The following is an 84,715-nucleotide window of genomic DNA, read 5'->3' on the forward strand; positions in this document are numbered from 1 at the left end:
CACCGTCTCACTGAGAGAACGTGATCACCCGGCGCCCGGCGATCCGGCGGCGGCGCATCGCGTCGTAGCCGTCGTTGATCTCCTCGAGCGCGATGCGCCGATCGATGAACCTCCGCAGGTCGAGCCGCCCGGCCAGGTCGAGTTCCACGATGCGCGGCAGGTCGGTGCGGGGCCGGCAGGAACCCATCAGGCTTCCCTGCAGACGCCGCTCGTGGACGAACAGGCCGCCGTCCAGCTCGATGCGCTGCCCGACGGCGATGCCGAGGACGGTCGCGATCCCCGCTCGGCGCAGCATGCGCACCGACTGTTCGACCGTGGTCCTCAGCCCGATCGCCTCGAACGAGTAGTCCACCCCGCCGCCGGACAGCTCCAGCACCTCGCCCACCGGATCGGCCGATGACGCATCGACGCGATGCGAAGCACCGAGCTCGAGCGCCAGGTCGAGCTTCGCCGGTTCGGTGTCGACGGCGATGATCTGTCCGGCACCCACGAGCGACGCGGTCTGCACGGCCGCGAGCCCGACCCCTCCCAGGCCGATGACCGCGACCGCCGAGCCGGCCCGCACCGCGGCCGTGTTGACGACGCCGCCGAATCCGGTCGCCACACCGCAGCCGATGATCGCCGCGCGATCCATCGGGTACTCGGGGTCGATCTTCACCAGCGCGTGCTCGTGCACCAGCATCTGCTCCGCGAAGCCGCCGAGGTTGTTGAACTGGAAGACGGGCCGCCCCTGCCGGGTCAACCGCGGCGGGGCCGACGCGGAGCGGGCGCCCGGCGAGTCCGTGCACAGAGTGGGCCTGCCGCGCAGGCAGTACTCGCAGTGCCCGCAGTATTGGAGCGGGAAGGTCACGACGTGATCGCCCGGCCGCACGTATGTGACGTCCTCGCCGACCGCTTCCACCAGCCCTGAGGCTTCATGGCCGAAGAGCATGCCGCCGGGCGCGTCCAGCCCGGCCGCGCCGTAGTCGCCATCGATCACGTGCAGATCGCTGTGGCAGAGACCCGAGCCGAGGGTACGGACCAGCACCTCGTCGCGCAGCGGCTTGTCGACTGCGACGTCGGTGATGTCCAGCGACCCCGGCTTCAACATGAGTGCAGCCTTCATCCCGACCTCTCACGGTGACGGACCGCCGGCGCGGTGGTCGCCGCCGACGGGGCGCAGCGCACGGTGGTGGCCGTAACGTAGGACGCATCACTTGTAGTGTCAAGAGGGTCCAACTTATGCCTACAAGCAGACCTGGACCGATCCCGCGCACAAAAACGAACACCGCTAGCTTATCGGGTTATGATCGGCGCATGCGCGCTGTCGTCTGTCGTGAACTGGGGCCCGTGGCGAACCTCGCCGTCGAAGATCGGCCGGTACCGGATCCCGGTGCGCGGCAAGTCCGGATCGCGGTGCGGTCGGCCGGCGCCGGCTTCGTGGACGCGCTCCTCGTCTCGGGCGGGTACCAGGTCCCGCGGACTCCCCCGTTCGTACCGGGAGGCGAGGTCGCCGGCGTCGTCGACGCGGTCGGCGCGGACGTCACCGGATGGCGACCGGGCGACCGGGTCTTCGCCGCCGCCCACGGCGGATTCGCCGAGTTCGCCCTGGCCGACGACACCAAGCTGGTGCGGCTGCCCCGGGAACTGGACTTCGCCCGCGGCGCGTCGTTCCTCCAGGCCTACGGAACAGCGTGGTTCGCCTTCACTCGAAGCACCGTGGTGCGACCGGACGAGGTCGTGCTCGTGACCGGCGCCGGCGGCGGCGTGGGACTGGCGGCGGTCGACGTGGCCCGATCGCTCGGAGCCCGGGTCATCGCCGTCGCGTCATCGGCGGAGAAGCGCGACCTCGCCCTCTCGATGGGCGCCGAGGCCGCGTTGGACCCGCTGACCGAGGACGTCAAGGCGGCCGCCCGCGAACTCACCGGCGGCAACGGCGTCGACGTCGTGTACGACGTCGTGGGCGGAGAGCTGTCCGAGGCGGCACTGCGCGCGCTCAACTTCCACGGGCGTTTCCTGGTGGTGGGATTCCCGGCCGGTATCGCCCGGATTCCACTGAATCTCGTGCTGCTGCGGAACCGCAGCGTCATCGGTGTCGAGCGCGGCAGCTGGGTGACCCGGCACCCGCAGGCCAACCGGTCGCTGGTGGAGGAGATGGTGAACGCCGTCGTTCAGGGCGCCCTGCACCCGGTCGCGCCGTTCGAGCGGCCGCTCGAGGACGCCGGAATCGTCCTCGCCGATCTGCTGGACCGCCGCGCCGTCGGGAAGACCGTGCTCGTCCCGTAGCGGGCCGGGCCGTCCGGCCTCAGACCCGACGGGCCTGAGGCCGGACCGGACCTCAGGCCCGTCGGGCCGGACGCGCGCGCAGCGCCGCCTTCTGGATCCGGTTGCTGGCCTGCGTACGCGGCAGGGCGTCGATGAACTCGAGGTGTTCCGGCACCAGCTCGCCCGGCATGCTCGATGCCGCGAACGCCCGCAGGTCCTCGATCGAGATCTTCGCGTCCGGTGTCCGCACCACGAACACGCGGATGTCCTCACCGGAAGGCCCGGTGTCATCGGACACCGCGGCGCACTCGGACACCTCCGGGTGCGCGTTGAGATAGCGCTCGATCTCGTAGGAGGCGATGGGCGCGCCGCCACGGTGCAGCAGGTCGGAGAACCGGTCGACCCAGTGGATGGCGCCGTCCGGCTCCTCGCGCACCGCGTCGCCGGTGTGGAACCAGCCGTTGCGCCACGCGGCGGCGGTCTTCTCGGGCATGTTGTAGTAGCCCAGGCTCACCGACCAGGGTTCGTCCGCGCGCACGACCAGTTCACCGACCTCGCCGGGCGCGACCTCGTAGTCGAACGCGTCGACGACGCGATACCGCCAGCCGGGCGCGCCCGCCGTCACCTTGCCGACGCTGGCCCAGTTGTCGGTGTTCCAGCCGGACGACGTCGTGATGTTCCCGACCTCGGACAGGCCGTAGCCGGTGCAGACGCGGACGCCGAACCGATCCCGGAACTCCCGGTGCAGCGGCGAGACCGGGATCATCATGACGTTGCGCAGTGAGGTCCGCCCGTCCTGCGGCGTCTCCGGCTGCCTGAGCAGGAATTCCGCCTGCTCCCGATAGACGATCGAGGTCGTGATGCCGTACTTCCGCACATCGTTCCAGAACGTCTCGACCCGCAGCCGGGGCTGCAGCACACAGCGGGCGCCGAGCATCGCCATCATCTCGGGGAAGCATTTCGACGCCGTGTAGTACGTCGGCGCGTAGGTGTAGAAGACGTCGTCCTCAGTGAGGTCCTCCATCGGCCACATGCGCACGGCCTGGACACTGAACGACCCCCACGGCACGATGATCGCCTTCGCCGGGCCCGTCGTGCCGGAGCTGTGCACGACGGTCGCCACGTCCCACGGCTTCGGCGGATCGGCGGCCTCCAGCGGCTTCGCGCCGGCCAGCTCGGACTGTCGAACGACCTCGAACGGCAGGTCGGGAATCGGTCCGTCGTCGGTGACCAGCACCAGACGCAGCTGCGGGAGCTCATGCGCGATCTCGGCGAGCTTCGGGAGGAAGACGCTGTCGGCGACGACGGTCTCGGCTTCCACGTTGCGGATCGCATAGCCGAGGGCGTCGCCGCTCGCACCGGTGTGCACGGGCACGTCCCACGCGCGCAGGTGGGCGATGCCGAGCCAGTTGGCGAACGCGACCGGATGCAGGTCCTGCAGGGACACGACCCGGTCGGCGGCCTTGATGCCCGCCTCCCGCAACGCGCCGGCGACGGCCAAGGCGGCCTCGTGCTGTTCGCGATAGGTGACGGTCGCTCCGTCGGTCGTCTGCAGGAACACCCGATCCGGAGTCTCCACCGCGCGCCACGCCAACGTCTCAGGCAGTGTCCGGAGCCTTTCAGCCATCCTTCGGTCTCCCTTCAGGGGCGGCACACAGAGCCGGTGCTCGGCGGCCACGTCGGCATATCCCCTCGTCAGGACGGGGGGACCGGCGATATACTATCAGCGTTCGTATAATTGGGGCAGGACGGCGTCCCGCACCTGGCGTGACACGACCGGGCCGACTGAGGGGAGACCCGGGCATGACCACCGACCCCGACATCGACATCGTCGAAGGCCATCTGATGATCCATTCGCTGACCTTCGGCGACGTCCTCCGGCAGAATCGGCGAAGCCACCCACGACAGACCGCGGTCGTCAGCGACACCGGCGAGCGGCTGACCTACCCGGAGCTGGACGACCGCGTCAACCGGCTGGCCGACGTCTTCCGCGCGTCCGGCGTGTCCGGCGGCGACCGTGTCGTCTGGCTCGGCCAGAACTCGCACCGCCTGCTCGAGTGCGTCCTGGCGGCGGCGAAGTGCGGTGCGGTCGTGTGCCCGGTGAACTGGCAGACCGAAGCGGACGAGTTGGCGTTCGTCATCGACGACGCCGAACCGGGCATCGTCTTCTGGCAGTCCTCCGAGCTTGAGCGGAAGGTCGCCGCCGTTCGGGAACGCCGCGACGGCGGAGCCAGGTGGATCCAGCACGACGGCGCCGGCGCGGACTCCTACGAAGGGCTGCTGGCCGGCGCCTCGGCCCATGACCCGGAAGGCTACGTAGACCCGAACGAACCACTCCTGCTGATGTACACGGGCGCGTTCGACGGCCGGCCCAACGGAGCGCTGCTCAGCCAGACCGGCATCATGCTGCACGGGCTCGTGGTCGCGAACCAGACCGGCATCAACGAGGAGTACGTCTACCTCAACTGCGGCCCGATGTACCGCATGGGCGTGCTGTGGAACACCCTCGCCACGCTGCACCTGGGCGGGACCAACGTGTTCGTCCCGCGCGCCGATCCCGAGCTGATCTGCGCGGCGGTGGAGCGGTACCGGTGCATGGGCGCCCTCATCATGGAACCGACGCTCAGCGCGGTGATCGCGTTCAACGAGCACGCGGCCTACGACCTCTCGTCCCTCCGCTCCCGCCCGGGCAACGCCGGCTGGAGCGCGATGACCACGCCCGACCCGCACCACCGTCCGAACAGCAGTTCGCAGTACGGGCAGACCGAGGTCACGGGTCTCATCACGACGGCGGCGGCCGGTGTCGCCGGGCTGCACGGCCGGCCGAGCCCGGTCGCCCAGCTGCGACTCTTCGGCGAGGACGGGCGCGAGGTCGCGCCCGGCGAGATCGGCGAGATCGCGGTCCGCGGTCCGCAGATCATGACCGGGTATCACCGGCGCCCCGAGCTCAACGGCCGCCGCCAGCACGACGGATGGCACTGGACGAACGACCTCGGCCGCAGGGAGGCCGACGGCTCGATCACCTTCCTCGGCCCCCGGGGCCGGCTGATCAAGTCGGGTATCGAGAACATCTACCCCGCCGAGGTCGAGGCGTGCCTGCGCCGCCACCCGGCCGTCGCGGACGCCGGTGTGATCGGCGTTCCGGCCGCCGACGCCGGCGGGCAGACGCTGAAGGCGATCGTCGTCGTGAAGCCGGGCATGACGACGACCCCTGACGAGCTCGTGCGGCACGGGCTGGAGCACCTTGCCGGGTACAAGGTCCCGCGCGAAGTCCGGTTCGCTCCGGCGCTGCCGATGAAGAACGCCGGAATCGACTACGAGGCACTCGATCGCGAGCACGGGGGCGGCGGCTACCCCGGATCGCGGCTCTTCACCACGATGACCGGTATCTGAGCGGCGCCGCCGGCGCAGCCCCTTGACCATTCCCACCCCATATGCCAACTTGTCATGACAAGTTGGCCGAGCCTGGAGGAAGCAATGGCGTACGTGACCTACGAGAAGGAAGGCCGAATCGCCGTCATCACGCTCCGGCGTCCGGACCGGCGCAACGCACTCGGTCGCGATCTCTGCAGGGATCTCCGCGCCGCGTACGAGGCCTTCGAGAACGACACCGACGTCGCGGTCGGCATCCTGACGGGCGAGGGCAACTTCTGCGCCGGCCGGGACATCAAGGAGACCCGGTGGGACGACCCCGAGGGGCCGCACGACGCGGGCTTCCCCTCGCCCGACCTGTTCTACTACAGCCGGCTCACGAAGCCGCTGATCAGCGCGGTGAACAGCTACGCGTTCGGCGGGGGCATGCTGCTCGCGCTCGCGTTCCCCGATCTGGTGATCTGCGCCGAGTCCGCCGTCTTCGAGCTCTCGGAGGTTCAGCGCAGCCTCCTGGGCGCGTGGGAGCTGGGGTGGAACCTGGGTCTGCCGCGGGCGGTCGCGATGGAGGTCGCGCTGGGCTACCGGATGAGCGGCCGGCGAGCGCACGAGCTGGGACTCGCGAACGCCGTCGTCCCGGACGACCAGCTCATGGACACGGCCAGGGAGTGGGCCCAGAAGCTCCTCGTCCTCCCGCCCGCGATCATTCGGCGGCATCGCGAGCTGCTGCGCAAGCATGCCGACCGTCCCATGTCGACCGAGGTCAAGGAACTCTGGGAGCGCTACTGGGACGAGCACATGCACTCGGTCGACTTCGACGAGGGAGACCGCGCGTTCCTGGAGAAGCGTGAGGCGAAGTACCGGACCAACGCCTACGCCCCGGACTTCGAGGAGCAGAGCGCGAAGAACCACACGGGCACGGCGCAGCGCGCGGTCTATGGCGCTGATCAGCACTGACCTTCCCGATCCTGTCTGAACCGCCCGGTGCTCCCGCGCGGGGATCGATGTCGATCCCCGCGCGGGAGCGGTTTCGGCACCCGGCCACGTCATCGCTGATCAGCGCTCTGCGCGCGCGGGACGCGACATCCGGCTCCGGGGCGGCGGCGGGGTCACTCGGCGAGTACGCGGCGTAGCCAGTTGAGCCTGGCCGCGCGGGCCTCGCGCGACATCGGGGCCTCGGGGATGATGTTGTCGAAGCCGTGGCAGCCGCCGGGCCAGATGTGCAACTCGGCCTGACCGCCCGCCTGCCAGAGGCGCGAGGCGTAGTCGACGGACTCGTCGCGGAAGGTCTCGACCGATCCGGCCTCGATGAAGGCCGTCGGCAGTCCGGACAGATCGGTGGCGCGGGCAGGCGCCGCGTAGGGGGAGACGCCGGGCCCTGCGACGGCGGGACCGAGCAGGGCGGACCAGCCGGTGGAGTTGGAGACGCTGTCCCAGACGCCTTCACCGACGAGTTCGGTGCTCGACGGGGTGATGGCGCGGTCGTCGATCATCGGGCAGATCAGCATCTGCGCGCTCAGGCGAGGGCCTCCCCGGTCTCGGGCGATCAAGGCCGTGGCGGCGGCGAGGCCGCCTCCGGCGCTGCCCCCGGCGACCAGCAGCCGGTCCCGGTCGATCCCGAGTTCGCCGAGGTGCTCGCCGACCCATCGGAGCCCGGCGTAGCAGTCCTCGACGGCCGCGGGGTAGGGATGTTCCGGGGCGAGCCGGTAGTCGACGCTGACCACCACCATCGGGACCGCCTCCATCCACTCCAGCGGCCAGTCGATACCGGCGCGGTTACCGCCGGCGATCATCCCGCCGCCGTGGATGAAGTACATGCCCGGCAGCGGGATCTCGGGGTCGGTGCCCTTGGGACGCATGACGAGCAGTGCCACGTCCGGGTCGCCCGCCCGTCCGGGCACCAGATGCTCCTCGGCGTCCACCTGCTCCCGGATCTTCTCCAGGCTCATCGTGTGGCCCGCCTCGGTCATCTCGCGCAGTCGTCCGATCAGGACCGGAGTCACGGACGACGGCAGGATCTCGTTGACCGCCACCAGGGCCGCGGCTACTTCGGGATCGAACGGGGGGTGGGTCCTCGTCATGGCAACTCCTCGTCGGGGTTGTGGCTGACGCTAAGGCTCCCGGTGGGTGAGCCGTAGCCGTCGCCCGGCGGTTGTTCTCCGCCAAACGGCGGGTCGACGGCGGGGCGGCGCCAGAGCCGGTGACGACCGGTTTCGACCGCGCTCGCGCGGTCTGACCTGGAATTATAGGCAGCGCCTGGCCCTGCGGGCGGATGGCGGCACGATCGAGCCATCGCCGCCCCGGCGCCAGAAGGCGCACCACACGGCGTTCGAGGACTACCAGCGGTTGCGGCGCAGTCGCCGCAGGGCCAGGGCGATGGTCAGCCGCGTCCGTCCGTGGGGGGTGACGACCGAGTAGCCCAGCGCCTGATCGAGTAGCTCCACCCGGCTCTGAAGCGTGGAGTGGTGCACGTGGAGCGCGACCGCCGCGCCCCGAAGACTGGATTCGGTCGTCACGGCGGTGAGGGTCGCGAGCGCCCACCCGTGCGCTGACAGGACACGGTCGAGAAGGGTCACTTCGGCGATCGCGGCCGGTGAGTCGCAACCGTCCGCGAGCGCCAGCATCCCGCCCAATACGGACGCCTCGACGTGCGACGGCCCGGGTTCGTCCGCGTCGGCGCCGGCGAACCGGAGAGCCAGCCGTGCCTGGCGGTAGGAGAAGGGAAGATCCCGCAGCTCGACGGACGGACCTGTCGCGGAGCGACGCGCGAGCGGTTCGCCGCTCCGCCCGGCCGGCTCGATCGTGACGTCGAGATCACCGAGCCGTGCCGTGAGGGCCTGTTCCCGCCCGCACGGGCCGCCGACGCCGACCCTCACGGCGAACGACCCGTCCAGCGGCAGTCCGAGGCGGCGGGCCGCGGTGAGGCGGGTGCTCTCGTCGACGGCCGCGTCCACCACGAGCTCGACCGAGGCGGGGTCGAACGCCGGTGCGCCCGACCGGGTGCGGTCCAGGACGATCCGGACCGTGGCGGCAAGACGATCGATGAGGATCGTGTCGAACTCCCTCCGTTCCCTGGCCACGGAGTCATCGCCCGGCCGCTCCAGCCACACGACGGCATCGTCCTGGTGGGCTGACAGCGGTCTCATGATGCCTGTGGGCTCGCCGTCAGCCCGCCGTCCGTCCGGAAGTACCCGTACCCGGAGGCGGTACCCGGGGTGGACCATGCCGGTAGGGCAGCCCGCGAGCACCGCGGCGGCACGGATCGTCGCCTCCAGGCCGGCGCGCGCCTCGACGAGCGCGTCGAAGTGAGCGATCACCTGCAGCGCGGCACCGGCACCTGGATCCACCGAACGCAGTCGTCCGGCCAGTTCGCGCACTCGGGACCCCCTCCCGTCACATCCACCTCACGACCGGGCGTCCAGCCGGTGAAGGTGCGCCGATGGTACACATCGGCCACACGCGATGAGAAGAAGCGGCGGACGGTCCGCAGCGGGGCCGCCATCCGCGATGACCGGTACAGTCGCCACGACGATGTCGAGTTTCGAGACGGAAGCAGGACGGCATGCCCGCGGGACGGCAAGGCGCGAGCGACCGCGCCTACGACTACGTCAAGACCCGGGTCATGACGGGCGCGTTCCCGGGGGGCGAGCTCATCAGCGAGGGTGAGGTCGCCACCGCGCTGGGCATGTCCCGCACACCGGTGCGGGAGAGCTTCATCCGGCTGGAGGCCGAAGGCTTCCTGCGGCTCTACCCGCAGCGCGGGGCGCTGGTCGTTCCCGTGTCGCCGGCCGAGATGCGCTCGGTGATGGAGGCGCGCCTGGTCTGTGAGCGGTTCGCCGTCGAGAAGGTGATCCGGCTCGGTGGGGCGGCCCGCGCCGGGGTGGCGGACAAGCTCGGGGACCACCTCGACCAGCAGCGGGCCATGAGCGATGCCGGCCGGATGGAGGAGTTCTTCCAGTCGGATCGGATCTTCCACACGGAACTGCTCGAGGCCGCCGACAACACCTTCCTCGGCGGGCTCTACGCCTCGCTGCGCGACCGGCAGGTCCGCATGGTCCACGAGTCGGCCGCGCGCGACCCGCGACGGGTCGCCACCATCCTCATCGAACACGCGCGGATCGCCGACGCGGTGCGCGACGGCGACACGGCCGCCGCCCTCGAGGCCGTGCGCGTCCATCTCATGGGCACCGTGTCGGCGCTGGGCATGGGCATGGAGCCCGCCTCGGCCCTGGCCATCGACCCGGCCACCTGACCCGAATCCTCTCCGCACCCGTCTTGCCGAAGTGGTGCGGGTGGGGCTATCGTCCGCACACAACTTGTATCTCAGTCGCATGCAAATCATGTCTGAGCAGCTTCCCGAGGTGGAGGTGGATGCCGTGCCCCTGGCGTTGGCCGAGTTCCGCGAGGCGATCGGCGCCGACGCGGTCCTCGACGACCCGCTCGCGCTGCGGTCCTATGAATGCGACGGCCTGACCGGGTACCGGGTCGTGCCGTCACTGGTGCTGCTGCCGCGCACGACGCGGGAGGTGGCCGCCGCCGTGCGGATCTGCGCCCGCCACCGCATCCCGTTCGTCGCCCGGGGCGCCGGCACCGGGTTGTCCGGCGGGGCCCTGCCGACGGAGGACGGGGTGGTGATCTCGTTGCAGCGGCTGCGCGCGGTGCGCGAGGTCGACCCGGTGAACCGGCGCGCCGTGGTCGAGCCGGGTGTCACCAACCTCGACATCACACGTGCCGCCGCGCCGCACGGGCTCTACTTCGCGCCCGACCCGTCGAGCCAGCAGGTGTGCACGATCGGTGGCAACGTCGCGGAGAACTCCGGCGGCGCCCACTGCCTGAAGTACGGCTTCACCGTGCATCACGTGCAGGCGATCGAGGTCGTCCTGCCCGACGGCGCGATCACCACGCTCGGCGGCGACTCCGCCGACCAGCCCGGTTATGACCTGCTGGGCGCGTTCATCGGATCGGAGGGCACGCTCGGAATCGCCACGGCGATCACCGTGCGGCTGCTGGCCCGTCCGGCGGCGGTACGGACCGTCGTGGCCGACTTCCCGACCACCGGGCAGGCGGGGGACACGGTCACGGCGATCATCGCCGCCGGGATCGTCCCGGCGGCGGTGGAGATGATGGACACGCTCGCGATCGAGGCGGTGGAGATCGCCGTCGCGGCCGGCTACACCCGGGGGGTCGCGGCCGCGCTGATCGTCGAGCTGGACGGCCCCGCCGACGACGTCGACGCGCAGTTCACCCGGGTGCGGGAGCTGTGCCGCGCGCACGGCGCCGCGAAGCTGCGCGTCGCGGAGTCTCCGGAAGAGCGCGCGGCGATCTGGAAGGGCCGCAAGGCGGCCTTCGCCGCTGTCGGCCGGATCAGTTCCGACTACTTCGTGCAGGACGGTGTCGTGCCGCGCACCCGGATCACCGAGGCCCTGACCCGGATCGGGGAGCTCGCCGACGAGGCCGGGCTGCGGGTGGCCAATGTCTTCCACGCCGGCGACGGGAACCTGCACCCGCTCGTCCTCTACAGCGAGGCCGCCGGCGAGCACGACCGAGCCGAACACCTCGCGTCCTCGATCGCGGAGCTGTGCGTCGACCTGGGCGGATCCTTGTCGGGCGAGCACGGGATCGGCGCCGACAAGGTTTGCTCGATGCCCCGGCAGTTCACCGCCGACGACCTGGCGGCCATGTCCGCCCTGCGGTCGGCGTTCGATCCGGAGGGGATCTGCAACCCCGGCAAGCTGCTGCCGACGCCGCGGCTCTGCGGGGAGAAGCCCGGCGTGTACAAGCCGCACCCGCTTGAGGCGGCCGGCCTGCTGGAGCGGCTGTGAGCGCCGCCTTCGCGACCCCGGCCACGACGCTGCGCCCCACGAGCCTGCGAGAGCTGCGCGACGCCGTCGCCGACAGCGCCGGCTCCCACCCCCGGCTGCTCGTCGCGGGCACCGGGTCGGCGGCCGACTGGGGCGGTGTGCCGGAGCCCGCCGACGCCCTGCTCGACATGACCGCGATGACGGGGGTGCTCGCGCACAACCCGGCCGACATGACCATGGCCCTCCGGGCCGGTACGCCGCTGAGCGACCTGCGGGCGCGGCTCGCCCCGCACGGCCAGCGGGTCGCGTTCGATCCGGCCCGCGACGGCGCCACGGTGGGCGGCCTGCTCGCCACCGGCGACGGCGGGCCCGCCCGGCAGACGTACGGGATCCTGCGCGACCTCGTCATCGGGATCACGGTCGTGCTCGCCGACGGCACCGTGGCGAGTTCCGGCGGCCATGTGATCAAGAACGTCGCGGGCTACGACATGGCCAAACTGTTCCACGGCTCGCTCGGCACGCTCGGCGTGGTCGCCGAGGTGGTGGTGAGGCTGCACCCGGTGCCGGAGTCCGACGTGACCGTCGCGGTGCCGGTCGACCTGGCCGAAGCGGCCGTGACGGCGTCACGGATCGTCGCCGGCGGGGTGGAGCCCGCAGCGCTCGAATGGTGTCAGGGCCGTCTCCTGGTGCGGCTGGAGGGCGCGGCCGGGGGTCCCCGCGAACGCGCCGCCGCCGTCCGCGCTCTGGCGGGTGCCGGCGAGGTCGTCGATGACGACGCGTGGCGGGAGGTCGCGCGCATAGCACTGGGCGACCCCGGCGACACCGTGCTCCGGTTCGGAGCCCTTCCCACGGTCGCGGTGGAGCTGGCCGGGGAGGCGAAGCGGATCGGGGTCGCCCACGGCGTCGACGTCGCGGTGGCGGGGTCGGTGGGCGTCGGGGTTCACACGGTCCGGCTGCGGGGCGGGGAGGCGGGCGCACACGCCGCCGTGCTCGATGCGATCCGTACCGCTGTGCATTCCCGCGACGGCGCCGCATCGGTGCGACGCCGCGACGGGCTGACCGCCGACGTGCCCGCCTGGGGTCCGCCGCCTCCAGCGGTCGGGGTCATGCGCGCGGTCAAGCAGCGGTTCGACCCGGACGGGCGGTTCGGTGCGGGTCGCTTCGCCCCCTGGTTCCCCGCCCTGGAAGGAGCATCGCCATGACAGCGGAGAGCACCACCGGAGGGGCGGCGGGCGGCGATGACGCGCCGGGCTCGTTCGACCTGCGGCACCCGCCACGGCGTGACCTGCTCGACGACTGCGTCCATTGCGGGTTCTGCCTGCCCACCTGCCCGACCTACCAGGTCACGGGCGAGGAGATGGAGTCCCCGCGGGGACGGATTCACCTGATGGATCTCGCCGCGCGCGGCGAGATCGGCCTCGACGAGGCGTTCGGCGCCCATATCGACTCCTGCCTGGGCTGCCTGGCCTGCGTCACCGCGTGCCCGTCCGGCGTCCGGTACGACAAGCTCATCGAATCGGTGCGCCCGCAAGTGGAGCGGAATGTTCCGCGACCCCGGCTCGACCGGCTCTTCCGTGCGCTGATCTTCGCGGTCATGCCCTACCCGCGGCGCCTGCGGCTGGCCGCCCTCGGCGGGCTCCTCTACCGGAGGCTCGGCCTGCGGGCGCTGGCGCACCGATCCGGGATCATCAGGGTGCTGCCGCCGCGCCTGCGGGCGGCCGAGGCGCTGCTCCCACCGGTCACCGTACGCGGGCTGTTCGCCCGTACCGCCGCGTTCACGCCGGCCGTCGGCGCGTGCCGGATGCGTGTCGGCCTGCTCGCCGGATGCGCACAGCGCGTCTTCTTCGGTGACGTCAACGCGGCCACCGTACGTGTGCTGGCCGCCGAGGGATGCGACGTGACCGTGCCGCCCGGCGCTCAGTGCTGCGGGGCGCTGTCGGTGCACGCCGGTCACGAGGACGACGGGCTCGCCCGCGCCCGCGCCACGATCGCCCTCTTCGAGCGGTACGAGCTCGACGCCGTCGTCGCGAACGTGGCCGGCTGCGGCTCCACGCTGAAGGAGTACGGCGATCTGCTGCGCGACGACCCGGAATGGGCGGGGCGAGCCGCCGCGTTCTCCGCGCGGGTCCGTGACGTCAGCGAGGTGCTCGCCGAGCTTCCGCCACGGGCGCCACGGCATCCGGTCCGCGCACGCGTCGCCTACCACGACGCCTGTCACCTGGCCAACGCCCAGGGCATCCGCCGCCAGCCCCGTGAAGTGCTCGCGACCGTCCCCGGCCTGGAGGTGCACGACATCGCCGAGGCGGAGCTGTGCTGCGGTTCGGCGGGCATCTACAACCTCGTTCAGCCCGAGACCGCCGAGGATCTCGGCCGCCGGAAGGCGGCGAACCTGGAGGCCGTGAAGCCGGATGTCGTCGCCACCTCCAACGCGGGCTGCCTGTTGCAGATCCGCCGCCACCTCGACGCCGGCGTGCCCGTCGTCCACCCGGTTCAACTGCTCGACGCCTCGATCCGTGGCGTGGAGCCCGTTTCGAAGGGAGAGCTCGCATGAGACCCCGCTACACCGTCAACTGCTCGCTGCTGTTCACCGACCTCCCGCTGCTGGAGCGGCTGGCCGCCGCCGGGTCGGCCGGCTTCGACGCCGTCGAGTTCTGGTGGCCGTTCGCCGAGGCCGTGCCGGGCGACCGGGAGGTGGACGCCTTCGCGGCGGCGGTCATCGACGCGGGCGTGACCCTGACCGGGCTGAACTTCTTCGCCGGGGACATGCCCGGCGGTGACCGGGGCGTGGTGTCCTGGCCCGGACGCGCCGTCGAGTTCCGCGACAACATCGACGTCGCCGTGGGGCTGGGGGGACGCCTGGGCACCACCGGCTTCAACGCGCTCTACGGCAACCGCATCGACGGCGCCGATCCCCGCGAGCAGGATGAACTGGCCGTCGAGAACCTCGCGCTCGCCTCCGCCGCCGCGGCGCGGACAGGCGCGCGGGTGCTTCTCGAGCCGATCAGCGGGGCCGAACGCTACCCACTGCGCACACTCGGCGACGCCCACGACGTGCTCCTGCGCACCGACGCGGCCGGCGCCGCGCACGTCGCGCTGCTGGCCGACCTCTACCACCTGTCGGTCAACGGCGACGACGTGGACAAGGCGATCACCAGGCACCTCGACCGCATCGGCCACGTCCAGATCGCCGATGCCCCCGGCCGCGGCGAACCCGGCACCGGTGAGCTGCCGCTCATCACGTGGATCGCCGACCTGAACCGGCTGGGCTTCACCGGTCACATCGGCCTGGAGTACAAACCCGCCACCGCCGACCCGTTCGGCTGGCTACCCCCGTCAGAGCGGAGCAGCGCATGACCACCGTCGGATTCATCGGACTCGGGATCATGGGCGGCCCGATGGCCGCCAACCTCGTCGACGCCGGATTCGACGTCGTCGGCCACAACCGCGGCCGCGCCGCCGTCGACGCCCTGGTCGCCAGGGGCGGGCGCGCCGCCGGCACCGTGGCGGGCGCCGTCCGCGACGCCGACATCCTGATCACCATGCTGCCCGACTCGCCCGATGTCGAGGCGGTCGTCCTCGGGAACGACGGGGTGCTGGAGCACGCGAGGCCCGGCCTGCTGCTCATCGACATGAGCACCATCCGTCCCGACGTCGCCCGCGCGCTGTCCGCCGCGGGCGCGGACGCGGGCGTCCGGGTGCTCGACGCACCCGTGAGCGGCGGCGAACCGGCCGCTGTCGAGGGCAGCCTGTCGATCATGGTCGGCGGGGACACGGCCGACGTCGAGGCCGCCCGGCCGGTGCTCGAGACCCTCGGGCAGACGATCGTGCACGTCGGTCCGGCCGGGGCCGGGCAGACCGTCAAGGCCGCCAACCAGCTCATGGTCGCGGGCAACATCCAGCTGCTCGCCGAGGCGATCGTCTTCCTCGACGCGCACGGCGTCGACGCCGAGGCCGCCATCAAGGTCCTGGGCGGCGGCCTGGCGGGCAGCACCGTACTGAACCGGAAGGCCGCCGGGATGCTGCGCCGTGAGTACACCCCGGGCTTCCGGCTCGCCCTGCACCACAAAGACCTCGGGATCGTCTCGGCCGCCGCACGCGAAGCAGGGGTCGTCACGCCGCTCGGCGCCGTCGTCGCCCAGCTGGTGGCCGCGATGGTGGCGCGCGGTGACGGCGGTCTCGACCACTCCGGCCTGCTCAAGCTGACCGAAGAACTCGCCGGGCGCCCCGGCACCCCCCGAACCTGAACCACTCCGAGGAGAGACCGATGGCTCGCATGACCGCCGTCGACGCCGCCGTCGCCATACTCCGGCGTGAGGGCATCACCCACCTGTTCGGCCTGCCCGGCGCCGCGATCAACCCTTTCTACGCCGCCGTGCGCCGCGACGGCGAGCTCACCCACATCCTCGCCCGTCACGTCGAGGGGGCCTCGCACATGGCCGAGGGCTACACGCGAACGGCGCCGGGCAACATCGGTGTCTGCGTCGGCACCTCCGGGCCCGCCGGCACCGACATGATCACCGGCCTCTACTCGGCCGGCGCCGACTCCGTCCCGATCCTGGCGATCACCGGCCAGGCGCCGGTGGCGAAGCTGCGGAAGGAGGACTTCCAGGCCGTCGACATCGCGTCGATCGCCGCGCCCGTGACCAAGTGGGCGGTGACGGTCATGGAGGCGGCGCAGGTGCCGGGTACGCTGCAGAAGGCGTTCCAGATCATGCGATCGGGCCGGCCGGGCCCGGTGCTGGTCGACCTGCCCCTCGACGTCCAGCTCACCGAGATCGAGTTCGATCCCGACACCTACGAACCGCTGCCGATCGCCCGGCCGAAGGCCACCCGCGCCCAGGCCGAGAAGGCACTGGACCTGCTGGAGCGGGCCGAGCGGCCGATCCTGGTGGCCGGCGGCGGCATCGTCAACGCCGACGCCGCCGATCTACTCGTCGAGTTCGCCGAGCTCACCGGCATCCCCGTCGTTCCCACGCTGATGGGCTGGGGCGCCATCCCCGACGACCACCGCCTCATGGCCGGCATGGCGGGCCTGCAGACCTCCCATCGCAGCGGCAACGCCACCGTCCTCGCGAGCGACTGCGTGTTCGGCATCGGCAACCGCTGGGCCAATCGGCACACCGGCGACCTCGACGTCTATCGCGAGGGGCGCACCTTCGTGCACATCGACATCGAGCCGACGCAGATCGGCCGCGTGTTCGCACCGGACTACGGCATCGTCTCCGACGCCGGAGCCGCGCTCGAGCAGCTCGTGGCCCGGGCCAGGGACCGGGCGCTGCCCGACCGTACCGCGTGGGCCGCCGAGTGTGCCGAACGCCGGGCGACGATGGAGCGGCGCACGCACTTCGACGACGTGCCGATCAAACCGCAGCGCGTCTATGAGGAGATGAACCGCGCGTTCGGGCGCGACACCCGATACGTCAGCGCGATCGGCCTCTCCCAGATCGCGGCGGCCCAGTTCCTGCACGTCTACCGGCCACGGCACTGGATCAACTGCGGCCAGGCCGGTCCCCTGGGCTGGACGGTCCCCGCGGCGCTCGGCGTCCGCGTCGCCGACCCGGACGCGCCGGTCGTCGCGATCTCCGGCGACTACGACTTCCAGTTCCTCGTCGAGGAACTCGCCGTCGGGGCGCAGTTCAACCTGCCCTACGTGCACGTCCTGGTCAACAACTCCTACCTCGGCCTGATCCGGCAGGCCCAGCGGAACTTCGACATGGACTACTGCGTCCAGCTCGGCTTCGACAACGTCAACTCACCCGAGATGGGCGGGTACGGCGTCGACCACAAGAAGGTGGTCGAGGGCCTGGGCTGCAAGGCGATCCGCGTGCACACGCCCGACGAGCTGCTTCCCGCTCTGAAGGAGGCCGAGAAGCTGATGGCGGAGTACCGGGTGCCGGTGGTGGTCGAGGTGATCCTCGAGCGGATCACCAACATCGCGATGGGCGGACAGGACATCGCGAGCGTCGTCGAGTTCGAGGAGCTCGCCACCGCGCCCGAGCACGCGCCGACCTCGCTCGCCTCCCTCGTGGATTAGCGGAGGCAACGATGCGCGTCCTCGTCGCTCCGGACGCGGCCCGGTCCGCGGCCGCCGGGCCGCTGCCCGATCGCCGACGGAGAGGAGGGCACCCTCGACACGGCCTTCGCGGCGGGTTCACGGCCGACCGCCGAGCGGAACGGCACCGCGGTCATCGAGCTCGCCGCCGCGGCGGGTCTGTCACCGCTGCCCGGCGGACGGCCGGCGGCCCTGGACGCCGGCGCCCGATCGGTCACGCCGACCAGATGATGGGAGCAGCCCCGGTGGCCACATGAGGAGCAGCCGACCGCTGGTATCGTGGCCGGCGATCTCGGGAACAAGGGAGAGCGGGACATGGCAGGTGACGACGACATCTCCGGGTGATACCGGGAAGTGATCGGCCGCCGGCAGGCGAGAGGCCGCCGTGGTCGTTGTGTCGTCGTCCCTTGAACCCCCGCTGGGCGTCCTGGGCACGCCCGCGTCATCCCCGAGGACCACCTCATGTCCGATGCGTTCATCGTCCGCTCGAACCTGTCCTTCTCCTGGCCGTTCACGGTCGGCGTAGTGCTCGGCAACGTCACCCTCCCCAGGCCCTCGACTCCGGCGGCGGTGCCGCATGCCTGAACCAGCGCTACTCGCCCACGATCTGATCCGCACGCTCGGTACGCGACGGGTACTCGACGGCGTCTCCCTCACCGCCGCCCCCGGGCAGCGGATCGGGCTGATCGGAGAGAACGGTGCCGGGAAGTCGACTCTGCTGCGGCTGCTCGCCGGGACCGACGAGCCCGATGCCGGCACCGTCGTACGGCCTCCAGACCTCGGTTTCCTGCGCCAGGAGATGCCGTTCGACGGCGCGTCGACGATCGACGACGTGATCGACGACGCCCTGCGCGGAGCCCGCGAGGACCTCGCCGCCCTGGACAGGCTCACCCGGGCGCTCACCGAGACCCCGCAGGACTCCCCCGGCTACGTCGGCCTTCTCGGCGAGTACGGCGAGCGACTCGACCACGCACAAGCACATGAGGCCTGGGACACCGACCGGCGCGCCGAGATCGTTCTCACCGCGCTCGGTCTGGGCCGGCTGAGCCACGACCGCGCACTCGGGTCCCTGTCCGGCGGGCAGCGCGGCCGGCTCGCCCTGGCCGCGCTCCTGGTACGACGGCCCGCGGCGCTGCTGCTCGACGAACCGACCAACCATCTCGATGACGCCGCCGCGGCCTTCCTGGAGGAGCACCTGCGCGGGCTGCCCGGCGTCGTCGTGGTGGCGAGCCACGACCGGGCGTTCCTCGACGCCGTCTGCACGGACCTGATCGACCTCGATCCCGCGGTGTCCGGCCCGATCCGCTACGGCGGCAACTACACCGACTACCAGGCGGTCAAGCGTGCCGAGCGGGAGCGCTGGCGGAGACGTTTCGCCGAAGAACAGGAGGAACTCGCCGACCTGCGCCGTTCGGTCGCCGTGACCGCGCACCAGGTCGCGCCGGACCGGGAGAAGCGCGACAACGAGAAGATGGGATACGGGCACGCCGGCGGCCGGGTGCAGAAGCAGATCTCGCGGCGGGTACGCAACGCCCACCACCGGCTGGAGCAACTGGAGCGCGACCAGGTCCACGAGCCGCCGGAGCCACTGCGGTTCCGTGCCGCCACGCTCGCCTCCGATTCCCCCGACGGAACCCTCCTGTCGCTGCGCGGTGTCCGGGTACCCGGGCGGCTGACCCTCGACCACCTCGACATCGCGGCCGACGAGCGGCTCCTGATCACCGGAACGAACGGGGCAGGGAAATCGACACTGCTCTCGCTGCTGGCCGGTCGGCTGGAGGCCCGCGGCGAGGTACGGCGGCACCGTGATCTGAGAGTCGGCCTGCTGACCCAGGAAACCGTGTTCGATCGGCCGGCCCGTACCGTACGGGAGACCTACGAACTGGCCCTCGGCACCGAACGCGCCGAGTCCGTGCCGCTGCGGTCCCTCGGCCTCATCGACGTCCGCGATCTCGACAGCCGTGTGCGGGACCTGTCCGTCGGCCAGCGTCGCCGGCTCGCCCTGGCGTTGCTCGTGGCGAACCCGCCGGAGTTGCTGCTGCTCGACGAGCCCACCAACCACCTGTCCCCCCGGCTGTCCGACGAGTTGGAAGAGGCCCTGGGCACGACCTCCGGCGCCGTCGTGGTCGCCAGCCACGACCGGTGGCTGCGCTCCCGCTGGAAAGGCCGCGAGGTGCGCCTGTGAACCGCCGCCGTACACGGCCGGATCCTTTGACACCGTCCGGTCTGTGACCGCCCCAAGGCCCTTAAGTCACGGACTCGTTCCGGACGTGACAGCGCGGTACGACGGTGATCGCGATGACGACGACCGTCGACGATCTGCGTACGAGCATCGGAGCCTCTTCTCGGTGGCCGTTTCGAGGCCGCGGCGGCCGACGGTTCACCCGAGCCTGCGGCGCCGTGGTCGGCTGGGACTGGAGAGCGGGGCGGAGGGTCGCCCCCGTCGCTCGGGCTGGTAAGTTGATCTTGCCCCCCATGTTGTGATCATGGAGGGGTGCATGAGGGAGGACAGGCTCGCCGCCGAGTACGTCGCGGTGGTCGACGACGTTCGCAAAGTGGCTCAGGCGCTCGCTGAGGGCCGGTGGCGCGACGGCGTCAGGGCCGCGCTCGACTTGGCCGCCTCGGCCGAATACCTGGCCGAAGCGGCGTCTGCGGCCGGGGGAGCCGGCGCCTCGCCCACGATGTTGCGCGGTCACGTCATCCAGCAGGTGAACGTGGGCGGCGGCGATCGCGGCGTGCTCGAGGCCCTGGACCCTGGTCTGGCAGGGGTCGACCCAGGCCGAGGTTACGAAGGGCTCGGTCTACCCCCGCAGGTCGTCGCGGGGCTGCCGCCTATGCCCTGAAACCGGTCACTCATCGGTCGCCGAGGAAGACCGACGCGTTCGGAAGGAAAGCATCACGGAATCTCCTCATCGATCTGCGCGGCGGCGCATCGGCAGGGTTCAGGTGGGGCCATGATGCGGACGGGTGGGCGCGGTCTTCTTGGCCGACTGCACCTTTCTCCCAGGTGGTGGTGACGCCCCGGTCGTGGGAGGGCACCTCGATCTCATCACGTGTATGCCCCGCCCCCGATCTCGGCCGGCAACAACGGCCCCGCGCTCGCGGAGACTCACCTTTATACGGCCCTTGGGACAGGGAAAGCCATCGCCATCGATGGCAGCCGAGTCCCCGCCCGTCGACCCGGATCCGGCCGGACGAACATGCAGGAGGCGGGACATTATCGGTTGCACTCCTCAGCCGTTCGAGCGGACGACATCGTATTCGTCGCGTGAATCGACCAGGGCAAGCGCTCCGACAAGCCAGGAGAGCGTTTCGTGGCCTCCGCCGCGAGCCACGTCGGCCAGCAGTTCTTCGGCGTCGGACGGCATGCCGAGCCGTTGCGCCGCCCTCGCCGCCCGATCGTCGACATAGGGTCCGGCCTCGGGCCAGGACATCTGCGCCTCCCGGAGGAAGACCGTGCAACCGGCCTTGTCCATGCCCGGTATCTCCCTCAGCAGACTGCGCAGCCGCTCGGCAGGCCATCTCCGGCGCGCTGTCCCAGCGCCGGGACAGCAGGGCCCGCGTCGCCTCGACGGCGGATTCCGACGGGGCGCCGTCCTCGGCCAGGATCGAGAGCACCAGCAGCCGGAACAGCCCTGCCGCGGTCGCGGTCACCGTGAACCCGGTGACCTCCTGGACGTAACCGCTCGGGTACCGGTCCAGGAGAGTTCGCACCGTCGCCTTGGTCCGCTCATCCATTCGCATAATCACCCCCAGGGGCGCCCGCCCGTACCGTCCCCTCCGCACTCACGCCTGAGTTCACCTGCCGGCCGGGGTTCAGCCAATGGTCGAGCAGCTGTGAGTCCAATTCGGACCGCCCGCCGGGGTGTCCCACGGCCTTGGCGGCGCCGATGGTGTCGATCAGTCGTCGACCCGCCCGGCATCGGCGACTCCACTCGCTGATCATGATTGGGCTCGCGATCAGGGCGGTCGCCGCGTTCTCCTTCGATTCGGTCACGCCTCGCCTGGCGGGAACCACCCCACGAGCAGCACCAGATCACGCGCGCGACCTCGGGGGCGGAAGTCGTCGCGCCCCTGCGTGCCGCGACAGAGCGGGGAAGAGGTTCTCCTCCTCATCGCGCACGTGCAGCCTGACCTCGGTCATCAGCTTGGCCAGCAGGGTGGAGAACTCCCTGCCGTCCGCGTCGGCCTTCTCCAGGTCCTTCATGATCTTCTCGACCCGGGCGTGGTCGGCGAGCTCCTTGTCGGCGATCTGGTCCCCATCGGGCACGAACCGCCGGGTGGCCGGGTAGAGGTACATCTCGATGGTCATGGGTGAGAATGCTGACGACGTCCGCCGCCTTCGTAGTCATGATCGTCCCCCTCAGCCCAACGAAATCGGACTCAAGAGGCCCCTACCCGCGCGCCAAGCAGCAAACGAGAACAAATCCCATGACGCCCTTCGTGCCGGCGGCGTCTCCTTACCTCGTTCTCCCGTGTACGGCCCCTTGCCCGAGGCCGCTGAGCCTTCCCAAGAATGAAACGACAGGGGTGCCCGGTGGCCGTGTCCGGGACCGGCGACGGACTGTCGTCGACATGATCGCACCCTCGGCGTTCTCGCCGCTCCCCCGCCGTCGGCGTCCCGCTCAGACGCGACCCGAGCAGGTGGTCGGGCTTGTAAGGCCGCCCCGGGATCGGCTGTGCGGGGGCGGGCGCGCAATAATCTTGTGAGTGCCGCGCACCTACGAATTCCTGGACCATCCCGGCCCCATCCCGTTCGCTCACCGCGGCGGCGCCGGGGGACATCCCGAGAACTCCATGGCAGCCTTCCAGCGCGCCGTCGACCTGGGCTACCGCTACCTGGAGACCGACGCGCACGCCACGGCCGACGGCGTCGTGGTGGCCTTCCACGACCGCACCCTCGACCGCGTCACCGACCGGAAGGGCACCATCGCGCGCCTGCCCTACAGCGAGGTCGCCAGGGCGCGGATCGCCGGGACCGAGCCGATCCCCCTCCTGGAGGACGTCCTGGGCTCCTGGCCGGAGGCACGGGTCAACATCGACCTCAAGGACGCGCCGGTGATCGGGCCGCTGGCCGAGGCGCTGCAGCGGACGCGGGCGTGGAACCGGGTCTGCATCACCTCGTTCTCGACGCGGCGGCTCGCCCAGATGCGCGCCCGGCTGCCGATGTTCACCGACCAGGGCGTGTGCATGGCGCTGGGGCCGCGCGGGGTGATGGCCTTGCGCGCCAAGTCGTACGGGGGGCCCACCGCCAAGCTGGTGCGGCTGGCCTCCACGGGCGTGGCGTGCGCGCAGGTGCCCTACGGGCTGGGCCGGCTGCCGTTCGTCACCGAGGCGTTCATCGAGCAGGCCCATGAGCTGGGCCTGCAGGTGCACGCGTGGACCGTCAACGACCCCGCGGAGATGAAGCGCCTGCTCGATCTGGGGATCGACGGCATCATGACCGACGAGCTGCTGACCCTGCGCCGCATCATGACCGCCCGCGGCCTCTGGGTGGGCCGCGCCTGAGGCGGCCCGTCCCGCGGGTCAGCGTCCGAAACCGGGGCGGCCGGGCGGGGGGCCGCCGGGGCGGTACTCGGCCGCGATCCGCAGCGGCGCGTGCTGCGGCTGTGCGGGGGGCTGGGGCACCGGGCGCTGCTCCTCGGCCGGGACGTGGCGTCCCGCCTGGGTGAGGTGGTCGAGGCGCTCCTCGCGCAGGCTCTCCAGCAGCTCCAGGTCCTCCGCCGAGACCAGTGCCGCCATGACCTTGCCGCGCCGGGTGAGCGCGATGCGCTCGCCCGTGTAGGCGACCCTGTTCACCAGATCGGCGAACTCCTTGCGCGCCTCCGTCACCGGTTTCTCCACGCTGTTCATCTTACGGCGAACTCCCTGGCACTCCCCCACCGTGAAATGTACGCTCCGTACATGTACAGAGTGTACGCAACGTACATTTCAGATCGGGAGGCCCTCATGAACGGAAACCCGGGAGCCCGCTTCTTCCACCGGGAGCGGCCCGACGACCCCGGGCAGGAGCCGCCCCGGCCGGAGACCTACATAGGGCGCACGCACGCGTCGGTGGCCGCACCCGAGCACCTGGTGAACGAGGCGCTCTCCCAGCGCCTGCTCGGGCAGCGGATCATCTTCCTGGGGCAGGAGATCGACGACCACCTGGCCAACCGGGTCTGCGCCGAGCTGCTGCTCCTGGCCGCGCAGGACGGGCGGCGCGACATCACGATCTACATCAACTCCCCCGGCGGCGTGGTCGACGCCGGGATGGCGATCTACGACATGATGCAGTTCGTCCCCAACGACATCTCCACCGTCGCGATGGGCATGGCCGCCTCCATGGGCCAGACGCTGCTGTGCGCGGGCACGTCCGGCAAGCGGTACGCGCTGCGGCACGCCCGGGTCATGATGCACCAGCCGCACGGCGGCATCGGCGGCACCGCCTCCGACATCAAGATCCAGGCCGAGCAGTCGCTCTACCTCAAGACGATCCTGGCCGAGCTGCACGCCCGCCACACCGGCCGCCCGCTGGCCGAGATCCAGGCCGACTCCGACCGGGACCGCTGGTTCACCGCCGAGGAGGCCAGGGACTACGGCTTCGTCGACCAGGTCATCGACACCACCGACCGGGTGGGCTCGTGATGGCCGGGCACGCGCCGTACGGCGACCACCGGCCCCGGAGCCGTTACGTGATGCCCTCGTTCGTCGAGCGCACCACCTGGGGCACCAAGGAGATGACGCCGTACAACAAGCTCTTCGAGGACCGCATCGTCTTCCTCGGGACGCCCGTGGACGACACCTCGGCCAACGACGTCACCGCCCAGCTGCTGGCGCTGGAGGGGATGGACCCCGACCGGCCCATCAGCATCTACATCAACTCGCCGGGCGGGTCGCTGACGTCGATGCTGGCGATCCACGACACCATGCAGTACATCCGGCCCGAGATCGAGACGACCTGCGTGGGGCAGGCGGCCTCGGCCGCGGCGATCCTGCTGGCCGCCGGCACCAAGGGGCGGCGGTCCGCGCTGGCGCGGTCCCGGATCCTGCTGCACGAGCCCAGCGTGGACGGGGCGATCCGGGGCCAGTCCAGCGACATGGAGATCCAGGCCCGGGAGATCCTGCGGCTGCGCGAGCAGATGGAGCTCATCGTGGCCGAGGCGACCGGCCGGGACCCCGAGGTGGTCCGCCGGGACCTGGACCGGGAACGGTACTTCACCGCCGAGGAGGCCAAGGAGTACGGCCTGATCGACGAGGTCCTCACCACGCGGGGCTGATCGCGGCGGCCTGCCCGCCGCGCGCGGGGGTCCGCGCGGGGCGCCGGCCGCCGCGGCTCGCGGCCGGCGCCCGTCCGTCCTGGCACACGAGCGGGCACCGAAACCGGGACCGCCGCCCGAACCTTTCCCCCACGGCGTGCAACGGAGCGGAAAGAGCAGGGTTGGACAGCCCCGAGGGCGGGAATCTTGTGACGAGATCCAGCGTTGGTCAGGACGAGAACGCAAGCCGTCTGGGAGGCACGTGACGATGGCCGAGCGCGCACTTCGCGGCACCCGACTCGGAGCGACGAGCTACGAGAACGATCGCAACACCGATCTGGCCCCTCGCCAAGAAGTGGACTACACCTGCACGAAGGGCCACCGGTTCACCGTGACGCTCGCAGCCGAGGCCGAGGTGCCGATGACCTGGGAATGCCGCAGCTGCGGGGCGACCGCACTGCGGGTCGACGGCGAACTGCCGCAGACGAAGAAGGGCAAACCGCCGCGCACCCACTGGGACATGCTCATGGAACGCCGCACGCTCGAGGACCTCGAGGAGGTGCTGGCCGAGCGTCTGGAGATTCTGCGAGCGGGACGGCGGAGGACCGCCTGACCACTGGATCGACGCGACGACTCCGACCTCCGTATCGACCCTGATGCGGAACAGGGCCCGCGCCGCCGCACCCGCGGCGGGGCGGGCCCGGTCATGTCCGGCGAAGGCGTCATCGGCGGTGCCCGCTCCCGGTCGGCTCCGATTCATGCTCTGGCGGCTCTGGTCGCGTCCCGGCGGGTCACTTTCCGGTGGGGCGGTCGTCGTCCTCGTGGACGACCTCGCCCTGCACCACGCGCCCCGTGGGCTCCTCCTGCGCCGCGCCGCCGCGGGCCGCGCCGTACGGGGAGAACCCGCCCTGCGCCCCGCCCGCCCCGGGCGGGAACAGCGAGCCCCGGGCCTCGGCCTGGCGCAGCCGCCGCGCCCCGTAGGCGGTGAGCAGCCGCCGCACCAGCGGCCGGGTGAACGGCAGCACGAACAGCAGCCCGATCACGTCGGAGACGAACCCGGGCGCCACCAGCAGCATCCCGCCGGCCAGCACCATCGCCGTGCCCGACAGCTCCTTCTCGGGCGGCGTGCCGCGCTGCACGGCCTCCTGCAGCACGCCCCAGGCCCGCAGGCCCTCGCGCCGCACGATCCAGCCGCCCAGCGCGGTGGTGGCCAGCAGCGCCGCCAGCGTCCACCACCCGCCGATCACCCCCACCAACTGGACGATCACGAAGATCTCCAGGACGGGCATCAGCAGGATCGCCAGGAGGGTCAGGAGTGCCGGCATGGCTCCAACTCGGGTCTCGTCGACGGCGGGGCCTTCGCTGTGGTCAACGCCGGGGACGGCGCAGCCGTTCCACCCGGTCGGTCAAACCCCAGCGGGTCACCCGCCAGGCCGCCTCGGCGAACACGTCCTGGCTCATCTTGCTGGTGCCGTGCACCCGGTCGACGAACGTGATCGGCACCTCGACCACCCGCAGCCCTTCGCGCAGCGCCCGCAGCGCCAGGTCGATCTGGAAGCAGTAGCCGCGCGAGTCGACCTCCTCCAGCCCGATCTTGGCCAGGGTGGCCGCCCGGAACGCGCGGAACCCGCCGGTGGCGTCGTGCAGCGGCATGCCCAGCATCAGCCGGGCGTAGGTGTTGGCGCCGCGCGAGAGCGCCTCGCGCCGCACGGGCCAGTTGCGGACCCTGCCGCCGGGGATCCAGCGGGCGCCGATCACCAGGTCGGCGCCCTCCAGCGCGGCCAGCAGCCGCGGCAGCTCCTCGGGCTGGTGCGACCCGTCGGCGTCCATCTCGACCATGACGTCGTAGCCGTGGTCGGCGGCCCAGCGGAACCCGGCGATGTAGGCGGGGCCCAGGCCCTCCTTGCCGGCGCGGTGCAGCACCCTGACGTGCTCGTCGACCTTGGCCAGCGCGTCGGCCAGCTCCCCCGTGCCGTCCGGGCTGGCGTCGTCGACGATCAGGACGTCCGCCGGTGGCACGGCCTCGCGCACCCGGCCGACGATGCTCTCGATGTTGTCCCGCTCGTTGTACGTCGGGATGATCACGAGCACCCGGCCGAGGTCGGCTGGGATCTCCATCGGCGTCAATTCCCCTCGTTCTTCCTGCGGGTGAACCAGGCGGCCCAGCCGGCCGCCCCCGCGGCCAGCGCGGCCAGCGCCCATTCGGGTGCGGCGCCGGCCCGGTCGGCGGGCGTCACCGCGGAGCGCGCCGGAACGGAGGCCACCTGGATGTCGGGCACGAACTCCCGCGACCGGTCGATCATCCGGCCGTCCGGGGCCACGATCGCGCTGATGCCGCTGGTCGCCGCCACCAAGATCGTACGGCCATGCTCCACGGCGCGCAGCCGGGACATCGCGATCTGCTGCGGCGGCAGGCTGGTCTTGCCGTAGGTGGCGTTGTTGGTCTGCACGACCACCAGGTCGGCCGCCGCGGCGTCCCGCACCTCGCCGTCGTAGGCGACCTCGAAGCAGATCACGTCGCCGACGGTGGCGGGGCCGAGCCGCATCACCGGGTCGCGGGTGCCGTGGGCGAAGTCGCGGGGGATCCGCTCGAACCGGGTGATCAGCCGGGTGAGGATGTCGCGGAACGGCAGGTACTCCCCGAAGGGCACCGGATGCCGTTTGACGTAGTAGTCGCCGGGGCCCTTGGCCGGGTCCCAGACGATCCCCCGGTTCTCCACCTTCTCCCCGTCGGGGGTGTCGGTGAGCGCGCCGACCAGGACGGGGACGCCGATGTCCTTCACCGCGGCGTCGATCGCCTGGTAGGCGTCGGGTTCGGCGTAGGGGTCGAGGTCGCTGGCGTTCTCGGGCCACACCACCAGCTCCGGCCTGGCGACCTTCCCGGCCCTGACCTGGGCGGCCAGCTCGCGGGTGACCCGGACGTGGTTGTCGAGCACGGCTTTGCGCTGCTCGTTGAAGTCCATGCCCAGCCGCGGGACGTTGCCCTGGACGACGGCGACGGTGACGGGCCGTCCGGCCGTGGGGGTGGGGATCAGCAGCCCGCCGCCGATCACCGCGGTCACGGCGGCGACGGCGATCGCGAGGGGGCGGGCGGAGGCGCGCAGGATCGGCGGCGCCCCGGTCTCCTCCCGGGCGCGGGCGCGGGCCCGCAGGACGGCGATGACCCCGTACGCCAGGAGGGCGCCGATCAGCGCGGTGAGGAAGCTGACCAGCGGCGCCCCGCCGAAGGAGGCGTAGGGGGTGAGGGGCGTGGCCGTCTGGCTGAAGGCCAGCCGGGCCCAGGGGAATCCGCCGAACGGCACGCGGCCGCGGACCAGTTCCTCGGCCACCCACATCGCGGCCACCCACACCGGCCAGCCGGGCAGCCGGGTGACCAGGGCGACGCCCGCGCCCATCGGGATGAAGTAGAGCGCCTGGACGACCGCCAGCAGGATCCACGCGTCCGGGCCGATCTTGACCAGGCCCTGCAGCACCGGGATGAAGAACACCACGCCGGACACGAATCCCAGCCAGGCCCCGGTGCGGGCGGGCAGGCCGTGCAGCGCGAGCGTCAGCAGCGCCACGCCGGGGAAGACCAGCGGGGTCAGGTCGGCGGGCGGGAAGGCCAGCCAGAGGGCCAGCCCGGCGGCCACGGCCAGCAGGGTGCGGGGCCAGCCGGCCCGGCCGCCGCGGTACAGGGGACGGTGAGGAGGCTTCCGCGCGGCGGGCGCGGAGGCAGCGGGCCCGGAGGCGGCGCGGTCTTCGGCGGAGGGTGCGCCGCCGGCGGGACCGCCGGCTGGTCCGCCGTCCCCCTCGGTGGCCCGTTCGGGCAGGATCTCCTGCGCCACATCCGCTCCTTGCTCCGCCGTCGGAGGCTTCGACACCTCCGTTTCTTCCTACCCCGCGGCGATCGGGTCGCGTCCCGTCGAACCGCTTGCCGGAACGCTACCGGGCCGGGCACACCCACGGCGACCCGCGACGCTGCGGGTCGCCGCCGAGGCCGCACGGCCGGCCTGCGCCGCGGCCCGCGTCCCCTGAACGGGAGGCGCCGGCCGAGCACGTCGCCGACGCCCGGACCGCGCTCCGACGATGCCGATCGACATGCCGGCCCGGCGTGCAGCGGGCCGGGCGGATCCGGGTCCTGCCGTCGTGCCCGGAGGGCGCGGTGGACGCGTTCGGCGACACCGGCCGGCTGGTGGACATCGCCGCGGCCGTGGTGCCGGCGGAACGGTCGGGGACGTGCACGGGCGCCCGGTCGCGCCCGACCCCCGAACTCAGGCGCCGGTGGAGCGCGGTCGCGGGGGCGACGCCGGAGCCGGATGAGACGGTGCGCGCAGCCGCGACGGGGGCGGGCTCGGACGACCGAGACCGGAAACGAGGGCGCGTGCGAGGGGCACGGAAGAGGGCCCGTGACATCCCTCGGGCCGAAGTCGTCCCACAGGCGGTGAGAACGAAGCTCCGTTTTCTACTGGATGTCCGGGCCCTTTCCGGGTCCAAGCCCCCGCCCGATCGGGCGGCTCCGCTCCGACGCGGCCACCGGTCACCACCCCTGGCTCGGACGGTCTCCGGCGGGTGCCGCACCGGCCTGGACGGCCGCCGAGCACTCCGCCGCCGATCCCGTCATGGCGCGGTACGGTGGCGCCGTGAGCGGCCGATCGGTGAGTCCTGTGCTGGACTGCAGCAAAACTACCGAAGTCCCCGGCCTTGTCAACCGCCGCATGTTCTGGGGCGACTCCACGTTCGGCCAGCTCAACCCCATGATCGGCGCATCGGTGGGAAATCCCGCCGGTCACAGGGGTCCCGTGCGTCCCGAGAAGGCCTTTCACAACGACTCTGTCACGAAGCGCCCGGCACCCGGCCGGGACGGTCAGGACGGCGGCCCGGGCCGGTCGGCGGACGGGCCGGGGACCACGACGGTGCCGGTCGCGGTGGCGGCCACGATCGGCTCGGCGAGCACCTCGGCCGCCGACTCCCCCTTGTCGGGACGGCCGCGGCACACCACCCGCGCCTCGAACCGCATCTCGCGGCTGCGGCGGCCCGCGCGGACGAGGGTGGCGCTGGTCTCCACCACGTCCCCGGCGCGGACGGGCGCCCGGAACTGCACGTCGGAGTAGGAGGCGAACAGGCCCTCGTCGCCGTCGGAGCGGATGCTGACCTCGGTGGCCACGTCGCCGAACAGCGCCAGCAGGTACGCCCCGTCCACGAGGTCGCCCGCGTAGTGCGCGTGCGAGTAGGGGATGTAGCGGCGGTGCGTGACGGTGAGGCCTTCGCGCGGATCGCTCACGTGTCCTCCTCGGTGGACGGTTCGCCGGGCGGGTCGGCGGGCAGCAGCGCGTGGACGATGTAGCCGGCGACCTCCGCCGGGGTGGTGCCCTTGCCGAAGACGCGGTCCACGCCCAGGTCCTCGGCCGAGACGGTGTCGAAGCGGGGGCCGCCCACCACCAGCAGGGGGCGTCCCATGCCGGCGGCGACCGCGGTCGGGTACTCGGCGTGGAAGGCGGCGGCCATCTGCTTGGTGTTGTGCACGTGGGCGTTCCGCTGCGTCACGACCTGGGACACGAGCACGGCGTCGGCGTTGTCGGCCTTGGCCCGTGCGACGAGTTCCTCCACGGTGACCTGGGCCCCCATGTTCACCACCTGGATCTCCCGGTAGTACTCCAGGCCCTTCTCTCCCGCGAAGCCCTTCACGTTGAGGATGGCGTCGATGCCCACGGTGTGGGCGTCGGTCCCGATGCACGCGCCCACGACGACCAGCCGCCGGTTGAGGGCGCGGCGGATCGCCAGGTTGACCTCCTTGGACGACAGCAGCGGGTACTCCCGCTCGGGCGGGGCGGGGATGCCCGCGTAGTCGATGAGGTGGTTGACCCGCCCGTACACGATGAAGAACGTGTAGTCGGGGCCCATGGCCTTGGAGTGGACGACGCTGGCGGGCTCCAGGCCCATCTTCCCGGCGAGCTGAAGCGCGGCGGCGTCGGCGCGCTTGCCCGCGGGGACGGGCAGGGTGAACGACATCTGGACCATGCCGTCGCCCGTGGTGTCGCCGTAGGGCCGGATGACCTGCCGGGTGTCGGCGGGCTCGGCCGGGGGCCGTGCGGCGGTGTCGTGGGCCTCGCCTGTGCGGGCCGCGCCGGGGCCGGTCATGCGGGCACCTCCTCCTCGGTGTGCACGGCGTGCGGGTCCTCCTCGTCCAGGATCTCGATGGCGGGGTTGAAGTACCCCTCGGCGCGGGGCACCACGCCTTCCAGGCCCTTGCCCGCGTCGGGCGGGCGGCGGGTGACGCCGAAGGTGCCCTCGGCGATCGCGGTGAGCAGCCCGTCGCGCTCGACGCGCTCCAGCAGCTCGACCGACTCGCCGAGCACCCCCCGGGCGCGTTCGGCGACCAGGCCGCCGGGGCGGGGCTCGAAGTCCTCGGCGAGGCCGCCGCAGGCGTCGCGGACGTAGCGGACGTTCTCCAGGGCCAGGTCGCGGTCCGACAGCCAGGGGGTGTGGATGCCCTCGGTCATCATCCCGATCAGGATGATGGACTGCCCGGTCATCACCCCGGCCAGGTTGAAGAAGGCGTCCAGCAGGTAGCCGGCGAAGATGTTGCCGGTCATGTGCTTGGTCGGGGGCATGTACTTCAGCGGCGCGTCGGGGAACAGCTCGCGCACCAGCTGGGCGTGGGCCAGCTCGAGCCGGAAGGACTCGGGCACGGCGGGGTCGATCTCGAACGCGTGGCCCAGGCCGAGCTGCGCGTCGGCCAGCCCGGCCTCGTGCCCGAACCGCTCGTTGAGCAGCTGGCTGACGACGACGGTGTGCGCGGCCTCCACCGCGTCGGCGGTGGTGAGGTAGTTGTCCTCGCCGGTGTTGATCATGATCCCGGCGCGGGCGTGCACCTGGCGGGAGAAGCGCTGGTCGATGAAGGTGCGGCGGGGGTTGATGTCGCGGAAGATGATCCCGTACATGCAGTCGTTGAGCATCATGTCCAGGCGCTCCAGCCCGGCCAGCGCCGCGATCTCGGGCATGCACAGCCCGGAGGCGTAGTTGGTCAGCCGCACGTAGCGGCCCAGCTCGCGCGAGACGTCGTCGAGCGCGGCGCGCATCAGCCGGAAGTTCTCCTGGGTGGCGTAGGTGCCGGCGTAGCCCTCCCGGGTGGCGCCCTCGGGGACGAAGTCCAGCAGCGACTGCCCGGTCGAGCGGATCACCGCGACCACGTCGGCGCCCTCCCGGGCGGCGGCCTGGGCCTGCGGGATGTCCTCGTAGATGTCGCCGGTGGCCACGATCAGGTAGATCCAGGGACGGGGCGGGTCGCCGACCTCCGCCAGCATCCGGTCGCGCTCGGCGCGGCGCCGGTCGATCCGGGCGATGCCCGAGCGCGCGGCGCGGCGGGCCGCGTCCCGGGCCCTCCCGGCGTCGGCGCCCCCGGGCAGCCGGAACCGCGCCTCGCCGCGCGCGGCCGCCCCGGCGAGGTCCGCGGCGGACCGGTACGGGCCGCGCAGCATGGCGTCCCAGACCGGCAGCGCCACGCCGTGCTCCAGGCCGACCTGGTCGCGCACGGCGTCGGCGAGGTGGTTGGCCCACGGCCGGCCGCCGGCGTCGGCCCCGGCCAGCCCGGCGATCCTCAGCAGCGCGCGCTCCACCGACACCGTGGTGTGGGTGCGCGCCATCTCGATGACCGGTTCGGCGGCCCGGGCCGCCAGGACCCGGGCCCGGCGCACGAGATCCGGATCCAGATCGAGTTTCCCCTGCGGCGCCATTGCCGCCTCCCCTCACGCCCGCCCGTGCCCCGCTCCGCGCGGCACGATCAGGCCATCGGCCCGTACACGAATATCTGCTTTCTCTTATGCCCTCTTATCGAGATCTTCCTGCTTTGACCTCCATATTCGCAAGACCCTTCACGGCACCCCTCGTAGGCAACACCTCTCTCACCGGCCAAGCACTCCCCAATGACCTTGCGCACGCGTAAAGTCACCCTGCGTCACAGGTCATGTCCTGGTGTCCGCTACGGCGATGTGAGAGGAGCACGGTGGTCTACCTGCTAGCGGCGGTCTGTGCGGTGGGCGTGGTGCTGATCGCGGGCCGGCTGGTCCGGCGCGGACGCGACGACCGCGCTCCCGACGGCCCGACCTCCGGCCACGCCGGGTCGATGATCTCGGCGCTGTTCCTGCTGGCGTTCGCGGTCGCGATCGTCGTGCCGTGGGCGGCGACCGACTCGGCCCGGCTCAACACCTACAGCGAGGCCCAGGCCGTCACCGAGGCGTACTGGTCGGCCGAGCGGCTGCCCGCCGGCCCCCGCGACAGCGCCCGCGCGGGGCTGCGCGACTACGTGCGGTTCGTCCGCGACGAGGAGTGGCGGCAGATGGCCGAGGGGCGCCTCAGCCCCGGCGGCTGGACCCGTCTGGACGCCGTCCGGCGCCAGATCATCACCCTCAGGGCGCCCGACGACGACGAGTACAAGGACGCCCGCAACGCCTTCCTCGAACAGGTCACCGCGATCTCCGCCGCCCGCCACCAGCGCGCGATGGACGCCCGCACCACGCCCCCGCCCGGCCTCCTGGTCATCACCGCCCTCACCGGCCTGCTGGTGGTCGCCTTCCCCTTCCTGGCCGGGGCCAGGCCGCGCGGCATGACCATCGTCCCGCTGGCGCTGATGGCCGGGCTGCTGGCCATCGGGATCTACCTGGCGATCGACATCTCCCACGCCTTCACCGGTGCCCTGGCCGTGCGGCCCGACGCGTTCACCGGCGCGCTCGCCGAGATCGACCGAATCTCGGGAGGCTGACCATGCCCCCGACGGAACCCCCGTTCCACCCCCGCCCAGCGCCCGGACCGGCTTCCCGCTCCACGTCGGCCACAGCACCCCGAACCGCCTCCGTTCCCCGCTCAGAGACCGGCTCGACCTCGCCCTCGCAACTCGAATCCGCCCCCGTCCCGACACCCCGATCCGAGCCATGCCCGGAAACCCACCCGGCGCCCGACCCCGCCTATGCCTCGGCGTCCGGGTCCGCGTCGATGTCACGGACGTCTCGGGTCGCGTCCCCGAGGGCTTTGCGGTCGGCATTGGGTGCCGTGTCCCTCCCCAGATCGTGGTCGGCCGTCTGGCCGGGCGGGGCCGTACCGGTGGCGCTGGCGGTCGGGCTGTCGCCGCTGTGCGCGCCGACGGCGGCCGCGGCCTCCCCACGCCCCGATCCGGCATCCGCAGCCTCCCCCCGGTCCGGCCCAGCGTCCGCAACCTCCCCACGGACCGGCCCGGCGGCGGCATCCCCACGAACCAATCCGGCACCCGCAGCCTCCCCACGGACCGATCCGGTGGCCGCAGCATCCCCCCGATCCGGCCCAGCGGCCGCAACCTCCCCGCGCACCGGCCCGGCGGCCCCGGCCTCCCCACGATCCGGCCCGGCGGCCCCGGCCTCCCCACGGACCGGCCCGGCGGCTGCGGCCTCCCCGCGGTCTGGCCCGGTGGCGGCCTCGCCACGGACCGGCCCGGTGGCCGCGGCCTCGCCACGATCCGGTCCCGGGACGGCGGTCTCGCCTTCTCGTAGGTCTGACGCGTCGCGGCCGCAGATTCCGTCCCCGCGCCCCTCGCGTTCGAGCGCCGAGGCGACCTCATCGGTTCGTGTGCCGCCCTCACGGCGTCCCTCGCCGGATGCGCGTCCCGACCCCGACGGCTCCCCCTCGAAGGCCGAGAAAGGGCCCAAGCCGTCTTCTCAGGGCACTGCGGACAAGGGCCCGTCCGGTGGCGTGGGCCCGCCGCTGGTGTCGGTGTGCCTGAAGATCTCGGTGGACGTGGTGGTCAGCGTGCACGTGGTCGTCGCCATTCCCGCTTGGGCCTGCCCCGGGCATCCACCGCCTCCGCCTGCGCCTCCGCCCTCTCCCCCGCCCCCGCCCGAGCCGCCCGAGCCGCCCGAGCCGCCCGAGCCGCCCGAGCCGCCCGAGCCGCCCGCACCACCCCCGGCTCCGGCTCCCACCCCCACACCGTCGCCGGCTCCGCCGAGGCCGGCGCCTCCGTCGTCGCAGCCGATCGCCGTGCCGCGCCCGCCCGCCCCGGCTCCGGAGCGCGCCGAGCCCGAGCCGGCCCCCTCGCCCAGCGCCAAGGCCGAGCCCCGCGACCGGCCGCGGATGGCCAAGGCTCCGCCCCGGCGCCCCCATCCGCTGTCCAATCCGATCATCCTGGTGGTCCTGGCAATGGTGATCAGCTCGGTGGCGGCGGTGGCGTTCGCCCGCTGAGATCGTTTTTGCCCCAGGATGGGGCCATGGCGGAGTGGCGGCTCAGCGAGACCGAACAGCGGGTGTGGTCGGCGTTCACCGGCGGGGAGTGGGTCGATCTGCGCACGGGCGGTCCGGGCGAGGACGATCCCTCCCGCGCCGCCGACTGGGACGAGGGCCGTGTCGTGCGCGGTGAGGTGATCGCCGCGCTGCTGCTGGGCGCCGTCCCGCCCGATCCCGGACGGCGCCCGGCGATCCGGCTGCGCGGCGCCCGGATCGAGGGCCGCCTCGACCTGATGGGCGCCGAGATCCCCTACACCGTGGTCTGCGAGCACTGCCACTTCGACGGCCCGATCCGCCTGGTCGAGGCGACGGCCCGCACCATCAGGCTCACGGGTTCCGACATCCACTCCATCAACGCGCCCCGGCTCGTCATGGACGGCCTGCTGAACCTGTACCGCAGCACCGTCCGCCACGGACTCAGGCTCGAACGCGCCCGGGTGAACGGCGAGATCACGCTGCGCGACGCGCGGATCGGGCCCGACGCCGAGGGGATCGCGGTCGCCGCCGACGGCCTGGTGGTGGACGGTGAGATGGAGGCCAACGACGGCTTCCGCGCCACCGGCGTCTTCCGGCTGCGCAACGCCCGGATCGAAGGACGGCTCGGGTTGGAGAACGCGGTCGTCGAGGCGCCCGGACGGAGGGCGCTGGCCCTCAACCGCGCCACGGTCAAGGGCGGGCTCCTCGCGACCGGGATCACCGTCGAGGGCGAGACGGCGATGCGCGGCACGCGGATCGAGGGCGAGGTCCGGTTCGACGGGGCCCGGCTCCGCGCGCCGGGCGGGATCGCCCTGGCCGCGGGCGGCATGGTGGTCGAGGGGCCGTTCCTGGCCCAGGACGGATTCACCGCCGAAGGCCAGATGCGCATGCCCGGCGCCCAGATCCGCACGTTCCTCACGATGCCCGGGGCGTCGGTCTCGGCGCCGGGCGGCACCGCGCTGTGGCTCGACCAGCTCTCGGTCAACGACGTGGACGCCGCGGACCTGACCGTGACCGGCGGAACGGTGCGGCTGGCGGGCGCGCAGGTGGGAAACGACCTGACGCTCGCCGGGGCGCGGCTGGACGGCGGCGCGGAGGAGGTCGCGCTGGCCGCCGACAACATCACCGTCGGCGCCACCTTCGACTGCCGCGGGCTGCGCGCCCGGGGCGAGGTGCACGCGGTCGTGGCCAGGATCGGGGGGCGTCTCCTGCTGACCGGCGCCCGCCTGGAGCATCCCACCGGCACCTGCCTGCGGCTGTCGCGTGCCGATATCGGCGCCGACCTGTTCGGCCGCGAGCTGACGGCGGTGGGGCGGGTCAAGCTGGAGGGGGCCAGGGTGGGCGGCCGCGTCGACCTGGAGGGCGCGCGCCTGGACGATCCACGCGGGACGGCCCTCGACGCCCGGTCGCTGCAGGCGGGCGAACTGCTGCTGCGCCCCGCCGCGCCCATCGGCGGGACGGTCACCCTGGAGCACGCCCGGATCGGCCTGCTGCGCGACGATCCGGACCGGTGGCCCGAGGCGCTGTCCCTCAACGGGCTGACCTACGAGAGCCTCGAGCCGCGCCTGCCCGCGCAGCAGCGGCTCCGCTGGCTCGCCCTCGACCCGGACGGCTACCAGCCGCAGCCGTACGAGCATCTGGCCGCCTTCTACGCCGCCTTGGGACAGGTCGCCGAGGCACGGCGCGTGCTGCTGGCCAAGGAGCGGGCGCACCGTCGCGGGAGTACGCCAATGGGCAGGGTCTGGGCACTCGTCCAGGACGCCACGGTCGCCTACGGGTATCAGCCGTGGCGGGCGTTGCTGTGGCTGGCGCTGCTGGTGACGGCGGGCGCCGTGGTGTACGGGGCGGAGCCTCCCAAGCCGCTCAAGCCCGGTGAGGCCCCGCATTTCAACCCCGTCGTCTACACCCTGGACCTGCTGATCCCGCTGGTCGACCTGGGGCAGGAGCGGGCGTTCAATCCGGCCGGCGGCTACCAGTGGCTGTCGTACGCGCTGGTCGCCGCCGGCTGGATCCTGGTCACGGTGATCGCGGCGGCCGTGGCGCGCGTCCTGTCGCGCCGCTGACCCGGGGCCGGCGCCACGCCCGGGAGGCGGCGGCGCGCGGTCACGGACCAGCTGATCTGGCCGTTACCGAGAACGCGTCGGCCTGCGTCTCCCGAGCGGGCGATTGCGAGCGAGCGGCGGGCCGCCGGTTCGGCGACGGCGAACAGGCTATTCCCCTTGCTGCCGTTCCGCCTTCAACCGTTCGATGGCCTGGCTGGCCTTCTCGAATGCGATCTCGATGTCGTCGTGTTCGTCGGCGAATTGCTGGACGTACTGGTTCTTCGGCTGCTCGATCTCCTGGAATGCCTGCCGGAGCAGGGTGGCGCGCTCGTTCTCGCCGACCTTGGTTCTGCAGACAGGGCACGACGTGACGAAGTTGACCTGCCCTTCGAGCATCTTCGTGTTGATGCCCTGGGTCCACCACTTCCACAGGCATGCCAGGTGGAACGGATCTTTATTGACCGCCCCGCCGTGCCCGCATTGCAGGCCCGCGAAAATACCCTGATCCTCGGCGAAGCACAGGACGCACTTCCATGGAGCATCTGGAACGACAATCATCGAGCCCCCTCCGAATTGACTTTCGCTCCTTCCGTTGTACGGGAGGCGAAATATCACCTCAAGACGGGCCGGTGATTCAGCGTGTCCGCTTTGGGACATGCCGTAGTCGCACCGACGCGGGAGCGCCTGCGGTGACAGGCGCTCCCGGTTTCACTCGCCGGGGGCCGAGCGGACGTTCCGGTCCGGGGTCACAGGCCGGGGATCTGGCCGTTCCTGAAGGCGTCGACGAAGAGCCGGTGGTCGTCGCGGACGATGGCGGCGTACTCGTTGGCGAAGGCGACCATGGCCTCGACGAAGTCGTGCTCGTCGGGCCCGATGGCCGAGGCGATGGCGTCCTCGACCTGGAAGCCCACCAGGGTGTGGTCGGAGTCGGTGTCCGACACGCAGTGGATCTTGGCGGTGGCGCGGCCGAGGTCGTCCAGGACCGAGAGCATCTCCTCCGGCTCGGTCAGGCCCGACCAGTCCAGGTCGGCCTCGTAGGGGGACAGCTCCTGGACGACGTAGCCCACCCCGTCGATCTCGGTGTAGCCGAGCCAGGGGTCGGTGTTGGCCTGCAGGGCGCGGCGGGACACGGCGGTGCGGTGGCCGTGGTGCTTGAAGTACTCGCGGATGCGCGGGTCGTCGACGACGCGGCTGGGCGCGGCGACGTTGCCCTGCTTCATCGACAGGATGACGTCGTTCTCCAGGGCCTGGCTGTGCCCCTCCACCAGGATGTTGTACGCCGACAGGCCGGCCGAGCCGATGCCGAATCCGGAGGCGCCGACGATGTCCTTGACCTCGTAGGTGAGGCTGCCGAAGCGCTTCTCCTTCGGGATGGTCTGCAGGTACTCCTGGTAGGCGCGCTCCACCTTGGCGCGTTCGGCGTCGTCGAGGCGGCGGACGCCGGCGCGGTTGCGGAAGCTGCGCTCGTGCTGGTCGACCAGCGTCTTGCTGTCCAGCAGCCCGATGCGGGTGGAGGACAGGGCGGAGATCAGGACGTCGCGGACGTAGCCGTCGGCGGTGTCGAGGGTGAGGGCGAACTCGTGGCCGCCGGCGCGGTCGGCGAAGCGGCGCACCTGGTCGACGTAGGCGCGGGTGTAGGTCTCGATCAGGCGGCGGATGTCGGCGTCGGAGATCGCCTTGCTCCAGGCGAGCAGGGCCAGGCTGGCCACCAGCCGCTTGACGTCCCAGGTGAAGTGGCCGACGTAGGCCTCGTCGAAGTCGTTGACGTCGAAGACGAACACGCCGTCGTCGTTCATGTAGGTGCCGAAGTTCTGGGCGTGCAGGTCGCCCTGGATCCAGACCCGGCCGGTGCGCTCGTCGGCCCAGGGGTCCTCGTCGTCGATGACGTCGGCGTAGAACAGGCAGGCGCTGCCCCGGTAGAAGGCGAACGGGTCGGAGGCCATCTTGCGGAACCGCCTGCGGAACTCGGCGGGGCTGCGTTCCATCAGGTGCGAGAAGGTCTCCACCAGCACGTCCACGATCTGGGCCTGCCGCTCCTTGGGGTCCTTCTCGCGCAGGGCCACGGTGATGCCGGCCATGACAGGTTCCTCCTCGATGCTCGGGTGCGCTCCCCCGCTCCCCGTCCCCCGGGGGGTGTGGGGGAGGTTCGTCCCTCCACGGCGGACGCGGGGCATACCCGCGTCATTCTGCCGAATGGCCGCCCGCCCGCGCGGTGAACAGGGAGCGAACCCCGGGCTCGGCGCGGAGAAGGTCCAGTGCCAGTTCGGCGTGTCCGGGGACGTACCCGTTGCCGACCAGCATGGTGACGTCGGCGGCCAGCCCCTCGGCGCCCAGCGCGGCGGCGGGGAAGGAGGTGGCCATCGAGAAGAACACCACGGTCCCGCCGGGCGCGGTGCCGAGGATGGCGCCGTGCTCGCAGCCGGGCACGTCCACGCAGACGACGGTGACGTCGGCGGGGTCGCCGAGCGCGGCGGCGACGGCGACCGGGTCGCGGGCGTCGGCGCGCACCACCCGGTCGGCCAGGCCGGTGGCGGTCAGGCGGCGCTCCTCATCCTCGGTGGGGACGAGCCCGACCGTGCGGGCGGCGCCGGCGGCGCGGGCGGCGGCCAGCGCCAGCGACGCGCTCTTGCCGGCGGCGCCGAGCACGGCGACCACCGGGGCGACGGTGTCCGCGGCGCGGGCGGCGACGGCGCGGTGGGTGAGGGCGGGGGCGCCGCACACGTCCATGACGGCCAGGGCCAGCGGGACCGGCAGGTCGGCGGGCAGGACGGCGGCGATGGAGCGGGCGAACAGGATGGCGTGGCCGGAGGCGGGGATCTGCTCGGAGCGGCCGTCCCAGCGGGCCAGGCCGTCGTCGACGGCCAGCGGGGTGAGGGTGAGGGAGACCAGGGTGGCGACGCGGTCGCCGGGCTTGAGGCCGAGGGGCGAGTCGGGGCCTGCCTCGTCGACGGTGCCGACGAGCATCCCGCCCGAGCCGGTGACGGGGTTGTGCATCTTGCCGCGCTCGCCGATGATCCGCAGGACCTCGCGGCGGACGGCCTCGGGGTCGCCGTCGTGGGCGGTGCGGAGCTGGCGGTGGGAGGCGGCGTCCAGGTTGAGCCGTTCGACGGCGATCCGGACCTCGTCGGGGCGGATCCGCGGGTCGGGGTCCAGCCGCCAGGCCGCCTGGGGCAGCACGCCCCGGGGTTCCAGCACGCGGTGCAGCCCCACCTCGGTCCCGATCATGTGACCCCTCCTCGCGCCTCGCCGCCGGCCGTCCGCGCATCAGACGCGATCACCGCACAGGTTACGGAAGATGTACTTAGTATCACTGGTTCCATCGAAATTCTTCCCGTAACGTCTGCCCTATACAAGACTTTTATGCGACGTATCCGCTGACATCCGCGTAGCGCGAGGAGGGGTCGACGATGACCACCGCCCTGCGTCCCGAGCCGGACGCCACCCGACAGCCCTACGTCTACCGGCGCCGGCCGCTGGAGGAGCCCGACTGGCGGCGGCTGCCGGGCTGGAGGGACGTCACGACACCGGAATGGGAGTCGGCCCAGTGGCAGCGCGCGCACTGCGTCAAGAACATCCGGCAGCTGCGCCGGGTGATGGGCGACCTGCTCGGGGAGTCGTTCTACGCGGACCTGGAACGTGACCAGGCGGCGCGCGCCACGATGTCGATGCTGGTCACGCCGCAGATGCTCAACACCATGGACGTCTCCTCCACCGAGGCGTTCCACGCCGACCCGGTGCGCCGCTACATGATCCCGGTGCTCAGCGACCGCCGCACCGACTGGCCCTCCCACCCCTACGCCACGCGCGACTCGCTGCACGAGGCCGAGATGTGGGCCGTGGAGGGCCTCACCCACCGCTACCCGACCAAGGTCCTGGCCGAGCTGCTGCCGACCTGCCCGCAGTACTGCGGGCACTGCACCCGCATGGACCTGGTGGGCAACTCCACGCCCGCGGTCGACAAGCACAAGTTCACCGTCAAGGCGCCCGACCGGCACGAGGCGATGCTGGACTACCTGCGGCGCACGCCCGGCGTCCGGGACGTGGTCGTCTCCGGCGGGGACGTGGCCAACCTGCCCTGGCCGCGGCTGGAGAGCTTCGTCGACGCCCTGCTGGACATCGACAACATCCGCGACATCCGGCTGGCCACCAAGGCGCTGATGGGGCTGCCGCAGCACTGGCTGCAGGACGAGGTCCGCGCCGGCATGGAGCGGCTGGCGGCCAAGGCGCACGAGCGCGGCGCGCAGATCGCCGTCCACACCCACGTCAACGCGGCCGCCTCGCTCACCCCGCTGGTGGCCAGGGCGGCGCGGGCGATGCTCGACACCGGGATCCGGGACGTGCGCAACCAGGGCGTGCTGCTGCGCGGCGTCAACGCCACCCCGGACGCGCTGCTGGACCTGTCGTTCGCCCTGCTCGACGAGGCCGGGATCCTGCCGTACTACCTGTACATGTGCGATATGATCCCGCACAGCGAGCACTGGCGGGTGGCGGTGTGGGAGGCGCAGGAGCTGCAGCACGCGATCATGGGTTACCTGCCCGGGTTCGCCACCCCGCGGATCGTGTGCGACGTGCCCTATGTCGGCAAGCGCTGGGTGCACCAGCTCGCCGACTACGACCGCGAGCGCGGCATCTCGTACTGGACCAAGAACTACCGCACCGGGCTGGAGGCCGCCGATCCCGACGCGCTCACCCGCCGGTACGAGTACTACGACCCGATCCACACGCTGCCCGAGGCCGGCCGGACCTGGTGGAGGACCTCGTCCACCGCGGCCTGACCGGCGGTCGCGGGCCGCCGCGGGACGGCCGGGCGGGCCCGGTGCCTTTACGTTGTAGATCACACCTGGGGAGGACGTACCCTTGCGGCGTGATGTCCGACCCCGAGAGCCCGCCCGCCGACCGCTTCCCCGTCGGCGCGGCCTCGACCGTGGCCGAGCTGGAGCACGACCCGCACCCGCTGCTGGCCCGGCTGCGCGCGCACGAGCCCGTGTCCTGGCTGCCCGCGCTCGGCGGCTGGCTGGTGACCTCGCGCGACCTGGCGCTGCGGGTGATGCGGGACGCCGCCGCGTTCACGGTGGACGACCCCCGCTTCTCCACCGCGCGGCTGCTGGGGCCGAGCATGCTGTCGCTGGACGGCCGGGCGCACGCCCGCCACCGCGAGCCGTTCGCCCGCCCGTTCCGGCCCGCGCAGACCCGCGAGCGCTTCACCGCGTTCGTGGAGGCGGAGGTGGACCGCCTGGTCACCGCGCTGGTCCCGGCGGGCCGCGCCGAGCTGCGCGGCGAGCTCGCCGGGCCGCTGGCCGTCGCGGTGGTGGCCGAGGCACTGGGCCTGGAGGGCGTGGACGCCGCCACGATCCGGTCCTGGTACGGGGAGTTCGTCGACGCCGTCTCCGACATCACCGCGGGCCGCGCCCCGTCCGGGGGCGCCGACGAGGCGTACGCGCGGCTGCGGGCCTCGGTCGAGGAGGCGGTCGCGGCGCCCGGCTCGGCGCCGCTGCTCACCGAGGCCGCCCGCCAGGAGGAGGGCCTGACTGCTGCGGAGGTGGTGGCCGACGCCGCCGTGCTGATGTTCGGCGGCATCGACACCACCGAGGGCATGATCTGCAACGCGCTGCTGCACCTGCTGGGCGATCCGGAGCAGCTCGACCTCGTGCGGAGGGACCCGGCGGGCCTGCTGCCCGGCGCGATCGAGGAGTCGCTGCGGCTGGAGCCGGCGGCCTCGGTGGTGGACCGGTACGCCACCGCCGACACGCCGCTGGGCGGCGTCCGGGTCCGCAAGGGCGACCTGGTCAGGGTGTCGATCGCCGGGGCCGGCCGCGACCCCGCCGTCTTCCCCGATCCGGACCGCTTCGACGTGCGCCGCGCCAACGCCGCCGAGCACCTGGCGTTCGCGCACGGCCCGCACTTCTGCTTCGGCGCGCACCTGGCGCGGCTGGAGACGCGGACCCTCCTGGAGGCCGTGCTGGCCCGGCTGCCCGGGCTCCGCCCCGCCCCCGGACCGGCGCCCCAAGCACACGGGCTCGTTTTCCGCAAGCCCCCGTACCTGCATGTTCGCTGGGAGCCTTCCGCCCGTCCGCGGGATCTGTGACACCATCGGCGGCATGATCGTGGAACGCCGCATCGAGCTCCGCTTCGCGCAGGAGAGCCGCGAGGCCGAGACGCACACCAACCTGTCCGCCGTACGCCAGGACGGCCGCTGCCTGTGGGTGGCGGGCGACGAGACGGCCACCATCGAGCGGCTGACCGCGACCACCGACCCCTCCGGGCACATCACCGGATACGACGGCCAGCGGACGGTGCGGCTGGCCGACCTGGTCCCGCTGCCCGCCGGGCCGGAGGAGGAGGCCGACATCGAGGGGCTGGCCCGCAGCAACGGCTGGCTCTGGGCGGTCGGGTCGCACAGCCTCAAGCGCAAGAAGATCAAGCCGGGCCAGACCGGGTCCAAGGCCCGCAAGCGGCTGGCGACGGTGGTCCGGGAGGACAACCGGTTCATCCTGGCCCGGCTGCCGCTGGCCCCCGGCGAGGACGGGCTGTCGGAGGCGGTCCGCGAGGACGGCGGCCGCACCGCCGCCGTCCTGGGCGGGCACGGCGACTCCCTCACCGACATGCTGGCCGACGACCCGCACCTGGCGCCGTTCCTGTCGGTCCCCAGCAAGGACAACGGGATCGACATCGAGGGCATCGCCGCCCACGGCGAGCGTCTCTTCATCGGCTTCCGGGGGCCGGTGCTGCGCGGCTGGGCCGCGCTGATGGAGGTCCACCTGGAGACCCACCCGGACGACCCGGCGCGGCTGCGTCCCCGGCCGGTCGGCAAGGACGACGAGCCGTACCGCATGCACTTCCTGGACCTGGGCGGGCTGGGCGTGCGCGACCTGTGCCCGCACGGCGACGACCTGCTCGTCCTGACCGGGCCGAGCATGGACCTGGACGGCCCGGTGCGGGTGGTGCGCTGGCCGGGCGCCGCGGGGATCGACGCGCCCGGCGTCGTGCACGCCGAGGACCTGCCGGTGGTGGGCGAGCTGCCCTACGGCGAGGGGGACGACCACGCCGAGGGCATCGCGGTGCTGGACGAGACCGACTCGGCCGGGCGCCCCAAGCTGATGGTGGTCTACGACAGCCCGGCCGAGGAGCGGCTGACCGACGCGGGCGGCGTGCTGGCCGACGTGGTCTCCTTCGAGAAGTAGGTCCGGCGGGGCGGGTTCGGCGAGGCGGGCCCGGCGCGGACCCCGAGTAAGCGAGCGCTTTCAGTTTCTGCTTGGATGGGCGGTCACCAGGCGGAGGCCGGAGGCGAGGCGAGACATGATCGAGTGGTCCGAGGAAGATCTGATGATCCGGGACGCGGTGCGCGGCTGGATCGACGCGGAGGTGCGGCCCCGGCTCGAGGAGCTGGAGTCGGGCGAACTGCCGCCCTACGACCTGATCAGGGGCCTCTACAAGACCTTCGGCATGGACGAGCTGGCGCGCTCGTCCTTCGAGGCCCGGATGGAGCGTGCCGAGGCCGCCGCGGACCAGGCGGGCGGGGGCGAGGACGAGAGCACCGGCGACGACGACGGCGCTCCCGGCGGCGGCCGCGGCAACGCCGCGATGAGCATGCTGCCGATCATCGAGCTGTGCCGGGTGGCGCCCGGGCTGGTGTCGGCGATGGGCGTCAGCCTCGGCCTGGCCGCCGGGACGATCATGAAGCGGGGGACGCCCGAGCAGCGCCGCCGCTGGGCCCTGGAGCTGCTCACCTTCGAGAAGGTCGGGGCGTGGGCGATCACCGAGCCCAACTCCGGCTCCGACGCGTTCGGCGGCATGCAGGCCACCGCCCGCCGGGACGGCGACGGCTACGTCCTCAACGGGAGCAAGACCTTCATCACCAACGGCCCCCACGCCGACACCGTCGTCTTCTACTGCAAGCTCGACGACGGCGGCGACCCGCGCGACCGCGAGATCCTCACCTTCGTGCTCGACCGCGGCATGCCGGGCCTGGAGCAGAGCAGGCCGCTGCGGAAGATGGGACTGCACTCCTCCCCCACCGGCGAGCTGTTCCTCGACGATGTGCAGGCGGGCCCGGAGCGGCTCCTCGCCGCCGGCGCCGGAGGCGGCAAGGAGTCGGCCAAGCAGAACTTCGTGACCGAGCGCGCCGGGGTCGCGGCGATGGCGCTGGGCGTCATCGAGGAGTGCCTGGCGCTGTCGGTCGACTACGCCCGCAAGCGCGAGCTGTGGGGGCAGCGGATCGGCGACTTCCAGCTCATCCAGCTCAAGCTGGCCAAGATGGAGGTGGCCCGGCTCAACGTGCAGAACCTGGTGTTCCGGCACATCGAGATGCAGCGGGCGGGCCGCACGCCCACGCTGGCGGAGGCGTCGGCGATGAAGCTGTACTCGGCGCAGGCGGCCTCGGAGGTCGCGATGGAGGCGGTGCAGCTGTTCGGCGGGAACGGCTACATGTCGGAGTACCGGGTGGAGCAGCTGGCCCGCGACGCCAAGTCGTTCCAGATCTACGCGGGCACCGACGAGATCCAGGTGACGCACATCGCCCGCGACCTGCTGTCGCGCTGACCGAACTTCCGGTGTCGCGCGGGCGTCCAACACGCGGGGGGCGGGTGAGAACGATCATCTGCCCGCCGCGTGCGATCTTTTCTGGACAGGCGACGGACGGATCTGGATACTCACAGCTATGGACGGTCAGCCCTCGTACCCGGTGAGAGCGTCCGACACGGAACGCGACCGGGTGCTGCAGGTGCTCAGTGAGCGGGTGGCCGAGGGCCGGATGTCGCACGAGACGTTCGAGCGCCGGGTCGACCAGGTGCTGCGCGCCCAGAGCCAGGCGGAGTTGGCCGACATCGTGCACGACCTGCCGCCCACGAACCGGGTGGTGGGGCGGCTGACGGGGCTGATCTCCTCGGTGTCCCAGGCGACCGCGCGGCTGGAGGCGGCCTGGCGGGCGCCCCGGCTGCCGCGCTTCATGCTGCCGCCGGCGGGCCTGACCCGCATCGTGGTGGGCCGCGCGCCGGGCTGCCAGTTCATCCTGACCGATCTCACCGTGTCCCGGTTCCACGCCGAGATCTACCGCAACGACGACGGCTGGATGATCTCCGATCTGGGGTCGATGAACGGCACCCGCGTCAACGGCTGGCGGCTCACCGGCCCGACCCGGGTGCGTCCCGGCGACGAGGTCGGGTTCGGCAACTCCAGCTTCATCGTCACCTCCTCCTGACCTCCCCCCGACCAAGATCACCGGCCGCGGCCCCGCGGCCGCGGCGCGCGGCTGGTTTCATGGGCGGTGTGGCAGACGACGACCCGACCCGCAAGGACTCGCGGCGCTGGGCGGCCGAGGCGATCCGGCGGCTGACCGCCGAGCGCGAGGCCGCCGGGCCCACTCCCCTTCTCCGCTTCCCGCTCCCCGGCGACCGGGGCGTCACGCTCCTGTTCAAGGACGAGTCCGCGCATCCGACCGGGAGCCTGAAGCACCGGGCGGCGCGGGCGCTGTTCCGGCACGCGATCGCGACGGGCCGCCTCACCGAGGGCGCGACCGTGATCGAGGCGACGGGCGGGAACGCCGCGGTGGCGCAGGCCCACTTCGCGCGGCTCCTGGGCCTGCCCTACATCGCGGTGATGCCGGGCGAGGAGAGCGCGGCCCGGGCCGAGCCGGTGCGGGCGCTGGGCGGCGAGTGCCGTTTCGTCACCCCGCCACTGGCGATCTACGAGGAGGCGCGGCGGCTCGCCGCCGACACCGGCGGCTGTTACCTCGACCAGTTCACCTGGGCGGAGCGGGCGCTGGACTGGCGCGGCGACGACCTGGCCGGGGAGCTGTTCGCCCAGGCGGCGGGGCCGCCGGCGTGGGTGGTGGCGGGCGCCGGGACGGGCGCCACGGCCGCCTCGCTGGGACGCCATATCCGCTACCACGGGCTGGAGACCCGGCTGGCGGTCGTGGATCCGGAGAACTCGGCGTACTACCAGGGGTGGCTGACCGGGGCGCACGACTACGCCACGGGCATGCCGTCGCGGATCGAGGGCATCGGGCGGCCGCGGATGGAGCCGGGCTTCCTGCCGTCCCTGGTCGATCTGATGCTGCCGGTGCCGGACGCGGCGGCCGTCGCGGGGGCGCGGGCGGTGCGGGCCGCCACCGGGCGGGCCGTCGGCGGGTCGACCGGCGCCAACCTGTGGGGCGCGCTGCACCTGGTCGCGCGGATGCGCGAGCAGGGAACCGGCGGCACGGTGGTCTCGCTGGTCTGCGACGCCGGCGACCGGCAGGCGCGGACCTGGCACGACGACGGCTGGGTGGCCGGAAGAGGTCTGGATCCCGCGCCCTGGGGCGCGGTGATCGACCGGTTCCTGGCCACCGGGGAATCGGATGCTCCCGGCGGATAGGGTCGCCATCGCCGGGGAGGGCGCCGGGGAGGGTGCCCGGGCCGGCGCCGTTCGGGACAGGGTTCGAGACAGGGGAGGAAGAACATGCTGATCGGGTTCGCCGTGCCGGTGTCGGGAGGGTGGGCCACCCCGGCCAACCAGGTGCTGATCGCACAGCAGGCCGAGGAGCTCGGCTACCACTCGGTCTGGACACTGCAGCGGCTGCTGAACCCGGCCGGGTCGTCCGACCTGACCTACCGGGCGGTGCCCGATCCGCTGGTGACGCTGGCCTACCTGGCCGGGCAGACCAGCCGGGTGCGGCTGGGCGTGGCCGTGGTCAACCTGCCGTTCTACTCCCCCGCGCTGCTGGCCAAGCAGGCCGCCACCCTCGACCACGTCAGCGCGGGACGGCTCGACCTGGGGCTCGGGCTGGGCTGGATGCCCGAGGAGTTCGCCGCGGCCGGGGCGCCGATGGAGCGCCGGGGCGAGCGGGCCGAGGAGTTCCTGGGGGCGCTGCGGTCGCTGTGGGGCGAGGAGGTCAGCCGGTTCGACGGGGAGTTCTACCGCTTCCCGCCGGTGGTCATGGAGCCCGCGCCGCTGCAGTCCCCCGAGCCGCCGATCCTGCTGGGCGGCACGGCCGAGCCGGCGCTGCGCCGCGCCGGGCGGCTGGCGGCGGGCTGGGTCAGCTCCAGCCGCGCCGATCCGCGGGCGCTGGGCGATTCCATCGAGATCGTCCGGGAGGCGGCGGAGAAGGCCGGGCGCGACCCGTCGGCGCTGCGCTTCGTGTGCCGGGCCGCGGTGCGCGTGCGGGAGGCGGCGCGGCGGGACCGGCGCCCGCTGACCGGGTCGCACGACGAGATCCGCGCCGACTTCGACGACATCGCCGCGCAGGGCGTGACCGAGCTGTTCGTGGACCTCAACTTCGACCAGGAGCTGACCGGGCCGCAGACCGATCCGTGGGACGCGATGTTCCGGGCGCGCGAGGCGCTGCAGGCCTTCGCCCCGGGCACCTGAGGCCGGGCGCCTGAGGCCCGGCTCCTGAGGCCGGGCGCCCGGGTGCGGGGGGACGGACGTCGCCCGGGGCCGCCTGCGGGGCGGTCACAGGGGCGGGCGGCGCCCTTCCCAGGGGGTGCTGAGCACGACCGTGGTGCGGGTGGCCACGTTGGCCGCGGCGCGGATCTTCTGGAGCAGGTCCTCGAGCTCGTTGGGCGAGGCCACCCGTACCTTGAGGATGTAGCTCTCCTCGCCCGCGACCGAATGGCAGGCCTCGATGGCGGCCAGGTGGGCCAGCCGTTCGGGGGCGTCGTCGGGCGCGGCCGGGTCGATCGGTTTGATCGACACGAACGCGGTGAGCGGAAGCCCGATCCGCTCGTTGTCCAGCTGGGCGGTGAACCCCTTGATCACGCCGCGCTTCTGCAGCCGCCGTACGCGCTGGTGCACGGCCGACACCGACAGGCCCGTCTCCTTGGCCAGATCGGTGAAGCTCATCCGGCCGTCGTCGGCCAGCAACGCCATGATCTGACGATCGATCTCCTCCACCCCGGAAATCTAGCGTGTCGGCGGTCATCATGTACGGGCAAGCACGATCACGGCGGAACCTTCTTTCACACCGGGTTTCACCGCAACTCCCACCCCGGTTCGCTCTCCGGTTCCCGGCCCGTGCTCAGGCCGGGCGCGCGGGCGACCGGGCCGGGCGGGGCGGGCCGCAGCTGCCGCGGATGACCAGTTCGGCCGGGAGCAGGACGGGGCCGCGCCGGGTGCGGCGGGTGCGGTCGCGCAGCAGCAGCTCGCACGCCCGGTAGCCGATGTCGTGGCCGGGCCGGGCGACCGTGGTGAGGGGCGGGTCGCACAGCTCGGCCCAGGGCACGTCGTCCACCATGGCGATGGAGACGTCGGCGGGGACGCGCAGGTCGAGTTCGCGCGCCACCAGGACGGCGGCCTCGCCGAGGAGGTGCCCGGCGGCGAGGACGGCGGTGACGTCGCCGCGCCGCTGCAGCAGCCCGGCCGCGGCGGCGAAGGCGCTGTCGCGCTCGTGCCGGGCGGCGACCACCAGGTCCTCGTCCACGCCGGCGCCCAGGGCGGCCATGGTGTCGCGGAACGCCCGCTCCCGCACCTGCGCGGGCGGCCCGGCCCTGTCCTCCTCCCCGGGGGCCGCCGGGGCGGGCCGGTCGCCCCCCGGGGAGGCGGGGGCGGCGCCGAGGAAGGCGATGCGGCGGTGCCCGAGGCCGACGAGGTACTCGGTGAGGGTGCGCACGCCCGCGCGGTCGTCGGCCAGCACGGCCGGGATCTCGCGCAGGCCGGGCGGCACGCGGTCGGCGAACACCACGCTGGCGCCGATGCCCGCGGGGGCGCGCCAGGCCGCCTCGGTGCCCGCCGGGACGGCGATGATCCCGTCCACCCGCTGCTCGACGAGCCGGTCGACGATCTCGGCCTCGCGGGCGGGGTCGCCGTGCGCGGCGTCCAGGATCACGTGCTCGCCGAAGGTGCGGGCGCAGGCCAGCACGCCGGCGACCAGGTCGGCGCGGAACGGGTCGGTGACGTCGGGGACGATCAGGCCGATGCCGCCGCTGCGCCGCAGTTTCAGCCCGCGGCCCAGGGCGCTGGGCCGGTAGTCCAGCTCGCGGGCGGCGGCCTGGACGCGTTCGCGGGTGGCGGGGCTGACCGAGCCGGTGCCGGAGAAGACGCGGGAGACGGTGGCGATGCCGACCCCGGCGGCGGCCGCCACGTCCTTGATCGTGGCCGACCGGCGGCCGCCCGCGTCCCGTTCCGCCGCCATGCCCGCTCCCCTCCGCCGCGTCCGGCGGCATCTTCTCACGATCACCCGTTTTCTGGAAACGTTTCCATAATGTTTACTCCAGCCAAAGGTTAAGCGCCCAGGTGGGCGGCGGGCGTTGGAAACGTTTCCATCGAAAGGTGCGACATGGCCGAGATCGTGCTGGAGCGGGTCGACAAGGTGTACGCCGGCGGCGTCAAGGCCGTCGACGGGCTGGACCTGGAGATCCGCGACGGCGAGTTCATGGTGCTGGTCGGCCCGTCGGGCTGCGGCAAGTCCACCGCGCTGCGGATGATCGCCGGGCTGGAGGAGATCAGCGGCGGCACCATCTCCATCGGCGAGCGGGTGGTCAACGACCTGGCGCCCAAGGACCGCGACATCGCCATGGTCTTCCAGAACTACGCCCTCTACCCGCACATGACCGTCGAGCAGAACCTGGCGTTCGGCCTGAAGCTGCGCGGGGTGTCCAAGGAGGAGCGCGCCAAGAAGGTGCGGGAGGCCGCCAAGATGCTCGGCCTCGAGCAGTTCCTGTCGCGCAAGCCGGCCGCGCTGTCGGGCGGCCAGCGGCAGCGGGTGGCGATGGGCCGCGCGATCGTCCGGGAGCCGCAGGCGTTCCTGATGGACGAGCCGCTGTCCAACCTGGACGCCAAGCTGCGCGTGTCGATGCGCGCCTCGCTCAGCCAGCTGCACGAGCGGCTCAAGGTCACCACGGTGTACGTCACCCACGACCAGGTCGAGGCCATGACGCTGGGCGACCGGGTGTGCGTGCTGCGCGAGGGCAGGCTGCAGCAGGTCGACACGCCGCAGCGGCTGTTCGACAACCCGGTGAACCTGTTCGTGGCCGGGTTCATCGGCTCCCCCGCGATGAACTTCGTGGAGGCCGACCTCACCGGCGGCGACGCGGGCGTGCAGGTGTCGTTCGCCGGCTACACCCTGCCGGTGCCCGGCGGGCTGCTGGAGGGCAGGCCGGGGCTGGACGGCTACGTGGGCCGGAAGGTGATCCTGGGCGTGCGGCCCTCGGACTTCGAGGACGCCGCGCACGCCAAGCCCGACTGGGCGCCGCTGAGCGCCACCAGCAGCGTCACCGAGGAGCTGGGCAGCGAGATCAACGTGATCTTCACCATCGACGCGCCGCCGGTGGAGCACAAGGACACCGCCGACCTGGCCGAGGACGCCGCCGAGGGCGAGAGCGAGGCGATCCCGCTGGTGGAGAACAAGGCGCTGTGGACCGCCCGGGTCAACGCCCGCTCGCACGTGCGTCCCGGCCAGGACATCGAGCTGGCCGTCGACACCCACCGGCTGCACTTCTTCGACCCGGCCAGCGGCCTGGCGATCGGCCACCCCGACGCCGCCTCCGCGGACGTCGAGGTCACCAAGGCCTCGGCCTGACCGACCGTGGGAGGGGGACGGACCGCCTCCGGTCCGTCCCCCTCCCTCACTTCAGCGAGCCGGCCATGACGCCGCGGACGAAGTGGCGCTGGAAGGCGAAGAAGACCGCCAGCGGGACCAGCAGCGACAGGAACGCGCCCGGCGCCAGCACGTCGATGTTGCCGCTGAACTGCCGCGTCTGGGACTGCAGCCACTTGGTCATCGGCTGCGCCCCGGTGTCGGCGAACACCAGCGCCACCAGCAGGTCGTTCCACACCCACAGGAACTGGAAGACGGCCAGCGAGGCGATCGCCGGGGCGCCCAGCGGGAGGACTACGCGCCGCAGGATCGTCCGGTCCGAGCCGCCGTCCAGCCGTGCCGCCTCCAGCAGGTCGCGGGGGATGGCGGCGAAGAAGTTGCGCAGCAGGAAGATCGCGAACGGCAGGCCGAAGGCGACGTGGAACAGCACCACCCCGGCCACCGACCCGAACAGGTGCAGGCCGCCGATCCCGATCCGCCCGTACAGCTCGGCCACGGGGATCAGCGCCACCTGCACCGGCACCACCAGCAGGGTCACCACCAGCAGGAACAGCCGGTCGCGGCCGGGGAAGTCCAGCCAGGCGAAGGCGTAGGCGGCCGGCGCGGCGATGACCACCACCAGTGCCGTGGCGGGCACGGTGATGAGCACGGTGTTCCAGAACGAGTCCAGGAAGTCGGGCCGTTCCAGCAGCGCCGCGTACGCCTGCCCGGTGAGCTGCGACGGCGCGGTGAGCGCCCGCCACCAGCCGCCGGCGCTGTTGTCCTGCTCGGAGCGCAGCGAGGCGATCAGCAGCCCGAAGCTGGGGACCAGCCAGAACAGCGCGACCAAAATCAGGACGGCCTGCACGGCGCCGCCGCCGGCCCGCCGCGCCGCGCGCGCCGCGAGTCCGCCGCGGTTGCGGGCCGGGTTCCCGGTCTGGCCCCTGCGCCCGGTGCTCATGGGCGCTCCCGCCGCAGCCGCCGGAGGTTGAGCGCGGCGGCGGGCAGGACCAGCGCGAACAGCAGCACCGCGATCGCGCTGCCCACGCCCTGGTCGCCGCCGCCGCCGAAGGACTCGGTCCACATCCGGGAGGCCAGCACGGCGGCGCCGGGATCGCCGCCGCCGATGACGAAGACCAGGTCGAACACCTTGAGCACGTTGATGACCATCGTCACCAGCACCACCGCCAGCACGGGGGCCAGCAGCGGGACGGTGACGCTCACCAGGATCCGCCCCTCGCCGGCGCCGTCGACGCGTGCCGCCTCCAGCACGTCGCGGGGGACGGCGGCGAGCCCGGCGGAGATGAGGACCATCGCGAACCCGGCCCACACCCACAGGTAGGAGCCGATGATCGCGGGGGTGATGAGGGTGCCGCCGAGCCATTCGGCTCCCCCGTAGGCGGCGGCGAAGTTCTCCGGCGGCAGCCTGAGGGTGTAGAAGGCGCCGGGCTGGAGCCCGCGGACGGTGAACGTCCCGTCCGCCCTGGTGGTGGCCTTGCCGGCGACGGTTCCGGGCGGGTCGCCGCCACCGCCGGGCGGGCCGGCGCGGACGGCCTCGACGGTGAGGCCGGGCAGCCCGGTCTCGCCCGCGTCGGGACGGCCGGGCGTTCCTCCGCCGCCGCGGGTGAAGTCGAACCAGACGGTGCCGGTCAGCTCGCCCGGCCCGGCGCCGGGGGGCGGGCCGGCCGGTGCGGCGTCGCCGGGCAGGTGCTCGGGCCGGACGCGCAGCAGCGGGACGAGGGCGCCGCTTCCGGCGGCGAGCGGTGCGGGCGCGGCGACGGCACCGTCCGGTGCCCGCACCGGGAGGCCCGGGCCGGGACGGGGCGCCGCGCCGGGGTAGCCGCCGCCCCCGGTGAAGGTGTCGTGGACGGCGACCATCGCGGCGTTGGCGACGCCCTTGTCCGGGTCCTGCTCGTACACCAGGCGGAAGATCACTCCGGAGGCCAGGAAGGAGATGGCCATCGGCATGAACACCACCAGCTTGAACGCGGCGGCCCAGCGGATCCGCTCGGTGAGGACGGCGAACAGCAGCCCGGTGACGGTGACCAGGGTGGGGGCCGCCACGACCCAGATCGCGGTGTTGCGCACCGCGACCCGGTTGCCGGGGTCGCGGACGACCTCGGCGTAGTTGCCCAGGCCGACGAAGGTGTCGCCGGAGGCGTCGAAGAGGCTGCGGACGGCGGTGTGGGCGATCGGGTAGACCACCAGGAATCCCAGCGGCAGCAGGGCCGGGACCAGGAACAGCAGGGCCGTCCACGGCAGCGGTCGGCCCCTGGGCCGGCGCGGCCCCGCCGCCTTGCGGCGTGCGGTGCCGCGCCGGGCGGTGCCGCGCCGTCCTCGGGGGGCCGCCTCGCGGGAGGGGTCGTCGTGCAGTGCCCTCATGGGGGTCGTCCGCCCCGGCCTAGCTGTCGTAGGCCTTGGCGGCGGCGGCCTCGAGCCGTTCCTGGGCGCCCTTGACGTCGGAGGGCCGCTGCAGGAATCCGCGCAGCTCCTCCCACATGCCCTGGCCGGGGGTGCCGCCGAACGCGGCGGGGGTCAGGTCGGACAGGTCGTAGCGGGCGTTGTCCCCGGCCTGCTGGAGCTGGGTGATGAGCTGGCGGGCGACGGGGTCGGCGTAGGCGCCGGGGGCCACGCCCTTGTTGGGCGACAGGTAGCCGCCCAGCCCGGCCCAGATCCGTCCGGCGTCGGGCGAGGCGAGGAAGCGCATCAGTTCCATGGCGCCCTTGCCGTCCTTGAGCGCGACGGCGATGTCGCCGCCGAGCATGGCGGGGGCGGTGTCCCCGGCCGCGGGGAAGGCGAACACCTTGGCGTCGGTGCCGACCTTGGCGCGGGTGGTGCCGATGTTGGCGGCGGCGAAGTCGCCGCCGTAGACCATCGCGGCCTTCTCCTGGCCGAACACCTCGGTCACCGAGGCGTCGAACTTGGTCTTGGTGGCCTGGGCGGGGCCGCCCGCGACCAGGTCCGGCCGTCCCCAGATCTCGGCGAGCGTCCGCAGCGCGCGGGCGACGGTGGGGTCGGTCCACTTGGTCCGGTGGTCGGCGAGGCGGTCGTAGGCGGCGGGGCCGGCCTGGGAGAGGTAGACGTTCTCGAACCAGTCGGTGAGCGTCCAGGAGTCCTGGGGGCCGGCCGCCAGGGTGAAGGGGGTGGTGCCGGAGTCGCGGACGGTGCCGGCGGCCTTCACCAGGTCGGCCCAGGTCCGCGGGGGCTGCACGCCGGCGTCGGCGAGGACCTGCGGCCGGTACCAGATGATCGATTTGTAGGCGGCCTTGACCAGGACGCCGTAGTTGCGGCCCTTGGCCGAGCCCAGTTCCTTCCAGTAGGGCGGGTAGTTCTGGTCGACCTGCCGGGTGACCTCGGGCGACAGCGGTTTGAGCGAGCCCTTGGCCGCGTACTGCCGCATGAGGCCGGGCTGCGGCAGGATCGCCACGTCCGGGGGCCGGCCGGCCTGGAGCCGGGGGCCGAGGAAGGCGTCGGTGTTCTCGCCGGTGGGCGCGTAGGCGACGGTGGCGCCGGTCCGCTTCTCGAACTCCTTGAGGACCTTGCGGAAGTTGGCCTCCTCCGGCCCGGTCCATTTGGCGGCGACCTCGATCTTCACGCCCTTCAGCGCGCCGCCGCCCGCGGGGGCCGCGCTGTCCTCGCCGCCTCCGCCGCATCCGGCGGCGGCCAGCAGCCCCGCCCCCGCCACGGCCACGGCCATACGCCCGCTGACCCTCATCCTCGTCCTCCCTGGTCGGCACGGTGGCGGCGCCGTGCCGGGCCCGGGGGATCCCCGGTCCCGGCGCGGCGCGCGCCCGTGAACCCGCGCGATGCGGGCTCCTCACCCCGGCGGGGCGACGCCCGGCCCGGGACGGCGCCCGGGTCGCACAGGGCGGGACGATCGTCCGCAAGAGGGCACGGTCGGCGCCAGTCACTCCGGGACGGATATTCGGCCGCCGCTTTGTACCGGACGGAGGAGAGAGGACCTCAGGGGCTCAGTCGACGATCACGGTCTCCCGCGGGGTGTGGTTCATCCGCTCGAACCCGTCCTGGGTGCACACCACGATGTCCTCGATGCGGGCGCCGTGCGCGCCGGGGTAGATGCCCGGCTCGATCGAGAACGCCATGCCGGGCGCCAGCGGCTCGGTGTTGCCCGCGACGATGTAGGGGTCCTCGTGGGTCTCCAGGCCGATGCCGTGGCCGGTGCGGTGGAAGAAGTGCCCGCCGTACCCGGCGGCGGCGATGATGTCGCGGCCCGCGGCGTCCACGGCCTCGGGGGTGGCGCCGGCGCGCACCGCCCGGCAGGAGGCCTCCTGCGCCTCGCGCAGCACGTCGTAGTAGGCGGCGTAGTCGGCGGGGGGCTCGCCCACGCAGTAGTTGCGGGTGGAGTCGGAGCAGTAGCCGCTGGGCATGGTGCCGCCGATGTCGACCACCACCGGCTCGCCGGGCCGGATGACGCGTTCGGACAGCTCGGCGTGCGGGTTGGCGCCGTTGGGGCCGGATCCGACGATGACGAAGTCGACGCCGTCGTGGCCCTCGGCGATGATCGCGTCGGCGATGTCCCGGCCGACCTCCCGCTCGGTGCGGCCGGGCTTGAGGAATCCGGGGATCGCGCGGTGCACGCGGTCGATCGCCGCGCCCGCCTCGCGCAGCGCGGCGACCTCGGCGGCGCTCTTGCGCATCCGCAGCTCCCGCAGCACGCCGCCGGCGGCGACCTGTTCGGCGCCGGGCAGGGCGGCCCGGAAGCGCAGCGCCATGACCGCCCACATCCGGTCGGCGACCGCGACCTTGGCCACGTCCCGCGGCAGCCGCGCGGCGACGAGCGCGAACGGGTCGTCGGTCTCGTCCCAGGGCACCAGCTCCACGCCCAGCGACCCGGCCGGGGACTCCCGCGCGGCGGGCAGCTCCAGGCGGGGCACCACCAGGAACGGGTCCCGGTCGGCCGGGACGACCAGGCAGGTGAGCCGCTCCAGCGGCAGCGCGTCGTAGCCGGTGACGTAGCGCAGGTCGGGTCCGGGCGTCAGCAGCAGCGCGCCCAGCCCGGCCTCGTCCGCGGCCCGGCGCACCTGGGCGAGCCTCTCCCGCGGATACAACTCCTTCGTCACATCCGTCTCCATGTCGATCGCGGCGGTTCCGGCCTGCCGCCGGGTGCCGCCGCTCCCTCCCCTCGCGTGTCGGCCCGGTCGTGCCGCCGGGCCAGGGTCGCAACGGGTCCAGGATCGCAGGCGGCGCGGCCCGCGCCGTACCGCGGACCGTCGGCGGGGCGTGCGACGATGTGGGGCATGGCGAGCGGGGAACACAGCATGAGGGAGCCGGCGGGGCGCGGCGACGCCCGGACCGGCCAGCGGGGCACGGGACGAGCGGGGGGCACGGCATGGGCGGGTTGATGCTGCTGGACACGCCGTCGCTGTACTTCCGCGCCTTCTTCGGGGTGCCCGAGTCGGTGACGGCGCCGGACGGGACGCCGGTGAACGCGGTGCGCGGCCTGGTCGACATGATCGCGCGGCTGGTGCAGGACCGGCGGCCCGACCGGCTGGTGTGCACCATGGACGCCGACTGGCGGCCGGAGTTCCGGGTGGCGGCGCTGCCGTCGTACAAGGCGCACCGGGTGGCCGACGACGGCGGCGACCAGACGCCCGACGCGCTGGAGGCGCAGCTGCCGGTGATCGACGCGGTGCTGGCGGCGTTCGGGCTGGCCACGGCGGGCGTGCCGGGGTACGAGGCCGACGACGTGATCGGCACCCTGGCGGTGCGGGGGGCGGAGCGGGGCCCGGTCGACATCGTCACCGGCGACCGCGACCTGTTCCAGCTGGTGGACGAGCGCGGCCCGGTCCAGGTCCTCTACACCGCGCGCGGCATCCGCAACCTGCAGGTGATGGGCGAGAAGGAGGTCGCGGCCAAGTACGGCATCCCCGGCCGCGGTTACGCCGACTACGCGACGCTGCGGGGCGATCCCAGCGACGGCCTGCCGGGGGTGCCGGGGGTGGGCGACAAGACCGCCGCGGCGCTGGTGACCCGGTTCGGGTCGCTGGAGGGGATCGTGGCGGCGCTGGAGTCGGGGTCGGCGGAGGGCTTCCCGGCGGGGGCGCGGCGCAGGATGGAGGCCGCCGGCGACTACCTGGCGGCGGCGCGGACGGTGGTGCGGGTGGTCACCGACATCGACGACCCGGCGCTGCGCGACCTGGACGACCGGCTGCCCGCGGCGCCGCGCGATCCGGAGGCGGTGGTGGAGCTGGCCGACCGGTGGAACCTCTCGGGGCCGGTCAACCGGCTGCTGAACGCACTGGCCCCGTCCTGACGGAAATCTGACGGTTCGGCAAGGCCGTCCTGTCGAATGTGTCAGATGACGCAGACAGTCGGTGCCCCGGGGAGCAGCATCCTGCTCGATGACGGGGTTGCCTGGGAGATGTGGACGGCACGATCATGCGGCCGCCGGAGCGGCGCGGGCCTTACCCGCGGCGGGCCGGAGGGCCGGCGGATGAACGGGCCGGCGCTCGCGGCACTGGGCCTTACCGCCCCACTCCCCCCAACTGCCGCGGGCGCCGGTTCCCCGTGACATCCCACTTGCCAGGAGGGCATGGCGAAGGTCCACTGGAGTCAGCCTCACCCCGACCCCGGACCCTCCCCCGCGGAGGGCACAGGAAACGGAATCACCCGTGACGGAAAGGACCTCCCTGCCGAGCGACAGCGCCCCGGGCCGCCCGGACGGCTTCTGGGACGCGCTGGACGACACGCAGCGCGCCGCGCTGCGCCACGTCTCGCGCCCGCGCACGTACCCGGCCAAGAAGCCGCTGTGCTACCAGGGCGACGAGTCCGACCACATCATCATCATCGAGGACGGCTGGGCGAAGGTGACCTCGTCCACCGAGGACGGCCACGACGTCGTGCTGGCCGTGCGCGGCCCGGGCGACCTGGTCTGCGAGAGCGCGGTGCTGGGCAGCCGGCTGCGGTCGGCGACGGTGACCGCGCTGAGCCCGGTGCGGGCGCTGGTGGTCCCCGCGGCCCGCTTCACCGGGTTCCTGGACGCGCACGCGGGCGTGTGGCGGCTGGTCAGCGGCACCTTCGTGCGCAGGCTCGACGACGCCGACCAGCGGCTGCAGGCGCACGTGGCGGCCAAGGGCGCGCAGCGGCTGGCGCTGCTGCTGGCCAACCTGGCCGAGCTGTCGGCCCGGCACACGCCGCCGGCGCCCGACGGCAGCATCGAGATCGCCCCGCCGCTGTCGCAGGAGGAGCTGGGCAGCTGGATGGACGCCTCGCGCGAGACGGTCGCGCGGGCGCTCAACAGCCTCCGGGCGCTGGGGCTGGTGCGGACGGGGTGGCGGCGGATCACGGTCGTCGACCTGCCGGGCCTGCGCGCCTACGCGCAGGGCCGCCCGGCCTCCTGACGCCCCTCGGATCGCGGGGATCAGCGGCGGGCGGTGCGGCGGCGGTTCCAGCCGCGGCGGCGCCAGTCGGTGCCCGCGCCGACGCCGGCCAGGTGCAGGGCGATCAGCAGCAGGCCGACCGTGATGAGGGTCTGGTAGTCGAAGGGGTCGGAGGCGACGTCGGCCAGGTCGAGCAGCAGGGCCAGGCCGAAGACGCCGGCCGCGACGATCGCGAGCATGGAGACCTCCCGTAGGTGGCGTATCCCCGAGTGCACATCCGATGTCCGAAAAGTCGCCCGGCAAACCTGGGGGCGTCCGGGCGCGGGAAAACCGCATGCGTCCGGGTGTCCGAAACCACTACGGTCGTTTCGTCCGAACGGGAGGAAACGTGCCGAGACTCAATCAGATCATCGCCGTGGAGAAGGGCGTGAAGGCCAAGGCGCTGCGGGAGCTCACCGACGCGCACCACACCGTGCAGAAGCAGCCCCTGCTCTCGGGCATCTCCCGGACCTACCAGCCCAAGGACGAGGACGGCGAGCAGCTGCCGCCGGAGTCGACCCGGGTGCAGGTGAAGGCCGAGGAGGTGCTGCGGCAGGCGGCCGCGACGCTCACCCGGCTGTTCGACGTGACCGCGACCAAGGACTGGACCAACTGCGTCGCCCGGGCCGACGTCACCGTCGACGGCCGGGCGCTGCTGCGCGACGTGCCGGTCACCTACCTGCTGTTCCTGGAGAAGCAGCTGGTCGACCTGCAGACCTTCGTCAAGAAGCTGCCGGTGCTGGACGCCGCGGAGTCGTGGACGTTCGACGGCTCGACCGACGGCTGGAAGACCGAGCCGGTCCGCACGGTGAAGACCAAGAAGGTCCCCTTCAACCACGTCAAGGCCGAGGCGACCGACAAGCACCCGGCGCAGGTCGAGGTGTTCTACGAGGACGTGGCGGTCGGCTACTGGACGACGGTGAAGTTCTCGGGGGCGCTGCCGGCGCGGCGCGTCAACGAGCTGCTGGAGCGGGTCGAGAAGCTGCAGCAGGCGGTCAAGTTCGCGCGCGAGGAGGCCAACGGCACCGAGGCCGACGAGCGCGGCGTGGGCGAGGTGGTCTTCGGCTACCTGTTCGGTTAGAGTCGCAGACTCCCCCGTGTGGAGCGCGGGGGTGCGCCCCACAAGGGCGCGAAGCTGAAACTGAGACGTCAGCCTGATCCACACGGTGTTCAGTGGGGGTTCGAGTCCCTCCCCCGGCACGTTCGCGCCGGGGTGGCCCAACCGGTAGAGGCAGCCGTGAGCAAACTCAGACTCTCGCTCCAGCTTCAGCATTCACCGCCGATCGCCGGATCGAACGGGCACGGACGTTGATCGCCGGGTTGCGGGTTCAACTCCCGCTCGCTCCTCTCATGGGGCGATAGCTCAACCGTAGAGCACGGCGACATGAGGATTGATCCGCGTCCTTAAACGCGCCGGCGTGTGCACGTGGCGGTAACCAGGGGCCCGGAGGCAGGGAACGCCTCCGGGCCCCACCTGTTCGCGGCGGGTTCCGGTGGGACGAGTGTGAGGAAAGAGATTTCTCGGGCCTGGCGGCCGAGTAACGCCGGGCCGGCGAGGGAAATGCATTTTATAATCCGCCCGTTGCGCTTTGAATCGACTCCGGTATGGGGACACCTCTATCCAAGGGATATGACGAGGTCTCCGGGTGAGGACGATGCGGCGGTGCACCGGGTTCGGCGCGGTGATCGCCCCCCGGGCGCCGGGCGCTACGGAGGTTCGTGCTGCTCCGGGCCCCCGGGCGGCGTGCGGTCCCGTCCTGCTGCGGTGGTGCCGTGCGGGCCCTGAGGGGCGGGCGGTGTCCGGTCGTCCGCCCGGTCCGGCGGCGTCCGGTCCGCGATCAGGGCGGCCGCCTTAACGCGTCGCGGGCGGGCGCGGCGGCGAAATAAAGCCGCCCGTCCCATGATCATATTTCCGGAATTCGCGGGGTTTCGTGATCGCGTTTCCTGACGCGTGAAACGACCCTGTTCCGGAATCTTCTCCGGCATCTCTCGACACCTTTCCGACATGCGCGGGCGGGTTTTCGTCCTTCGAGGGGTGCCCGTTCAGCGGACGCCTGCGCCTTTTTTCGCGTCCCACCCCAGCTGTCGCTCGCTCCCGAAAGGCTCCCGCCTTGTCTCGTTCGACCGTCCCCGCTTTGCTCGGGGCATTGATCCTGCTCGTGTGCCTGGCCGTGACCGGCCCGGCGACCTCTCCCGCAGTCGCCGGCCTCGCGCCGCAGGCGCGGGTGGTGGAGGAGCGCGCGGCCGGTCCGCGCGCGCTCGACCTGACCATCGAGTCCCCCGCGATGGGCCGCCGTGAGATGGTGCGCCTGCTGCTGCCGCGGGGCTGGTCGCGCGGCTCCTCGCGGACGTGGCCGACGCTGTGGCTGCTGCACGGCGGCGCCGACGACTACACCGCCTGGACGCGCGAGACCGACGTGGAGGAGCTGACCCGGGACCAGGGGGTGCTGGTGGTCATGCCGAACGGAGGCCGGTGCGGGAACTACTCCGACTGGTGGAACTACGGGGACGGCGGCCCGCCCGCCTGGGAGCGGTTCCACATGACCGAGGTCCGGGGGATCCTGGAACGCGGCTACGGCGCCGGGAAGCGGCGCGTGATCGCGGGCAACTCCATGGGCGGGCTGGGCACGATGCTGTACGCGGCCCGGTTCCCCGGGGCGTTCCGTGCGGCGGCGGCGTTCAGCGGCTACCTGCACACCCTGCACGGGCACCGCCCGGGGGACGATTCGGTGGGGTGGGGCACCTCGCTGGTGTGCCCTGGTACGGACTGGCGGCGGGTGTGGGGGGATCCGGACGACCAGGCGGCGATCTGGCACGCGCACAATCCCTATGACCTGGCCGGGCGGCTGGCGGGCGTGCGGCTGTGGGTGGCGTGCGGCACGGGCCGTCCCGGGCCGCTGGACGGGCTCTCGCTGTCCGACCCGATCGAGGCGGCGGCCTACGAGCACGCGCGCGCGTTCACCGGCCGCCTGCGCGCGCTGGACATCCCGGTGACGACGCGCTTCTATGACGGGCGGCACGACTGGCCGTACTGGCAGCGGGAGCTGCACCGGGCGTATCCGATGCTGCTGGAGGCTCTGGAGCGGTGAGCGCGTGAAGGGACCGGGCGGCGGTGGCGGTGCGGCACTGGCCGTCGATGGGGACGGCAACGAGCTGACCCGCTTCGAGCGGATCGCCGAGACCGGGCTGGCGGCGGTCGGCGCGGAGGGGGCGGGGGACGGTCCGCTGACGCTTTCGCTGGTGGCGGTGTGGTGCGGAGGGCGGCTGCTGATGGTGTTCGGCCGCCACCGGCAGGCCTGGGAGCTGCCCGGCGGGATGATCGAGGCCGGGGAGGGCGCGCGTGCGGCGGCCGTCCGGGAGCTGCGGGAGGAGACCGGGCTGCGGGTGGCCGATCCGGTCTTCGCGGGGCGGGCGCGGTTCGTGCTGGGGGCGGCGCGGCTGGTGGAGTACGCGGCGGTCTACTCCGCCCAGGTGGGCGCCGAGGCGGAGCGGGCGAGCCTCCGGTTCGTCCCGGACGAGGAGATCGCGGCGGTCGGCTGGTGGGAGGGGTCGTCCCCGCGGGACGGCCAGGGCGGGCTGGCGGGCCGGGTGCAGCCGCTGGACGTCGCGCTGGGGCTCCTGGCGGCCCGCCCGCCGCGCCGCTGAGCACCGAGGCGGCGCGGCGGTCAGGCGGCGGGTTCGATGTCGAGGACGTGGCCGAGTTCGGCGGTGATCTCGGCGTTGAGGCGGTAGGCGCGCTTGACCTCGTCGACGATCCTGGCGCGTTCCACCTCGTCCCAGGGGGCGGCGTCCAGGAGGGCGCGGTACTGCTCCTTGAAGGTCTTGGGCGCGCCGGGGAAGCGGTAGAAGCGCACGCCGTCCTCACCGGCGGCGAGCCCGAGGATCTTGCGGACCTGGACGCCCATGTACTGGCCGCCGGACAGGTCGCCGAGGTAGCGGGTGTAGTGGTGGGCGACGAAGCCGCCGGGCCAGTCGAAGCACACCTCGCGCAGGCGGTCGCAGTAGCGGCGGGTGGCCTGGAGGCCGGCGTCGCGGTCGATGCGGTCGATACGGTCGCGCCAGTCCGGCCCGTACAGGAAGGCCAGGTCGGCCTCCAGGGCGTCGCGCCTGCTCAGGCCGTCGAGGGCGAACGCGCCGGCGACGGGGTCGCCGGACATCCGGTCGGCGGCCTGTTCGAGGAGGTCGTAGACGGGGTGGAGCTGGGCGACCAGCGCGGCGTACTGCTCGCGGCCCAGGCGCCCGTCGAACAGCGCGGACATGTAGGTGGAGGTGCCGGTGCCGTCGTGGTCGCTCTTGGTGGCCTCGCGCAGTTCCTGCGCGAAGCCGCTTTCCTGGTCGGCCATGTCGGGCTCGCCTCCTCCGCCTCGCGGCATCGATCAACTGTTAGGCTAGCCTTACCTAACTCGTCGCGCCAGAGAGTGCTGACATTTTTCCGACGCCACGTCGGCTACTTTACCGACGCAGCGTCGGAATGCCCAGTCCGGGCCGTCAGTGGGGCCGTTGCGGCGCGATGCCGAGGGCCTGGCGGGCCTCGGTGGCCATGCGGACGACCTCCTGGCGGACCTGGGCCCGCTCGGTCAGCCGCCCGCTCCAGGGGATGCGGACGGGGACGTCCTTGCCGTCGACGGTCGCGGCGAAGTCGATGCCGTCGGCGTCCAGGCCGGTCATGCGGGCGGCGCGGGCGTCGGGCCGCCCGCCCAGGGCGCGGCAGATGGTGGCGCAGTCCTCCGCGTGGTCCTGGTTCATGTGCCGTGTGATCTGCTGCACGACCTCGGGGCCGAACGGGTCTGCTTCGCCCATACGTCTACCTTTCCCCTCATTTCGGTTTTCTTCCGGCATGGCCACCCTAACGACTGAACCGTCCGGGACCCGCGGCGCGTACAGGCGGGCAGACTCGCGACTCTCGGCTGGGGATGGGGGCTCATTTGGGTTCAGGTCCTCGATGAACAGGGCGGACGGCGACGATGGCATGGCCGCGGACCTGTGGCGGCGGCTGCTGGCCGCGCTGGAGTGCCCGTGCGCGGTGTGCGGGGGCACGGGGAAGGTGCTCAGCGACGCCTGGAAGGTGTGGCACGAGCGGGCGGGCGAGCTGATCAGGGTCGCGCAGGCGGCGCACAAGGCGACGACCCTGCAGCAGCAGCCCGCGGCGTCCCGCAACGGCGTCCCGCAGGCCGCCGGCGGCCCGGGCGGCCCGACCGGCCCTCCCGCCGGTCCCGGTCCTCCTTTCGGTCCGGGCGGCCCCGGCGGGGCGGGCGGGACCGTTCCAGCTCAGGTTCCGCAGGCGTTGCGGCAGACGACGCCGCAGGGCGTCCCGCAGATCGCGCCCGCCGCCGCGCGGGCCGCCGCTCCCCCGGTGGGACGGCCGGTGGCGGCGGCGGGCGGGAGCCCGGCGCTCGATCCGTCCGGGGGCGGTCCGGCGGGTGAGGGCCATGGCGGGGCGCCGGCGGTGGTGGCGGCGCTCGACCGGGCGATCGACGATCACGTGCGGGCGCGGCCGCCGGGGCCGGAGCAGGTGGCGTGCGAGGCGTGCGAGGGGTGCGGAAGGGCGCTGACGGCGGCGGGGGTGGGGTTGACGGAGTTCCTGGCGCGGCACGGGCTGGTGTGGGCGGGGCCGGGGGTGAACGGGCGGGGCGGTGAGCCCGTACAGCCGGGGGACGGCCCGTTTCCGACACCTCCGCGGGGGCAGCTGTGACCACGACCGATGGCAGGCCGCCGGTGAAGGCGCCGGCGAGCGGCGGCGAGGCGTCCGTCTCCGCGGACGCCGCGGGGTCGCGTCCGGCGGCTCCCTGGCCGTTGGCGGCCGCGGCGGCGTTGCTGGTGCTGGCGCTGGTGGTGCGGTTCGGCGGGGCGTTCAGCGCGGAGGTGGTGCCGGGGCTGACGCGGACGGGGGCGCTGACCAAGGGCGGGCTGGCGGTCGCGGAGCTGGCGGCGCACGCCTGCGGAGCGGTGACGGTGGGGTGGCTGCTGCTGGTCGCGGTGTTCCTGCCGGCCGGGGCTCCGGTGCCCGTGGTGCGGCGGTTCCTGCGGGCGGCGTCGCTGTGGGCGGGGGCGTGGGCGCTGTGCGTGCTGGCGGTGGTGATGTTCTCGGTGTCGGACCTGTTCGGGGTGCCGGTGACGACGGGGGTCACCGGGAACATGCTGCGGACGTTCCTGCTGGAGTTGTCCCAGGGGCGGGCTCTGCTGGCGGTGGCCGTGGCGGCGGTCGCGGCGGCGGTGGCGGCGCAGGCGGCGTCGACGCCGGGCGGCGCGGGGTACGCGCTGGTGGTGGCTCTGGGCGGGCTGGTGCCGCCGGTGTTCACCGGGCATGCGGCGGGTGCGTCCTTTCACGCGGCGGCGGTGTACAGCCTGGTGGCGCATGTGCTGGCGGCGGCGTTGTGGGTGGGGGGCCTGGTGGTGCTGGTGGCGGTCGCGCGCAACCCGCTGGCGGTGGCGGGGGGCTGGGGGCTGGGGGCGGTGGTGGCCCGGTACAGCCGGTTGGCGGCGGTGTGTTTCGCGGCGGTGGCGGTGAGCGGGGCGGTGAACGCGTGGATCCGCCTGGGCGGGTGGGACTTGGGGTCGCGGTACGGGGCGCTGGTGGCGGCGAAGGCGGCGGCTCTGGCGGGCCTGGGAGCGCTGGGGTGGTGGCATCGGCGGGTGAGCCTTCCGGCGCTGCGGGCGGGCGGGGGGCGAGGGGTGTTCGTGCGGGTCGCCGCGGTGGAGGTCGTGGTGATGGCGGCGACGATGGCGCTGGCGACGGGGCTGTCGCGGACGCCTCCGCCGGAGGTGCCGCAGGGGACGCTGGACCCGGTGGCGCTGCGGCTGGGCTTCCCGCTGCCGGGCCCGCCCTCGTGGGGGGCCTACCTGCTGGAGTGGCGGATCGATTCGCTGCTGTCGGTGTTGGTGCTGGTGGCGGCGGTGCTGTACGCGGCGGGGTTGCGGCGCGTGGGACGGTCGTGGCCGTTGGGGCGGGTACTGGCCTGGTACGGGGGGCTGGCGTTGATGCTGCTGGTCACCTGCGGAGGGCTCGCCCGCTACAGCATGGTGCTGTTCAGCGCGCATGTGGTGCAGCATCTGGTGCTGAGCCTGGTGGTGCCGGTGCTGTTGCTGCTGGGGGCTCCGGTGTCGCTGGCGTTGCGTTCACTGCCGAGGGTGTCGGGGGGCGGGCGTTCGGCGCGCGAACTGCTGGTGGCGGTGTTGCGGAGCCGGGCGCTGGCGTTGGCGTGCCGCCCGGTGGCGGCGCCGGTGGTGTTCGTGGCGGGCCTGTACGGGTTCTACCTGTCCCCGGTGTTCGAGGCGTCGTTGCGCAATCACGCGCTGCATTCGCTGGTGATGGCGATGTGGGTGGTGTCGGCGCTGGCGTATCTGTGGCCGGTGCTGGGCGTCGATCCGCTGCCGGGGCGGCCGTCGCCGCGGGTGCGTTTCGCGCTGGCGGCGGTGATGGTCCCGTTCCCGGCGCTGTTCGGCGCGGTGGTGGCGGGCCGGGGCGGGGTGCTGGCGGCGGACTGGTACGGCGGACTGGGCCGGACGTGGGGCGACGCGCTGGCGCGGGATCAGCGCGTGGGCGCCGGTCTGGCATGGGCCCTGGGCGAGGTCGCGGCACTGGCCGTGCTCGCGGCCCTGACGCACCACTGGCTCCGCACCACCACCGCGGCCGCCCGCCCACCTGCGACTCCCGTCCCCTCCGCGACACCCGTCGCCCCCCCGCCTGCGAAGGTCGCGGGGGCCGCGTGTTCTGGGGCTTCGGGGGCGGAGGGCGGGCGGGTGGGTCAGGCGACGGAGGAGTAGGCGACGACGCCTCGGCGCATGGTGTCCATGGCCTTGCGGGCGGTCTTGCGGATGTGGCTGTTGGGGGGTGCCGCGTCGGAGATCTGGCCGAGGAGGTCCAGGAGTTGTTTGACGGCGCGGACGAAGTCGCCGGCGGTCATGTCGGTCTCCAGGAGGACCTCGTCGAGTTCCTGGCCCTTGGCCCAGCGGTAGGCGGTCCAGGCGAAGCCGAGGTCGGGTTCGCGCAGGAAGGAGACGCGGTTGTCCTTTTCGATGCCGTCGAGTTCGCCCCAGAGGCGGACCATGGCGGCGAGGGCGTCGCGGCTGGGGCCGGTGGGGGTCTTGGGGGGTGCGGCGTCGTCGGGCTGGCGTGACTCGTAGACGAGGGCGGAGACGCAGGCGGCGAGTTCGGCGGCGTCGAGGGTCTCCCAGACGCCGGCGCGCAGGCTCTCGGCGGTGAGCAGGTCGAGTTCGTTGTAGATGCGGCCGAGGCGGCGGCCTTCGTCGGTGACGGCGCCCTCGTGCAGGTAGCCGAGTTGTTCCAGGACGGCGCAGACGCGGTCGAAGGTGCGGGCGATGACCTGGGAGCGTCCTTCGACGCGGCGGCGCAGCTGCTCGGTCTCGCGTTCGAGGCGGAAGTAGCGTTCGGCCCAGCGGGCGTGGTCCTCGCGCTTGTCGCAGCCGTGGACGGGGTGGGCGCGCAACCGGGCGCGCAGGTCCCCGATCTCGGTGTCGTCGGTGGCGGGGGTGTCGCGGTGGCGGCGTTCCCGGACGTCGTCGGGGACCTTGTTGCGCAGGGTGGAGGCCAGGTCGCGGCGGGCCTGGGGGTTGCGGGGGCTGAAGGATTTGGGGATGCGGATGCGGTCGACGGGTTCGACGGCGCGGGGGAAGTCCTGGATGGACAGGCGCTGCACGGAGCGGTTGACGGTCAGGACGAGGGGGGCGGGGCCGTCGGAGCGGCGGCCGAGGCCGGGGTCGAGGACGACGGCGAGGCCGGAGCGGCGCCCGGAGGGGACGAGGATGACGTCGCCGGGGCGCAGGTGCTCCAGGGAGCGGGCGGCTTCGGCGCGGCGGGCGGAGGAGCGTTCGCGGGACAGTTCGGCTTCGCGGTCGGAGAGGCGGCGGCGGAGCGCGGCGTACTCCATGAAGTCGCCCAGGTGGCATTCGGCGGCTTCGGCGTAGCCGGTGAGGGCCTCTTCGTTCTTGTGGACCTGGCGGGCCAGGCCGACGACGGCGCGGTCGGCCTGGAACTGGGCGAAGGATTCCTCCAGGAGGGTGCGGGCGCGTTCGATGCCGACGGCGCCGACGAGGTTGACGGCCATGTTGTAGGAGGGCCGGAAGCTGGAGTTGAGGGGGTAGGTGCGGGTGCCGGCGAGGCCGGCGACGGAGTTGGGGTCGACGCTGGGGGTCCACACGACGACGGCGTGCCCTTCGACGTCGATGCCGCGGCGGCCGGCGCGCCCGGTGAACTGGGTGTACTCGCCGGGGGTGAGGTCGACGTGGGCCTCGCCGTTCCATTTGTCGAGTTTCTCGATGACGACGGTGCGCGCGGGCATGTTGATGCCCAGGGCGAGGGTCTCGGTGGCGAAAACGGCCTTGATGAGGCCGCGGGTGAACAGTTCCTCGACGATCTCCTTGAAGGTGGGGAGCATGCCGGCGTGGTGGGCGGCGATGCCGCGTTCCAGTCCGGCCAGGAAGTCGTCGTAGCCGAGGACGCGCAGGTCGTCGGGGGCGATGTCGGCGGTGCGCAGTTCGGCGTGGGCGCGGATCTCCTCGGCCTCTTCTATGGAGGTGAGGCGGAGGTTGGCGTTGAGGCACTGCAGGACGGCGGCGTCGCAGCCGGCGCGGGAGAAGACGAAGGTGATGGCGGGCAGCAGGCCGGCGCGTTCGAGGCGTTCGATGACGTCGGGGCGGGCCGGGGGACGGAACCGCTGGGGGCGGGGGGCGCGGCGGCGTCCGGTGCGGCGGCCCTGGTTGACCTTGGCGCGGCGGACCTCTTCGACGGCCATCCGCTGCAGCTGGGGGTTGATGCGGGCGGGGCGGTCGCGGCCCTCCCGGCCGTCCCGGCCCTCGCCGCGGCCGTCGGCGGCGTCGGCGGGGTGGTCCTTGGGGCCGCCGCGGGAGGGGGTCTTGCCAGGTTTGCCGTTGCGGGCGGGCTTGCCGGGGCCGGTGTCGACGAACAGGTCGTAGAGGCGGGTGCCGACGAGCATGTGCTGGAAGAGGGGGACGGGGCGGTGCTCGTCGACGATGACGGCGGTGTCGCCGCGGACGGCCTGGAGCCATTCGCCGAATTCCTCGGCGTTGCTGACGGTGGCCGACAGCGCCACGATCCGGACCGAGTCGGGGACGTGGATGATGACCTCTTCCCAGACGGCGCCGCGGAAGCGGTCGGCGAGGTAGTGGACCTCGTCCATGACCACGAACGCCAGGCCGGAGAGGGTGGGCGAGGCGGCGTAGAGCATGTTGCGCAGGACCTCGGTCGTCATGACGACAATCGGGGCCTCGCCGTTGACGCTGTTGTCGCCGGTGAGCAGGCCGACCTTCTCGGGGCCGTAGCGGCGGACCAGGTCGGCGTACTTCTGGTTGGACAGCGCCTTGATGGGGGTGGTGTAGAAGCATTTGCCGCCGCCGGTGAGGGCGAGGTGGACGGCGAACTCCCCGACGACGGTCTTGCCGGAGCCGGTGGGCGCGGCGACCAGGACGCCGCTGCCCTCCTCCAGGACCCGGCAGGCCTCGAGCTGGAAGGCGTCCAGTTCGAAGTCGTAGAGGGTGCGGAAGTCCAGGAGGGCGGGGCCGTTCCCTGCGGTGCGCGTGCGGTAGGAGGCGTACCGCTGGGCCGGGGACTGCCCACCCAGGTCCTGCGTGTCGGGGGTGGTCATGGTTCGAGCCTACGGTTTGGACCGGCCCGATTCCCAATCCATAACGGGGCGGGGCGCGGCGTTCGCGCCCGGCTGATCGTCCGGCGGCGGCTCGGACGGCCTCCGGCCCCGGGCCTCACCCGCCCTGCGGGGGCCGCGGAATGCCCGGCGGCTCGGGGATCGGGAAGACGGCCTCCCCCGGCGGCACGCGGGCGCGGGCAGCGATCAGCCCGCGTCACCGCCGTGCACGATCGCTCGCGAAGGGGACTCGGCCGGCGGAACACCAGGCGGCCGCCGGGGGTGGACGACGTGCTCGGGACGCCGTGTCAGCGCGGATCCGCGCGCATCTGGCCGCGGTCGGCGCGGCGGGCCGTCCGCCGTTACGTGCCGGTCAGCCGCCGCACGCGCACCCGGCGGCGGAGATCGCTTCGGCCGGGCTCTGGGCCGTCTTGCCGAGGGTGTCGGCGTCGGCCTTGACCACGTACACCTCCCAGGGCTCCTTGCCGGGGCCGGTCACCCAGACCTTGTCCTGGAGGGCGTAGCAGCAGGAGGTGTCGTTCTCGGTGAAGGTGGCCAGCCCGGCCTCCCGGAGGCGGGTGGTGGCGGCGGTGACCTCCTCGGTGCCGGCGACCTCGACGCCGAGGTGGTCCAGGCGGGTGTCCTGGCCGGGTTCGCCCTCGATGAGGACGAGCTTGAGCGGGGGCTCGGCGACGGCGAAGTTGGCGTAGCCGGGGCGGCGCTTGGCGGGCTCGGTGCCGAACAGCTTGGAGTAGAAGGCGATCGAGCCCTCCAGGTCGGCGACGCGCAGGGCGAGCTGGAGGCGGGACATGACGGGTCTCCCATCCTGACGGCGTTGTATCGACGGCTGTCGATACAACCGAGGTTGCCAGGTTGATTAGATGACTGTCAACATAGAGGCATGTCTAATCACGGTGGTCTGCCGGTGATCGGGCCCGTGGCGGGGCAGGGCGCGGTGTGCTGTTCGCCGATGGTCCGCGAGCCGCTGGGCGAGCAGGACGCGGCCGAGCTGTCGCGGATGTTCAAGGCGCTCTCGGACCCGGTCCGGCTGCGGCTGCTGTCGCTGATCGCCTCGCACGAGGGCGGCGAGGCGTGCGTGTGCGACCTCATCGGCCCCTTCGAGGTGTCCCAGCCGACGATCTCCCACCATCTGAAGGTGCTGCGCGAGGCGGGTCTGGTCGGTTCCGAGCGCCGCGGGACCTGGGTGTACTACTGGGTGCTGCCCGCGGCCCTGGCCAAGCTGTCGGCCCTGCTCCGGCCGCCCGCCGTGCCCGCGGCGACCGAGGCGACGACCGAGGCGAAGGCCGGGGCGTGAACGCGCGGGTGCCGCTGGCGCGGCGGGCGGCGGCCGAGGCCGTCGGCACGGCCGCGCTGGTCGCGGTGGTGGTCGGGTCCGGCATCCAGGCCACCGAGCTGACCCGCGACGTCGGCGTCCAGCTGCTGGCCAGCTCCCTGGCGACCGTCCTGGGCCTGGGCGTGCTGATCGCGCTGCTCGGCCCCGTCTGCGGGGCGCACTTCAACCCGGTGGTCTCCCTGGCCGCCTACCTCACCGGCCGGGCGGCCGGTGAGGGGGTCAGGTTGCGGGACGTGGCGGCCTACGTGCCCGCCCAGATCGGCGGGGCGATCGCCGGAGCGGTGCTGGCCGATGCGATGTTCGCCCGGCCGCTGGTGGCCTGGTCGGCCCGCGACCGGTTCGCCGGGCACCTGTGGCTGGGCGAGGCGGTGGCCACCGCCGGGCTGATCTGGCTGATCTTCGGTCTGGCCCGTACCGGCCGCGCGCATCTGGCACCGGCCGCGGTCGCCTCCTTCATCGGCGCGGCGTACTGGTTCACCTCCTCCACCAGCTTCGCCAACCCGGCCGTGACCATCGGCCGGGCCTTCACCGACACCTTCGCCGGCATCGCCCCCGGCTCGGTGCCGCCGTTCCTGGCCGCGCAACTGGCCGGCGCCCTCCTCGGGCTGGGCCTGGTCGCCCTCTGCTTCGGCCGCCCGGCCCCCGCCACCGGCACCGGTGCCGTCACGGCCGGCCCGCGCGGGCGACGGCCCACCGCCCCCGTCCGATCCGCTGAGGAAGGCGCGCTGTCCTGATGAGCACTCCCGCCGCTCCGCCCGCCGTCCCCTCGGTGCTGTTCGTCTGCGTGCACAACGCCGGCCGGTCCCAGATGGCCGCCGCCTTCCTCGCCCACCTGGCCGCGGGCAGGGTCGAGGTCCGCTCCGCCGGGTCCGCGCCCGCCGACAGCGTGAACCCGGCCGTGGTGGAGGCCATGCGGGAGGCCGGCATCGACATCTCCGCCCAGACCCCCAAGGTCCTCACCGCCGAGGCCGTGCGGTCCTCCGACGTGGTGATCACCATGGGCTGCGGGGACGCCTGCCCCTACTTCCCCGGCAGGCGCTACCTGGACTGGACTCTGGACGACCCCGCCGGGCAGGGCATCGACGCGGTCCGCCCGATCCGCGACGAGATCCACCGCCGGGTGCGGCGGCTGCTGGACGAACTCGGCATCCAGGCCCAGGGGTGACCGCCGCACCCGCGGAACCGGTCACAGGACGAGCTTCAGCGAGCAGACCCCACTTGGCATCTCCTGGAGACCGCTTCGCCCACGCGGAGACGTCCCTCACCAACCGGCCGGCCGTCTCGGTGGGGCGGCAACGCGTCATCGCCAGCGGGCCTGGCATTGCGAGGCTCCGGGACTCTTGGTGGCGAGAAGCCGGAACGTCTTGTGCGCTGTCCCGCGCGATGCCGGTCGCATCTCAATCTTCCCGTCCACGGTGTTCCTGGTCGCTCTCCCGCTCCTCGGGCTCACTCGGATTCAGGCGGGTGCCGGTGCCGAGCCGTGGCCGGGTTCTGCTGAACCGGGCGCCCGAGACCGGCGAGGTGATGCCGAACAGCAGGAGGGCCAGACCACCGAGAAGCCACCACGTCCCTCCGGACTTCCAGATGATCACCACGCCTATCGCCAGGGAGGCGAGGGAGGTCGAACAGGTCCCCCACCCCAGGAGGGCGAGCGCGGTCAGGGCCGCCGACAGGAACCACGGGCCGTCCGTCAGGAGGGTGATGATCGCGCCGACGCCGGCGAGGAGCGGCACGCAGCCCCGCACGGTGTGAACGCGGGGCGTGGCCGTGCCATCGTCGCGCTCCGCGGCCTCGGGCTCCTCGGCCCGGTTCGCCGGGAGGGACTCCTGCCACTCCCTGAGGGCGGCGGCCTCCGTCCGCCGACCGATGTCCTCGAGAGCCCCGGCCGCCTGCTCGGCCGTCTGCCGGGCGGCGGTGTACCGGCGTGCCTCGGCCAGCCGGAGGGCCAGGTTCTTCAGTTCCCCGGCCTCGGCTTCGCGGTCGGCGAGTCCGCGCCAGATGTCGACGGCGTCCTGGTGGGCCCGGATCGAGCCCGCCGGATTCCCTCCAGCGGCGAGGACCTGCCCGAGGTGTGACAAGGCCAGCGCCTCGGCGGGCCGGTCGCCGGCGGCGCGGCAGACCTCGATGGCTCGCTGCTGCGCGGCGACCGCGTCCCCAGGCCGGCCCGCTCTGGTGTGGATGGCGGCGAGGTTGGACAGTGCGGTGCTCTCGCCCTCCACGTCGCCCAGTGACCGGAAGGTCGCCAGGGCCTCGTCATGGGCGGTGAGAGCCTCCTCGAGCCGGCCGCACCACGCGGTGGCCAGGGAAAGGTTGTCCAACGCGGTGGCCAGGGCCTTCGAGTGACCCGCGGCCCGGCTGACCTCGACGGCCCGCCGGTAGGCGATGACCGCCTCCTCGAGCCGTCCCTCCCCTGACAAGGCGAGACCGCGGTTGTTCAGCTCCGCGGCCTCGGCCCACGCGCTGCCGGGCGTCTCCGAAGACATTTCACGACCGTAGGGCCACGAGGCCGGGACCGGTCCCGGTGCCGGACGGCACACGGTCCGATGGGGTCAGTGCCCGCCGCCCGGTTCCCTCGGGTCGTGGTCGTTCGGGCGGAGGGAGTGACGGTGAACACGTTGCCGGGGTCGTTGCCAGGGTCGTAGGGCCGCTTGACCTGCCGCGGCCGTTCCAGCGTGGCGGGCGGGAACGCGCGGGTGAGCTTCACGTCGCGCCGGGCGGCGGCGGTGGCGGTCAGCGGGGGCTGCTCTCGCCCTTCTCGAGCTCGGCGTCGATCTTCTCCAGGTCGAGGGGGGAGGCCTCGTCGTCGGCCAGGCCCTCGTAGGGGTCGGGACGGCGGGCGCGGCGGCGGTCGTTGACGAAGGCCAGCAGCGCGGCGACCTCGAACAGCAGGACCGTGGGCAGCGCCAGGGCGAGCATGCTGAAGGGGTCGGGGCTGGGGGTGGCGACCGCCGAGAAGACGAAGATCCCGAAGATGATCATCCGCTGGGAGCGGCGGATCCGATTGGAGCTGAGCACGCCCGCCATGTTCAGGATGATCACGAACAGCGGCAGCTCGAACGTCAGCCCGAACACCAGCAGCATCGCCAGGACGTAGCCGAGGTAGTGGTCGACGGTGATGAGCGCCGACACGTCGTCGGGCACGAAGCCCAGGAACAGCGACAGGCCCCGGTCGATGGTGATGTAGGCCAGGGCGGTGCCCACGAAGAACAGCGGGACGGACGCGCCCATGAAGACGTAGGTCCAGCGGCGTTCCTTGCGGTAGAGGCCGGGAGCCACGAACGCCCACAGCTGGAACAGCCAGACCGGCGAGGAGACCACCAGGCCCAGAATGAAGGCGATCTTCAGGCGGAGGAAGAAGGAGGAGAAGATCCCGTTGACCACAAGGGAGCACGTCTGCCCGTTGAGGTCCTTGGAGGCGGGCAGCGCGCAGTAGGGCTCCTTGAGGAAGTCCCACACCGGGTTGAAGAAGATCCAGCCGATGACGGTGCCGACCAGCAGCGCCAGCATGGCCTTGATCAGGCGGTTGCGCAATTCCCGCAGGTGGTCCATGAGGGGCATGCGCCCCTCGGGGTCGGCGGCCTGCCGCGTCATCAGCTTCATCGTGGGCACTTTGGGGTCTGGTCTCGCCGGTCCGTTCGTCGGGGACGGTACTGGTCAGGAACTCTTGCGGCCGCGGTAGTCCGACACCGGAACGCCCTCGATCGGCTCCCCGGAGGGCAGCGCGCCCTGCGGCCGCGGCTGCGCGCCGGCCTCCTGGGCGGCCTCGCGCTCGAGCCGGGCGGCCTCCTCGCGGAGGCGGGCGGCGCGGGCGCTCGCCGACTCGGGGGCCTGCTCCGCCTGGGCGGGGGCCGGCTTGGCGTCATCGGTCTTGTCGTCGTCGTCGCGCAGGCCCTTGGTCTCGGCCTTCAGGATGCGGGCCGACTTGCCCAGCGAGCGCGCCAGCGTCGGCAGCTTGGCCGATCCGAAGATCAGCAGTACGACCACCAGGATGATGATCAGCTCGGGGGTCCCGATGTTCGGCATGAGAGTCCTCTTCAGCAGCGTGACACTTATGACGATCGTACGCCGTCGTCCGGCTCTTGCGCCGCACGGGTTTCCTGCAGATCGCGGAGTTCATCGCGGAGCGCGGAGTGTTGGGGCGCCAGCCGCCGCCGGGTCCGTTCCAGTTCACGCGCCAGCCGCCGCACGCCCAGGTAGACCTTGAACGAGCACACGGCCAGGACGGCCAGGCCGGCAAAGCCCAGCACGACCGATATCGCACCCCACGCCACGCCCGTCACGGTAGCCGAAAACTCAGACGCCGTCATAGAGGGCGAGGGCGCGGGCGGCGTCGGCGCGGACGCCGTCGGCGACCTCGGGCGGGTCGACGACGCGGCCCTGGTCGCCCAGCCGCAGCGCCAGGCCCCGCACCCAGCGGGTGTCGGAGGTGCGCAGGGTGATCCGCAGCCGGCCCTCGCCGAGTTCCCGCACGTCCTCGCAGGGGTAGTAGTCGGCGACCCAGCGGCCCTGGGCGGTGAGCTCGATGGTGACGGGCAGGTCGCCGGGCGCGGGCCGGTACAGGCCGGCGTCGACGTCGCGGGGCTCGGCCTCGTCGGGGACCTCGGCGGGGACGTCCAGGGCGGTGAGGTCGCTGATGCGGTCGAGGCGGAACAGCCGCACCGCCTCGGCGCGGCGGCACCAGCCCTCCAGGTAGGTGTTGCCCTCCACCACCAGCAGCCGCATCGGATCGACGTCGCGTTCGGTGTTCTCGTCGCGGGCGGGCACGTAGTAGGACAGGTGGACGCGGCGGCCGGCGCCGATCGCGGCGCGCAGCCGGCCGAGGGTGTCGCCGCGGGCGTCGACCTCGACGGCCACCTTGCTGGAGACCTGCGCGGCGGCGCCGGCGGCGCTCTCCAGCTTGGCGATGACGCGGCTGAGGGCGTCGCGGTCCTGCAGGTCGGGGATGCCGGCCAGCATCCGCAGCGCCACCAGCAGCGCGCTGGCCTCGTCGACCTTCAGCCGCAGCGGCCGGGCGATCGACTCGGCCTCGGTCACGATGATCTCGCCGCCCTCGTAGGACAGGTCGATCGGGCAGTAGGGGTCGGGGGCGCGCAGCTCCACGCACCACAGCAGGTTGAGGTCGTCGATGAGCTGCTTCTGGGTGACGCCGAAGGCCTCGGCGGCCTCCTCCAGGGCGACCGAGTCGCGGCTCACCACGTAGGGGACCAGGGCCAGCAGCCGCGCCAGCCGGTCGGTGGAGGTGGTGGAGCCGCCCCTGCCGTTGCCGCCCGTCCTCGCCGTCATCTCTCCCTCACGCCCATCCCGTCCTCACGCCTGCCTCGCCCTCGCATCGCTCTCACCGTTCACGCCGCTGTCGTCCCCGCACCGGGTCTGGTGGACGCGGCGCCGCCGCCCCGGGGTCAGGTCACCCGCCCGGGGTCCTCGCCGGCCGTCGCCAGGGTGGCCTTGAGCTGCTGGATGACCGCCTCGCGCAGGTCGGGCGGGTCCAGCACCACCACGTCGTCGGCGAACCGGGCCAGGTAGGGGGCGAACCGGTCGGCGTCGCGGAAGGTCAGCACCGCCTCGTCCCAGACGCCGTCGCCGACCGGACGCACGTCGCGGGCCCAGCGGCGCGGGCCCTGCGCGGCCCCGGCCCGCAGCCGCACCGTGGCGGGGCGGGGCTCGGTGACCGGGTCGCCCCAGTCGAAGGCGATGCGGCGCACGTCCACGCCTTCGGGGACGGTGACGCTGCCGTCGGGGCCGTCGGCGGCGACCTCCCCCGTGACGCGGCTGAGCCGGAACACGCGGGTCTGGCCGCGGTCGCGGTCATGGCCGACGACGTACCAGCGTCCGCGGCGGCTGACCACCCCCCACGGCTCCAGGTGCCGGCGCGACACCGAGGTGCGGCCGACCCCCTGGTAGTCGAAGGCGACGGGCCGCCCGTCGCGGACGGCCTCCCACAGCGCCGGGAACGCCGGTTCGCCCGTGTCGACGCGCGGCTCGATGCCCAGGGCCGTGGTGGCGTCGGCGGCGTCGGTGTCCACACCGGCGGCGCGCAGCTTCAGCAGCGCGCCGGAGGCGGCGTCGGCCATGCTGGCGCGCTGCCACACCCGCGCGGCCAGGCCGAGCACGGCCGCCTCGTCGGGGGTCAGGTGGATGTCGGGCAGCTCGTAGGCCTGCGGGGGGATGCGGTAGCCGATCTCCTCGCCGGTGCCGCCCTGCTGGTCGCTGCCGACCTCCAGCGGGACGCCCAGCTCGCGCAGCTCCTCCTTGTCGCGTTCGAACATCCGCTTGAACGCCTCGTCGGAGCCCGGGTACCCGGGGACGGCCCGCCGGATCTGCTCGGCCGTAAGGTAGCGCCGTGTGGCCAGCAGGCAGACCACCAGGTTGAGCAGGCGCTCGGTCTTGCGCCGCGACACTCGGCCACCACCTTTCCCAGTCGATTCCCAGTCGATGAAGCCCATTCACGCACAAATGCGGTCGCCGGACGTTCGGATTATGAGATTGTCGGGCGGCCGTCCGGCCCTCCGGCCCGCGTGCCCGCGCCGCCCGCACCGACCGTGCCGGCGGCGCCACGGCGGGTGAACGCCGCGCGTCCCCATGTCGCCCGTGTCAGGACGCTACCGTTTCCTTGTGATCCGATGGCGCAAGGGCACGGTAGAAGGCGTCCGCCGGGAATGGCCGGGGGCGGTCGAACTGGACGTCACGATCGAGGGCGACGGGACGCACGGGACCTCGGTCTTCCCCGCACTCGCGTATCCCGCTCTGGTGGGGCGTCCCGAACCGGGCGACACCGTCCTGCTCAACACTACGGCCTTGGCGATGGGCCTGGGGACGGGCGGCTACGCGATGGTGGTCGCCGTCCCCGACCGTCTGCCGCCCGACCCGTCGGGCCCGGGGCACCTGGTGAAGGCGCGGTACACGCCGCTGCAGGCCACCGTGCTGGGCGCCGACGAGCAGGACTCCCCCCACCACGAACTGCTGCGCGAGGCCGACTCCCTGGAGGGGACGCCGGTGATCGTGGCCGACCTGCACTCGGCGCTGCCGCCGATCCTGGCGGGACTGCTGGCGGCCCGGCCGGGCACCCGCGCGGTGTACGTGATGCCCGACGGCGGCGCGCTGCCGGCCTGGTTCTCGATGTCGATCGCGCGGCTGCGGGAGGCCGGCGCGCTGGCGGCGACCGTCACGGTCGGACAGGCGTTCGGCGGCGACCTGGAGGCGGTGACGGTGCACACCGGGCTGCTGGCGGCGCGGCTGGTGCTGGACGCCGAGGTCATCGTGGTCGCGCAGGGCCCGGGCAACCTGGGCACGGGCACCCGGTGGGGCTTCTCGGGAGTGTCGGCGGGCGAGGCCGTCAACGCGGCCGCGGTGCTGTCGGGACGGCCGGTGGCCTCGCTGCGGGTCAGCGACGGCGACAAGCGGGAGCGGCACGTGGGGGTGTCGCACCACAGCCTGACCGCCTACGGCCGGGTCGCGCTGGCGCGGGCTCAGGTCGTGGTCCCCGAACTGGGCGGGGAGTTCGGCACGCGGGTTGCCGGGGAGGCCGCCTCGCTGGGCGACCAGCACGAACTCGTCCCGGTGGCCGTGGACGGGCTGCACGAGGCGCTGCGCACGGCCGAGAAGGACTGGGGCGTGCGGCTGTCCACGATGGGCCGCCGCCTGGATCAGGACCTGCCCTACTTCCTCACCGCGGCCGCCGCCGGCCGCCACGCCGCCGCCCTCCTGTGACCGCCCCCGGCCCCCAGCTCGCTGTGCTCGTGCACCGGGCCGGGTCAGGTCGGGCCGGGAGGCATCGGGTCAGGACGGGGCCGGGGCCGGGGCGCCGTCGGGGGTGTAGGTCTCGCGGAAGGTGAACGCCCGGGGAGAGGGGCCCTGGGCGCGCAGCGTCTCCAGGCGTTCCACGCCCTCCTGGAGGGTGGGGATGTGCCCGGCGGGGATCCACCACATCACCAGGTGCGCCTGGACGTGCTTGCCGAACCACTCGCGGCGGCGGCGCAGCACGTCCAGGTGGCGGCTGCGGTACATGTAGTCCCACAGCGCCTCCCGGCTCTCCCACACCGAGTAGTTGATGATGACGTCGGCGCCGATGGGGCGGAGGCCGGTGGCGTCGGCGGCGCCGTTCTCCACCAGCCGCCACACGAAGCCGGGGGCGCCGTCGGCGAGCGCGTTGAGGGGTTCCAGGAGCTCGGTGAACCCGGCCGTCCGGGGGTCGTCGAGGGGGAACGTCAGCGTGCCCACGTTGAACTGGGCGAGGTGGTAGCCGGGCATGGGCTCACTTCACCATCCCCCCGCTTCTATGTCAACGATCATTATTTTTAGAAGGCTTCGGGCCCGTCCCCTCGTCCTTCGGCCGGTTCGGCGACGGTGCAGCAGCGGCCGGGTCCGGCGTCGATCCGCACCCGCACACCCTGCGAGCCCTCCAGCAGCCCCTCCAGCAGCGCCAGGTTCATCCCGCACACCAGCGGCGGGAACTCCTCCGAAAGGGCGTGGAAGGGGCAGTTGCGCATGCGCAGGACCCCGTCCTCCATGCGCGGCTCGTACCCGCGGCCCTCCAGCAGCGCCGCGACCTCCTCCAGGCCCCGGCACGGGCCCGCGCCCTCCTCTTGCAGCCGCCTCCCGCGCCGCCGCGCGGCCTCCCGCAACTCCGCGTCCAGCCCGGCGGTCTCGGCGGCCTGGGCCAGCAGCCCGGCCGCCGTGCGGTAGTCGCGCGGCGGCAGCGACACCGCCCGCTCCCCCGGCGCCCTGCGGTACAGCTTGGCCGGACGTCCCGCGCCCGGCCCCGAACGTCCCGTCAGGCGTCGGCTCACCGTCTCCAGCAGCCCCGCCTCCACCAGCTTGTCCAGATGGAAGGCCGCCAGCGTGCGCTGGACGCCCGCGGCCTCGGCCGCCTCGTTCCGGCTCACCTCGTGGTCCTGGGCGCCCACGTACGCGTACAGCCGCCGCCGGACCGGGTCCTGCAGGACGGCGATCGCCTCGATGTCCTCCACCCGGCCAGTCTAAGAACAATCGCGGTTCGCTTTAGAACCGAAGCGGGGGGCCGGTCAGTGGGCGCCGAGGACGTCGACGACGAACACCAGCGTGTCATCGCCCTTGATCTTGGCCTGGGCCAGCCCCTTGGCCCCGTACCCCAGCGACGGCGGCACCACCAGCAGCAGCCGGCTGCCCACCTTCTGTCCCACCAGCGCCTGGTCCCAGCCCTTCATCACCTGGCCGGTGCCGATCGTGGCCGCGTACGGGCGCCCGGTCCGCCAGGAGGACTCGAAGACCTTCCCGTCCCGCCAGAACACCCCCACGTACTGCAGCGCCAGCAGCTGCCCCTTGCCGACCGCCGCGCCCTGCCCCTGCACGAGCGTCCGCACCTGCAGGCCCTTGGGCGCGGCCGCCTTCGGCACGGTCACCGACGGGCCGGCGCCCGCCTGGACCTCGCCCACCTTCGGCAGCCGCGGATCCTCCAGCGGCTGCCGGCGCCCCTGCGCCTGCGCCGTCCGCGCGTAGATCGCCCGCACGTCCAGCACGTACACCAGCGTGTCGTCCCTGCCGACCTGGCGCTGCGCGGCGCCCTTGGCGCCGTAGCCGTCCTTGGGCGGGATCTTGGCCACCACCCGGCCGCCGACCCGCGCGCCCTCCAGCGCCTTCTCCAGCCCCGGCACCAGCCGCCCCGTCGGGAACGCGCCCGGACGCCCCGCGATGAAGCTGCTCGCCAGCAGCTTGCTGCCGTCCTTGCTCCACCGGTAACCGACGTAGTCGGCCACCACCAGATCGCCCTTGCGCGCCCGGACGCCCGCACCGTCGGTCACCCTCTTGACCGCCAGCTCCTTACCGGGCGCCTCCTTGGGGAACACCACGTCCGGACGGGACCCGAAATCGCCCTTGACCGCCACCTCGACGTCGTCCGCACCGGAACAGGCACCGGTCAGCAGCAACGGAACGGCCAGCACGACGGCCGCGGGGAGGACGGAGAGTCGACGTCGCATACGGGTCCTTCGGGGGTGGCGAACGCAACTGCGCGCTCACCCTACCCCTCTTGTGACTCGCCGGTAGCCTTGACGGGACGTTCACCCCGGCGTGTCGCGCCGAGCACACCCCGTCACCGCCGCCCGCCGCCGTCACCCGCTGCGGCCCGGCCCTGGGGGTGGCGGCGGGCCGCCGCCACCCCTGGGCCGGTGACTCACATCCCGGCGATGAGCTTGTCGACCCGCTCGTCCACCGAACGGAACGGGTCCTTGCACAGCACCGTCCGCTGCGCCTGGTCGTTCAGCTTCAGATGCACCCAGTCGACGGTGAAGTCGCGCCGCTTCTCCTGCGCCCGCCGGATGAACTCCCCGCGCAGCCGCGCCCGCGTCGTCTGCGGCGGCACCGACTTCGCCTCGAAGATCGCCAGATCGCGCGCCACCCGCTCCACCGACCCCCGCTTCTCCAGCAGGTAGTACAGCCCGCGGTCGCGGTGCACGTCGTGGTAGGCCAGATCCAGCTGCGCCACCCGCGGCGACGACAGCGGCAGATCGTACTTGCGCCGGTACCGCTCGATCAGCCGGTACTTGGTCACCCAGTCGATCTCCCGGGACACCAGGTCCAGATCCCCGGTCTCCACCGCCCGCAGCGTCCGCTCCCACAGGTCCAGCACCCGCATCGTGACCTCGTCGCCGCCGCGCCGGTCCACGAAGTCCTTGGCCTTGCCGAAGTACTCCTTCTGGATCTCCAGCGAACTGGCCTCCCGGCCGTTGGCCAGCCGCACCTTCCGCCGGCCCGTCATGTCATGGCTGACCTCGCGGATCGCCCGGATCGGGTTCTCCAGCGTCAGGTCGCGCATCACCACGCCCGCCTCGATCATCCGCAGCACCAGGTCGGTCGCCCCGACCTTCAGCAGCATCGTGGTCTCGCTCATGTTCGAGTCGCCCACGATCACGTGCAGCCGCCGGAACCGCTCGGCGTCGGCGTGCGGCTCGTCCCGCGTGTTGATGATCGGACGCGAGCGGGTCGTCGCCGACGACACGCCCTCCCAGATGTGCTCGGCCCGCTGCGACACGCAGTACACCGCCCCCCGCGGCGTCTGCAGCACCTTCCCCGCACCGCAGATGATCTGCCGCGTCACCAGGTACGGGATCAGCACGTCGGCCAGCCGCCCGAACTCGCCGTGCCGGCCCACCAGATAGTTCTCATGGCAGCCGTAGGAGTTCCCGGCCGAATCGGTGTTGTTCTTGAACAGGTAGATGTCGCCGGCGATGCCCTCCTCGCGCAGCCGCCGCTCGGCGTCCACCAGCAGACCCTCCAGGATCCGCTCGCCCGCCTTGTCGTGCGTCACCAGATCGATCACGCTGTCGCACTCGGGCGTGGCGTACTCGGGGTGGCTTCCCACGTCCAGGTAGAGCCGCGCGCCGTTGCGCAGGAACACGTTGCTGCTACGACCCCACGACACCACCCGGCGGAACAGGTAGCGGGCCACCTCGTCGGGTGACAACCGCCGCTGCCCGCGGAAGGTACAGGTGACGCCGTACTCGTTCTCAAGCCCGAAGATGCGCCTGTCCACACCGTGAGCCTATGCGGCCGGGGCCCGACTTGGCAGTCTCTGAAGCCTCTGGTTTCACCGGCGGTACGCACCAGAACGCGCCGCGAACGCGCGACACGCCGCACCCGGCCCGGCCGGGCGGGACGCCCGGGGCCGCTGCCTTTACGTTGTAGATCATTGGGTGGGGGGCGCAAAAAGGACGCCGAACGGGGAAGGGCCCGTCGCATCCACGACAGACCCTCCCCGCACGCATCCCACTCCGGCCGGTCGACCGGCCGCCGGCCTAGTCCTCCGACTCGCCGTTCGCCCCGTTCGCCCCGTTTTCTGAAGCGCTCGACGACGCACCGTCCGCCTCGTTCAGCAAACGCTCGATCCGCGCCGCCGGCAACGCCTTGAACAGACGATGCTCCCGATTACGATCCAGCACCGCCACCTCCAGCGACTTCGCCTCCAGATGACGATCCGCGTCCTGCGCCTCCAGCGCCCGCACCGCCACCTTCAGCGCCTCCGCCAGCGACGCCCCCTCCCGGTACCGCTCCTTCAGCACCTCCGCCACCGCGTCCGCCTGACCGCCCATCGCCACATAACCGTGCTCGTCGGCCACCGAACCATCGAACGTCAACCGATAGATCTGATCGGTCTCCGCACTGTCACCCACCTCCGCGACCACCAACTCCACCTCATACGGCTTGTTGGTCTCCGTGAAGATCGTCCCCAGCGACTGCGCGTACAGATTCGCCAGCCCCCGCGCCGTCACATCACGACGGTCGTACTGGTACCCGTTCACATCCGCGTACCGCACCCCGCCCAGCCGCAGATTCTCGAACTCGTTGTACTTCCCCACCGCCGCGAACGCGATCCGGTCATAGATCTCACTGATCTTGTGCAGCGCACGCGACGGATTGTCCGCCACGAACAGGATCCCGTCGTCGTACTGCAGCACGACCACGCTGCGGCCACGCGCGATGCCCTTACGCGCATAGTCCGCCTTGTCCTTCATCTGCTGTTCGGGCGACACATAGAACGGCATGGACACCGGTCTGGATCCCTTCTATCGCAGCGGGGCGGTCGGCCCGCCCGGCGAGTCGTAACGTCCGTCGACCACGGCCTGCGCCAACGCGCCCACCTCGTCCTCCCCCAGCCGGCGGTACCCCTCGTCCGACACCACCGACACCACCGGGAAGATCCGCCGCGTCAGATCCGGCCCACCCGTCGCCGAATCGTCATCCGCCGCGTCGTACAGCGCCTGCACGCACACCAGCGCCGCGTCCTCCACCGACAGATCCGCGCGCCACAGCTTCTTCAACGCACCACGCGCGTACACCGACCCCGACCCGATCGAGTAGAAGTCCCGCTCCTCGTACCGGCCCCCCGCCGGATCGTAGGAGAAGATCCGCCCCCCGTCCCGCTCCTCGTCGTACCCGGCGAACAGCGGCACCACCGCCAGCCCCTGCATCGCCATCCCCAGGTTCCCCCGGACCAGCGTCGCCAGCCGATTCGCCTTCCCCTCCACCGACAGCGTCCGGCCCTCGCGCTTCTCGTAATGCTCCAGCTCCACCTGGAACAAACGAATCAGCTCCATGCCGAGCCCCGCCGTCCCCGCCATCGCGATCGCCGAGAACTCGTCCGCCCGGAACACCTTCTCGACATCACGCTGAGCGATCACATGCCCCGCGGTCGCCCGGCGATCCCCCGCCATCACCACACCACCGGGGAACGTCACCGCCACGATCGTCGTCGCGTGCGGGATCCCCTCCCCCGCCGGCACCGCCGGCAACGGCCGCCGCCCCGGCAGCAACTCCGGACTGTAGGCACCCAGGAACTCCGTGAACGACGACGTGTCAGGGTTCACGAACAACCCCGGCACACGTCCGGTGCGAGCATCGTGCGACGCCACGCGACTCCTTCCCTCCACCACGGCACCGGCTCCCCTCACGAACCCACCGGCGCTGACCAACTCAGACCCTACTGTTCAACCCGCACCCACCGCATGCCACGCGATCGCTCCACAGTCCGCCCACGGCGAACCCCCCACAGCCCACTACGATGACCACGTGGTGTTGGGAACCCCTGGCCAGCCCGGCTGGCCCAGCCCCCTCGGGCAGCCGACATGGCCGAGCGCCCCCGGACAACCCGGATGGCCCCCACGACGCCCCGCCTACAACCCACCCGTCACCGAAGAGGACATCACCCTCCCACCCGACGCCGACCCCTTCACCATCGCCGAACACCAGACCCGCGCCGCCGTCACCGCCCCCTACTGGCCCGCCTCCACCCCCCTCCAACGCCGCCAAGCACTCCTCCCCCACCTCCTCACCCTCCCCGACCACAGCTGGTGGCTCTTCGCCGCATGGACCCGCTGGTACCGCTGGCACCCCGCCGACAGCCGCTGGTTCCCCTCACCCCCCCCGCACGCCCCCCCGCACGGGCGCATGTCGGTT

General features: G+C 72.7%; 78 protein-coding genes and 1 pseudogene. 40 read left to right on the top strand and 39 right to left on the bottom strand.

The annotated features are described in order from the left end of the window. Positions 1-7: 7 nt before the first annotated feature. Positions 8-1,090 carry a Zn-dependent alcohol dehydrogenase gene (locus ACFPZN_RS13255; protein ID WP_378282204.1) on the bottom strand — a complete coding sequence of 361 codons (1,083 nt, stop codon included), beginning with the start codon at positions 1,088-1,090 and terminating at the stop codon, positions 8-10. Positions 1,091-1,296: 206 nt separating this feature from the next. On the opposite strand from ACFPZN_RS13255, the gene ACFPZN_RS13260 reads away from it, so the two are divergent. Then, positions 1,297-2,265 carry an NADPH:quinone oxidoreductase family protein gene (locus tag ACFPZN_RS13260; RefSeq protein WP_378282205.1) on the top strand — a complete coding sequence of 323 codons (969 nt, stop codon included), beginning with the start codon at positions 1,297-1,299 and terminating at the stop codon, positions 2,263-2,265. A gap of 52 nt (positions 2,266-2,317) precedes the next feature. Here the strand turns inward: ACFPZN_RS13260 and ACFPZN_RS13265 are convergent, their stop codons facing one another. After that, entirely contained in the window at positions 2,318-3,871 is a 1,554-nt protein-coding gene (locus tag ACFPZN_RS13265) for an AMP-binding protein (RefSeq protein WP_378282206.1), read from the bottom strand. A 176-nt stretch (positions 3,872-4,047) separates the two neighbouring features. On the opposite strand from ACFPZN_RS13265, the gene ACFPZN_RS13270 reads away from it, so the two are divergent. Together ACFPZN_RS13270 and ACFPZN_RS13275 are read left to right on the top strand one after the other, a co-directional pair. Next, positions 4,048-5,637, top strand: coding sequence for an AMP-binding protein (locus ACFPZN_RS13270; protein WP_378282207.1), 1,590 nt, complete (start codon positions 4,048-4,050; stop codon positions 5,635-5,637). A gap of 84 nt (positions 5,638-5,721) precedes the next feature. Further along, positions 5,722-6,570 carry an enoyl-CoA hydratase/isomerase family protein gene (locus tag ACFPZN_RS13275; RefSeq protein ID WP_378282208.1) on the top strand — a complete coding sequence of 283 codons (849 nt, stop codon included), beginning with the start codon at positions 5,722-5,724 and terminating at the stop codon, positions 6,568-6,570. A 152-nt stretch (positions 6,571-6,722) separates the two neighbouring features. Here ACFPZN_RS13275 and ACFPZN_RS13280 read toward each other — a convergent pair whose 3' ends face one another. Then, positions 6,723-7,694, bottom strand: a complete 972-nt coding sequence (locus tag ACFPZN_RS13280; RefSeq protein ID WP_378282209.1) for an alpha/beta hydrolase — start codon at positions 7,692-7,694, stop codon at positions 6,723-6,725. Between the two features lie 255 nt (positions 7,695-7,949). After that, entirely contained in the window at positions 7,950-8,990 is a 1,041-nt protein-coding gene (locus ACFPZN_RS13285; protein WP_378282210.1) for a helix-turn-helix domain-containing protein, read from the bottom strand. A 185-nt stretch (positions 8,991-9,175) separates the two neighbouring features. Between ACFPZN_RS13285 and ACFPZN_RS13290 the strand changes: the two genes are divergently transcribed. The 10 genes from ACFPZN_RS13290 to ACFPZN_RS13335 all read left to right on the top strand — a co-directional run bounded on the left by ACFPZN_RS13290 (position 9,176) and on the right by ACFPZN_RS13335 (position 20,309). After that, positions 9,176-9,865 carry a GntR family transcriptional regulator gene (locus ACFPZN_RS13290; protein WP_378282211.1) on the top strand — a complete coding sequence of 230 codons (690 nt, stop codon included), beginning with the start codon at positions 9,176-9,178 and terminating at the stop codon, positions 9,863-9,865. A gap of 88 nt (positions 9,866-9,953) precedes the next feature. Next, entirely contained in the window at positions 9,954-11,435 is a 1,482-nt protein-coding gene (locus ACFPZN_RS13295; RefSeq protein ID WP_378282212.1) for an FAD-linked oxidase C-terminal domain-containing protein, read from the top strand. Beyond that, positions 11,432-12,616, top strand: coding sequence for an FAD-binding oxidoreductase (locus ACFPZN_RS13300; protein WP_378282213.1), 1,185 nt, complete (start codon positions 11,432-11,434; stop codon positions 12,614-12,616). The genes ACFPZN_RS13295 and ACFPZN_RS13300 overlap by 4 nt, the downstream gene beginning before the upstream one ends. Then, positions 12,613-13,965 carry a (Fe-S)-binding protein gene (locus tag ACFPZN_RS13305; protein WP_378282214.1) on the top strand — a complete coding sequence of 451 codons (1,353 nt, stop codon included), beginning with the start codon at positions 12,613-12,615 and terminating at the stop codon, positions 13,963-13,965. The genes ACFPZN_RS13300 and ACFPZN_RS13305 overlap by 4 nt, the downstream gene beginning before the upstream one ends. Beyond that, positions 13,962-14,768 (top strand): hydroxypyruvate isomerase family protein, encoded by an 807-nt coding sequence (locus ACFPZN_RS13310; protein ID WP_378282215.1) that lies wholly within the window; start codon positions 13,962-13,964, stop codon positions 14,766-14,768. The genes ACFPZN_RS13305 and ACFPZN_RS13310 overlap by 4 nt, the downstream gene beginning before the upstream one ends. Next, on the top strand, positions 14,765-15,658 hold the full coding sequence (locus tag ACFPZN_RS13315) for a 2-hydroxy-3-oxopropionate reductase (protein WP_378282216.1): 894 nt from the start codon (positions 14,765-14,767) through the stop codon (positions 15,656-15,658). The genes ACFPZN_RS13310 and ACFPZN_RS13315 overlap by 4 nt, the downstream gene beginning before the upstream one ends. Positions 15,659-15,678: 20 nt before the next feature. After that, positions 15,679-17,448, top strand: a complete 1,770-nt coding sequence (gene gcl / locus ACFPZN_RS13320; protein WP_378282217.1) for a glyoxylate carboligase — start codon at positions 15,679-15,681, stop codon at positions 17,446-17,448. A gap of 480 nt (positions 17,449-17,928) precedes the next feature. Beyond that, complete coding sequence (locus tag ACFPZN_RS13325) at positions 17,929-18,051, top strand: hypothetical protein (RefSeq protein WP_378282218.1); 123 nt, start codon at positions 17,929-17,931, stop codon at positions 18,049-18,051. After that, positions 18,044-19,651: an ABC-F family ATP-binding cassette domain-containing protein gene (locus ACFPZN_RS13330; protein WP_378282219.1), complete on the top strand. Its 1,608-nt coding sequence runs from the start codon at positions 18,044-18,046 to the stop codon at positions 19,649-19,651. The genes ACFPZN_RS13325 and ACFPZN_RS13330 overlap by 8 nt, the downstream gene beginning before the upstream one ends. Positions 19,652-19,964: 313 nt before the next feature. Further along, entirely contained in the window at positions 19,965-20,309 is a 345-nt protein-coding gene (locus ACFPZN_RS13335) for a hypothetical protein (RefSeq protein WP_378282220.1), read from the top strand. Between the two features lie 390 nt (positions 20,310-20,699). Here the strand turns inward: ACFPZN_RS13335 and ACFPZN_RS13340 are convergent, their stop codons facing one another. Together ACFPZN_RS13340 and ACFPZN_RS13345 are read right to left on the bottom strand one after the other, a co-directional pair. Continuing rightward, the gene (locus ACFPZN_RS13340; RefSeq protein ID WP_378282221.1) at positions 20,700-20,942 is read right to left on the bottom strand and encodes a hypothetical protein; all 243 of its coding nucleotides are present in this window, start codon (positions 20,940-20,942) and stop codon (positions 20,700-20,702) included. A gap of 560 nt (positions 20,943-21,502) precedes the next feature. Further along, the gene (locus ACFPZN_RS13345) at positions 21,503-21,778 is read right to left on the bottom strand and encodes a hemerythrin domain-containing protein (RefSeq protein WP_378282222.1); all 276 of its coding nucleotides are present in this window, start codon (positions 21,776-21,778) and stop codon (positions 21,503-21,505) included. Positions 21,779-22,176: 398 nt separating this feature from the next. Here ACFPZN_RS13345 and ACFPZN_RS13350 point away from each other — a divergent pair, with 398 nt between their 5' ends. Further along, positions 22,177-22,974: a glycerophosphodiester phosphodiesterase gene (locus ACFPZN_RS13350; protein ID WP_378282223.1), complete on the top strand. Its 798-nt coding sequence runs from the start codon at positions 22,177-22,179 to the stop codon at positions 22,972-22,974. An 18-nt stretch (positions 22,975-22,992) separates the two neighbouring features. Here ACFPZN_RS13350 and ACFPZN_RS13355 read toward each other — a convergent pair whose 3' ends face one another. After that, positions 22,993-23,310 carry a type II toxin-antitoxin system prevent-host-death family antitoxin gene (locus ACFPZN_RS13355; protein WP_378282224.1) on the bottom strand — a complete coding sequence of 106 codons (318 nt, stop codon included), beginning with the start codon at positions 23,308-23,310 and terminating at the stop codon, positions 22,993-22,995. A 105-nt stretch (positions 23,311-23,415) separates the two neighbouring features. Between ACFPZN_RS13355 and ACFPZN_RS13360 the strand changes: the two genes are divergently transcribed. From ACFPZN_RS13360 to ACFPZN_RS13370, 3 genes are all read left to right on the top strand, one after another. After that, positions 23,416-24,093, top strand: coding sequence for a ClpP family protease (locus ACFPZN_RS13360; protein WP_378282225.1), 678 nt, complete (start codon positions 23,416-23,418; stop codon positions 24,091-24,093). Then, a complete protein-coding gene (locus tag ACFPZN_RS13365; protein ID WP_378282226.1) occupies positions 24,093-24,725 on the top strand; it encodes an ATP-dependent Clp protease proteolytic subunit in 633 nt (210 codons plus the stop codon). The genes ACFPZN_RS13360 and ACFPZN_RS13365 overlap by 1 nt, the downstream gene beginning before the upstream one ends. Before the next feature lie 247 nt (positions 24,726-24,972). Continuing rightward, the gene (locus ACFPZN_RS13370) at positions 24,973-25,317 is read left to right on the top strand and encodes an RNA polymerase-binding protein RbpA (protein ID WP_378282281.1); all 345 of its coding nucleotides are present in this window, start codon (positions 24,973-24,975) and stop codon (positions 25,315-25,317) included. A 178-nt stretch (positions 25,318-25,495) separates the two neighbouring features. On the opposite strand, the gene ACFPZN_RS13375 is transcribed toward ACFPZN_RS13370, so the two are convergent. From ACFPZN_RS13375 to kamD, 6 genes are all read right to left on the bottom strand, one after another. Continuing rightward, entirely contained in the window at positions 25,496-26,029 is a 534-nt protein-coding gene (locus ACFPZN_RS13375) for an FxsA family protein (RefSeq protein ID WP_378282227.1), read from the bottom strand. Between the two features lie 43 nt (positions 26,030-26,072). Beyond that, positions 26,073-26,822: a polyprenol monophosphomannose synthase gene (locus ACFPZN_RS13380; protein ID WP_378282228.1), complete on the bottom strand. Its 750-nt coding sequence runs from the start codon at positions 26,820-26,822 to the stop codon at positions 26,073-26,075. Positions 26,823-26,827: 5 nt separating this feature from the next. Beyond that, positions 26,828-28,531, bottom strand: coding sequence for an apolipoprotein N-acyltransferase (gene lnt, locus ACFPZN_RS13385; RefSeq protein WP_378282229.1), 1,704 nt, complete (start codon positions 28,529-28,531; stop codon positions 26,828-26,830). A gap of 1,019 nt (positions 28,532-29,550) precedes the next feature. Then, complete coding sequence (kal, locus tag ACFPZN_RS13390; protein WP_378282230.1) at positions 29,551-29,967, bottom strand: 3-aminobutyryl-CoA ammonia lyase; 417 nt, start codon at positions 29,965-29,967, stop codon at positions 29,551-29,553. Then, complete coding sequence (gene kamE / locus ACFPZN_RS13395; RefSeq protein WP_378282231.1) at positions 29,964-30,824, bottom strand: lysine 5,6-aminomutase subunit beta; 861 nt, start codon at positions 30,822-30,824, stop codon at positions 29,964-29,966. Before kamE ends, kal begins: the two co-directional genes overlap by 4 nt. After that, positions 30,821-32,419 (bottom strand): lysine 5,6-aminomutase subunit alpha, encoded by a 1,599-nt coding sequence (gene kamD, locus ACFPZN_RS13400; RefSeq protein WP_378282232.1) that lies wholly within the window; start codon positions 32,417-32,419, stop codon positions 30,821-30,823. The genes kamE and kamD overlap by 4 nt, the downstream gene beginning before the upstream one ends. A gap of 269 nt (positions 32,420-32,688) precedes the next feature. Between kamD and ACFPZN_RS13405 the strand changes: the two genes are divergently transcribed. The 3 genes from ACFPZN_RS13405 to ACFPZN_RS13415 all read left to right on the top strand — a co-directional run bounded on the left by ACFPZN_RS13405 (position 32,689) and on the right by ACFPZN_RS13415 (position 36,970). After that, positions 32,689-33,444 (top strand): bestrophin-like domain, encoded by a 756-nt coding sequence (locus ACFPZN_RS13405; protein ID WP_378282233.1) that lies wholly within the window; start codon positions 32,689-32,691, stop codon positions 33,442-33,444. A 959-nt stretch (positions 33,445-34,403) separates the two neighbouring features. Continuing rightward, complete coding sequence (locus tag ACFPZN_RS13410) at positions 34,404-34,889, top strand: hypothetical protein (protein WP_378282234.1); 486 nt, start codon at positions 34,404-34,406, stop codon at positions 34,887-34,889. A 26-nt stretch (positions 34,890-34,915) separates the two neighbouring features. Beyond that, the gene (locus ACFPZN_RS13415) at positions 34,916-36,970 is read left to right on the top strand and encodes a translocation/assembly module TamB domain-containing protein (RefSeq protein ID WP_378282235.1); all 2,055 of its coding nucleotides are present in this window, start codon (positions 34,916-34,918) and stop codon (positions 36,968-36,970) included. Between the two features lie 147 nt (positions 36,971-37,117). Here the strand turns inward: ACFPZN_RS13415 and ACFPZN_RS13420 are convergent, their stop codons facing one another. The 3 genes from ACFPZN_RS13420 to kdd all read right to left on the bottom strand — a co-directional run bounded on the left by ACFPZN_RS13420 (position 37,118) and on the right by kdd (position 40,174). After that, the gene (locus tag ACFPZN_RS13420; protein WP_378282236.1) at positions 37,118-37,507 is read right to left on the bottom strand and encodes an RING finger protein; all 390 of its coding nucleotides are present in this window, start codon (positions 37,505-37,507) and stop codon (positions 37,118-37,120) included. Between the two features lie 188 nt (positions 37,508-37,695). Next, positions 37,696-39,027 (bottom strand): DUF2252 domain-containing protein, encoded by a 1,332-nt coding sequence (locus ACFPZN_RS13425; RefSeq protein WP_378282237.1) that lies wholly within the window; start codon positions 39,025-39,027, stop codon positions 37,696-37,698. 103 nt (positions 39,028-39,130) lie between these two features. Then, positions 39,131-40,174, bottom strand: coding sequence for an L-erythro-3,5-diaminohexanoate dehydrogenase (gene kdd, locus ACFPZN_RS13430; RefSeq protein ID WP_378282238.1), 1,044 nt, complete (start codon positions 40,172-40,174; stop codon positions 39,131-39,133). Between the two features lie 182 nt (positions 40,175-40,356). Between kdd and ACFPZN_RS13435 the strand changes: the two genes are divergently transcribed. The 7 genes from ACFPZN_RS13435 (at position 40,357) to ACFPZN_RS13465 (ending at position 48,292) form a co-directional block, all read left to right on the top strand. Next, on the top strand, positions 40,357-41,724 hold the full coding sequence (locus ACFPZN_RS13435; protein WP_378282239.1) for a KamA family radical SAM protein: 1,368 nt from the start codon (positions 40,357-40,359) through the stop codon (positions 41,722-41,724). Positions 41,725-41,816: 92 nt separating this feature from the next. Next, on the top strand, positions 41,817-43,034 hold the full coding sequence (locus ACFPZN_RS13440) for a cytochrome P450 (RefSeq protein ID WP_378282282.1): 1,218 nt from the start codon (positions 41,817-41,819) through the stop codon (positions 43,032-43,034). Positions 43,035-43,047: 13 nt separating this feature from the next. After that, on the top strand, positions 43,048-44,130 hold the full coding sequence (locus tag ACFPZN_RS13445) for a DUF3616 domain-containing protein (RefSeq protein WP_378282240.1): 1,083 nt from the start codon (positions 43,048-43,050) through the stop codon (positions 44,128-44,130). Positions 44,131-44,245: 115 nt separating this feature from the next. Further along, complete coding sequence (locus tag ACFPZN_RS13450; protein ID WP_378282241.1) at positions 44,246-45,487, top strand: acyl-CoA dehydrogenase family protein; 1,242 nt, start codon at positions 44,246-44,248, stop codon at positions 45,485-45,487. 118 nt (positions 45,488-45,605) lie between these two features. Then, positions 45,606-46,145, top strand: a complete 540-nt coding sequence (locus tag ACFPZN_RS13455; protein WP_378282242.1) for a DUF1707 and FHA domain-containing protein — start codon at positions 45,606-45,608, stop codon at positions 46,143-46,145. Positions 46,146-46,204: 59 nt separating this feature from the next. Next, positions 46,205-47,299: a PLP-dependent cysteine synthase family protein gene (locus ACFPZN_RS13460; protein ID WP_378282243.1), complete on the top strand. Its 1,095-nt coding sequence runs from the start codon at positions 46,205-46,207 to the stop codon at positions 47,297-47,299. Between the two features lie 84 nt (positions 47,300-47,383). After that, positions 47,384-48,292 carry a TIGR03619 family F420-dependent LLM class oxidoreductase gene (locus tag ACFPZN_RS13465; protein WP_378282244.1) on the top strand — a complete coding sequence of 303 codons (909 nt, stop codon included), beginning with the start codon at positions 47,384-47,386 and terminating at the stop codon, positions 48,290-48,292. Positions 48,293-48,376: 84 nt separating this feature from the next. Here ACFPZN_RS13465 and ACFPZN_RS13470 read toward each other — a convergent pair whose 3' ends face one another. Beyond that, a complete protein-coding gene (locus ACFPZN_RS13470; RefSeq protein ID WP_378282245.1) occupies positions 48,377-48,817 on the bottom strand; it encodes an Lrp/AsnC family transcriptional regulator in 441 nt (146 codons plus the stop codon). Between the two features lie 124 nt (positions 48,818-48,941). After that, the gene (locus tag ACFPZN_RS13475) at positions 48,942-50,054 is read right to left on the bottom strand and encodes a LacI family DNA-binding transcriptional regulator (RefSeq protein ID WP_378282246.1); all 1,113 of its coding nucleotides are present in this window, start codon (positions 50,052-50,054) and stop codon (positions 48,942-48,944) included. 144 nt (positions 50,055-50,198) lie between these two features. Between ACFPZN_RS13475 and ACFPZN_RS13480 the strand changes: the two genes are divergently transcribed. Further along, entirely contained in the window at positions 50,199-51,440 is a 1,242-nt protein-coding gene (locus ACFPZN_RS13480) for an ABC transporter ATP-binding protein (protein ID WP_378282247.1), read from the top strand. 46 nt (positions 51,441-51,486) lie between these two features. On the opposite strand, the gene ACFPZN_RS13485 is transcribed toward ACFPZN_RS13480, so the two are convergent. The 4 genes from ACFPZN_RS13485 to ACFPZN_RS13500 form a co-directional block, all read right to left on the bottom strand. Beyond that, positions 51,487-52,398: a carbohydrate ABC transporter permease gene (locus ACFPZN_RS13485; protein WP_378282248.1), complete on the bottom strand. Its 912-nt coding sequence runs from the start codon at positions 52,396-52,398 to the stop codon at positions 51,487-51,489. Continuing rightward, positions 52,395-53,819: a carbohydrate ABC transporter permease gene (locus ACFPZN_RS13490; protein ID WP_378282249.1), complete on the bottom strand. Its 1,425-nt coding sequence runs from the start codon at positions 53,817-53,819 to the stop codon at positions 52,395-52,397. The genes ACFPZN_RS13485 and ACFPZN_RS13490 overlap by 4 nt, the downstream gene beginning before the upstream one ends. 19 nt (positions 53,820-53,838) lie before the next feature. Continuing rightward, the gene (locus ACFPZN_RS13495) at positions 53,839-55,152 is read right to left on the bottom strand and encodes an ABC transporter substrate-binding protein (RefSeq protein ID WP_378282250.1); all 1,314 of its coding nucleotides are present in this window, start codon (positions 55,150-55,152) and stop codon (positions 53,839-53,841) included. 256 nt (positions 55,153-55,408) lie between these two features. After that, complete coding sequence (locus tag ACFPZN_RS13500; protein ID WP_378282251.1) at positions 55,409-56,518, bottom strand: M24 family metallopeptidase; 1,110 nt, start codon at positions 56,516-56,518, stop codon at positions 55,409-55,411. Between the two features lie 269 nt (positions 56,519-56,787). On the opposite strand from ACFPZN_RS13500, the gene ACFPZN_RS13505 reads away from it, so the two are divergent. After that, positions 56,788-57,711: a 5'-3' exonuclease gene (locus ACFPZN_RS13505; RefSeq protein ID WP_378282252.1), complete on the top strand. Its 924-nt coding sequence runs from the start codon at positions 56,788-56,790 to the stop codon at positions 57,709-57,711. A 358-nt stretch (positions 57,712-58,069) separates the two neighbouring features. Then, positions 58,070-58,798: a Crp/Fnr family transcriptional regulator gene (locus ACFPZN_RS13510; protein WP_378282253.1), complete on the top strand. Its 729-nt coding sequence runs from the start codon at positions 58,070-58,072 to the stop codon at positions 58,796-58,798. 20 nt (positions 58,799-58,818) lie between these two features. Here ACFPZN_RS13510 and ACFPZN_RS13515 read toward each other — a convergent pair whose 3' ends face one another. After that, complete coding sequence (locus ACFPZN_RS13515; RefSeq protein WP_378282254.1) at positions 58,819-59,016, bottom strand: hypothetical protein; 198 nt, start codon at positions 59,014-59,016, stop codon at positions 58,819-58,821. A gap of 149 nt (positions 59,017-59,165) precedes the next feature. Between ACFPZN_RS13515 and ACFPZN_RS13520 the strand changes: the two genes are divergently transcribed. From ACFPZN_RS13520 to ACFPZN_RS13530, 3 genes are all read left to right on the top strand, one after another. Then, positions 59,166-59,897, top strand: coding sequence for a DUF7873 family protein (locus ACFPZN_RS13520; protein ID WP_378282255.1), 732 nt, complete (start codon positions 59,166-59,168; stop codon positions 59,895-59,897). A gap of 1,054 nt (positions 59,898-60,951) precedes the next feature. Continuing rightward, positions 60,952-61,905 carry an alpha/beta hydrolase gene (locus tag ACFPZN_RS13525; RefSeq protein WP_378282256.1) on the top strand — a complete coding sequence of 318 codons (954 nt, stop codon included), beginning with the start codon at positions 60,952-60,954 and terminating at the stop codon, positions 61,903-61,905. Positions 61,906-61,909: 4 nt separating this feature from the next. Further along, positions 61,910-62,461 (top strand): NUDIX hydrolase, encoded by a 552-nt coding sequence (locus tag ACFPZN_RS13530; RefSeq protein ID WP_378282257.1) that lies wholly within the window; start codon positions 61,910-61,912, stop codon positions 62,459-62,461. Positions 62,462-62,481: 20 nt separating this feature from the next. On the opposite strand, the gene ACFPZN_RS13535 is transcribed toward ACFPZN_RS13530, so the two are convergent. Next, entirely contained in the window at positions 62,482-63,159 is a 678-nt protein-coding gene (locus ACFPZN_RS13535) for a biliverdin-producing heme oxygenase (RefSeq protein ID WP_378282258.1), read from the bottom strand. A 145-nt stretch (positions 63,160-63,304) separates the two neighbouring features. After that, positions 63,305-63,616 carry a DUF2470 domain-containing protein gene (locus tag ACFPZN_RS13540; RefSeq protein ID WP_378282259.1) on the bottom strand — a complete coding sequence of 104 codons (312 nt, stop codon included), beginning with the start codon at positions 63,614-63,616 and terminating at the stop codon, positions 63,305-63,307. 142 nt (positions 63,617-63,758) lie between these two features. Between ACFPZN_RS13540 and ACFPZN_RS13545 the strand changes: the two genes are divergently transcribed. Together ACFPZN_RS13545 and ACFPZN_RS13550 are read left to right on the top strand one after the other, a co-directional pair. Beyond that, a complete protein-coding gene (locus ACFPZN_RS13545) occupies positions 63,759-64,508 on the top strand; it encodes a hypothetical protein (RefSeq protein ID WP_378282260.1) in 750 nt (249 codons plus the stop codon). Further along, the gene (locus ACFPZN_RS13550; protein ID WP_378282261.1) at positions 64,505-66,580 is read left to right on the top strand and encodes a cytochrome c oxidase assembly protein; all 2,076 of its coding nucleotides are present in this window, start codon (positions 64,505-64,507) and stop codon (positions 66,578-66,580) included. The genes ACFPZN_RS13545 and ACFPZN_RS13550 overlap by 4 nt, the downstream gene beginning before the upstream one ends. On the opposite strand, the gene ACFPZN_RS13555 is transcribed toward ACFPZN_RS13550, so the two are convergent. Both ACFPZN_RS13555 and ACFPZN_RS13560 read right to left on the bottom strand, forming a co-directional pair. Then, the gene (locus ACFPZN_RS13555) at positions 66,562-69,438 is read right to left on the bottom strand and encodes a DEAD/DEAH box helicase (RefSeq protein WP_378282262.1); all 2,877 of its coding nucleotides are present in this window, start codon (positions 69,436-69,438) and stop codon (positions 66,562-66,564) included. The genes ACFPZN_RS13550 and ACFPZN_RS13555 overlap by 19 nt on opposite strands. A gap of 370 nt (positions 69,439-69,808) precedes the next feature. Beyond that, a complete protein-coding gene (locus tag ACFPZN_RS13560; RefSeq protein ID WP_378282263.1) occupies positions 69,809-70,246 on the bottom strand; it encodes an ArsI/CadI family heavy metal resistance metalloenzyme in 438 nt (145 codons plus the stop codon). Positions 70,247-70,336: 90 nt separating this feature from the next. On the opposite strand from ACFPZN_RS13560, the gene ACFPZN_RS13565 reads away from it, so the two are divergent. From ACFPZN_RS13565 to ACFPZN_RS13575, 3 genes are read left to right on the top strand one after another with little or no spacing between them, the layout of a single operon-like run. Further along, complete coding sequence (locus ACFPZN_RS13565) at positions 70,337-70,750, top strand: ArsR/SmtB family transcription factor (RefSeq protein WP_378282264.1); 414 nt, start codon at positions 70,337-70,339, stop codon at positions 70,748-70,750. Continuing rightward, positions 70,747-71,523, top strand: coding sequence for an aquaporin (locus ACFPZN_RS13570; RefSeq protein WP_378282265.1), 777 nt, complete (start codon positions 70,747-70,749; stop codon positions 71,521-71,523). The genes ACFPZN_RS13565 and ACFPZN_RS13570 overlap by 4 nt, the downstream gene beginning before the upstream one ends. Next, positions 71,523-71,954 (top strand): arsenate reductase ArsC, encoded by a 432-nt coding sequence (locus ACFPZN_RS13575; protein ID WP_378282266.1) that lies wholly within the window; start codon positions 71,523-71,525, stop codon positions 71,952-71,954. The genes ACFPZN_RS13570 and ACFPZN_RS13575 overlap by 1 nt, the downstream gene beginning before the upstream one ends. A gap of 232 nt (positions 71,955-72,186) precedes the next feature. Here ACFPZN_RS13575 and ACFPZN_RS13580 read toward each other — a convergent pair whose 3' ends face one another. The 6 genes from ACFPZN_RS13580 to ACFPZN_RS13605 form a co-directional block, all read right to left on the bottom strand. After that, on the bottom strand, positions 72,187-73,272 hold the full coding sequence (locus ACFPZN_RS13580; protein WP_378282267.1) for a tetratricopeptide repeat protein: 1,086 nt from the start codon (positions 73,270-73,272) through the stop codon (positions 72,187-72,189). 247 nt (positions 73,273-73,519) lie between these two features. Further along, on the bottom strand, positions 73,520-74,389 hold the full coding sequence (gene tatC / locus ACFPZN_RS13585; protein ID WP_378282268.1) for a twin-arginine translocase subunit TatC: 870 nt from the start codon (positions 74,387-74,389) through the stop codon (positions 73,520-73,522). Positions 74,390-74,443: 54 nt separating this feature from the next. Further along, positions 74,444-74,812: a Sec-independent protein translocase subunit TatA gene (tatA, locus tag ACFPZN_RS13590; protein WP_378282269.1), complete on the bottom strand. Its 369-nt coding sequence runs from the start codon at positions 74,810-74,812 to the stop codon at positions 74,444-74,446. A gap of 26 nt (positions 74,813-74,838) precedes the next feature. Beyond that, positions 74,839-75,060, bottom strand: a complete 222-nt coding sequence (locus tag ACFPZN_RS13595) for a hypothetical protein (RefSeq protein WP_378282270.1) — start codon at positions 75,058-75,060, stop codon at positions 74,839-74,841. A gap of 22 nt (positions 75,061-75,082) precedes the next feature. Then, a complete protein-coding gene (locus tag ACFPZN_RS13600; RefSeq protein WP_378282271.1) occupies positions 75,083-76,072 on the bottom strand; it encodes a helix-turn-helix transcriptional regulator in 990 nt (329 codons plus the stop codon). Between the two features lie 116 nt (positions 76,073-76,188). Next, positions 76,189-77,187 carry a helix-turn-helix transcriptional regulator gene (locus tag ACFPZN_RS13605; RefSeq protein ID WP_378282272.1) on the bottom strand — a complete coding sequence of 333 codons (999 nt, stop codon included), beginning with the start codon at positions 77,185-77,187 and terminating at the stop codon, positions 76,189-76,191. A gap of 214 nt (positions 77,188-77,401) precedes the next feature. Here ACFPZN_RS13605 and ACFPZN_RS13610 point away from each other — a divergent pair, with 214 nt between their 5' ends. After that, on the top strand, positions 77,402-78,496 hold the full coding sequence (locus ACFPZN_RS13610) for a DUF3866 family protein (RefSeq protein WP_378282273.1): 1,095 nt from the start codon (positions 77,402-77,404) through the stop codon (positions 78,494-78,496). Between the two features lie 69 nt (positions 78,497-78,565). On the opposite strand, the gene ACFPZN_RS13615 is transcribed toward ACFPZN_RS13610, so the two are convergent. From ACFPZN_RS13615 to prcB, 6 genes are all read right to left on the bottom strand, one after another. Then, positions 78,566-79,036 carry a DUF3291 domain-containing protein gene (locus tag ACFPZN_RS13615; RefSeq protein WP_378282274.1) on the bottom strand — a complete coding sequence of 157 codons (471 nt, stop codon included), beginning with the start codon at positions 79,034-79,036 and terminating at the stop codon, positions 78,566-78,568. Between the two features lie 47 nt (positions 79,037-79,083). Then, complete coding sequence (locus ACFPZN_RS13620) at positions 79,084-79,755, bottom strand: helix-turn-helix transcriptional regulator (RefSeq protein WP_378282275.1); 672 nt, start codon at positions 79,753-79,755, stop codon at positions 79,084-79,086. 54 nt (positions 79,756-79,809) lie between these two features. After that, a complete protein-coding gene (locus tag ACFPZN_RS13625) occupies positions 79,810-80,742 on the bottom strand; it encodes an FKBP-type peptidyl-prolyl cis-trans isomerase (RefSeq protein WP_378282276.1) in 933 nt (310 codons plus the stop codon). A gap of 194 nt (positions 80,743-80,936) precedes the next feature. Further along, entirely contained in the window at positions 80,937-82,295 is a 1,359-nt protein-coding gene (gene pafA, locus ACFPZN_RS13630; RefSeq protein WP_378282277.1) for a Pup--protein ligase, read from the bottom strand. 262 nt (positions 82,296-82,557) lie between these two features. Then, positions 82,558-83,304, bottom strand: coding sequence for a proteasome subunit alpha (gene prcA / locus ACFPZN_RS13635; protein ID WP_378282283.1), 747 nt, complete (start codon positions 83,302-83,304; stop codon positions 82,558-82,560). A gap of 21 nt (positions 83,305-83,325) precedes the next feature. Then, on the bottom strand, positions 83,326-84,171 hold the full coding sequence (prcB, locus tag ACFPZN_RS13640) for a proteasome subunit beta (protein WP_378282278.1): 846 nt from the start codon (positions 84,169-84,171) through the stop codon (positions 83,326-83,328). 157 nt (positions 84,172-84,328) lie between these two features. Between prcB and ACFPZN_RS13645 the strand changes: the two are divergent. Then, positions 84,329-84,715: pseudogene (locus ACFPZN_RS13645) on the top strand (hypothetical protein); the annotation flags it as partial.

It is taken from the genome of Actinomadura rugatobispora (assembly GCF_042656285.1).
In the GTDB taxonomy this organism is placed as follows: Bacteria; Actinomycetota; Actinomycetes; order Streptosporangiales; family Streptosporangiaceae; genus Spirillospora; species Spirillospora rugatobispora.

Excerpts from the sequence above, each read along its gene's own strand:
- ACFPZN_RS13460 (WP_378282243.1), top strand. The coding sequence starts at position 46,205 with ATGGGCGGTGTGGCAGACGACGACCCGACCCGCAAGGACTCGCGGCGC.
- ACFPZN_RS13495 (WP_378282250.1), bottom strand. The coding sequence starts at position 55,152 with ATGAGGGTCAGCGGGCGTATGGCCGTGGCCGTGGCGGGGGCGGGGCTG.
- ACFPZN_RS13625 (WP_378282276.1), bottom strand. The coding sequence starts at position 80,742 with ATGCGACGTCGACTCTCCGTCCTCCCCGCGGCCGTCGTGCTGGCCGTT.
- prcA (WP_378282283.1), bottom strand. The coding sequence starts at position 83,304 with ATGCCGTTCTATGTGTCGCCCGAACAGCAGATGAAGGACAAGGCGGAC.
- ACFPZN_RS13255 (WP_378282204.1), bottom strand. The coding sequence starts at position 1,090 with ATGTTGAAGCCGGGGTCGCTGGACATCACCGACGTCGCAGTCGACAAG.
- ACFPZN_RS13265 (WP_378282206.1), bottom strand. The coding sequence starts at position 3,871 with ATGGCTGAAAGGCTCCGGACACTGCCTGAGACGTTGGCGTGGCGCGCG.
- ACFPZN_RS13485 (WP_378282248.1), bottom strand. The coding sequence starts at position 52,398 with ATGAGCACCGGGCGCAGGGGCCAGACCGGGAACCCGGCCCGCAACCGC.
- ACFPZN_RS13365 (WP_378282226.1), top strand. The coding sequence starts at position 24,093 with ATGGCCGGGCACGCGCCGTACGGCGACCACCGGCCCCGGAGCCGTTAC.
- ACFPZN_RS13280 (WP_378282209.1), bottom strand. The coding sequence starts at position 7,694 with ATGACGAGGACCCACCCCCCGTTCGATCCCGAAGTAGCCGCGGCCCTG.
- kamD (WP_378282232.1), bottom strand. The coding sequence starts at position 32,419 with ATGGCGCCGCAGGGGAAACTCGATCTGGATCCGGATCTCGTGCGCCGG.
- ACFPZN_RS13270 (WP_378282207.1), top strand. The coding sequence starts at position 4,048 with ATGACCACCGACCCCGACATCGACATCGTCGAAGGCCATCTGATGATC.
- tatA (WP_378282269.1), bottom strand. The coding sequence starts at position 74,812 with ATGCCGAACATCGGGACCCCCGAGCTGATCATCATCCTGGTGGTCGTA.
- ACFPZN_RS13330 (WP_378282219.1), top strand. The coding sequence starts at position 18,044 with ATGCCTGAACCAGCGCTACTCGCCCACGATCTGATCCGCACGCTCGGT.
- ACFPZN_RS13450 (WP_378282241.1), top strand. The coding sequence starts at position 44,246 with ATGATCGAGTGGTCCGAGGAAGATCTGATGATCCGGGACGCGGTGCGC.
- ACFPZN_RS13315 (WP_378282216.1), top strand. The coding sequence starts at position 14,765 with ATGACCACCGTCGGATTCATCGGACTCGGGATCATGGGCGGCCCGATG.
- ACFPZN_RS13375 (WP_378282227.1), bottom strand. The coding sequence starts at position 26,029 with ATGCCGGCACTCCTGACCCTCCTGGCGATCCTGCTGATGCCCGTCCTG.
- ACFPZN_RS13490 (WP_378282249.1), bottom strand. The coding sequence starts at position 53,819 with ATGAGGGCACTGCACGACGACCCCTCCCGCGAGGCGGCCCCCCGAGGA.
- ACFPZN_RS13540 (WP_378282259.1), bottom strand. The coding sequence starts at position 63,616 with ATGGGCGAAGCAGACCCGTTCGGCCCCGAGGTCGTGCAGCAGATCACA.
- ACFPZN_RS13275 (WP_378282208.1), top strand. The coding sequence starts at position 5,722 with ATGGCGTACGTGACCTACGAGAAGGAAGGCCGAATCGCCGTCATCACG.
- kamE (WP_378282231.1), bottom strand. The coding sequence starts at position 30,824 with ATGACCGGCCCCGGCGCGGCCCGCACAGGCGAGGCCCACGACACCGCC.
- ACFPZN_RS13615 (WP_378282274.1), bottom strand. The coding sequence starts at position 79,036 with ATGCCCGGCTACCACCTCGCCCAGTTCAACGTGGGCACGCTGACGTTC.
- ACFPZN_RS13480 (WP_378282247.1), top strand. The coding sequence starts at position 50,199 with ATGGCCGAGATCGTGCTGGAGCGGGTCGACAAGGTGTACGCCGGCGGC.
- ACFPZN_RS13475 (WP_378282246.1), bottom strand. The coding sequence starts at position 50,054 with ATGGCGGCGGAACGGGACGCGGGCGGCCGCCGGTCGGCCACGATCAAG.
- ACFPZN_RS13445 (WP_378282240.1), top strand. The coding sequence starts at position 43,048 with ATGATCGTGGAACGCCGCATCGAGCTCCGCTTCGCGCAGGAGAGCCGC.
- ACFPZN_RS13515 (WP_378282254.1), bottom strand. The coding sequence starts at position 59,016 with ATGCTCGCGATCGTCGCGGCCGGCGTCTTCGGCCTGGCCCTGCTGCTC.
- ACFPZN_RS13535 (WP_378282258.1), bottom strand. The coding sequence starts at position 63,159 with ATGGCCGACCAGGAAAGCGGCTTCGCGCAGGAACTGCGCGAGGCCACC.
- ACFPZN_RS13260 (WP_378282205.1), top strand. The coding sequence starts at position 1,297 with ATGCGCGCTGTCGTCTGTCGTGAACTGGGGCCCGTGGCGAACCTCGCC.
- ACFPZN_RS13565 (WP_378282264.1), top strand. The coding sequence starts at position 70,337 with ATGTCTAATCACGGTGGTCTGCCGGTGATCGGGCCCGTGGCGGGGCAG.
- ACFPZN_RS13505 (WP_378282252.1), top strand. The coding sequence starts at position 56,788 with ATGGGCGGGTTGATGCTGCTGGACACGCCGTCGCTGTACTTCCGCGCC.
- ACFPZN_RS13420 (WP_378282236.1), bottom strand. The coding sequence starts at position 37,507 with ATGATTGTCGTTCCAGATGCTCCATGGAAGTGCGTCCTGTGCTTCGCC.
- gcl (WP_378282217.1), top strand. The coding sequence starts at position 15,679 with ATGGCTCGCATGACCGCCGTCGACGCCGCCGTCGCCATACTCCGGCGT.
- ACFPZN_RS13600 (WP_378282271.1), bottom strand. The coding sequence starts at position 76,072 with ATGACGGCGAGGACGGGCGGCAACGGCAGGGGCGGCTCCACCACCTCC.
- ACFPZN_RS13425 (WP_378282237.1), bottom strand. The coding sequence starts at position 39,027 with ATGGCCGGCATCACCGTGGCCCTGCGCGAGAAGGACCCCAAGGAGCGG.
- ACFPZN_RS13360 (WP_378282225.1), top strand. The coding sequence starts at position 23,416 with ATGAACGGAAACCCGGGAGCCCGCTTCTTCCACCGGGAGCGGCCCGAC.
- ACFPZN_RS13380 (WP_378282228.1), bottom strand. The coding sequence starts at position 26,822 with ATGGAGATCCCAGCCGACCTCGGCCGGGTGCTCGTGATCATCCCGACG.
- ACFPZN_RS13435 (WP_378282239.1), top strand. The coding sequence starts at position 40,357 with ATGACCACCGCCCTGCGTCCCGAGCCGGACGCCACCCGACAGCCCTAC.
- ACFPZN_RS13545 (WP_378282260.1), top strand. The coding sequence starts at position 63,759 with ATGAACAGGGCGGACGGCGACGATGGCATGGCCGCGGACCTGTGGCGG.
- ACFPZN_RS13340 (WP_378282221.1), bottom strand. The coding sequence starts at position 20,942 with ATGGACAAGGCCGGTTGCACGGTCTTCCTCCGGGAGGCGCAGATGTCC.
- ACFPZN_RS13325 (WP_378282218.1), top strand. The coding sequence starts at position 17,929 with ATGTCCGATGCGTTCATCGTCCGCTCGAACCTGTCCTTCTCCTGGCCG.
- ACFPZN_RS13295 (WP_378282212.1), top strand. The coding sequence starts at position 9,954 with ATGTCTGAGCAGCTTCCCGAGGTGGAGGTGGATGCCGTGCCCCTGGCG.
- ACFPZN_RS13345 (WP_378282222.1), bottom strand. The coding sequence starts at position 21,778 with ATGACCATCGAGATGTACCTCTACCCGGCCACCCGGCGGTTCGTGCCC.
- ACFPZN_RS13415 (WP_378282235.1), top strand. The coding sequence starts at position 34,916 with ATGGCGGAGTGGCGGCTCAGCGAGACCGAACAGCGGGTGTGGTCGGCG.
- tatC (WP_378282268.1), bottom strand. The coding sequence starts at position 74,389 with ATGAAGCTGATGACGCGGCAGGCCGCCGACCCCGAGGGGCGCATGCCC.
- ACFPZN_RS13290 (WP_378282211.1), top strand. The coding sequence starts at position 9,176 with ATGCCCGCGGGACGGCAAGGCGCGAGCGACCGCGCCTACGACTACGTC.
- ACFPZN_RS13455 (WP_378282242.1), top strand. The coding sequence starts at position 45,606 with ATGGACGGTCAGCCCTCGTACCCGGTGAGAGCGTCCGACACGGAACGC.
- ACFPZN_RS13580 (WP_378282267.1), bottom strand. The coding sequence starts at position 73,272 with ATGTCTTCGGAGACGCCCGGCAGCGCGTGGGCCGAGGCCGCGGAGCTG.
- ACFPZN_RS13575 (WP_378282266.1), top strand. The coding sequence starts at position 71,523 with ATGAGCACTCCCGCCGCTCCGCCCGCCGTCCCCTCGGTGCTGTTCGTC.
- ACFPZN_RS13465 (WP_378282244.1), top strand. The coding sequence starts at position 47,384 with ATGCTGATCGGGTTCGCCGTGCCGGTGTCGGGAGGGTGGGCCACCCCG.
- ACFPZN_RS13310 (WP_378282215.1), top strand. The coding sequence starts at position 13,962 with ATGAGACCCCGCTACACCGTCAACTGCTCGCTGCTGTTCACCGACCTC.
- ACFPZN_RS13560 (WP_378282263.1), bottom strand. The coding sequence starts at position 70,246 with ATGTCCCGCCTCCAGCTCGCCCTGCGCGTCGCCGACCTGGAGGGCTCG.
- ACFPZN_RS13370 (WP_378282281.1), top strand. The coding sequence starts at position 24,973 with ATGGCCGAGCGCGCACTTCGCGGCACCCGACTCGGAGCGACGAGCTAC.
- ACFPZN_RS13555 (WP_378282262.1), bottom strand. The coding sequence starts at position 69,438 with ATGACCACCCCCGACACGCAGGACCTGGGTGGGCAGTCCCCGGCCCAG.
- ACFPZN_RS13440 (WP_378282282.1), top strand. The coding sequence starts at position 41,817 with ATGTCCGACCCCGAGAGCCCGCCCGCCGACCGCTTCCCCGTCGGCGCG.
- ACFPZN_RS13335 (WP_378282220.1), top strand. The coding sequence starts at position 19,965 with ATGAGGGAGGACAGGCTCGCCGCCGAGTACGTCGCGGTGGTCGACGAC.
- kdd (WP_378282238.1), bottom strand. The coding sequence starts at position 40,174 with ATGATCGGGACCGAGGTGGGGCTGCACCGCGTGCTGGAACCCCGGGGC.
- ACFPZN_RS13305 (WP_378282214.1), top strand. The coding sequence starts at position 12,613 with ATGACAGCGGAGAGCACCACCGGAGGGGCGGCGGGCGGCGATGACGCG.